The sequence below is a fragment of the Planosporangium spinosum genome (assembly GCF_049999945.1).
Lineage (GTDB): Bacteria > Actinomycetota > Actinomycetes > Mycobacteriales > Micromonosporaceae > Planosporangium > Planosporangium spinosum.
Genome location: NZ_JBLYUB010000021.1, coordinates 1 through 111,078 on the forward strand (window position 1 = coordinate 1; position 111,078 = coordinate 111,078).

The following is a 111,078-nucleotide window of genomic DNA, read 5'->3' on the forward strand; positions in this document are numbered from 1 at the left end:
GCCCTCCAGCGCCGATGGTACTGCACCCGGGAGGGTGTGGGAGAGTAGGACGCCGCCGGACATCTTCGGAGTCGAGGCCCACCCGTCCGGGTGGGCCTCGACCCGTATCCGGCCCCGGTTACCCCGGACCCGGGGCGCATTGTCGCGGCGCGGCCGGGCAGCCGCGGGCCCGTCGCGCGGGGCGCCCCGACCGGGGTGCTTTTCTGTTCTCTGAGTACCGGTTACCAAATCGGGTATCCAAAGACTTGTGGCGCCGCCGGCTGTGCCTATCTCGGGGTCGGTGGTATTTGCGCTCAGCGAGTGTGGGAGAGTAGATGACCGCCGGGAGTCGTCGACAAGTGAGGGTCGCCCCCACGAGGGGCCGGCCCTCGACGCGTTTCTAGACCCCGCGCATACCCCTCCCGGTCCACCACGTAAGGATGTACCTGTGAACTCTTCGCCATATGAGCGCCGTGGCCGCGACGAAGGTGACCACGCGCGCCAGCCGCGGCGCGGCGATGACAGAACGCAGAGCGGTGGTCCCCGCGGTAGCGGTGATCAGGACAGCCGACACGGACGCCCAGCCGAAGGCCGCGGTGGATCCTCGGGGTATGGACGTGATCGGGACGGTGGTGGCTACCGCGGCGGCCGTGACGGCGACGCCGGGCGACCTGGTCGTGGATTCGAACGCCGCGACCACGGTGACCGTGGTGCGCCGGGCGGTCGCGGGTTCGACCGGGACCGTGGTGGTGCGCCGGGCGGTCGCGGGTTCGACCGGGACCGTGGTGGTGCGCCGGGCGGTCGCGGGTTCGACCGGGACCGTGGTGGTGCGCCGGGCGGTCGCGGGTTCGACCGGGACCGTGGTGGTGCGCCGGGCGGCCGTGGCTTCGACCGGGACCGTGGTGGTGCGCCGGGTGGCCGTGGCTTCGACCGGGACCGTGGTGGTGCGCCGGGCGGCCGTGGCTTCGACCGGGACCGTGGTGGTGCGCCGGGCGGCCGTGGCTTCGACCGGGACCGTGGTGGTGCGCCGGGCGGCCGTGGCTTCGACCGGGACCGCGGTGGTGCGCCGGGCGGTCGCGGGTTCGACCGGGACCGTGGTGGTGCGCCGGGCGGTCGCGGCTTCGACCGGGACCGCGGTGGTGCGCCGGGCGGCCGTGGCTTCGACCGGGACCGTGGTGGTGCGCCGGGCGGTGGCGGGTTTGACCGGGACCGTGGTGGTGCGCCGGGCGGTCGCGGCTTCGACCGGGACCGTGGTGGTGCGCCGGGTGGCCGTGGCTTCGACCGGGACCGTGGACCGGCTCAGGGTGGCCGTGGCTTCGACCGGGACCGGGGTGGTCGTCAGTTCGACCGTGACCGCGGTGATCGCGGCTTCGACCGGGACCGCGGTGCTGATCGTGGCGGTTGGCGTCGGGACGAGGCCGGCGCGCGCCCGGACCGCCCGCAGGGCGGGTCCCGGGATCGGGATGATCGTCCGCGTTACGGCGATCGGGACCGGGGATACCGCCCGGACCGGGAACGGGGTGGCTTCGGCGGCGACCGTGACCGCGGGGGATACCGTGGTGACCGGTCCGGGTTCCAGGACCGCGGATACCGGTCGGACCGTGGGGGCGACCGCGGCGGCTACCGGGGTGACCGGGACCGTGACCAGGGTGGTTACCGCGGGGACCGCGACCAGCGGCGAGGCTTCCGCGAGGACCGGGGCTTCCGTGACGACCGTGGGTTCCGTGGTGACCGGGACCGGGGGCCGGGCGGGTACCGCCAGGAGGCGGGCCCGCGCCGGCACGGCGACGACCGCGGCGAGCGCGGTGCCGGGTTCGAGGAGACGCGCCGGTCGGTTGCCGAGCCGACGCCCATCGGATCCGACGACCGGCCGGTCGACCTGGAAGACGCGGCGACGGCGGGTGCCGTCGGCGAGGCCGAGTTGGGTGCCTTCGTCGGCGACGAATCGGTAGGGCTGGTCGAGCCGGCCGCCGGAGGTCCGACACCGGAGGTCACGGCGGAGCCAGCTGGTGAGGTTACGGAGGAGCGCCCCGAGCCCGGCTACCCGGACGACCGGAACCAGCGTGACTTCCGTGGTGACCGGGACCAGCGCGGATTCCGCGGTGACCGCGACCAGCGGGGATTCCGTGGTGACCGGGAGCGCGGCTTCGGTGGCGACCGTGGGCGCGGTTTCCGGGATGAGCGTGGCCCGCGCGAGGGCCGAGGTTTCCGGGAGGACCGTGGCTTCCGGGAGGACCGTGACCGTGACCGTGGCCGTTGGGCGCGCGGGCCGGCCAGGGACAACGGGCACGGTGACGCCCAGCCCGAGGGTGCCGGAGTGGACCTGCTGCCGGCGCCGCCGGCCGACGTCAACCCGCGTGACCTGGCCCGCGAGGTACGCGACGAGCTGCGCAGCCTGTCGCAGTCCACGGCCGACGCGGTGGCCCGTCACCTGCTCGCCACCGGTGAGCTGCTCGATGACGATCCGGTGACGGCGCTCGGGCACGCCCGGGCGGCCCGGCAACTCGCTCCCCGGATCGCCCCGGTACGGGAGGCGCTCGGCCTGGCCGCGTACCGCAACGGCGAGTGGCAGTCCGCGATCGCGGAGCTGCGCACATACCACCGGCTGACCGGCCGGCAGACCCACCTGGCGGTCATCGCCGACGCCGAGCGGGCGCAGGGCCGGCCGGAGCGCGCCATCGACATCTACCGTACGGCCGACCGGTCGAAGCTGGCGCCGGACGAGGCGGCCGAGCTGCTCATCGTGGCCGCCGGTGCGCGCGGTGACATGGGCCAGCGCGACGCGGCCGTGGCGATGCTGCAGGTACGGGAGCTGACGGCGGCGTCACGGGAACCGTGGGTCGCGCGGCTGCGGTACGCGTACGCGGAGGCGCTGCTGGCCGCCGGCCGGCGCGACGAGGCCCGGGAGTGGTTCGGCCGGGCGGCCGACATCGACGACGAGTTGAACACCGCCGCCGCCGAACGGATGCTGGAGCTCGACGGTGTCGTGCTCGACGACGTCGACGTGGCGTTCGAGGAGGACGAGGACGAGGACGAGCTCCGCGACACCGCCGCCGACGAGGACGACATCGACGACGAGGCCGTCCTCGACGACGAGGACGACATCGAGGCGGACGACGACATCGAGGCGGAGGTCCGCGAGCTCCTCGGCGAGGAGGACGTCGACGAGGAGACGATCGAGGACGAGGATCTCGACGAGGACGAGGACCGTGACGACAGGTCCCGGGACCGCGGCGAGAAGGACAACGACCTCGACGTCACGGCGCGGGAGCGTGACCGTGGTGGGAACGCCGACGATCCCGGAACGCCCAAGCATGGCGGACGGGAGGACGACAGCCGGTGAGGGATGCGCTCGTTGACGGGTACGACCTCGTCATCTTCGACCTTGACGGGGTCGTGTACCTGGGAGACCAGCCCGTCGCGGGCGCACCGGAGGCGTTGGCGGAGCTGCGCGGGCGGGGCGTGCCCCGGGCGTACGCGACGAACAACGCCTCCCGCCGGGCGGCCGAGGTGGCCGCGCTGCTGACGTCGCTGGGCGTACCGGCTCAAAGCCACGAGGTGACGACGGCGGCGCAGGCGTCCGCCCGGGTCCTGGCCGACCGCCTGCCGGCCGGCAGCCAGGTGCTCGTCGTCGGGGCGCCGGCGCTGTACGACGAGGTCGCCGACGTCGGCCTGCGGCCGGTACGCCTGGCCGAGGAGTCCCCGGTGGCGGTCGTGCAGGGCTTCGGCCCGAAGGTCGGCTGGGAGCAGTTGGCCGAGGCGTCGGTGGCCATCCGGGCCGGGGCGAGCTGGATCGCGACGAACGCGGACCGTACGCTGCCGACCCCGCGCGGGCCGCTGCCGGGCAACGGGTCACTGGTGGCGGCCCTGGCCACGGCCCTGGGCCGGCAGCCCGACGTGGTCGTGGGCAAGCCCGAGCCGACCCTGTTCGAGCAGGTTGCCCGGGCCCGGGGGGCGCGTCGCGCGCTGGTCGTCGGGGACCGGGTGGACACCGACGTGGAGGGTGCGCACCGGGCCGGTATGGACAGCCTGCTGGTCCTCACCGGGGCCGGCCAGCCGGCGGACGTGCTGGCCGCGCCGGCGCAGCGGCGACCCACCTACCTGGCCGCCGATCTCGGCGGTCTCTTCGCGCCCGCGGACGAGGTGCGGGTACCGCCGAAGGACAGCACCTGGCGGGTCAGCGACGGCCGGCTGTCCGGCAGCGGTGACCCGGTCGCGGCCCTGCGGGTACTCGCGGGGGCGACGGCTCTCGACGGTGCGCCCGCCGCCGACGGACCGGACGCCGAACGGGCCCTACGCGTCCTGGGCCTCATCGGCTGAGCGCGGTCGCGGTCCTTACCGGCTGAGCGCGGCCGTGAGCGTCACGGGATGAGCACGGCGGCGCCGTTGACCCGGTCGGCCGCGAGGTCGGCCAGGGCCCGGTCGGCGGCGTCGAGTGGGTAGCCGGTCGTCCGCACCCGCAGCCGGTGTTCGGCCGCGAAGGCGAGGAAGTCCCGCCCGTCGTCGCGGGTGTTGGCGGTGACGCTGCGCAGGTTGCGCTCGTAGAACAGGTGCCGCTCGTAGTGCAGCGGCGGCACGTCGGTGAGATGGATTCCGGCGATCGCGAGGGTCCCGCCGCGGTCCAGTGCCGCGAGCGCCGTCGGTACCAGGTCGCCGGCCGGCGCGAACAGGATGGCCGAGTCGAGTCGCTCGGGCGGTTCGTCGGTGGCGTCCCCGACCGACGTGGCGCCCAGTTCCAGGGCGAGTTCCTGATGGGCCCCCGACCGGGTCAGCACGTGCACGGTGGCGCCCTGCGCGAGCGCGACCTGCATGGCCAGGTGTGCCGACCCGCCGAAGCCGTAGATGCCCAGCCGGCCGCCGGGTGGCAGGTCGGCGCGGCGCAGCGCCCGGAACCCGATGATCCCGGCGCACAGCAGTGGGGCGAGTTCGGCGTCGTCGTACCCCTCGGGAAGCCGGTAGGCGAAGTCGGCCGGCACGCATGCGTACTCGGCGTAGCCGCCGTCGGCGTCCCAGCCGGTGTAGCGCGACTGCGGGCATAGGTTCTCGCGGCCGCGCTGGCAGTACGCGCACACCCCGTCGGTGTGGCGCAGCCAGGCGATGCCGACCCGTTCACCGATGAGGAAGCCCTCCACGTCGTTGCCGGTGGCGGCGACCGTGCCGACGACCTCGTGGCCGGGTACCACGTCCGGCTTGTGGACGGGGAGGTCGCCCTCGGCGACGTGCAGGTCGGTGCGGCAGACGGCGCAGGCACGGACCTGTACCAGCAACTCGGTGGGACCGGGTGGGGGAACCGGGATGTCGACCAGTCGCAGCGGTCCGGTCTCGACCGGGCCGGGACGGTGGACCTGCCAGGCGCGCATGAACCAAGTCTGCGTCCGTTGATGAAGATCGGCTATTGGATCGAGGGCTGGGCGTACCCGCCGGGTACCGCCGGGCGCAGCCGGGGGATGGCCACGGTGTCGGCGGGGGCGGCCGGCTGGCTGGCGATGCCGGCGGCGGTGACGGTGGCGGCAGGGTCGGCCGGTTGGCTGGCGATGCCGGCGGCGGTGACGGGGCGCGTGCACTGCTGGCGTGGCCCGGTCCGGCCGTTGGCCTGTCCGGTGACGGGGCAGGTGGCTGCGTGGCCGGCGGGGTGGACGGTGGCGCGGCCACGGCCGTAATGGGCGAGGTGGGCGGCCTCGGCGTCGAGGTAGAAGTTCGGGCGAAGGTCTGCTTCGTGGTAGTAGCGGTGGAAGACGGGGGTGGCGGCGCCGGAGATGGGGGGCACGATCCAGGTCCAATCGGCGGGGGTGGGTCGGCCGGCGCGGTGCTCCTTGGCGATGTGGTCGAGGAAGCGGCGGGATTCGGTGTGGTGGTCGCTGATGCGGATGCCGGCGCGTTCGAACGACCAGAGCACCGCGCGGTTGAGTTCGACGAGGGCGCGGTCTCGCCAGAGCGTGGTTTCGGTGGTGGTGTCGAGCCCGAGCCGCGCGGCGATGACGGGCAGCTGGTGGTAGCGGTCCGGGTCGGCGAGGTTGCGGGCGCCGATCTCGGTGCCCATGTACCAGCCGTTGAAGGGTGCGAGGGGGTAGTTGACGCCGCCGATGCTCAGCCGCATGTTCGAGATGGCGGGTACCGCGTGCCAGCGCAGGCCGAGCCGGGCGAACCACGGGTACGACGGGTGGGCCAGCGGGACCTCGACGACGGCGTGTGCCGGCAGGTCGAACAGCCGCGGGCCGCACCGCGGTGACTCGATGACCAGGGGGAGGACGTCGAAGCGACCGCCCCTGCCGCGCCAGCCGAGGGCGGTGACGGACTCGGTGAACTCCACGTAGCGGGGGTCGCCGACGACGGTGCCGTCGGTGTTGCGGTAGCCGGCGTAGCGGATGAGCTGGTCGTTCCAGACCCGTACCGGGGTGCCGGTGCCGGGCGCGGCCGGGTCGAAGACCGAGATGACCGGCCGGATGCGCCGGGCGGTGCGGGGGCCGTGCCGGTCGTCCGGGGGCGCGGCGGCGTTCTCCAGGTGGCGGACCAGTTCGGCGAAGACCGCCTCCGGCTCGCGGATCCCGCGCAGGTCGCGGACGAGCAGACTGCGCCAGTACAGCCGGCCGATGCACCGGCTGGCGTTGCGCCAGGCCACCCGTGCGCCGAAGGCCAGTTCCTCGGGCGTGTGCGTGTACGTGCCGGTCTCGGCGATCTCCCGGCGTACCCGGTCCAGGCGTGGCCGGACCGGGCCCAACCCGGGGTGCTCCTGGTGCAGCAGGCACAGGAACTCCTCCGCCTCGGCCGGGTCGACCGGCGCCGCCGGATCCCAGGACAGCGAGGAATGGCCGCGATATCCCGGTATGCCCATAGCGCGCTCCCCATCTTCCTACCGAGAGTGAGTAGGCAACTACATAGAGGAGTGTGAACGTTTCTTGTCAGTTACGCGACACCCGCGCGCGATCTCGTGCACAATGCGCTATCCCACAGATGCGGACCGATGGATACGCTGTCGGTCCGGATGGCGTGGAGGGGTGCGGGTTGACGGCTGTCGAGACGGACTTCGCCCTGGTCGGTCGCGACACCACGGCCGCGCTGCTGGAGGTGCTGATCCACAGCGGCCAGCGGCCGTTGCCGGTGGTGATGGCGTTCGGGCCGGGCGGCGCCGGCAAGACCAAGCTGCTGGAGCACGTCGAGGAGCGGTGGCGCAACCTGGCCCCGGTCGCGTACGTCAACTTCGACGACGCCGGCTCCAAGACCTGCCGCGACGTGCTCACCAAGGCGGCCAACGACCTCCACCGGTACTCCAACCGGCAGTTCGGGCGCCTCGCGCTGCCCCGGTTCGAGCTGGCCATGCGGATCCTCGCCGCGCCGCGGCCCCGCGGCACCCGGGAGCGGGAGAAGCGGGCGGCGCGGGTGGTGGCCGGCCAGCCGACCGTGGTCAGCGAGGCGGCGGCCACCGTCGCGGTCGGCATCTCCTGGCTGGCCGCGATCGGCGCCGCCTTCGTCGCGCTGCTGACCTGGGTCCGGCTCGCGGCCGTGGCGGCGCCGGCCGGCCTGCGCTGGTTACGGGCACCGGTGCTGCCCGACCTGGCCCGGACCCTGTCGTGGTACGAGCGGCAGGCACCGCGCCTGGACCCCGAACTGCCCCAGGGCTGCCCGGCGGCGGTGGTGCTGGCCCGCCTGTGGGACAGCGTCTGGGACGCCGACGAGCGGCCCGACCCGCGCCGGCGGCTGGTCGCCGACCGGCTGCTCGTCGCGGCCTTCCTCGCCGACATCGGCGACGCGTACCGGCACCGCCGGCGCTACCGCAAACTCAACTGTGTGCTCCTGCTCGACGGAGCCGACCTGCTCCACCCCGACGAGGAGAACCGGCTGACCGGGACGGTGCCGCGACGCGCCGACCGGGGCGGTCCCACCGTCCTCGAACTGCTGGCCGAGGGCAAGCTGCGGCAGCCGCGGGTACCGCTGCTGGTGGTCGCCACCGAGCAGGCCCGCCCCGACCTGCCGGGCTGCCTCGACGACGCCGAGGTCGCCGAGGCGGCCGGATACACCGATACCGACGGCGACCCCGGCGAGGTGCCGCGCGCGCTGACCCTGGCGCTGGAGGTGTACCAGCGCTGGCGGGCGGACGTCGACCCGGACCGGCCCCGGCCGACGGCGTACCTGCCGGTGCTGCTGTCGTCGTTCACCGCCACCCATACCCGGCAGTTCCTGGTGGAGTGGAGCCGACAGCAGGAGCGCACCGGCCGCCGCGAAACCCTCGCCGAGGAGCTGCACGCCGTCACCCGGGGGCATCCGCTCGCCGTGGCGCTCGTCGGCGACGCGCTGGCCAACCGGGCCCGGCTGGACCGGGCCACCCCGGTGGTACGCACGATGCTCGCCGAACCGGTCGACGGCCTGCCCGGCTCCCCACGTACCGTCGAAGATCTCCTCGTCCAGCGGTTCCTGCAGCGCTTCCCCGAGGACGAGAGCGACGAACGCCGCTACCACCGGCGGGTCCTCGCCCGGCTGGCCGTGCCGCGCCGGCTCGACCGGGAGATGCTCGCCGAGCTGATGCCGCGGCTGGACAGCCACCTCGACGCCCGTACCACCTGGTCGCGGCTGGCCACGTACAGCTTCATGCGCGCCGACGGCGACGACCACCTCGTCATGCACCCGCTGCTGCGCGACCTGCTCTGCGTCCAGCTACGCGAGGGGCGCGCCGGTGCCGGGCCCGGGTACGAGGAGACCCAGCGGCTGTTCCACGAGTTCCACCGGCGGCGGGCCGGGCACGGTGAGGCCGCCCTGCACGAGATGATCTACCACGCGCTGGCCCTCGGCGACGTGCGGCCGGCGACCGAGGCGGTCCTCGCGTGGTCGCGGCTGCGCCGGCCGGACTGGCCGCTGCTGCTGGAGAGCCTCGCCGAGGCGCCGCAACCGCCGGTACCGCTGGCCACCGCGCGCCTCGAGCGGGCCCGGCCGCTGGAGGCGGGCCGGCGCGAGCCGCTGGGCCTCGGTCGGTTGACGCGGGCGCTGCCGGCGCGCTGGACCACCGGCGTGCCCGACGGTGCCACCGTGGCCGGTGCGGCCGACGCCGCCGACCCTCCGCCGCCCGTACCGGCGGCCGCCCGCGCCGACGTACCGGCGCCCGCCCGCCGGGCCGCCGAGGACCTGGTACGGGCGGTCTGGGCGCTGCGCTCCTGCACGGGTACCGACCGGTGGACCGCCGACCGGCTCGACGCCGTCGCCGCGGCCTACCTCGCCGTCGACGCCGCCGGGGCGGCTTCGGCCGCCGGGGCACCGTCCGCCGCCGGGGCGGCTTCGGCCGCCGGGGCACCGTCCGCCGCCGGGGCACCGTCCGCCGCCGGGGTGCGGGCGGCGCACTACCGTCGGCTGGCGCGGGCCGACGAGGCCGGTGCCCCGGTCGACCCGCCGGCACCGCCGCCGTGGGCGACCGCGGTGCCGCGGCCCGAGTACCCGCGCATCTGGCTGCCGAGGCGGACCGGTGCGGCGGTCGTCGCCGTCTGCGTCGCGGTGGCCGTGACGGGGTACGCCGCGCGGTACCTGACGTACTGGCAGGCGCACTGCGCCCGCCCGGGGTACACGGCCGCCGACCGGCTGCGGCTGCCCGCCCTGGGCCGCGACCGGGCCGTCCTGCTGCGGATGGACGACGGCCAGTGCATCGGCGTCACCGACGCCGCCGGGCCCTTCATCGACGGCGCGGACACACCCAGCGACACCGAGGTCGCGGTGCTGACCCGACTCGTCGCCGCCGAGAACGCCGAGGCCGTGCGGCAGGCCCGGCGGCGGCACGTGCCGTACGCCACCGTGGTGGTCGCCACGATGCTCAGCTCCGTCGTCGAGCCCAACAAGCGCGACCTGTCCGCCGGGGTCAACGAGGTGCGCGGGGCCTACCTGGCGCAGTTGAGGTGGAACCACATCGACGACGGCTTCCTCGGCAAGCGGGTACCGGTACGGCTGCTGTTCGCCAACTTCGGCGGCAACTCCCGGTACGCCGGGCGCACCGCCGAACTGATCCGCGAGCGGGCCGGCGCCGACCCGTCGATCGTGGGCGTCACCGGGATGGGGCAGACCCGGCAGGAGACCGTACGGGCCGCCGCGACGATCGGTACGCCCGCCGGCGACTGGGCCGGGCTGCCCATCGTCGGCTCGGCGCCCAGCGGTGACGACTTCACCGGCAAGCCGAACTTCTTCCGTACCGCCCCGCCCAACATGCGCCAGGCCGAGGTGGGCGTGCGGTTCCTCGCCGAGCGGTTCGCGGGCCGGCATGTCTGGATCGTCTCCGACGCCGACGACCTGTACAGCTCGGGCCTCGCCGGTGACTACGCCTCCCTGCTCGCGCGCGGTACGCCGTTCCCGGCGGTCGACACCGAGCTGTACCGGCGCGACGACTCCGGTGCGGTCGACGTGTTCCGGTCCGTCGTCGGCAAGGTGTGCGCCGCCGGCACCGCGCCGCTGATCGTCTACACCGGACGGGCGAACGAGGCGACCACGCTCCTGCGGGACCTGCAGGATCCCCAGCAGGGCTGCCCGGGACGCGCGGTGGTGATGGGCGGCGACGACCTGTCGCAGTTGGAGACGGGCGGGTACCACGACCTCGACCCCGAACACTACGGCAGCGACTTCCTGTTCTTCACCACGTTCGGCCCGACCGCCGACGGGTGGCGGGCCATCCGGGAGTCCGCCCACGCCGACACCCGGCTGCCGGCGTTCTTCGCGGACTACGCGGCCGTACAGGCCGAGCACAGCCACGAGGGCGCCTACCAGACCCCGCCCAACGGGCACATCATGCTGGCGTACGACGCCGTGACCGTCCTGCTGACCGCCGTGGAGGCACAGCGCCCGGCCGGCGGGCCGGCCCGGCTGCCGACGCGGCCGCAGATCGCTGCCGGCCTGCGCGCGCTGCCGCGGTACGCCGGGCTGACCGGTGTCATCAGGTTCACCGCCGCCGGCGAGGCGGCCCCGGCGGGCCGGGACCCGGCCGCCAAACTGGTGGTGGTCCAGCAGGTGGCGCGCAACGGCAACGGGGTGGTGTCGCGTTTCGTGAGCGCCGACGGCGAGCTGTGAGGTCGGTACCCGTCGGCGTCGAGACCCCACCGCCGTGCCGCGTCGATCGTCACGGGGGCAGTACGCGGCGGTCGCTCCGCCGTCAGCCCGCGGGGTTCACGCCGGTCGTACCGTCGATCAGTTCGCGCAGGATGTCGGCGTGCCCCGCGTGCCGGGCGATTTCTTCGATCATGTGGGTGTAGACCATCCGTACCGAGATCTCGCCGGCGTGCGGGGTCGTCGCGGTGTCGGTGAGCTCGTGGCGCACGGCGATCCGCCGCGACTCCGCGCACGCGTCGGCATAGGCCGCGAGGACCGTCTCGACCGTGTCGTCAGGCGTCAGTTCCCAGCTTTCCGCGCCGCCCCGGTGGTTCGGACCGACCTCAGCCGCGGAACGCCCCTCCACGACGATCTGGAACCAGTACCGTTCGACGCCGGTCAGGTGCTTGGCCAGCCCGAGCAGCGTCGTCCGCGAGCCGACGAGGGATCGGCGGGCATCGTCGGCGGACAGGCCGGACAGCTTGCCCGGTATCACCGACCGGTAGAAGTCCAACCAGTCGTCGTACGTCTGGCGTTCGTCAGCCTCGGCGTCGAGGCGGCCGGGAGGCGGCGCGAGTCGCCGGAACGCCGCCTGCCACCGGGCTGTGGTCTCGTCGTCGAGACCGTCGAACACGGCGGTCAGTTCGGCGGTCGAACCGGTTCCGCGAACGGTGAGTCGGACCCGCCCACCCGTGGACAGGACCAGGTCAACGGCGTCCGGGCGAACATCGGCGTACGAGCCGGACACCACCGACGTGGTGAAGGTGCCGCCGGGACGAAAGTCGACGTGCACCGACGAACGCCGCGCGCCCAGCGCGACGAACAGTTCCCCGGATCCGATGGCGGCGTGTACCGCCCGGGGGCGGATGCCGTATCGACAGCTGGCCGTCCGTACCGTCATCCGTCGTACGGTAGTGGTTCACGTGCGGTACGGATGCCCCGACGATCACGGTCAGCTGGCCGCCGATCGCCTTCCTCAGAGCAGCTTGCGCAGCTTCATCATGTCCATCAGGCTGGCGTCGATCTTGATCCGGCCGCTGGCCCACGCGGTCGCGGCGTTGAGCTGGCCGCGCACGAGCGCCACCAGGTCGTCGCTGTCGGCGGTCAGTTTGAGCTTCGCCGCCGGGTCATCGCCCTCGCTGACATCGACGATCTGACCACCGGTGAGGCGGCCGTGAAAAGCGACACCGAGGTCGGGGATGCGGCAGCTCAACGTGCGGTCGAAGTCGAGCTTCGCCTTGGTCCGCTCGGCGTGGGCCGCCATGCGGTCAGTCAGATGCTCCAGTGCCGCACGGCACTCTTCCACGCTTGCCATCCCGAACTCCCGCATGTCTGTGCAGTCGCTGGGCACGCTACCGCACGCCACATGCACCTCGCCCGGTAGCGTTGCACCGGCCCCGGTAGCGTTGCACAGCATAGTCGCCCAGACGGTGGTGGAGGGGGAACGCACGATGCGACAGGAAGCATGGCGGGCGTACCTGGAGTTGGCGCTCGGCCTGACCGAGGCGTCGCGCAAGAAGGCCACCAAGGCCGTCAAGCGGGCGCTGGGCAAGGGCGGCGTGACCGCCGAACAGCTTCAGGAACTGGCCGAGGACCTGCTCAAGACGAGCGTGGCCAACCGGGACGCGCTGACCAAGCTGGTACGTGCCGAGCTGGACCGGGCGCTGGCCCGGGTCGGCCTGGCCACCGCCGACGAGGTCGCCGAGCTGACCGCTCGGGTGCGGCAGTTGGAGGCCGAGCTGGCATCCGCGCAGGTCGAGGCTGCCGAGATGATCGCCGGCTCGCCAGCGGTGGCCGTCGCGGTCCCGGTGACGGCGGCCGAGCCGTTCGGCAGTGACGCGGAGGCACGGATCACCGAGCCGGTGGCGGTGCCCGCCGACGAGCTGGGTGCGGCCGAGACATTGGCGACGGTGGTTCCGGTCGAGGAGCAGGTGGCCGTCGTCGTCGAGCCCACTCCGGTCGGTCCCGAGGTGGCGGAGGTCGTCGAGGCGATGACGGCCGTGCCCGGTATGGCGCGGGGTGCCGGGGTGGGGCCCGGAGCGGTCGCGGGGTCCGCCGCTGTCACCGGTACCGGTGTCGCGGAGCCCGCCGCGCCGGTCCGGAAGGCCGCGAAGAAGGCGGCCAAGAAGGCGGGCGCCGCCAAGGCCACCGGCGCCGAGACGGCCCGGCCGGCCAAGAAGGCCGCGGCGGAGAAGGCCACCGGGCGTAAGGCCGCGGCCCGGAAGGCCACGGCGGAGAAGACCACCGTTCAGAAAGCCACGGCGGAGAAGGCGACCGGGCGCAAGGCCGTGGCCCGGAAGGCCACCGCCGAGAAGGCGACCGGGCAGAAGGCCACCGCGAAGAAGGCCGGCGGCAAGGCCACCGGTGCCGGCGCTGGCGCCGGTGCCGGCTCGACCGACGTGGCGCCGGCCCGGAAGGCTCCCGGCCGGAAGGCGACCACGAACCGCGCCCCTGCCAAGAAGGCTCCGCCGAGGAAAACGGCGGCCCGTAAGGCCACCGGCGAGGCGGGTACCGGCGGAGCCGGCGCGTGAGCGGATCGACCACACCCTCGGCGTTCGACCCGCGACGACTGGCAGACCTGGCCGCACGGCTGGGCTCCGCTCCCGCACGGCCCGCGCCGGCGCAGCCACCCACGCAGTCGCGGCCGCCGGAATCCACGGAGGCGCCGGAAGCCACGGAGGCGCCGGCGTCCACGGAGGCGCCGGAATCCGCGGCCGTGGCGGCCGCCACGCGGGCCCCGGACCCGGCGCCGCGGCAGCCGCCGACGGCCGGGCCGGCAGGAGCCTCCGGGCCGGCAGGAGCCTCCGGAGCGACCGGGCACCCGCCGCTCGACGCGGTCCTCGGTGAGCTCGAACGAGCCGAGCGGCTGCCACCGGACCAGCAGATCCCGGTGTACGAGTCGGTCCACCGTACGCTGCAGGAGACCCTGCGCTCGATCGAGCAGAACTAGGGAGCTTACGCAGCATCATGGCGCGTCGTATCCGCCTCGACGCCGAACTGGTCCGCCGGGGGTTGGCCCGTTCGCGGGAACAGGCAGCCGCCCTCATCGAGGCCGGTCGGGTGGAGGTCCGTGGCGCACCGGCCCGCAAGGCCGCCGCGCAGGTCGATCCCGCTGATCCGGTACGGGTCGTCGGCGGCGACCCGACCGAGGAGTACGTCTCCCGCGGTGGACACAAGCTGGCCGGCGCGCTGGAGGTGTTCACCCCCGAGGGGTTGACCGTCGCCGGCCGGCGCTGCCTGGACGCCGGCGCGTCCACCGGCGGCTTCACGGACGTGCTGCTGCGCGCCGGGGCGGCCGAGGTCGTCGCCGTCGACGTGGGGTACGGGCAGCTGGCCTGGCCGCTGCGCACCGACGAGCGGGTACGGGTCCTGGAGCGCACCAACGTCCGCGCGTTGACCCCGGACGTGATCGGGGGCACGGTCGACCTGACCGTGGCCGACCTGTCGTTCATCTCACTGCGGCTGGTGCTGCCCGCGCTCGCGGCCTGCACCGCGCCGGACGGCGACCTGGTCCCGATGGTGAAGCCGCAGTTCGAGGCCGGCCGGGAGCGGGTCGGCGCCGGTGGCGTGGTCCGCGACCCCGAGGTACGCGCCGACGCGGTGCTGGACGTTGCCGCCGCCGCGGCCGAGCTGGGGCTCGGGGTGGCCGGCGTCGTCCGCAGCCCGTTACCCGGGCCGTCGGGCAACATCGAGTTCTTTCTCTGGCTCCGCCGCGATGCTCCGCCGGTGAACCAGGAGGCGGTGCGGCGCGTAGCGGAGTGCGGAGGTACGGAATGAGCCGCGAGGCATTGCTGGTCACCCACACCGGGCGTCGACAGAACTTCGAACCGGCCCGGACAGTGACCCGGGATCTGCTGGAGGCCGGGTTCAACGTGCGGGTCCTGGCCGAGGAGGCGGTCCAGCTCGACCTGCCCGGCGTCGAGGCGGTGACCGGCCCGTACGCCGCAGACGGGGTCGAGATCGTGTTCGCGTTGGGCGGGGACGGCACGGTACTGCGCGCCGCGGAGCTGGCCCGCCCGTTCGGCGCCCCGCTGCTCGGCATCAACCTGGGCCACGTGGGCTTCCTCGCCGAGGCCGAGATCAGTGATCTCGACCAGGCGGTGCGGGACGTGGTCAACCGCGAGTACACGGTGGACGAACGTCTCACGCTCGAGGTGATCGCCGAGTGCGACGGCGAGGTCGTCGCCCGGTCCTGGGCGCTCAACGAGATCAGCGTCGAGAAGGGCGCCCGGGAGAAGATGCTGGAGGTACGCATCGACGTCGACGGCCGGCCGCTGTCGCGGTACGGCTGCGACGGGGTGGTGGTGGCCACCCCGACCGGCTCGACCGCGTACGCGATGTCGGCCGGCGGTCCGGTGGTCTGGCCCGAACTGGAGGCGATCCTGCTGGTGCCGGTGAGCGCGCACGCGCTGTTCAGCCGGCCGCTGGTGACCGCGCCGACCTCGACGGTCCGGGTCACGGTCGACCCGTACACCACGTTCGCGTTCCTGTCCTGTGACGGGCGCCGGTCGTTCGACCTGGCGCCGGGGTCGAGCATCACGGTGACCCGCGGGCAGCTGCCGGTACGGGTGACGCGGCTGCGCCCGAAACCGTTCACCGACCGGCTGGTGGCCAAGTTCGGGCTGCCGGTGGAGGGGTGGCGGGCCAACGGCGCGGAGCGCTGGCCGGACGCGCCGACGTAGCGGGGCCGGACACGGCGGTGCGGCGAGCCCGGGCGCGGTAGCCGGGCGGTACCGGACGCGGTGACGGAGCGGTACCGGACGCGACGGCGGAGTGAGATCGGCGCGGGACGTTGGAGAGTGTCAGGCCCCCCCGCTACTGTCTTGTCCTGTGCTGGAGGAACTCCGCATCACCGGACTCGGCGTCATCGAAGACGCGACCCTTCCCCTCGGTGACGGCCTGACCGTCATCACCGGTGAGACGGGTGCGGGTAAGACGATGGTCGTCACGAGCCTTGGGCTGCTCTTCGGCGGCCGGGCCGACGCCGGGCGGGTGCGTGCTGATCTCGGCCGGGCCGTGGTCGAGGGCCGGCTGCGGCTGACCGGTGCGTCGGGTAAGGCGGTGCAGGCACGGGTCGCCGAGGCCGGCGCCGAGCCCGACGAGGACGACAGTCTGTTGCTGAGCCGCACGGTGACCAGCGAGGGCCGTTCGCGGGCCAACGTGGGCGGGCGCTCCGTGCCGGTCTCCGTGCTCGGCGAGATCGGCGAGCAGGTCGTGGCGGTGCACGGCCAGTCCGACCAGTTGCGGCTGCTGCGCCCGGCCGAGCAGCGGGCGGCGCTCGACCGGTTCGCCGGTCCCGCGCACGAGTCGCTGTTGGAGCGGTTCCAGCAGTTGTACGCGCGGTGGCGGCAGGTCGAGGACGACCTGGCCGACCGGCGGCGCAACGCCCGCGAGCGCAACCAGGAAGCCGACCTGCTGCGGTTGGGGCTCGACGAGATCACCCGGGTCGACCCGCAGCCGGGGGAGGACGAGGCGCTGCGCGAGGAGGCGCAGCGACTCGAGCACGCCGAGGGGCTGCGGACCGCGGCGCAGGTGGCCCACCAGGCGATCGCGGGTGGCCCGGACGCCACTGACGACGTCCCCGACGCGGTCAGCCTGCTCGGCGTGGCGCGTAACACCCTGGAGGCGCAGGCCGGGGTCGACCGGCGGCTCGAGGAGCTGGCCGGCCGGCTGATCGAGGCGGCCACACTGGTCACCGACGTGGCGGGGGAGCTGTCGAGCTACCTGGACGCGCTCGACGCCGACCCGGCCCGGTTGCAGGCGGTGTACGAGCGGCGGGCCGCGCTCAAGAGTTTGACCCGCAAGTACGCCGAGGACGTCGAGGGCGTGATCGCCTGGGCCGATCGGGCCCGGGCCCGGCTGGCCGAGCTGGACACCTCCGACGAGCTGCTCGACGAGCTGGACCGGGAGCGCCAGCGGCTGGCCGGCGAGGTCGCCGAGCTGGCGGCGGTGCTGTCGGCGGCGCGCCGGGAGGCGGCCACCAGGTTCTCCGAACAGGTGACCACCGAGCTGGCCGGCCTGGCGATGCCGCACGCCCGGGTCGAGGTCGTGGTCGCGGCGAAGCCGGCGGGGCGGTCGGAGCCGACGCTGACGGTGGCGGGGGCGGAGACCGGCGTCGGTAGTGACGGCGCCGACGAGGTGGAGCTGCGCCTGCTCGCCCATCCGGGCGCTCCGGCGCTGCCGTTGCAGCGGGGTGCCTCTGGCGGTGAGCTGTCGCGGGTGATGCTCGCCATCGAGGTGGTCTTCGCCGGCGTCGGCGGGCCGCCGACCCTGGTGTTCGACGAGGTGGACGCCGGAGTGGGTGGCCGCGCCGCGGTCGAGATCGGCCGGCGCCTGGCCCGGCTGGCCCGTGGACACCAGGTGCTCGTCGTCACCCACCTGCCGCAGGTCGCCGCGTTCGCCGACCGTCACCTCGTGGTGGCCAAGGACACCGGGGGTGCGGTCACCACCAGCGGGGTCCGGGTGGTGGAGGACACCGAACGGGCCCGTGAGCTGGCGCGTATGCTGGCCGGGCTGCCCGACTCCGACCTGGGCATCGCGCACGCGGAGGAGTTGCTGGCGGTCGCGGCCCGCGAGAAGCGGGCCTGACCCGCGCGGAGCCGAGCCGGCCCGCGCGCAGCGGAGTTCGGCCCGCGTGACGCGGAACCGGCCAGTGCCCCGACCTCAAACGTGCGCCGGATCGGACGGCGTTGTGGAAGGGGCCGTGGCATGTTCATCGACACGTCACCGGCCATTCGACTGTCCCGGCCTCCGGTGCCGGGACAGTGACCGTTCGACGGCCGGCCTTCAGACACCGGCGTCGCCACATCGTCCCGTCGCACGTCAAAGGCAGACCGCCGTGTCCGAACCCCGCACCGAGGCCGTTGCCGGTCCGCTTGCCGAGGCCGTCGCCGAGGCCGTCGCCGATGTCCTGCCCGCCGACGTGCCCGAGGCCGTCATCGGTGAGGTCATCGCCGAACTGCTGCCCGCCGAGGGCACGCAGGTACTCACCGACGACCCGGTGGAGGCCGTAGCCGCCGTCACCGAACTGGTGGAGGCCGCGACCCGGCAGGTGTTCGCTCCTGACCCCCTCGCAGACCCGGCCGGGGCCCTCACCGAACCGACACCTCCATCGGAACCGGCCGACCTGCCCGCGGCAGCGGCCGCCGCCCGCGCGGGCGTCGACATCCGCCCGGTCGACACGCACGTCGACGTCGCCGCCGCCGTCGGCGTCCTCGACGCGGTCTTCGCCCCGGGCGTGGGACACCACTTCTATCCGCCGAGCCTGCTGCGCAACCTGCTCGCCGCCGGCGCGCCGGTGCTGCTGGCCTGGAGCGGCGAGGCTCCCGTCGGCGTGGTACTCGCGCTGCCGGGGTGGACCGCGGACGGCCGGCCGCTGGTGCAGTCCGGCCCGATGGCGGTGCTGGCAGGCGCCCGGGGCCGCGGCGTGTCGGTCGCGCTGAAGCTCGCCCAGCGGGCCTGGGCGCTCGAGCGGGGCGTCACCGAGATCCGCTGGACGTTCGACGCCATGGCCGCGGTCAACGCCAACCTCAACCTGCGCCGGCTCGGCGCGACCGTAGAGGCGTTCCTGCCCGGCTACGAGGGCATCCGTGACGCCGACAGTCCCACCCCACTGCCCTATGACCGGTTGCTCGTCGCCTGGCACCTCACCGGCGGGCCCGCCGTACCCGCGGGCGGCGGGGCCGAGCCGGTGTGGGCGGTCGCCGCCGGCGCCGACGGCCTGCCGGTGCTCGACCCGGCCTGGACCACCGCTCCCACCGTGCTGGTCGCGGTGCCGGCCGACATCGCCGCGCTGCGCCGGGACGACCCGGCCGCGGCCAGCGCCTGGCAGCACGCCGTCGGCGGGGTGCTGCAGGAGGCGCTCGCGGCCGGCTGGCGGGCCGGCTGGGATCCCCGCGGGGGCTACCGGCTCGCCGCGCCCACCCGCTGACGGGGACAGTCGGACACCGCAACGCCGCGAAACGGGCTTAATGGGCGGTCTGTGCACGAATGTGCCAGGCGTTCGCGCATGTCGTGACCACGCTTGCGGTACCGGCATGCCAGGATGGATGACGATGCGACTGCCAACGTTGCGTCGGACCCGGCCTGCCGAGCCGGGTGTTACCTCCGGCGCGGTACGACTCGATCGGCGTACCAAGCGACTCGTCGGTCGGCTCCGGCCGGGCGAGATCGCGGTGATCGACCATGTCGACCTCGACCGGGTCGCGGCCGACTCCCTCGTCGCCGCCGGTGTGGCGGCGGTACTCAACGCCAAGCCGTCGGTGTCCGGCCGGTACCCGAACCTCGGTCCCGAGGTGCTCGTCGCGGCGGGCATCCCGCTCGTCGACGACCTCGGCGAGGAGCTGTTCGACAACCTCCGCGAAGGTGACGAGGTCCGGGTCGAGGGCGACGCGGTCTTCTGTGGCGGTGAGCAGGTGGCGCAGGGGCGCCGCCAGGACGCCGAAACCGTCGCACGGTCCATGGCCGATGCCCGTGAGGGGCTGTCGGTGCAGCTCGAGGCGTTCGCGGCCAACACCATGGAGTACCTCAAGCAGGAGCGCGACCTGCTGCTCGACGGTGTGGGCGTGCCCGACATCCAGACCAGGATCGCCGGCCGGCACTGCCTGATCGTGGTGCGCGGCTACGACTACAAGGCCGACCTGGATGTGCTGCGCCCGTACATCCGGGAGTTCAAGCCGGTCCTCATCGGTGTCGACGGTGGCGCCGACGCGCTGGTGGAGGCGGGCTACACCCCCGACATGATCGTCGGGGACATGGACTCGGTCTCCGACGACGTGCTGCGCTGCGGCGCCGAGATCGTGGTGCACGCCTACCCGGACGGCCGGGCTCCCGGCCTGGCCCGGGTGCACCAGCTCGGCCTGCCGGCCACGCCGTTCCCGGCCGCGGCCACCAGTGAGGACATCGCGATGCTGCTGGCCGACGAGAAGGGCGCGTCGCTGATCGTGGCCGTCGGCACGCACGCGACGCTGGTCGAGTTCCTGGACAAGGGCCGCGGCGGCATGGCGTCGACGTTCCTGACCCGACTCAAGGTCGGCGGCAAGCTGGTCGACGCCAAGGGCGTCAGCCGGCTGTACCGGCAGAGCATGTCAGGCTCGTCGCTGCTGCTCCTGGTACTGTCCGCGATCGCGGCAATGGCGTCCGCCGTGGCGGTGTCCACCGTCGGCAAGGCCTACCTCGGCGTGGTGGCGGAGTGGTGGGACAATTTGATGTTCTCGATTTTCTCGTGACCGAAGGCTTGCGACCCTGTGATCAACTTCCGGTACCACGTGGTTTCGCTGACCGCGGTCTTCCTCGCGTTGGCGATCGGTCTCGTCGTCGGCACGGCGGCGCTGAACGGGCCGGTCGTGGACTCGCTCAACGACCAGGTCACCGGCATCGGCCGGCAGAACCAGCAGCTGCGCGACCAGGTCGACCACCTCAAGGCCGAGGCGAACACCCAGGAGCAGTTCGCCGCCCAGGCGGCGCCGATCATCCTGGCTGAGAAGCTGCGTAACCGCCGGGTGCTGGTGGTCTCGATGCCGGCGGCGTCCAAGTACGTCAAGGACGTGGTGGACACGCTGCAGGTCGGCGGTGCCAAGGTCACGGCGCAGGTCGAGGTCCAGGACAAGTTCACCAACCCGACCAACAACTCGCAGCTGCTCGACCTGGCCACGATCACCCGGCCGGTCGGCGTGAGCGAGCCCACGTCGCCCAACACCGACGGCGTGCAGACCTCGACGGCGCTGCTCGCGGCGGTGCTGCTGGACCGCCCGGCGGGGCAGTCCGCCATCCCGGAGGACGAGCGGCGCAAGGTGCTCAGCGCGTACACGGCGGGCGGCTGGATCATCACGACCGGTAACCCGACCGGCCCGGCCGAGGCGATCGTCATGATCGCCGGCGCGCCGTACGTCGACCACGACGCCGCGAAGCGCAACACGGCCGTGGTGAACCTGATCGACCAGCTCGGCAAGTCCGGCCACCTGGTCGTCGCCAGCGACGGCGTCGGCGCCGAGGGCAACGCGATCACCGCGGTGCGCCGCGACCCGGTCCTGACCAAGTCGATCTCGACGGTGGACAACGTGGCCACCCCGCAGGGGCGGGTGATCACCGCGCTCGCCCTGGCCGAGCAGATCGGCGGGGGCAACGGCCACTACGGTATCGGCGACGGTGCCGCGTCGCTGCTGCCCAAGCCGGCGGCGAGTAAGACCAGTGGCTCGTAGCGCCGTCGCGCGCCTGCTGGTCGCCGGCCTCGGCGCGGTCGCTGCCCGGCAGGCGCTCACCCTCGTGGCCACCAGCGTGCACCCCGCCCACCTGACCCGTACCAACTTCCGTGGCCGTACGGTCACGCTCGCCGGCGGCCCGGCGCTGGCGCTGGGAGCCACCGCGGCAGCGGCGGCGGGTGCCGGCAGCGGCCGGGTACGCGCCGCCACCGCCGTCGCCGGCCTCGGCGCGGGCGCGGTGGGCGCCTACGACGACCTCGTCGGGGTACGGCCCGGACACCACGCGAAGGGCTTCCGCGGGCACCTGCGGGCGCTCGCCGAGGGGCGGGTCACCACCGGGCTGGTGAAGATTGCAGGGGTGGGTGCCAGCGCGCTGGTCGCCGCGGTGCTGCTCGACGCCGACCGTGGTGCGACCCGCGCGTCCGGGGCGACCGGGCGGTCGTCGCGGGGCCGGCGGGTGCTGGGCACCCTGCTCGGCGCCGGGGTGATCGCCGGCAGCGCCAACCTGGTCAACCTGCTCGACCTGCGCCCCGGCCGGGCGCTCAAGGCCGGCCTGCTCGTCGGTACCCCGATGGCGCTGGGCGGCGGTCCGGCCGGCGGGGTGGCCGCCGGAGCGGTCGGCGCCGCCGCCGGGCTGCTGCCCGCCGACCTCGGCGAGGAGATCATGCTCGGCGACGCCGGCGCCAACGCGTTCGGCGCGCTGCTGGGTACGGCGCTGGCCGCCCGTACCGGCACCGCCGGCCGGGCCGCGTTGCTGGCCGGGATCGCCGCAGTCACCGCCGCCAGCGAGAAGGTCAGCTTCACCACGGTCATCGACCGCACACCGGTACTGCGCGAACTGGACGCGCTGGGCCGGCGCACGGACTAAAGGGCGGTAGCGTCGGCGCGAGCGACCCCACCGACATGAGGCGACCTGCGTGACCGATACGACCGACGTAACCGATATGACCGGGGCGGCCCCGGCCCCCGGGCGTGGCCCGCGCGTGGCCCGGCTGGCCAGCGCCGCCCTGCTCATCGCGGTGCTCACCGTGGCGGCCCGGCTCGCCGGCTTCGCCCGTACCGTCGTGTTCTTCCACACGGTCGGCGCCGGTGGGCTCGGTGACATCTACCAGAGCGCCAACACCGTTCCCAACATCATTTTCGAGATCGTCGCCGGTGGCGCGCTGGCCAGCCTGGTCGTGCCGATGCTCGCCGGCGCGGTCGCCCGCGGTGACCGGCAGGCCGTCGCCGCGACCGCGTCGGCGCTGCTGACCTGGGTACTGGCGCTGCTGCTGCCGATCGCGGCGGTCGTGGCCCTCGCGGCCGGGCCGATCGTGCGCCTGCTCGCCCCGCACGCCGGTGCCCCGGCGCTCGCCGCCGGTGCCGACATGTTGCGGGTGTTCGCGCCGCAGCTGCCGCTGTACGGCGTGGGCATCGTGCTCACCGGCGTCCTGCAGGCGCACCGGCGCTTCGCCTGGCCGGTACTCGCCCCGCTGCTGTCAAGCGTCACCGTGATGGCCGCGTACGCGACCTTCGCCGCCGTCGCCGGCCGCGGACCCGACGTGGCGCGGGTCAGCGGTACCGACATAGCGGTGCTGTCGGTGGGCACCACTCTCGGTGTGGTGGTGCTGTCGCTGTCGCTGCTGATCCCGCTGCGGCGACTGCGGCTGCGACTGCGGCCGACGTTCGGGTTCCCGGCCGCCGTGGCCGGCACGGTCCGGCGGCTGGCCGCGGCCGGCGTGGTCACGGTCGCCGCCCAGCAGCTCACCGTGGCGCTCACCATCGTCCTGGCCAACGGCGGCGTGACGGGCACGCTGGTGCGGTTCACCCTGGCCCAGACGGTCTACCTGCTGCCCTGGGCGGTGCTGGCGCTGCCGATCGCCACGTCGGCGTACCCGGCCCTGGCCGAGGCCGCCGCGGTCGACGACCGGGACGCGTACGCGGCGACCCTCGCCGGGGCGACCCGCGGCCTGGTGCTGCTGTGCGGCCTGGGCGCCGCCGGCCTGGCCACGCTCGCCCCGCCGCTGGCCTGGACGCTCGCCGGTGGCAGCGGCTCCGACCAGGTCGCGGCCGGCATCGCCGGGCTGGCGCCGGGCCTGCTCGGGTACGGGCTGTTCGCGCTGCTGTCGCGGGCGCTGTACGCGCGCGGTGACACCCGGCAGGCCGCCGCCGCGACCGTGGTCGGCTGGGCCGGCGTCGTGCTCGCGTCGGTGCTGCTGTCGGCGGCGCTGCCCGGTACCCACCGGGTGCTCGCCCTGGCCGTGGCGAACTCTGCCGGCATGCTGCTGCTCGGTGCGGTCCTGGTCGCGTGCGTGGCCCGGCGCGCCGGCCGGGCCGCGGTCGACGGGCTGGCGCGCGGGTTGGCCGCGTCGGTCGTCGCGGCGGCGGTGGCGGCGGGCGCCGGCGTGGTGGTACGCCGGCTGCTGTGGGCGGACGCGACCCCGGGTGTCGCCGGGGCGCTCGGACAGGGCATGCTGTCCGGTGCCGTGGTGGTCGCGGTGTTCCTCGGCGTCGCGTACGCCCTGGATCCCCGCGATGTCCGGCCGCTGCTTGCGGGGCCGGTGCGGAAGGTGGCGCGGATCACCGGCCGCCGCCGGTGACGGCGCCGCCGGCCCGCAGCACGGGTACGAAGAAGTCGGGCAGTCAGTGAGCGCAGCCAGCGGGAGACACGGTGACTGAGCGGAGCGAGCGGGAGACACGGTGAGTGAGCGCAGCGGGGCCGCGGCGTCGAGCCGGCGCGTCGCGCTCGTCCTCGCGTCCAGTACCGGCGGTATCGGCCGGCACGTGGCGTCGCTGGCCGGCGGACTGGCCGGGCGGGGTGCGGAGGTGACCGTGTGCGGCCCGGCCGACACCGACCGCCAGTTCGAGTTCGGCACGCGTGGCGCCCGGTTCGTCCCCGTGGAGATCCCCGCCAGTCCCCAGCCGCGCGACGCCGCCGCCGTGCACGCGTTGCGCCGGGCGCTGCGCGGACACGCGCCCGACGTGGTCCACGCCCACGGCCTGCGGGCCGGGCTGGTCGCGGCGCTGGCCCGGCCGACCGGCTGCCCGCTGGTGGTCACCTGGCACAACCAGATCCTCGCGCACGGCATGCGCGGGCGGGTGTACCGGCAGTTGGAGGGGTACGTGGCCCGGGCCGCCGACATCACGCTCGGGGCATCCGGCGACCTGGTCGGCCGTGCCGCCGCGCTGGGTGCCCGGGACGCCCGGCTGGGCGCCGTCGCGGCCCCGGAACTCGCCCCGCCCACCCGGTCGCCCGAGGAGGTACGCGCCGACCTGGGCATCGAGCCGGGCCGGCCGCTGGTGCTGTCGGTGGGCCGGCTGCACCCCCAGAAAGGCTACGACGTCCTCGTCGCCGCCGCGTCCCGGTGGCGCAGCCGGCAGCCCGCGCCGGCCGTGGTGATCGCCGGCAGTGGGCCGTCCTACATGCGGCTGGCCGCCCAGATCTCGCACCAGCACGCGCCGGTGATCCTCGCCGGGCACCGCACCGACGTGCCGGACCTGCTCGCGGCCGCCGACCTGGCCGTGGTGACCAGCGTCTGGGAGGCGCGCCAACTGTTCGCCCAGGAGGCCATGCGCGCCGGTACGCCGCTGGTCGCCACCTCCGTCGGTGGGCTGCCCGACCTGGTCGGCGACGACGCCCTGCTGATCGCGCCGGGCGACGTCGACGCGCTGGACGCGGCAGTGACGTCGCTGCTGGACGACCCGGCGCTGCGGGCCGCGTACGGCCGGCGGGCCGGCGAACGGGCGGCGACCTGGCCGACCGAGGCCGACACGCTGGCCCAGGTCCAGTCGGTGTACGACGAACTCACCGACCGGGTGCGGGCCGCCGGACAGGAGGCGCGGTGAGCGGCCGGCTGTGGACGCGCTGGGCGCCCTACCTGGTGGTGGTGCTCGCGGCCGCCGCGAGCGTCATCGGTGTGGTGCCCCGGCCGGCCAACGGCGCGCCCGCGCACTCGGTCGACTACGTGGTCGTCGCCGGCGCCGCGGGGCTGCGCTGGGACGACGTCAACCCGACCGACACCCCGACGATGTGGGGGCTGGCCGGAAGCGGCGCGATCGGGGCGCTGTCGGTGCGGTCGGCGCACCGGCCGACCTGTCCCGGTGACGGCTGGCTCACGCTCGGCGCCGGCAACTATGCCGCGTACACCCGGGGCCACACCGAGGGTGCCTGCCCGCCGTTCGCGGTCGGGGTCGATCAGCCCGGCCCGGGTGGGGCGTTCCTGTCCACCCGGGAGAAGGAGAAGATCACCACTCTCAACCAGGACATGCCGTGGAACGCCCAGCCCGGGGCGCTGGCCGAGTCGATGCGCTGCACCACCAGCGTCGGCCCGGGCGCCGCGCTGGCCGGCGCCCGGACCTTCGGCCGCATCGACCGGTACCGCGACGGACTGCCCGACGACCCGAAGGAACTGCTCGCCGGCTGCGTGCTGTCCGTGGTCGACCTGGGGACGGTCGCCGGTGACCCGGCCGCGCGCCGCGCCGCCGCGCGGGCGGCCGACGAGCGGCTGGCGCGGGTCGTGGCGGCCCGCCCGCCGCGGTCGCTGCTGATGCTCGCCGGGGTCGGCGACACCGGTAGCGAACCACGGTTGCACGTCGCGGTCGTCGACGGTCCCGGGTACGCGGGCCGGACGTTGACCTCCGACAGCACCGGACGGTCCGGGTACGTGCAGCTCACCGACGTGGCGCCGACCGTGCTGTCGGCGCTCGGCAGGTCGGTGCCGACCTCGCTGTTCCCCGGTGCTCCGATGGTCTCCGGCGGCGGGCGCGGGTCGCTGGAGGGGGCCGTGCAGCGGCTGGTCGACGCCGACCGGAAGGTCCGCCTCCAGCAGCCGGTCGCCGGGCGGTTCTTCACCGTCCTCACGGTCTGCCAGCTGCTGCTGTTCGTCGCGGTGCTGCCGCTGCTGCGCCGGGCCCGCCGTCCGGCCGGGCCGGTCACGCCGGTACCGAACCCGCCCTGGTTCGAGCGCGGCGTGGAGATCCTGCTGGTCGCCGCGTCCCTGGCGGTACCGGCGGCGCTGCTGGCCGGCGTCGTGCCATGGTGGCGGGCTCCGGTGCCCGGGCTGGTCTTCGCCGCCGTGACCGCCGCCGTGATCGTGGCCGCCACCGCGGTGATCACCCTGACCGGCGGTGGCCGGCGGGTGCTCGGGCCGTTGGGCGGGGTCGCCGCGCTGGGCGCCGTGGTGGTCGCGGTGGACGCGCTGACCGGGTCCCGGTTGCAGCTCAACAGCGTCGTCGGGTACTCGTCCGTGAGCGGGACGCAGTACGCCGGCCTGGCGCCGGTCGGAATCGGCGTGTTCGCCGCCGGGGCACTGGTGGCCGCCGGGTGCCTGGCCCAGCACGTACACCGGCAGTGGCGGCCGGTCATGGTCGCGGTGCTGGGCGGGGTCGCGGTGCTCGTGGCGGGCAGCCCGTACCTGGGGGCCGACGCGGCGGGCGCGGTGGCGCTGACCGCCGGGGTGTGTGTCGCCGGGGCGATGTCCACCGGCGGCTGGTTGACCTTCCCGCGGGTCGCCTGGGCGGTACTTGCCGGCATCGCGGTGACCACCGGCTTCGCGCTGCTGGACGTGCACCGGCCGGTGGGCCAGCGGGGCAGCGTCGGCCGGTTCCTCGGCCACCTCGGCGACGGCACCGGCCGGGTGGTGATGCGCCCGATCGGGTCCGACAACGCGGTGGTGGCGATCACCAGCCCGCTCACGCTGCTGGTGATCGGCGCCGGCGCGCTGCTGTTCTTCGCGTTGCTGCGCCCGTGGGGCGGGCTCAAGCGACTGTTCGGCCTGTACCCGGCGGTGCGCGCCGGTCTGGCCGGTACGGTGGTCGCCACCCTGGTCGCGGGGCCGATGCAGGGCGTGGGGTTCAACACGGCCGGCGCGGCGGCGGCGACCGTGCTGCCGTTGACGGTGCTCGCCGCGCTGCGGGTCCTGCGCCACGCCGACGACCGCACGCCCGCGGTCACGGTCGACCCGACCGGGTCGGCGGTGCCGGTACCGTCGCCCGCACCGGACCCGACGGCGGGCACCCAACCGGCGCTGTCGAGCTGACCGGTATCGACGGCTCGCTCTCAGGTCCGGGTCCGCGGCGACCCGGCCGCCTCCCGGTCGCGGGCGTGCAGCCGCAGTTCGTACCGCCGCGGGCGGTGCAGGCGGGCGCGGGCGCGGTGGCGGGCGACCGGCAGCCGGTGGAACTCGATCGGCCGGTCGGACGACCACGGTGCCCGGGGTGCCATGCACAGCGAGGCGAACCGCAGCAGGGCGCCCTCGTAGCTGGCCCGGCGCCGGACGAACTCCCGCCAGCTCTGGTCGCGGTCGGCGCGCAGGGGCGCGCCCGCGGTGGCGAGCAGCCGGCACGCCTCGTCGTACTCGCCGCGGGTGACGGCTATGGGCTGGCCGGGCGGCGGGGCGGGGTCGTACGGCATGACGAAGTAGTCGCCGATGCGGTGCAGTGCGACGTAGCCGGCCCGGACGCACAGTTCGGCGCCGGCCTGGCGACTCTTGTCCACCTCGATGGTGGAGGCGACCAGGGCGGCGGAGTCGAGAACGGCCCCGGCCGCGGTGACCCAGTTGCGTTCCGGCGCCGGGGACCGGAAGAACACCAGGATGGGGGTGGCGGTGTGGGTCTCCTCGATGTCGTTGAACCAGCGGCTCCAGTCCCGCCAGAACTGGTCGAGCAGGCTCAGCCCGTCGAGGTGGATCAGGCGTACCAGCAGTGCCACGGCCGACGGCGGCGACCCGGCCTCGATCTCCAGAGCGGTGACCAGCAGTTCGCGGCGGGAGTAGGAGGCGTAGATGGACGGCAGGTAGGCGATCAGCAGCGCGATCAGGCCGAGCCCGAAGCCGGCCTCCACCATCTCCGTCATGCTGCTGGGGAGGTTGAAGGGGTTGCGGAAGCCGAGCATGAACAGTGACGACCCGCTCTCCAGGAACGCGTCCGTCCAGGACCGCACACCTTCGGCGCGGTAGACGGCGGTGAAGCCGATGAGCACGAGCACGATCCAGACGATCGGGATCATCAGCAGGCAGGCCGGCGCGAACATGGCCAGGACGTGGTCGCGGCTGCGGTAGTCGGGCAGGTGGCGCAGGATCGCGCGGAACACGGCCCGGATGGTCACGAGGACCATGCGCGTGATCAGCAACGGGGTGCCGCGCGGTACGACGAACGTCTGGGCCGCCGACACCGCCGTGAGCAGGATGACCACCGCGCCGACCAGGCCGACGAGCACCGTGATGGCGTGGTACATATGGTGTTCCTTGCCGCAGACCGGCCGCACCGAACCTCAATCGGGGCGAATCGGAGCCGCGGCCGGGAGCGGACCGGCGGGGTGATCCGGCCGGACCGGCCCGCGGCCCGGCCTGGTGCCGGACATCACTCCACGATCCGCTCGTACGGGTGCATCACGAGCGGCACGCCGGGTCCGTCGGACCGGACCCCACCTGGGTGTTACTGTGGAGTCCCGTGGATCGGCCGTCGCACGCTGGCCACACCGTCAGACGAGACGCCCTCGCAACGACCACGGGAGCAGGCCTTGGCCCCATCGCAACGGACGACCAAGCACATCTTCGTCACCGGGGGCGTCGCCTCCTCACTCGGCAAGGGGCTCACCGCCTCCAGCCTGGGTAGCCTGCTCACCGCCCGGGGGCTGCGGGTGGTGATGCAGAAGCTCGACCCGTACCTCAACGTCGACCCGGGCACGATGAACCCGTTCCAGCACGGTGAGGTGTTCGTCACCGAGGACGGGGCCGAGACCGACCTGGACGTCGGCCACTACGAGCGCTTCCTCGACCGCAACCTGTCGGCGAAGGCCAACGTCACCACCGGCCAGATCTACTCCGACGTGATCGCCAAGGAGCGGCGCGGCGAGTACCTCGGCGACACCGTCCAGGTCATCCCGCACATCACCAACGAGATCAAGGACCGGCTCCGGGCAATGGCCGAGCCGGACGAGGACGGCCTCATCCCGGACGTCGTCATCACCGAGGTGGGCGGCACCGTCGGCGACATCGAGTCGCTGCCGTTCCTGGAGGCGATCCGCCAGGTCCGCCACGACGTCGGCCGGGACAACGTCTTCTACCTGCACGTGTCGCTGGTGCCCTACCTCGCGCCGAGCGGCGAGCTCAAGACCAAGCCGACGCAGCACTCGGTCGCCGCGCTGCGCAACATCGGTATCCAGCCCGACGCGATCGTGTGCCGCTCCGACCGGGAGATCCCCTCGAAGCTCAAGGAGAAGCTCGCGCTGTACTGCGACGTCGACCGCGAGGCCGTGGTCAGCGCCCCGGACGCGCCGAGCATCTACGAGATCCCGAAGGTGCTGCACCGCGAGGGCCTCGACGCGTACGTGGTGCGCCGGCTCAACCTGTCGTTCCGCGACGTGGACTGGAAGCGCTGGGACGACCTGCTCGACCGGGTGCGCCACCCGCGCCAGACGATCACCGTCGCGATCGTCGGCAAGTACATCGACCTGCCGGACGCGTACCTGTCGGTCACCGAGGCGGTGCGCGCGGGCGGCTTCGCCCACCGGGCCCGGGTCGACATCACCTGGGTCCCCAGTGACGACTGCGAAAGCCCGGCCGGCGCGGCGCAGGAGCTGGCCGGCGTCGACGGCGTGCTGATCCCCGGCGGCTTCGGGGTGCGCGGCATCGAGGGCAAGCTCGGCGCGATCCGGTACGCCCGGGAGAACGGCATCCCCACCCTGGGACTGTGCCTGGGCCTGCAGTGCATGGCGATCGAGACGCTGCGCCACACCGCGGGCATCGCGCAGGCGAACTCGCTGGAGTTCGACCCGAACACGCCCGACCCGGTGATCTCGACCATGGCCGACCAGGAGGACATCGTGGCCGGCAGGGGCGACCTGGGCGGCACGATGCGCCTGGGCGCGTACGACGCGCACCTGCTGCCCGGCTCGATCGTGGCCGAGGCGTACGGCTCGACCCGGATCTCCGAGCGCCACCGTCACCGGTACGAGGTCAACAACGCCTACCGGGACGCGCTGGCCGAGGCCGGCATGGTGGTGTCGGGTACCTCCCCGGACGGGCGGCTGGTCGAGTTCGTCGAGCTGGACCGCGACCGGCACCCGTTCTTCGTCGGTACCCAGGCGCACCCGGAGCTCAAGAGCCGGCCCACCAACGCGCACCCGCTGTTCGCGGCGTTCATCGGCGCGGCCATCGACTACGCCAACGCCGACCAGCTGCCGGTCGAGCTGACCGAGCCCGGTGACCGGGTCGCGGCCGTCGACGAGGTCGCCGCCGGTGAGGTGGCCGACGACGAGGTCGCCGCCGAGCGCGAGGGCGGCGGCAAGAAGGCCGGCGGCCGCAAGGGTGCGAAGGTGGCCGCGTCCCGCAACGGCACCTCCCGCGCGTCGGCGCGTTCATGAGCGAAAACGGCGCGCCGACCCACCGGTACCGGGTACGCGCGCGCACCGAGCACTTCGCCGGACCGATGTTCCGCGTGGTCACCGACGACGTGGAGATGCCGGGCGGCAACGTGGCCAAGCGCGACTACATGGTCCACATCGGTGCGGTGGGCGTGGTGGCGCTCGACGACGACGGCCGGGTGGTGCTGGTCCACCAGTACCGCCACCCGGTCGGCCGGCAGCTGTGGGAGCTGCCGGCCGGGTTGATCGACGTCGACGGCGAGAGCCTGCCGGCGGCCGCGCGGCGCGAGCTGGAGGAGGAGGCCGACCTCACCGCTGGCCGGCTCGACCTGCTGGTCGACCTGCACCCGTCGCCGGGCTGCTCCACCGAGATCATCCGGCTGTTTCTGGCCCGTGACCTGAGCCCGGTACCGCCTGAGCGCCGCCACGTGCGGCGCGACGAGGAGGCCGGCATGACGGCGCGCCGGTTCGACCTGGACGAGGCGGTGGCGATGGCCCTGCGGGGCGAGATCGTCAACGGCGCGTGCCTGGTCGGCCTGCTCGCCGCGGCGCGGGCCCGGGACGGCGGCTGGGCGGCGCTGCGGCCGGCGGACACGCCGCTGGACCGGGGGGAACTGGCCGCGACCGGGTGACAGAGTGTCAGCCATGCGGGGAAGTACGTTCCACGATGACCGGGGCCGGCCGGTCGTGCCGGCCCTAGACTCCCTCCGCGAGGCTCCGCGTCCTCGCAGGTGGCAACGGGGCCACCAGGAAGCGATTGAGGGGTCGGCACAGTGAGGGTCGGAATTCCACGCGAGGTCAAGAACCACGAGTACCGCGTCGCGATCACGCCGGCGGGCGTGCACGAGTTCGTCCGCCACGGCCACGAGGTCGTCATCGAGGCCGGCGCCGGTCGCGGCTCGTCGATCACCGACGAGGAGTACCGCGCCGCCGGCGCGACCATCCTCGCCAACGCCGACGACGTGTGGGGCAGCGCCGAGCTGGTGTGCAAGGTCAAGGAGCCGGTCGCCGAGGAGTACCACCGCCTGCGCGACGGGCAGGTGCTGTTCACGTACCTGCACCTGGCCGCGTCGGCCGACTGCACCCGGGCGCTGACCGAGCGCGGCGTCACCGGCATCGCGTACGAGACGGTGGAGCTGCCCGACCGGTCGCTGCCGCTGCTCGCGCCGATGTCGGAGGTGGCCGGGCGGCTCGCGCCGCAGGTCGGCGCGTACCACCTGATGCGCTCCGGCGGCGGCCGCGGCGTGCTGATGGGCGGCGTGTCCGGGGTGTACGCGGCGAAGGTCGTCGTGATCGGCGCCGGCGTGTCCGGCATGAACGCCGCCGCGATCGCGCTGGGCATGCAGGCCGAGGTGCTGCTGCTGGACAAGAACATCGAGAAGCTGCGCCAGGCCGACCGGATCTACCAGGGCCACCTGCAGACCGTCGCGTCGAACCTGTACGAGATCGAGAAGGCCGTGCTCGACGCCGACCTGGTGATCGGCGCGGTGCTGGTGCCGGGCGCGAAGGCACCCATGCTGGTCTCCAACGACATGGTCAAGCGGATGAAGCCGGGCAGCGTGCTCGTCGACATCTCCATCGACCAGGGCGGCTGCTTCGAGGACTCGCGCCCCACCACGCACGCCGAGCCGACGTACCAGGTGCACAACTCGCTGTTCTACTGCGTGGCGAACATGCCCGGTGCGGTGCCGCACACCTCCACGTACGCGCTGACCAACGTCACCCTGCCGTACGCGGTGGAGCTGGCCAACCGGGGCTGGCGGGACGCGCTGCGCGCCGACCCGGCACTGGCCCTGGGCCTGAACACGCACGCCGGTCACGTCACGTACGGGCCGGTCGCCGAGGCGCACGGCCTGACCCACCTACCGGTGGCCGAGGTGCTCGCCTGACCGGGAACACCGAACCAGTGCAGCCTCACGCTGCGGAGCGGCGGACCGCGCCCGTGCAGCCCGCCGCTTCGCTCCGGCGGGCTGTCCGCTCCTATCTGGACCACCTCACCGTCGAGCGCGGGCTCGCGGCCAACACGCTCAGCTCGTACCGTCGTGATCTTGATCGCTATCTCGCGGTGCTGGCGGCGGCCGGGGTGGACGACCTCGCCGCGGTCGGGCCGAGTGAGGTCGCCGCGCACCTGGCCGCGCTGCGCGCCGGCGACGACGACCATCCGCCGCTGTCGGCGGCCTCCGCCGCCCGCGCCGCCAGCGCCGTGCGCGGGCTGCACCGCTTCGCCGTCCGGGAAGGGCTGACCGCCCACGACCCGGCGCGCGAGATCAAGCCGCCGACGCTGCCCAAGCGGCTGCCCAAGGCGCTGGACGTCGACCAGGTGGAGCGGCTGCTCGTCGCGGCAACCGCCCCGGGCGAACGGGACGAGCCGCGCGGACTGCGCGACCGGGCGCTGCTGGAGTTCCTGTACGCCACCGGCGCGCGCATCTCCGAGGCGGTCGGCTGCGACGTCGACGACCTCGACCTCGGCGGGGGGACCGTACTGCTGCACGGCAAGGGCGGCAGGACCCGCCTCGTGCCGGTCGGCGGGTACGCCCGCGACGCGCTCGACGCGTACCTGGTGCGGGCCCGGCCGGGGCTGCTGGCCGGCGGCCGGGGGAGTTCGGCGGTGTTCGTCAACGCCCGCGGCGGACGGCTGTCGCGCCAGAGTGCCTGGGCGATCCTGCGCGCGGCCGCCGAGCGGGCCGGGCTGCCGGTCGACGGCGCGCACGGGGTGTCACCGCACACCCTGCGCCACTCGTACGCCACCCACCTGCTGGACGGCGGCGCCGACATCCGGGTGGTACAGGAGCTGCTCGGGCACGCCTCGGTGACCACGACGCAGGTGTACACCCTGGTGACGGTGGAGCGGCTGCGTGAGGTGTACGCGACCGCCCACCCGCGCGCCCGCGCCTGACGGTTCACACCCGGATCGGCGTGCTTGTCGCCCTTCCGGGGTAAATCGTCCGTTGTGTACAACGTGTCGATGTGCCGATCACCAAAGGTATTCGGGTGGTCGCGGGAACGACACGCCGTACGACTGTCGGGAGATTCGGGTCGGTCGTGGCGTACAGTCGGGCGACGGCCATTTCCGCGTCAGCCCGGTGTCGGCGAGCCGGTGCGGGACCCGAGGCGGCGGGCATGTGCCGCCGGGAGGGGCGGGAACCAGATGGGCATTGGCGAGCAGCAGGCAGAGGCGTGGACCTCGGCACTTCGGGCCGAGCAGAACGCCATGGATCTCGGTGCGCAGCTCGGTCCCGCTGATCCGACGGCGTACACCACCCGCCGGCCGATTCCGGACCCGGTCCCGATCGACCGTCACGGCCCGGCGCGCATCATCGCCATGGCCAACCAGAAGGGTGGCGTCGGAAAGACGACGACCACCATCAACCTCGGCGCGGCCCTCGCGGAGTACGGCCGGCGGGTCCTGCTGGTCGACTTCGACCCGCAGGGCGCCCTGTCGGTCGGGCTCGGCGTCAACCCGCACGAGCTGGAACTGTCGATCTACAACCTGCTGCTGGACTCCGACGTCACCATCGACGACATCCGGATCAAGACCGACGTCGACGGCCTGCACCTGCTGCCGGCAAACATCGACCTGTCGGCCGCCGAGATCCAGCTCGTCAACGAGGTCGCCCGGGAGATGGCCCTCGCGCGGGTGCTGCGCCCGGTGCTGCGCGACTACGACTACATCCTCATCGACTGCCAGCCGTCACTGGGCCTGCTCACCATCAACGCGCTGACCGTCGCCCACGGCGTACTGATCCCGCTCGAATGCGAGTTCTTCAGCCTGCGCGGCGTGGCGCTGCTGCTCGACACCATCGACAAGGTCCGCGAGCGGCTCAACTTCGACCTCGACCTCGAAGGCATCCTCGCGACCATGTACGACAGCCGCACCACCCACTGCCGGCAGGTACTCCAGCGGGTGGTCGAAGCGTTCGGCGACAAGGTGTACCAGACGGTCGTCACCAAGACCGTCAAGTTCCCCGAGTCCACCGTCGCCGGCTCGCCGATCACCACGCTCGACCCGGCATCGTCCGGTGCGCGCAACTACCGGCAGCTCGCCCGGGAGGTCATCGCGGCGCAGGAGGAGCGCAACGCGGGGTAGCCACGGGGATAGCCTCGGGTTCGTCCGACGGTGATTTCCGAGGTACTTCGCAGGTGGCGACGTGGGCGTGAGCTAGGGTCTGGCGGTGACCGTGCCTGTCGACGAGCCAACCGTGCCTGTCGACGAGTCTCTGACGACCGTCGACGATCCCCTCGCGAGCGTTTCTCCCGAGGGCGTCGACGAGGCCCTCGCGGGTGGTTCCGCCGACGGTGGCTCCGGTGAGGCGGGTTCCGCCGAGGGCGGTGCCGCTGAAGGTGCCGACGAGGCCACGGCCGGCTTCACCGTACGACTGGCCAACTTCACCGGCCCGTTCGACCTGCTGCTCCAGCTGATCGGCAAGCACAAGCTGGACGTCACGGAAGTGGCGCTGCACCAGGTCACCGACGAGTTCATCGCCTACATCCGGGCCATGGGCGACGACTGGGACCTCGACGAGGCCAGCGAGTTCCTCCTGGTCGCGGCGACCCTGCTCGACCTCAAGGCGGCCCGGCTGCTACCGGCCGCCGCCGTCGAGGACGAGGAGGACCTGGCCCTGCTGGAGGCCCGGGACCTGCTGTTCGCCCGGCTGCTGCAGTACAAGGCGTTCAAGGAGGCCGCCGCCGCGATCGCCGCGATGGAGGCGATCGCCGCCCGCCGGTGGCCCCGGTCGGTCCAGCTCGAACCGCAGTACGCCGAGGCGCTGCCCGACCTCGTGCTCGGCATCGGGCCCGAACGGCTCCACGCCCTGGCGATCAAGGCGTTCACGCCCAAGGCGCCGCCGGTCGTGTCGATCGACCACATCCATATGGTCCGCGTCAGCGTCCGCGAGCATGCCGAGATGCTGCGTCAGCAGCTGATTCGGCTCCAGACGGCGTCGTTCCGTACGCTGTGTGCCGACTGCGAGAGCACCCTCGAGGTGGTGGCGCGGTTCCTGGCGCTGCTGGAGCTGTACCGCGAAGGTCTGGTCGGCTTCGATCAGGTGCAGGCGCTCGGCGAGCTGATCGTGCAGTGGACCGGCGCTGACGATGCGGCCGGCCAAGGACTCGACATCGACGAGTATGGCGAGGACGACACTGAGGACGGGGCAGGTGTGAGAGCGGAAGCGGCTGCTGAACCGGCGGAAGCGGAGGCGCAGTGAGTACCGATGACGCGGCGGCCCGGTCGCTGGCGGAGCAGGCGGCGACGTGGGTACCCCCATGGGAGCGCAAGCCCGCCCCCGAGCCGGTCGCGGAGGCTGAGCCGGTCGCGGAAGCTGAGCCGGAGTCGGAGCCGGTCGCGGAGGCCGAGCCGGTCGCGGAGGCTGAGCCGGAGTCGGAGCCGGTCGCGGAGGCTGAGCCGGTCGGTTCCTCCGAGATCTTGGTAACTCCAGCACCCGCATCGGTGTCAGACTTACCAAGATCCGAAGGCGCGGCTGGACTGCCGGAGCCAGAGTCGGAGCCGGTTGCGGAGGCCGAGGCCGAAGCGGTGTCGGTTGCGGAGGCCGAGGCCGAAGCGGTGTCGGAGCCAGCACCCGCGCCCGAGCCCGAGCCGGCCTCGCCGGCCCTGGACGACCCGGCCGAGCTGCGGGGCGCCGTCGAGGCGATCCTCCTCGTCGTCGACGAGCCGATCTCCGAGATCCTTCTCGCGCAGGTCCTCGACCAGCCCACCGACCGCATCCTCGGGGTGCTCGTCGACCTGGTCGGGGAGTACACGCAACAGCGGCGGGGCTTCGAGTTGCGGCGGGCGGCCGGCGGGTGGCGGTTCTACACGCGGGGCGACTTCGCTCCGTACGTGGAGCGGTTCGTCCTCGACGGGCAGCAGGCCCGGCTGACCCAGGCGGCCCTCGAAACTCTCGCGGTCATCGCGTACAAGCAGCCGGTCACCCGCTCGCGTATCTCGGCGATCCGGGGCGTCAACTGCGACGGCGTCGTGCGTACCCTGCTGTCGCGCGGCCTGATCGAAGACTGCGGCAGTGAGCCGGAAAGCGGCGCCTTCCTGTACCGGACGACACCGCTGTTCCTGGAGAAGCTGGGTATCAACAGCGTCGAGGACCTGCCGCCGCTGGCCCCGTTCCTACCCGACGATGTGGATGAGATCGCCAATGCCCAGAGTTGAGTCTGACAACGCCGAACGGTTGCAGAAGGTTCTCGCCTCGGCGGGGGTCGGTTCCCGGCGCGCCTGCGAGGAACTGATCGCCGTGGGACGGGTCACGGTCGACGGCCGGCGTGCGAAGCTGGGCGACAAGGTCGACCCGGAGACCGCCGTGATCCACGTCGACGGCGAGCGGGTGGTCACCAACACCAAGCTGGTGTACCTCGCGATGAACAAGCCGCGCGGGGTGGTGTCGACCATGGCCGACGAGCGCGGCCGGGAGGCCCTCGCCGACTACGTGGGCAACGTCAACCAGCGGGTCTACCACGTGGGGCGGCTTGACGCCGACAGTGAGGGGCTGCTGCTGCTGACCAACGACGGCACCCTCGCCCACCGGCTGATGCACCCCTCGTACGAGGTGGCGAAAACGTACATGGCCGAGGTGGCGGGCCCGATCCCGCGCGGGGTCGGCCGGCAGTTGCTCAAGGGTGTCGAACTCGAGGACGGGCCGGCCAAGGTCGACGCGTTCAAGCTGGTGGACGCCTACCAGCGGACCGCGCTGGTCGAGGTGGTCATCCACGAGGGCCGCAAACACATCGTCCGGCGCATGTTCGAGGAGGTCGGCCATCCGATCAGCCGGCTGATCCGGACCGCGATCGGGCCGATCCGGCTCGGCGACCTCAAGCCCGGGCGTACCCGCCGGCTGACCAACGCCGAGGTGGCCGCGCTGTTCAAGGCGGTGGGTGGGTAGCCGGCCGAAGCCGCGCGGGGGCGGCCCGGCATTATTGAGGGGTTGTCGACAACCGTTGCGGAGGCGGGGCAAGTGAGCGAACAGCGTTGCGTGGTGGCCGTGGACGGGCCCTCGGGGTCCGGTAAGTCCACCGTCTCGCGTCGGCTCGCCGTCGCTCTCGACGGGCGTTACCTCGACACCGGAGCGATGTACCGGGCGGTGACCTGGGCGGTGCTGCGGGACGGCATCGACCCGGCGGACGCCGAGGCGGTTGCGAAGGTCGCCGACAACGTTGAGGTCGCCGTGGGTGCCGATCCGAACGAGCCGCACATCAGCGTCGACGGCACCCCGGTGGACGGGCCGATCCGCGGGCCCGAGGTCACCGCGGCGGTGTCGGCGGTCGCGGCGGTGCCCGCTGTGCGGGCGCGGATGGTGGCTCAGCAGCGCGAGATCATCGCCGCCGTGCCGCGCATTGTCGTCGAGGGGCGCGACATCGGTACCGTCGTCGCGCCGGACGCCGACCTGAAGGTCTACCTGACGGCGTCGGCGGCCGAGCGGGGCCGGCGGCGCAGCGCCGAGACCGCGGCGGACCTGGCCGCGACAGTGGCCGACCTGGCGCGCCGCGACGAGTTCGACTCCAGCCGGGCCGTGGACCCGCTGCGTCAGGCGGACGACGCCGTGGTGCTCGACAGCACCGAACTGGGCATCGACGAGGTCGTCGCCCGGCTGAAGACACTGGTGGACGGGGCGACACGACGGTGACAGCGAACAAGCCGGGCCGGACCGAGCTGAACCAGACCGACGTCCAGGACGACGTCGACGAGGCCGGCTTCCATGACGACGACTTCGACGAGGACGAGTTCGCCGAGGGCGACTTCGAGGCCGCCGAGCTGATCGAGGACGAGGAGACCGGAGCAGCCGAGGACGAGGGGCCGGTCCCCGTCGTCGCGGTCGTCGGCCGTCCCAACGTCGGCAAGTCCACCCTGGTCAACCGGATCATCGGCCGCCGGCAGGCGGTCGTGGAGGACGTACCGGGCGTGACCCGCGACCGGGTCGCCTACGACGCGCTGTGGTCGGGGCGGAAGTTCACGATCGTCGACACCGGCGGGTGGGAGCCCGACGCCCGTGACCGGGCGAAGGCGATCGCCGCGCAGGCGGAAGCCGCGGTGCAGACCGCCGACGCGGTGCTGTTCGTGGTCGACTCGACCGTCGGCGCGACCGACGACGACGAGGCGGCGGTACGCATGCTGCGCCGCGGCGGCAAGCCCGTCGTCCTGGTCGCCAACAAGGTCGACAACGCCCGGCAGGAGGCCGACGCGGCCATGCTGTGGTCGCTGGGCCTGGGCGAGCCGCACCCGGTGTCGGCCCTGCACGGGCGCGGCTCCGGCGACCTGCTCGACGCCGTCCTCGACGCGCTGCCCGAGACGCCCACCGGCGCGGCGCGCCCGCGCGGCCCCCGCCGCGTCGCGCTCGTCGGCCGCCCCAACGTCGGCAAGTCCAGCCTGCTCAACCGGCTCGCCCGGGAGGAGCGGGCGGTCGTCGACTCGGTCGCCGGTACCACCGTCGACCCGGTCGACAGCCTGGTCACCATCGGTGGCGAGCTGTGGCACCTGGTCGACACCGCGGGCCTGCGCAAGCGGGTCGGGTTCGCCAGCGGCACCGAGTACTACGCCAGCCTGCGCACCGCTGCCGCGATCGAGGCGGCCGAGGTGGCCGTCGTCCTGCTGGACGCCCACGAGCCGATCAGCGAGCAGGACCAGCGGATCATCACGATGGTCGCCGAGGCCGGCCGCGCGTTGATCATCGCCTTCAACAAGTGGGACCTCGTCGACGACGACCGCCGCTACCAGCTCGGTCGCGAGATCGAGCGGGAGCTGCGCCGGGTGCCGTGGGCGCTGCGGCTGAACGTGTCGGCCAGGACCGGTCGGGCGGTCGACAAGCTCGCCCCGGCCCTGCGCAGCGCCCTGGAGAACTGGTCGCGCCGGATACCCACCGGCCGGCTCAACCAGTTCCTCACCACCCTCGTGCAGGCCAACCCGCACCCGGTACGCGGGGGGCGGGCGCCGCGCATCCTGTTCGCCACCCAGGCCGGCACCAGCCCGCCGCGGTTCGTGCTGTTCACCACCGGGCCGCTGGACCCCGGGTACGTCCGGTTCGTGGAGCGCCGGCTGCGCGAGGAGTTCGACTTTTCCGGTACGCCCATCCATGTGTCGGTACGTCCCCGCAAGAAGCAGAACCGGGGCCGGTCCTGATATGCTGCTCGGCATGTCCGCGCACATGAGTTCCTGGTGGCCCGCCTGACCGGCGGCCATCCAGACCCGCGCGTGATCTAAACCATCCGCGGCCGCCTTCCACGAGGCGGCCGTCGGTGTTTCCGCGGGTTGTTCCGCCTCGGCACAGGTGGCCTGAGGCGAGAGGAACACCCATGGACATCCCCGCAGGCCCGTTCGCGCTGCTGCGCCGCGAAGGCCGCGACCACGTCGAGATCCTCACCGGTACGGTCGGCACGGCCGAGCGGCTGGCCGACCTTCCGTTGTCGGAGCGGATCGGCCCCGACCTGCTGGCGCTGGTCCCGTACCGGCAGGTCCGCGAACGGGGCTTCGACGCCGTCGACGACGGCGCGCCACTGTCGTATCTCCGGGTAGCCACGTACGCCGAGGAGCCCGTCGACGACGTACTGGCCGCCCTGCCGTCCTCCCCTCCCCGGGTGCGCGGCGGGGCCTTCGACGTGGACGACGCCTCGTACGCCGACATCGTCGGCGCGGTGCTCCGCGACGAGATCGGCCGGGGCGAGGGATCCAACTTCGTCATCCACCGGGCCTTCCAGGCGTCCGTCGACGGTGACCCGCTTGACGCCGCACTGGCCGCGTTCGCCCGGCTGCTGCGCGACGAGCGCGGCGCGTACTGGACGTTCCTGGTCCACACCGGCGACCGTACGTTCGTCGGCGCCACCCCGGAACGGCACGTCAGCGTCGACGACGGCCTGATCATGATGAACCCGATCAGCGGCACGTACCGGCACCCCGCCGGCGGACCCGACCGCGACGGGCTGCTGGCGTTCCTCGCCGACCCCAAGGAGCGCGACGAGCTGTACATGGTGCTCGACGAGGAGCTGAAAATGATGGCCACCGTCGCGGACCGGGGAGGGCAGGTCGTCGGGCCGTACCTCAAGCGGATGGCGCACCTGACCCACACCGAGTACCTGCTGGTCGGACGCGGCTCGAAGGACGTCCGCGAGGTGCTTCGGGAGACCATGTTCGCCCCGACCGTCGTCGGCAGCCCCATCGAGAACGCCTGCCGGGTCGTCGCCCGGCATGAGCGGCGCGGGCGGGACTACTACGGGGGAGTGCTGGCGCTGATCGGCCGGGATTCCGCAGGTCGGCAGACGCTCGACGCGCCGATCCTGATCCGCACCGCGGTCCTGTCCGCCTCCGGGGAACTGCGGGTGCCCGTCGGGGCCACCCTGGTACGCCACTCCACCCCGGCCGGGGAGGTCGCGGAGACCCATGCCAAGGCCGCCGGTGTGATGGCCGCCCTGGGGCTGCGGGGTGACCGTGGCGCGGCTTCGGCGACCGGGTTCGTGGCCGACGAAGCGGTACAGGCCGCGCTGACGCGGCGTAACGCCACGCTCGCCCGGTTCTGGCTCGAGGAGCGCGGGCCGGCGTCGGCGTCGGCGTCGTTGCCGGAGTCGCCGGGACTGTCGGGGCGGCGGGTGCTCGTGGTGGACGCCGAGGACACGTTCACCGGCATGCTCGCCCACCAACTGCGGGCACTGGGGTTGGCGGTGACGCTCCGGTCGTACCGTGACGGGGTTTCGGTTTCCGGTTTCGACCTGGTCGTGGTCGGTCCGGGGCCGGGGGACCCGGGGGATGCCACCGACCCGAAGATCGCCACCCTGCGCGGACTCGTGACGGAACTGCTGGCCACCCGGCGACCGATGCTGGCGATCTGCCTCGGCCACCAGGTGCTCGCGAGCGCGCTCGGGCTGCCCTTGGCTCGCAAGGACGTCCCGTACCAGGGTGTGCAGCGCGAGATCGACTTCTTCGGGCGAGCGGAGCGGGTGGGCTTCTACTCGACGTACACGGCGGTGTGCACGTCGCCTGTGGTCGGGGTCGAGGTGAGCCGTGATCCACGCTCGGGGGAGGTCCACGCGCTGCGCGGCGAGACGTTCGCCGGGGTGCAGTTCCACCCCGAATCGGTGCTGAGCGAGCACGGCATCGACCTGTTGCGGGAGCTGATCGCCCCGTTGCTGGGGGACGCCTCGGACGGCTCGGTGGTTCAGACCGGGAGGTCGGCGCTGACGCTGTAGCCGGCGTGCACCGGCGCCATGATCGTCGCGACGAGGGTACGCGTGAGCCGCGCTTGCTGGCCCGCGTCGTTGACCATGCCGCCTCCGGTACAGGAACTGAACCGGAGCCGGACGGTACCGTCGGTCGTCGCACCGTCCCGCAACAGCAGGATGGCATCGTCGCCGGGCAGGTCGGCGCGGGCGTCACAGTCCCGCGCCGGCCGGTCCGGGTTCAGCCCGGCGGGCGCCGCATTCAGGGCCTCCGCCAGTCGGCGGGCGGAGGCATTCGGCGCGGCGCCGTTGGTATCCGTGCCGAACGCTGCCGACGCCTGGAGCCTGTCCCCGCCGCCGTAGTAGCAGACGCTGACGCTGGTGGGGGCGGCCGGGACGAAGGTGCTCCGGCGTGGGGAACTGGTGGTCCGGGGTGCGGCGCCGGTTTCTCGAGGTGGCTGTCGGGTCGGGCAACCGAGATGGTCGATGTCGACGAGGTGGACGCTGTGGAGAATACCGGCGGTCACCCAGGGGTCGCGGGTACGCACGTCGACCGCGACCCGCCGGGACGGGATCCGCACCCAGGCGGCGTACCGGCCGTCGCGCAGCCGTGTCCCACCCCGCCAGGCCGTGACCTCGTCGATCATCGTCTTCTGGTCGGTCTCCTGCGCCGGATCCAGTGACTCCTCGATGATCGCCAGCTCCTTGGTCGGCGGCTCGGGGGAGTAGCAGAGGGGCTCCAACCCCTTCCCGCGTACCACGCTCGGCCTGGCGGTCATCCCGCAGCCACTGTCGTTGACCGCCCAGCTCGCGGGTACCGCGATCTGCGCACCCAGGGAACTCTCGAACCGCGTACCGGCCGGCGGGTTCGTCTGCTGGGGCGGTTCGGGGTTCCCCTGGTGGGCCGCCGTGGCGGTGGCAGTCGCCAGTACGGCCAGCACGGCCGCGACCACGGCGGTCACGGTCAGGGTCGTCCTGCCGGTCCTGAAGGGCTTGGGGGTTCTGCCCGGCTGGGGTGGCTGGTCCGCGGGGCGTGGTTGATGCGGCCCGTACGGCTCGTGCGCGTGCATGATCGCCCCCGTGGGGATCGGCTGTGCCCGGCGCGACGGCTCCTGTGACCATGGTAGGTGCGAGGACAGGGGAGCGACCCGGGGCCGCCGGGAAGCAACAGGGGAATGCCCCGCGCGCGGTTCCGGGGTCGTGCGCTACGCTGTAGCGGCTGCCACGGCATTGCTGTGGCGGCAACGGGACGTGGCGCAGTTTGGTAGCGCACTTGACTGGGGGTCAAGGGGTCGTCGGTTCAAATCCGGCCGTCCCGACGGTTGTGACTAGCGGATACGCCTTGGCGGGTGTGTCCGCTGGTTGTGTTTCGGGCCGGGGTGGTCGCAGGGTGGTCGCGCCGTGCCTGGTCCGTGCGCGGGTTCCGGGGCGGTGGTGCGGGCGGCTGGTGGGGCGGCGGTGGCCGGGGCCGTGGCGGTTGTCGGGGCGTGGTCGCGGGGTGGTCGCCCGGCGCGGGGCCGGGGGAGCGGGCATCGGCGGCTGACCGGCGTGCAGGGTGGCGGTGTCGAGCGCGGTGGCGGTGGCCTCGACGGCGTCGTGGGCGGCCTGGCGGGTCAGGTGGCCGTAGATGTTCACTGTGACCGACAGGGTGCTGTGGCGCAGGGTCTTGGATACCACGGCGAGCGGCACCCCGGATGTGATCATGATGGTGGCGGCGGCGTGGCGCAGGTCGTGGACGCGGATGCGGGGCAGGCGGGCGTCGGTGGTCAGCCGGCGGAAGTGGCGCAGCACGTACTCCGGGCGTAGGGGCCGGCCGTCGGGGCGGCTGAACACCAGCCGCTCGGGTTCGGGGACGGTCAGGGTGGGCCACTGGCGGTGCTGGCGGGCGGTCTGGCGGTGCAGGGCGGCGATGGCGCGGGCGGACAGGGCGACCCAGGCGCGGCTGCCGCGGGTCTTGGGGTCGGTGAAGATCAGGTGGGCGTTGTCGACGGCGGCGAGGGTGTGGCGGATGAACAGCATGCCTTGGTCGAGGTCGACGTCGGCCCAGCGCAGGGCGAGGGCTTCGCCTTTGCGCAGGCCGGTGGCGATGAGCAGTTCGAACAGGTCGGCCAGCGGGTCGTCAACGGTGCGGCAGTGGCGCAGGAACTGGGCGGCCTCGGCGGTGGTCCAGCAGGGACGTTCGACCTTCGGCGGCTTGGGCAGGGCGGTGTAGCGGGCCGGGTTGTGCGGCAGGCGGCGTTGCCGGACGGCGTCGTTGAGGGCGCTGGACAGGGTGGCGATGCAGCGGCGCAGGGTGACCGGGCCGCGGCCGACGGCGAGCTGGTCGCGCACGAACTGGCCGATGTGCTGGTGGCTGAGCCGCTCCAACTTGATTGCGCCGAGGGCAGGCGCGAGATCCTTGGTGACGTAGTCGGTGTAGCGGGCCATGGTGGTCGGCTTCAGGGTGCGGGCCTTCTCTTGTAGCCAGCGGCCCAGGTAGCTCGCGACGGTCTCACGATCGTCGAGGTAGACGCCGGTGCGTTCGCAGTCGAGCACCCGGGCGAGGGCGGCGCGGGCGTCGCTGCGGGTGGGGAAGCCGCCGCGGCGCATGGTGGCGCGCCGGCCGGACAGGGATGGCAGGTCGACGGCGAAGCCCCAGCTGCCGTGCCGTGGATTGGCGATCAGGCGGGGGCAGCGGGCGCCGAGCTGCTTGCCGGTGGTGTGGTCGCGGCAGGCGCAGCGGCGGTAGACCCGGCCGCGGTGCGGGTTCGGCCTCATGACGATCTCCCTGGTGGTTCGGTGTGCTTTCCACCAGCCTGTCCGGGCGCGACCACCCCGCGACCACCGGCCCCGTTTGTACTGGGTCAGCCGCCCGCCCGGTGCGGCCCCATCAAGGGGCGGGCAGTCACCGGTCGACTGAGAATCCAGGGCGACTCCACGGTCGGCGAGTAGCGGTTTCCTAATGACCAGCTCCGACGTTGACCGCAGGCCCGTGGCCTGCGGTTTCTTGTTTCTGGGCCTCGATCTCGTGGTCGCGAACGGCGGCCCGTGTGCTCGGCAGTTGAAGATCAGTCGGACCGTCGGTCCGGCGCCTTGAGCCAAGCTGGAAACCTCTGGAACAAGCGGCGAGCGATAACCTCGTGAGCCTCGGGGGGAGCGTGCACGGGTCGGCGCGCGCTCACGACGAGTGTGTGGTTTATGTCGCGTTCGTCGATCCGCGCCTTTCGGGCGCCGACCCTCGCCCGTGCCCATCAGGACACCGCCGGGCATGATAGGTGCTGGCGTAGCGAAGGGGTTCGGTGCAATGGTGCAACAGCCATCGCTGGCACCGCTGACGTTTCAGAGACGCCAGCCGAAACCGTCGACCCGGCTGCCCGGCTCGGACCGCGGCCGAATCCGGACAGCCTGATCGATCGGCACGCGCGCTGGTCGTGCCGGCACGTCCGCGGGTCTACCTCGCGGCGGTGGAGACGGCGTCGCCGCTGCCGTTCGGCCTGGCGACCGCAGCACGCGTGGGGACGTCGGGCGGTGTCGTCGAGGGCACGGCGGCGGCCGCCTCGCGGGTCAGGAAGGAGCTGAGTTCGCCGATGGTGCTCATCAGGGGAGCGGGGAACACCACGGTGCTGTTCTTGTCCACTGCGATCTCGACGAGGCTCTGGAGATTGCGCAGTTGCAGCGCCAGTGGGTGGGCCATCATGGTGTCCGAGGCGTCGCCGAGTGCGGCGGCGGCGAGGGATTCCCCCTCGGCGTTGATGATTTTCGCGCGCTTCTCCCGCTCGGCTTCGGCCTGGCGGGCCATCGCCCGCTTCATGCTCTCGGGCAGCTGGATGTCCTTGAGCTCCACGAGGGTCACCTCGACGCCCCACTCGCTGGTCGTACGGTCAAGGATCTCGCGGATGTCGACGTTGATGCGGTCGGTTTCGGACAGCGTCTCGTCCAGCGTGTGCTGACCGACGACCTTACGCAGTGTCGTCTGGGCGATCTGGTTGATCGCTGCCTGCACGTTCTCGATCGCGACGACCGACTTGACCGCGTCGACCACCCGGAAGTAGGCGACCGCGGACACGTCGACGCTGACGTTGTCGCGGGTGATGATGCCCTGGGACTGGATCGGCATGGTCACGATGCGCAGCGACACCCGGTGCAGGACGTCGACGACGGGGATGAGCAGCCGCAGTCCGGGTTCCCGGGATCCGATGACCCGGCCCAGACGAAACACCACGCCCCGTTCGTACTGCCTGACGATCCGCACCGCGAGCCCGAGGAGGGCCAGGAGTAGGACGATGACGAGAACGGTGATCAGGGTCTTCATCTGCTTGCTCCGCTCAATGTGACTCACGGATTCGCCCGCGCTGGCGGGTGCGGGTTCGATACAGTGACCCGGCGATCAGTCCACCGGGCTGCCGTCACCCGCCGGAATGCTGATCACAGCGCCGCCGTGGCGTCCGGCGGTGACATCTCGTGGCCCGAGGGACCTGTCGAAACGGCACTGCATACGGGTCCGGTCGAATATCCAATTGATAGTTCCGTCCCGACACGGTCGGCCAGCTTTGTGGCCCGCGTCAGCTCATTACGGTGCCGGCGTTCGTCGGGGCAATGCTCGATCACAGGTCTCGGTGGGGCGGGGCGACCAGCGGATGGCGTAGCGCGTCCCGCGCGGCGAGGACAGCCATCTCCTGCCGGTACTCTTCCCCCGATAGTGCACCGGCGAGCAGCCACGTGGTGAGTACGGCCTCGACTCGTTCGCCGTGCGAGTCGGCTCGGAAGATCACCTCGAGAATGGTCTGCGCGTCGACCTGTCCCGGCGACCTCGGCCGCAGGCCGGTCGTATCCCGGCGCCGCTGCCTGGCAATCCACCGGACAACTGATGGTGCGACGTCGGTGGTCGCCAGCAGCAGTGCCAGCACGATGAGGAACAAGACAGCGAACGCCATGTCGATCACCTCGTCGGCGTCCCAGGGTCCTTACCCATCCTGGCCCGGACAGTCCAGCTAGGAAGGGCTGAAGGTCCCTTGGTGTTTGTGCCCCGCGGCCGCCCGCAGGCCAGGGATGTGCCATGCCTGGGCAGGCGAAGCGACCGCGGCGTGAGGTCCGTGCGCCTTTCGGCCTCACGTGGCGCCGGCGAAGGTCACCGTTTCGCGCGGCCGGCAGTCAGGTGGGAATTCAGTGCCAGGAGTTGGTCGTAGCGACGTTGGACGTCTTCGCGGTCGGCCGGCTCGGGGTTGGAGTCGAGGTTGGCGCGTTGGATCATCGCCGCCTGCTCGAGCAGGACCTGGCGCTGCGCCGGGGTTGTGGTGTTCTGCATGATCTGGGTGAGGACCTGGAGTTGGCGGATCATCACGGCGGGCATGCCGCGGCTGGCCTGGCGGATCTTTTCGAAGGCCCGCTGGACGAGCCGGTCGTAGGTGACCGGGGCGGTGATGAGACGGACCTCGCCGTGGGCGTCGCGGTGGACCAGGTTCGGCTGCCACCGGCCGGCGATCTTGGTCAGGCTGTCGCCGAGCCAGTCGATGCAGGTCAACGCGGTGAAGGTGTCGTTGACCGCCGGGGACAGGGCCCGGATGGCGATCTCGACGAGTTGGTCGACGGCGAACGCGACATCCTGGGCCAGGGTCCGGTACGGGCCGGTGATGTGCGCGTGGGCCAGCGTGCGGGCCACCTGCCCGGCGGCCGTAGCCGGCCATACGGTTGCCAGCCGCTGGCCCTGGGTCAGGAAGTGCCCGGGGCGGTAGTGCACTTGGATGACGGCGTCGAAGCGGGCGGCGATGCGCACCAGTTCCCGGTGGCGGACGAGTTGCAGGTAGCCGCTGGCCGGTGCCGCGACGTAGCCGCCGCGCTCACGCATCCGGTCGGGCAGCCAGGCGGTGATCGCGCTGGCGTCGTCGATCCTGCCGGCGGTCGGGTCGCAGGCGGCGATGGGATCGCAGCCAGCGGTTTGGGCGTCGATGGCCTGGGACAGGTCCGCGGCGATGCCGGCGATCACTTGAGGTAGTTGGATCATCTGGGTGATGTGCTCGATGAAGTAGATCAGCACGGCGAGGTCGACGACCACGAGCCCGATGGTGGTGGTGATCGAAATGTGGGGCACGAAGTCACCGTGGGCGCCGGGGCCGATCGTCACCAGCGTCAGGATCGCGTACACGAAGGTGGCCACGAAGGTGCCCAGGGTTAGCTGAGCGCCGCGGTCGCGGATGAAGGTGCGCAGCATCCGGGGACCGAACTGGGTCGAGGTCAGCGTCAGCGCCACGATGATGATCGAGAAGACGACGCCGACCACGGTGATGACCGCGGCGGCCAGGGTGGCCAGGATCTGCCGGGCGGCGTCCGCGGTGCCGTTGATCACCCACGGCGGCAGCGCGACCCGGCTGCGGTAGGCGGCTTCATCCAGCGTCCGGGTCACCGCGAACAGCACGACCGCGCCGATGACCTCGATGGTCGGCACCAGCCACAGGTTCGTGCGCAGCGCCTCCCGGCGCCACGACGAGTCCACAAAGACTGCGCGCATCACTGCCCGTACCCGACGCTGAGATGCCGACAACGCTACCCCGCAGGCCCGGTGTTACGGGGTGTCTTCGGTCCGCTCGTGCTCAGCGGCGGAGCCCCTCGGCGAGCGGGCCGAGGGCGAGGATGAGGACGAAGTCGAGCGCGGTGAAGATCAGCACGAACGTGGTCACGAGGGTGACGAACAGCGGCCCGTGGGTGGGCAGGGTGCCGACGGTGACCGGGCGGGCTTGCTGGCGGGCGAGGCTTCCGGCCAGGGCGACGACGAACACGATTGGCAGGTAGCGGCCGACGAGCATGGTGACCGCGAGGGCGGTGTTGTAGAAGGTGGTGTCGGCGGTCAGTCCGGCGAAGGTGCTGCCGTTGCTGGTGGCGGAGCTGGTGAACGCGTAGGCGATCTCGGACAGGCCGTGCGGGCCGGGGTTGCCGATGGCTGCCCGCCCAGCCGGCAACGCGACCGCCACTGCTGTACCGATCAGGATGACCGCGGGCGTGCCGAGCAGGTACAGGGTGATCAGCTTCATCTCGCGGGCCTCCAGCCGCTTGCCCAGGTACTCGGGGGTTCGGCCGACCATGAGCCCGGCGATGAACACCGCGAGCAGGGAGACGATCACCAGGCCGTACAGGCCGCTGCCGGCGCCGCCGGGGGCGACCTCGCCCAGCATGATCGTGGCCAGCAGTGTGCCGCCGCCGAGGCTGGCGAAGCTGTCGTAGCTGGCGTTGGCCGCGCCGTCGGCGCTGGCGGTGGCGGCCGTGCCGAACAGGGCGCTGGCAGGCGGCCCGAACCGGGTCTCGGTGCCCTCTGCGGCGGCGCCGGCCGCGGTGAGCGCGGTGTCGTGGTGGGCGTGCTCGGCGACGCTGGTGGCGGCCAGCGACGCGGCGAACAGCAGCCCGACCACCGTGAGCAGCGCCCAGCCCTGCCGGCGGTCGCCGACGAGGCGGCCGTAGGTACGGATGAACGCGGTCGGCACCAGCAGCATCAGGATGATCTCGATGGCGTTGGTGAACGCCGTTGGGTTTTCGTACGGGTGGGCGCTGCCCGCGTTGAACAGTCCGCCGCCGTCGCCGGACAGCAGCTTGATCGGCTCCCAGGATCCGACCAGCCCGTCGGGGATGGTCTGCCGGTGGCCGGCCAGGGTGGTGACGGTGCGCGAGGTTCCCGGGCTCTGCAGGACGCCGCAGGCGATGAGCAGCACGCCGGACACCACCGACAGGGGTAGCAGGATCCGGACGATGCTGCGCGTGAGGTCGACCCAGAAGTTGCCCACCCCGTCGTGCAGGCTGCGGGTCAGCCCGCGGATGAGCGCGAGCCCGGCGGCCAGGCCGACGGCGGCGCTGACGAACGCCTGGGTGCCCAGTCCGGCTTCCTGCGCGAGGTGCCCGAGCGTGGCCTCGCCGGCGTAGTTCTGCCAGCTGGTGTTGGTGGTGAAGCTGACCGCGGTGTTGAACGCCAACGGTGCCGGCACGCTACCGTGCCCTTGCGACATGGGAAGGTACGACTGCAGGCGCAGCAGCGCGTACAGCAGCAGCACGCCGACGCCCGAGACGGCCAGCAGTGAACCCAGGTAGTACTGCCAGCGCTGGTCGGCGGCGGGGTCGATTCCGCACAGCCGGTAGATGGCCGCCTCGACGCGCCAGTGCCGGCCGGCGGTGTAGACGCGTGCCATGTGGTCGCCCAACGGCACGTGCAACGCGCCGACGACGGCGACGACCACGACGGCCTGGAGCCAGCCGGCCATCGCACCCCCTCCCCAGCCGGGCCTACGGTGGCCGGCGGCCCGGCTCCCACCGGTGTTCGGGCTTCGCCGGACGCCCGGCGCGCCCGGCCCCTACCCCTCGCCCTGCCCCTTGACGCGGCTGCAGGCGGTGCCATCACCTGGGCAGGTACCTCGGGCGGCGGTGGTTGGCCTAGCCGATGGGGCCGGGCGCGCGCGTCGGCGATCACTCGGTTGCCAGGCGCTGTGTGTCCCCAACGTCGTAGAGGAGGGCGCGTTCCCGGGCGACGCGAAGCTGGTCGAGGAAGGTCCGCAGCAGGGTCGCGTCGGCGTCGGTGAGCCGGGTTCCGGCCAGCGCGAGGACACGTCCGCAGGCGATTTCGACGCTGTACCCAGCCTCGTCGGGGTGTTCCAGGCGGGTCCTGCCGGCGGCCGCTTCCACCTGCCAACCCGCGTCCTGCCGGTCGAGCAGGGTGACGGCGTCGAGATCGAAGGTGCGCCGGATCGAGCCGACCACCGCGGTGAGGCCGTCGGGGGCGGCCACGCTGTCGGCGGCCAACCGGGCCAGATTGTCGGCCTCGGCGTTCGCGCGAGCCACCTGTACTCCTTGCCGGGTGAGCAGGTCGATCAGCCCGCCGACGGCGACGGAGACAATCGCGAAGGTGGCCAGCCCGACGAGGTCCACCAGGCGCGCGATGCGCAAGCTGTGCAGCGGCTGGGTGTAGAAGAAGTCGGCGGACACGAAGGCGACCGCCGTGGCCAGCAGGGCGGGGCGGACCCCGCCCAGCAGGGCCACCGCCACCACGGCGGCCAGCGCGCAGAGCAAGGCTCCGGCGAGCCCCAGCGACGACCGCAGCGGCACCAACCCGAGGGTGATCACCGCCGGGGAGACCACGGCAAGCACCCAGGCGGTCAATCGCCGCTGCGCCGGTAGCGCGACACGCCGCGGTGGTGGCGGGGCCGCCAGCCCGGCCGGCACGACGTGCTTGGCGGGCCGGCGGGCCGGGATCACGTGCACCTCGATCGGCCCGGCGTCGCGGATCGCTTTGTTGATCACCGAGCCGTGCAGCAGCTCCTGGCGGCGGGAGCGGCGGGTGGCGCCCAGGACCACCTGACGGGCGCTCTCGCCGCGTGCGAAGTCCAGCACGGTGGTGGCCACGTCGATGCCGGCCAGCTCGGCGTACCGGCCACCCAGTTCGGCAAGCAGTCGGCGCTGGCCGGCCAGCCACGCCGGCTCGGCCTCGGTCAGCCCGCTGGGTTCGCGCACGTGCACGCCGACCAGTTCACCGCCGACGGTGGCGGCGATCTGCGATGCCCGCCGCAGCACATGCTCGCCTTCGGGCGCCCCGGTCAGTGCGGCCACGACCCGCTCGGTCGACGCCCGTCGCGCCCCCGTGTCACCTGCCGCGGCACGGTGGGCGGCGTCGAGCAGATCGCGCTCGTCCAGCCAGCCGAGCGCCATTTCCCGCAGCGCGGCGAGCCGGTCCGCATCGAAGAAGGCGCTCAGCGCCGTCGTCGCGGTGCCGGCGGTCAACACGTCGCGGTCGGCGATGCGGGCGCGTAGCTGCCCGGGCGTGATGTCGATGAACTCCACCCGGTCGGCGGCCGCCACCACCGCATCGGGCACCGTCTCGCGCTGGGCGACGCCGGTGAGCGTTTCCACGGCGTCGTGGAGACTGTCGAGGTGCTGCACGTTCAACGACGTGATCACGTCGATACCCCCGTCGAGTAGCTCCTCGACGTCCTCCCAGCGCTTGTCGTGCCGGCTGCCGGGCGCGCAGCTGTGCGCCAGCTCGTCCACCAGCGCCACCGCCGGATGCCGGGCGAGCAGCCCGTCTACGTCCAGTTCGTCGAAGGTCATCACCCGGTGGCGGAGCTGTCGCGGCGGGACACGCTCCAACGTCTGCAGCATCGCCTCGGTGTCGGCACGGCCGTGGGTCTCCACCAGCCCGGCGACCACGTCCACGCCGGCGCCGGTCAGCCGCCTGGCCTCGGCCAGCATGGCGTAGGTCTTACCGGCCCCCGGGCCGATGCCCAGAAATACGTGCAGCCGGCCCCGCGGCGACGTCGGCCGGGTGTCGCCCGGCGAGGTGTGCGTACGCATCACGTCGAACCTCCACCTCCGGCGACGCGCCACGGTCGGCTCCACTCACGCACCGCACGGGGGCGCCCCACACCATCGTGACGCCCAGCCGGGCACACGACGAGGCTGCCGCCTGTGCAGGCGTGTAGAAGTCCCGTCAATATTCGGCCCGTCGCCGTAGACAACCCGTCAAAGGACCCTGCGCGGCCGACCCGGGTCTGACTTCACTTGAACTGTGGACGCGAAAGACGCCGTGGCCGGACTGACCGGGAGGCTGCCGGTAACAGCGCGCGGATGGCGTGCCCGGTGGGTGCCGACCGGCGACGGGCGCTGCCCGAGGGGCATCGCGGTGGCGTCCGGAGCGGTCTGCGTGACAGCGGCAGCGGAACTGGCGGCGGTGTTGGCCCGCACGCCGTGCCCCCGTCTGGGGTTGCTCACGGCGGCGGTTGCGGTGGTCGCGGTACTGGCCGGCGACGGCCGGGCCGCGCTCGCGGTGGCCGGCGTGGCGTGGCCGGTGGGCAACGGGTTTCTGGTCAACCGGTACGGGGAGCTCAGCTGGCACGGATGGCTCGACGGGTGGTTCGTGATCGGCCTGCTGGCGGCCGCTGCGACGGGCACGGTCACCGGCGCGGCGCGGCGCGCCCTGCGCCAGCGGCGGCGTTGGCACCCGTTCGCGGTGTTGCTCGGGGCGCAGGCTGGGCGGCTACAGCCGATGCCGCGGCTCCGGTCGCACCGCACGACCACGGGGTAGGGGCCACCCGTAGCGACGAGGAGATGGGGAGACAGGCGTGTTGGACGTGATGTTCGTGCTGCTGACGGTGGCGCTGTTCGCCGTGCTGGCACTCGCGGTGCGGGCGGTGGAGCGGCTGTGAACGCCGAGAACACGGTGGGCCTTCTCTTGGCGGTCGGTCTGGTCGTCTACCTGGTGGTCGCGTTGTTGTTTCCGGAGCGGTTCTGATGAGCGACACGGCGGCCGGCGTGCTCTTCGTCGCCGTGCTGGTGGTCGCGTTGGCGGCGGCCTACCGGCCGCTGGGTGACTACATGTACCGGGTGGTGACGTCGGCCCGGCACCTGCGCGCCGAGCGGGTGGTGTACCGGGTGGTCGGGGTCAACACGGACGGCGAGCAGCCCTGGACGGTGTACGCCCGCAGCGTGCTGGCGTTCTCCGCGGTGTCGGTGCTGGTGCTGTATGCGTTCCTTCGGCTGCAGAACCGGCTGTGGCTGTCGCTGGGCTTCCCGGCGGTGCCGCCGGCCGGGGCGTGGAACACCGCGGTCAGCTTCGTCACCAACACCAACTGGCAGTGGTACTCCGGCGAGGCCACCCTGGGGCACCTGGTGCAGATGGCCGGGCTGACGGTGCAGAACTTCGCCTCCGCCGCGGTCGGCATCGCGGTGGCGGTGGCGCTGGTGCGCGGGTTCGCCCGCCGCCAAACGACGCAGGTGGGCAACTTCTGGGTCGACCTGGTGCGCATCGTGGTGCGCGTGCTGCTGCCGATCTCGGCGGTCGCGGCGATCGTGCTGATCGCCGGCGGCGCGGTGCAGAACCTGGCGAGCGGCCACGAGGCGCACACCCTCGCCGGCGCCACCCAGCACGTCACCGGTGGTCCGGTGGCCAGCCAGGAAGCCATCAAGGAACTGGGCACCAACGGCGGCGGTTTCTACAACGCCAACAGCGCCCACCCGTTCGAAAACCCCACCGCCTGGACCAATTGGCTGCAAGTCTTCCTGCTGCTGGTGATCCCGTTCAGCCTGCCCCGCACATTCGGGCGCATGGTCGCCAGCAACCGGCAGGGCTACGCCATCGTCGCCGCGATGGCGACCCTCGCCCTCGGCAGCGTGGTCACGATCAACGTGCTGCAGGGGCTGCACCCCGGCACCGTGCCGAGCGCGGTGGGCGCGGCCAGCGAGGGCGTCGAGACCCGGTTCGGGGTGCTCAACTCGGCCACCTTCGCCAGCGCGACCACCCTCACCTCCACCGGCGCGGTCGACTCCGCCCACGACTCCTACACCGCGCTGGGCGGCGGCGTGACGATGCTGAACATGATGCTCGGCGAGGTCGCGCCCGGCGGGACCGGGTCGGGCCTGTACGGCATGCTCATCCTCGCCGTGCTCACGGTGTTCGTCGCCGGGCTGATGGTCGGGCGCACCCCCGAGTACCTGGGCAAGAAGATCGGCGCCCGCGAGGTCAAGTTCGCCTCGCTGTACTTCCTGACCACCCCGGCGGTGGTACTGGTCGGTGCCGCCACGGCGATGGCGGTGCCCAGTGCCCGAGCGGCGATGCTCAACTCCGGCGCGCACGGCCTGTCGGAGGTGCTGTACGCGTTCACCTCGGCGGCCAACAACAACGGCTCGGCGTTCGCCGGCCTGTCGGTCAACACCACCTGGTACAACATCGCACTAGGACTGGCGATGCTGCTCGGCCGGTTCCTGCCGATGGTCTTCGTGCTCGGCCTGGCCGGCTCGCTGGCGCGGCAGACGCCGGTACCTGCCTCTGCTGGCACGCTCAAGACCTACCAGCCGCTGTTCGTGGGCATGCTGGTGGGCGTGACCGCCATTCTGGTGGCCCTGACGTTCCTGCCCGCCCTGGCCCTCGGCCCCCTCGCGGAGGGCCTGCGGTGACATCGCGACAAGGAAACCTCATGACCGTCACCAACGTCGACAGGCCGCGGTCGCGGCGGCAGGCCGAACCCGGCCCGGGCCGGGTCTCCGGCGGCCTGCTCGATCCCCGACAGCTGCTGACGTCCACCCCGGACGCGCTGCGCAAGCTCAACCCCGCCACACTGTGGCGCAACCCGGTCATGTTCATCGTCGAGGTCGGGTCGGTGTTCACCACCCTGCTGGCGATCGCCCACCCCAGCGTGTTCGCGTGGCTGACCACCAGCTGGCTGTGGCTGACCGTGGTGTTCGCCAACCTCGCCGAGGCGGTCGCCGAAGGCCGGGGCAAGGCGCAGGCCGACACGCTACGCCGGGCCAAGAAGGACACCATCGCCCGCCGCCTGCGCAACTGGACGCCCGGCGCCGACCGGCTCGACGAGGAGGCCGTGCCGGCGCAGCAGTTGCGTCTCGGGGACATCGTCGTGGTCGAGGCCGGACAGGTCATCCCCGGTGACGGCGACGTGATCGAGGGCATCGCCAGCGTCGACGAGTCCGCGATCACCGGCGAGTCCGCGCCGGTGATCCGGGAGTCCGGCGGGGACCGGTCGGCCGTCACCGGCGGCACGAAGGTGCTCAGCGACCGCATCGTCGTGCGCATCAGCCAGAAACCGGGGGAGAGCTTCATCGACCGGATGATCGCTCTGGTCGAGGGCGCCAACCGGCAGAAGACCCCCAACGAGATCGCGCTGAACATCCTGCTCGCCGCCCTGACCATCATCTTCCTGCTCGCGGTCGCCACGCTCCAGCCGCTGGCGATCTACTCGAAGGGCGTGCAGGCGTTCGCCCCGGACAGCCCCGCGTTGACCGCGCACGGCGTGACCGGCATCGTCCTCGTGTCGCTGCTGGTGTGCCTGATCCCGACCACCATCGGGGCGCTGCTGTCGGCCATCGGCATCGCTGGCATGGACCGCCTGGTGCAGCGCAATGTCCTGGCCATGTCCGGCCGGGCCGTCGAGGCCGCGGGCGACATCAACACCCTGCTGCTGGACAAGACCGGCACCATCACGCTGGGCAACCGGGAGGCTGAAGGCTTCACGCCGGTCGACGGCGTCGACGAGAAGGTGCTCGCCGACGCCGCGCAACTGTCCAGCCTGGCCGACGAGACGCCGGAGGGACGCTCGGTCGTCGTCTACGCCAAGCAGCACTATGGTCTGCGCGAACGCCAGCTCGGCGAACTGACCTCCGCCACGTGGGTGCCGTTCACCGCGCAGACCCGGATGTCCGGCGTCGACCTCGACGACGAGGCCGGTTCCCGCCGGATCCGTAAGGGCGCCGCCGGCGCGGTCCTCAAATGGGTCCGTGACAACGGCGGGCACACCAGCGACCAGGTCGCCACGGTGGTGGACGGGATCAGCGCCAGCGGCGGCACGCCGCTGGTGGTAGCCGAGGCCCACGGTGGCCAGCCGGCCCGCGCCCTGGGCGTGATCGGCCTCAAGGACGTGGTCAAGGCCGGGATGCGGGATCGTTTCGACGCGATGCGCCGCATGGGCATCCGCACCGTCATGATCACGGGCGACAACCCGCTGACCGCCCGGGCGATCGCCGCCGAGGCCGGCGTGGACGACTTCCTGGCCGAAGCCAAGCCCGAAGACAAGATGGCGCTGATCAAGAAGGAGCAGGAGGGCGGCAAGCTGGTCGCGATGACCGGCGACGGCACCAACGACGCCCCGGCTCTGGCCCAGGCCGACGTCGGGGTAGCCATGAACACCGGCACGTCGGCGGCCAAGGAGGCCGGCAACATGGTCGACCTCGACTCCGACCCGACCAAGCTGATCGAGATCGTCCAGATCGGCAAACAATCGTCCAGATCGGCAAACAGCTGCTCATCACCCGCGGTGCGCTGACCACGTTCTCGATCGCCAACGACATCGCCAAGTACTTCGCGATCATCCCGGCGATGTTCGCCGCCGTCTACCCGGGGCTCGACCGGCTCAACATCATGCGTCTGCACAGCCCGACCTCGGCGATCCTGTCCGCGGTCATCTTCAACGCCCTCGTCATCGTGGCGCTGATCCCCCTGGCGCTGCGCGGCGTGCGCTACACCCCGTCGAGCGCGGCCGCGATGCTGCGCCGCAACCTGCTCGTCTACGGCCTCGGCGGGATCATCGCGCCGTTCATCGGCATCAAGCTCATCGACCTGCTCGTCCAGTTCGTCCCCGGGATGTGAGCCATGCTCCGGCTGCCCTGGCTGTCCCAGCACCTCGCCGCACTACGCGTGCTGCTCGTGTTCACCGTGCTCACCGGTGTCGCCTACCCACTGGTAGTCACCGCCGTCGCCCAGCTCCCCGGACTGTCGCACCAGGCAAACGGCTCGCTACTCACCGACGGGCACCGCACCGTGGGCAGCGCCCTCATCGGCCAGTCCTTCACCGACGCCCGCGGCAAACCCCTCGCGCAGTACTTCCAGTCCCGCCCCTCGGCGGCCGGAACTGGCAACGGGTACGACCCGACCGCCAGCGGCGCCTCCAACCTCGGCCCCGACAACGTCGTCGACCGCGGCCCGGACAAGCCCAGCCTGCTCACCCAGATCTGCGACCGCAGCCGGGCAGTCGGCGCCCTGGAAGGGATCGACGGGCGCCGCCCGTACTGCACGGCCGGTGGGGTCGGGGCGGTGCTCGCGGTGTTCCGGCGCGGTGGCGTCACCGGGCCGGTGACCCGGGTGGTCAGCCTCAACGAGACCTGCCCGGCCGTATCGTTCGTCACCCGCTACCTCGGCGTCGCCGTGGAGTGCGCGCACCCCGGCGTGGACTACTCCCGCGGTATCGTCACCCCGGTACGCGGCGACGCCCCAGCCGTGCCGGCCGTGCCCCCAGACGCGGTCACCGCCAGCGGCAGCGGCCTCGACCCGCACATCAGCCCGGCGTACGCGCGACTGCAGGCGGCACGGGTGGCCCGGGTCCGCGGCGTCGACGTCGCGGCTGTGCTGAAGTTGGTCGACGCGCACACCACGGGCCGGGCCCTCGGGTTCCTGGGCCAGCCGGCGGTCAACGTCGCCGCGCTCAACCTCGACCTGGACCAGCGGTACCCGTACCGCAGGTGACGCGCGGCGTCGGGCGGCCGGCGCGGAAGGGAGCGGCGAAACATGGCTCGCGGTCAGCTGCGCGTCTACCTCGGCGCCGCCCCCGGCGTCGGCAAGACCTACAAGATGCTCGAGGAAGGCCAGCGTCGCCGCGAGCGTGGCACCGACGTGGTCGTCGGCTTCGTCGAGTGCCACGGCCGCAAGCACACCGAGGCCCTCGTGGACGGCCTGGAGGTGGTACCCCGCAAGACGATCACCTACCGGGGCGCGGCGTTCACCGAGATGGACCTCGACGCCGTGCTCGCCCGCCGCCCACAAGTCGCGCTGGTCGACGAGCTGGCCCACACCAACGTGCCTGGCTCGGGCAACGCCAAACGGTGGCAGGACATCCAGCAACTCCTCGACGCCGGTATCGCCGTCATCACCACCGTCAACATCCAGCACCTGGAATCGCTCAACGACGTCGTCGCGCAGATCGCCGGGGTACCGCAACGCGAAACCGTCCCCGACGAGGTCGTGCGCCGGGCCGAGCAGATCGAACTGGTCGACATGACCCCCGAGGCGCTGCGCCGGCGGATGGCCCACGGCAACGTCTACACCCCGGACAAGATCGACGCGGCACTCAGCAACTACTTCCGCTTCGGCAACCTCACCGCGCTGCGCGAACTGGCCCTGCTGTGGCTGGCCGACAAGGTCGACGAACAGCTCGACCGCTACCGCGCCGAACACCACATCGACACGACCTGGGAGACCCGCGAACGGGTGGTCGTCGCGCTCACCGGCGGCCCCGAGGGCGACACGCTCATCCGCCGGGCCACCCGCATCGCCGACCGCAGCACGGGCGCGGACCTGCTCGCCGTGCACGTCGCCCGCGGCAGCGGGCTGGCCGGCGCCGACCCGGCGCACCTGGCCCGCCAACGCGCGCTCGTCGAAAGTCTGGGCGGCACCTACCACCAGGTCGTCGGCGACGACATCCCGGCCGCGCTGCTCGACTTCGCCCGCGGCGTCAACGCCACCCAGCTCGTGCTCGGCGCCAGCCGCCGCGGCCGCCTCGCGCAGCTCTTCTCCCCCGGGGTGGGGGTGACCACCACCGCCGAGTCCGGCCCGATCGACGTGCACCTGGTCACCCACGAGGAGGTCAAACGCGGTCGGGTGCCGATCGCCCTCACCCGGGGACTGACGCTGCGTCGGAGGCTGGCCGGGTTCGCCCTCGCCGCGGTCGCGCTCCCGCTGCTGACCGCCGCGCTCACCCAGCTGCGTGGCCAATTGACGCTGTCCAACGACATCCTGCTCTACCTGGCCGCCGTCGTCGCGGTTACGCTCGTCGGCGGCCTGTACCCCGCACTGCTGGCCGCGGTCGCCGGGTTCGCGCTGCTCAACTGGTACTTCACCCCGCCCATCCACGAGTGGACCATCGCCGAGCGAGAGAACATCCTCGCCCTCGCGGTCTTCCTGCTGATCGCGGTATCGGTCAGCACCGTCGTCGACCTGGCCGCCCGACGCACCAGCGAGGCCGCCCGCGCCCGCGCCGAGGCCGGAACACTGTTCACCCTCGCCGGCAGCGTGCTGCGCGGCAGCCGCCCCCTGCCCGCGCTGCTCGACCAACTGCGCGAGACCTTCCAGCTGACCGGCGTCACCCTGCTGGAGCGCCGCCCCGACGCCCGACCCGGCCCGGACGTGCAGCGCGACCCCGCCGCCTGGCGGGTAGCGGCCGCCGTCGGCGACCAGCCGTGCCTGACCCCGGCGCAGGGCGACGCCGACGTCGCCGTCGACGACCAGATCGCCCTGGTGCTGCGCGGACACCCCCTCGCCGCCGCCGACCGGCGGCTCGTCGAGGCGTTCGCCGCCCAGGCCGCCATCGCGCTGCGCCAGGAACGCCTCGCCGAGCAGGCCGCCGCCGTCGGACCGCTGGCCGAGGTCGACCGGCTGCGCACCGCCCTGCTGTCCGCCGTCAGCCACGACCTGCGCACCCCGCTGGCCTCGGCGAAGGCCGCGGTCAGCAGCCTGCGCAGCCCCGACGTGGAATTCAGCGACGCCGACCGCGACGAACTGCTCGCCACCGCCGAAGAATCCCACGACCGGCTCGGCCGGCTGGTCGACAACCTGCTCGACATGAGCCGCCTGCAGGCCGGCGCCCTGGCTGTGTTCCCGCAGCTGATCAGCCTGGCCGAAGCCATTCCCGCCGCCGTCGACGAGCTCGGCGACGCCGGCCGCGCCATCACCCTCCGCATCCCCGACGGCCTGCCCGAGGTGCGCGTCGACCCGGCCCTGTTCGAACGGGCCCTGGTCAACGTGCTGTCCAACGCGGTCCGCTACAGCCCGCCCGACCATCCCCCGATGATCACCGCCAGCGCGCACGGCGGCCAGGTCGAGGTACGCGTGATCGACCACGGGCCGGGCGTTCCCGCCACCGACTGGGACCGCATCTTCGCGCCCTTCCAGCGCCTCGGTGACCGCGACAACGCCACCGGCGTCGGCCTGGGGCTGGCGCTGTCCCGCGGCCTGGTGGAAGCCATGGGCGGTACCCTGAATCCGGACGTCACCCCGGGCGGCGGGCTCACCATGATCCTGACGCTGCCGGCCGCCCCACCGCCAGCTGACCGCAGCTTCGACCGGGCCATCCTCGAGCCCCTCGACTCCTCGCCGGCTAGCAGTGACGGAGCCACCCCATGACCCGCGTGCTCATCGTCGATGACGAACCGCAGATCCTGCGCGCCCTGCGCATCAACCTGCACGCCCGCCACTACGACGTCGTCACCGCCGCCGACGGCGCCGAAGCCCTACACGCCGCCGCCACCCACCGCCCCGACCTGGTCATCCTCGACCTCGGACTGCCAGACATGGACGGCGCCGAGGTCATCCGCAAGCTGCGCACCTGGACCCCGGTCCCCATCCTCATCCTCTCCGGACGCCTAGACAGCCGCCAGAAAGTCGACGCCCTCGACGCCGGCGCCGACGACTACGTCACCAAACCCTTCAACGTCGACGAGCTGCTCGCCCGCGTCCGCGCCGTCACCCGACGCCTCACCAGCCCGGAGGTACCACCAGGCGCGCGTATCGGCCGCTACACCATCGACCTCGCCAGCCACCGGGTGCAAGCCGACAACGGCACTACCGTCCACCTCACGGCCACCGAATGGCAGCTGCTGACCGTGCTGATCCGCAACCCCGGCAAGCTGGTCAGCCAACGACAACTGCTCCAGGAGGTCTGGGGACCCACCTACAAAACCGAAACCCAGTACCTGCGCCAGTACATGGTTCACCTGCGCCGCAAACTCGAATCCGACCCCAGCCGGCCCTGTCACCTGCTCACCGAACCCGGCATGGGCTACCGGTTCCAGCCCTGATCGCACGACGGGTTCGTCCATCGCCGGCGGCGCTGTGATCCGGGCGTTGTGCGGATATCAACGCAGGAGGGCGGTAGCGTCGATGACCTCGGCCAGGTACTCGGGGCACTCCTCGGTGGTGAGGTGACCGGCGTCCGTCACCACGCCGAGGCCGACGCCCAACTTCTCCCGGAACGCCGCCCGAAGCCGCGCGGTGGGCAGGAAACAGTCCTGCTCACCGACAATTACCGCACACGGCACATCCCGCCACCGCTCCACCATGGCCAGCGGCAACGGCGAGGGCGCACCGCTGCTGCGGCTGTGCCGGGCCACCAGCGTCATCCATTCCACGTGCGCGTCGCTCGGCTCGTGCACCGTACCTCGCGATCGGTCCTGGCCGGGCTGGAGCGGCGCGGGAAAGATGTCTGTAGGCAGTTCACCCGGAGAGCGGTCCGGACTGGCTGACAGACGCCGCACTTGATCGAGCGTGGTAACAGACGTGGTAACAATGAAGATCACGAAGTGGCGGACGAGATGGCATGGGGAGACAGTGAAGAGCCGAAGACTGCCGTTCTGTCCGTTTCTATGTAGCTATCAGCACTGTCCAACATGGCATAGCAGAATCGTTATATAGCTGGGGGTCAAGGGGTCGTCGGTTCAAATCCGGCCGTCCCGACGCAGGTCACAGGCTTGATCCAGATCTTTGGATTGACCCTGGGGACCACGTTGATCTTTGCTGGGCGTTCCTGGCGTACCTTGACCGGCGGTCAAGAAAGCAGACTGGTCACGATGGCCGCGCCGGCGGCGAGTACCGACCGTCCGCGATGCATCGCGCTGAGCGGGACAGTTGTTAGGCAGTTACGCCGGTCGAGCTTCAGACCGTGACCTGCGGCGGCACCTACTGTGACCACACCTTCCCGATCTCGGCGGCGACCGCGGTGCCTTGGGCGCGTCCAGCTCGTGCGGCGTCGGCCCTCCGCGTGATGTCCATGGGGTTTCGGCCCATAGCCCTGCGCGACGCCCGGTCGGGAACCACCAGGGCCACCCGCGTCGTCTTCTCCAACTCCGCCACCTGGGCCTTGACGCTGGGGATCGGGCCGGAACCGCTCGCTACAGGCGAAATCACGAGGACCCGGTCATAGCCGGTAGCGAGGTCAGCGTTGGCACACGAGGCGACGCCACCATCGATGTACACCCGCCCGCCAATCCGAACTGGAGGCCGAAATCCAGGTGCGGCCGCGCTCGCGGCCACCGCGTCGATCAGAGAAACCTCGCCGTTGTTGGAGAAGGGGACTCGCTCGCCCGACGCCGCGTCCACCGCGATGATCATCAAGAGCTGGTCGGGCCAGGTGTGCACCGGCAGTCGGGCGGCGATCTCTTCGCGCTACTCGACTGCCGGCTGGGTAGCGGCTGCCAACGCGAACTCACCGACACGCACGCGGTACCGGTGCTGCTCGCGGTTGCGCAACAAGAGCCACGCCAATCGGAGCATGGCCGACACGGGCGCCTTGGTCGCAGCCGGTCCACCCCCGTCGAGTTGGGTGAGGTACAGCCGCTCCAGGCCAGCGCCGGTGGAGACCTGGGCTCCGACCAGTGCGCCTGCCGACGTACCGATTACCGCGTCAGCCGCAGTGATATCGAGGTGGGAGTCAGCCAGCCCAGCAAGGATGCCTGCCTCCCAGGCAAGTCCGGTCGCCCCACCGCCGCCCAGCACAAGTGCCCTGCCGCCCATGCGCGCCTCCCCATAGATTCGCGACGGTCAGTATCGCGCACCGCCGGTGCATGTGCAGTCCCGAGGCTTTTCCGCCACCACCGGTACAGATCCCTCGCTGAGAACGCGAAGCATGCCGGGGCATGCGTGGGCCACAAGCAGAGGATCAGCCGGGGTAGCTCAGGTCACAGGAGACCGCGATGATCAGTGTCAGTGCCGGCCGGGACGCAATCCTCATGCAATTCCCAAGCTGACGCTACGTGCTGAGGCTTCCGGGCGGTCCGGGCGCACGCGGAGAGTCGGCGGCCCGGGAAGCCGCCCGGCCTCCCGGTGGTCGGCCGGCCGGGAAGCCGGATTTCTGCTGCCGGCAAGCCGCGTACCCGCGCTTGGTCGGCCGGGACTGCTGGGGACCATCCGGGGACCACACGTTGTGCGCGATGCCGAACGTGCAGCACCTCGCGACACGTCAGTCGGGGAGGTATAGCGCGTTTGACGTGCGGGAACGTGTAGCGCAACGTCCTGGGGGTCAAGGGGTCGTCGGTTCAAATCCGGCCGTCCCGACGCAGGTCACGGGCTTGATCCAGGTTTCTGGTTGCGCAGCTGGATGCGGGCGGTGGGTACCTCGATGACGTCGCTCATCGGCGACACCGCCAGATTCTCGTTGACCGCGGTCAGCAGGACAGCCGACAGCGCCTCGCCGGCACGCAGCCAGGCCACGGGATCGTCGGCGTCACCGGCGAGCACCGCGTAGGTCGCCGCCTCGTCGTGGCCGTGCCCGGGGCGAGCGCGCCGGTGCCCTCGATACCGAACTCTCGTACCGGCACGACGCGGGGCATTGGCGGAGTCGCGGTGTCGGCTGGTACGCCGGATCCGCCGGCTTCCGCTTCTCGGGTCCAATGGGCGAGTTCGGAGCGGTAGGCCAGTTCGGCGCTCTGCACCGTCTGGGCGCGGGATACCGCGGCCGCTAACGCTGGGATGTCCTCCGCGCGCATCAGGTACAGGTGAGCCCCTTGGCCTTCGGCGGCGTCGCGGAGTCGGCCGAGCGCGTCGGCCGATACGGGTTGGTCGGTGAACAGTCGCCGGTCGGTGTGTCGGATCAGCGTGGCCTGGTAGCGCCGGATGTCGGCCGGTGTGGGTGCGCGATGGCCGGTGATCCGGATACGCGAGAGTAGGTCGGGGCGGGCCGGGTCGGGTAGCCGGTCAACCGCGTCGGTGCGGCCCTCGGCGGCTAGGGCTGTGCGGGCGTGGTGCAGGGCGATTCCGCAGCTGAGTGTGGTCAGCCGGTGGTCGGGGTCGGTGACCGGCAGCTGGCGGTCCGGGTCGGCTGACAGCTCGAGGATGTCGGGTCCAACACGCCAGCGCCAGGGCTGAGTGTTGAAGATCGACGGTGCGCGCAGCGCGGCTTCCGCCGCCGTTGTGAGCGCGTCGGTGGCGGTGGTGGGCATGGCGTGGCCTCCTCGTCGGGGTCGTATCCGCAGCGTCGGCTGCGCGACGGTGATGCCCCTAGAGTCACTTGTGACCACAGCCTGAGGACCTTCGACCCTAACCGCTGGCGGGCATGCTCGGGTCGGATGGAGGTGACCGTCCGGAGGGACGCGCTATGCCCATGCTGCTGAACTCGCTCCAGCCGCTGGTCGCGACCCTGCGCGAAGACGGGTACCGGGTGGTCGGGCCGACGGTCCGGGACGGCGCGATCGTGCTGGCCGAGATCGACAGCGCCGACGCGCTGCCCTACGGCTGGGGCGTCACCCTTTCCCCGGGCGGATACCGGCTGCGTGAGCGCGATGATCGGGCGGCATTCGCCAACTCGGCCGGGCCGCAGTCGTGGAAGCAGTTCCTGCACCCGCCGCGTCAGCAGCTCTGGTCGGCGGAGCGCGAGAGTGACGGCAGCTTCACTGTCACCGAGCCGGCGTACGAGCCGCCCCGGTACGCGTTCCTCGGGGTGCGCCCGTGTGATCTGCGGGCGATCGCCGTGCTGGATCACGTCCTCGGTGCCGGGGCGGACAGCCGGTACGCCCGGCGGCGGGAGGGGATCTTCATCGTCGCGGCCAACTGCACCGAGCCGGGGGAGACCTGCTTCTGCGTGTCGGCCGGGGGAGGCCCGGGCGCCGAAGACGGCTACGACCTGGCCCTGACCGAGCTGGCCGACGGCGACGGTCTCCGGTACGTGGTCGACGCCGGCAGCGACGCGGGCCGGTACCTGCTCGACCGGCTGCCCCATGAGGTTGCGGAGCCGGACGACACGGCCCGCGCCCGGAAAGCGGTCGAGGTCGCGGCCGAGCGGATGGGCCGCACGCTCCCGGCGGCCGACCTGCGGGCGCTGCTGGCCGGTACCCTCGAGGCGGCCCGGTGGGACGACGTGGCGGCCCGCTGCCTGTCCTGCGGGAACTGCACGATGGTGTGCCCGACCTGCTTCTGCACGAGCGCCGAGGACACGACCGACCTCACCGGGGATCACGCCGAGCGGTGGCTGCGCTGGGAATCCTGCTTCGACCTGGACTTCTCCTACCTGCACGGCGGCCCGGTGCGCTCGTCGCGGCGCAGCCGGTACCGGCAGTGGCTGACTCACAAGCTGGGCACCTGGCATGACCAGTTCGGCGAGTCCGGCTGTGTCGGCTGCGGCCGGTGCATCGTGTGGTGTCCGGTGGGAATCGACATCACCGAGGAGACGCACGCGCTCGCCGCCGAGTACGACGCCGCGACGGGCGGGTGCCGCGGAGGCGACTGCTCGTGCGGGGAGCGGTGATGGAGAGCGCGTACGACCTGCTGGCCGCGAGTGCGTTCCTGGCCGGGTTGCCCGATGATCATCTCCGGCTGCTGTCGCGGCTGGCGAGCCGGTGTGTGCTGCGCACCGGCAGTCGGGTGTTCTCCGAAGGCGGCCACGCCGACCGGTTCTGGTTGATCAACTCCGGGCGGGTCGACCTCGACACGCACGTGCCCGGACGGGGTGACGTCGTCGTGGAGACGCTCGGCCCCGGCGCGGTGCTCGGCTGGTCGTGGCTGTTCCCGCCGTACCGCTGGCACTTCGGCGCGTTCGCGGTGGAGACCACGTCCGCGGTCAGCCTGGACGGTCCCGGGGTGTGCCGGCTCTGCGCCGAGAACCCGGAGCTTGGTTACCAGCTGACCAGCCGGTTCACGCAGGTGGTCGTGGAACGGCTGCAGGCGACCCGGATGCGGCTGCTGGACCTGTACAAGGTGCCGTCGTGACCATGATCCCGCTGCCGTACCGGGTCGTCGGGCGCCGACAGGAGACCTCCGACAGCGTGACCCTGACCCTGGAACCGGTCAAGCAGGCGATGGCGACCGCGCGGCCGGGGCAGTTCAGCATGGTGTACGCGTTCGGCGTCGGCGAGGTGCCGATCTCGGTCAGCGGGCGGCCCGACACCGGCCGGGTCGTGCACACGATCCGGGCCGTCGGCGCGGTGACCCGGGCCCTGCACGACTCCCAGCCGGGGCAGGTACTGGGGCTGCGCGGCCCGTACGGCACCGACTGGGGATTGCCCGTGCCGGAGGGAGCCGATCTCGTCATCGTCGGCGGTGGCGTCGGTCTGGCGCCGCTGCGGCCGGTGGTCTACCACGCGATCGACCAGCGAGCGCGCTACCGGCGCGTTGCGGTGCTGATCGGCGCCCGCACCCCGGCGGATCTGCTCCACCCGGCCGAGTACGACGAGTGGCGGGCGGCGGGCGCCGAGGTGGGCGTGACCGTCGACCGGGCGGACACGAGCTGGACCGGGCACGTCGGCGTGGTCCCCGCCCTGCTGGCCGACCTGGAGTTCACGCCGGAGGAAGCCGTCGCGTTCGTGTGCGGCCCGGAGGTGATGATGCGGTTCACGGCACGGGCGCTGCTCGGGCGAGGCGTGCGACCGGCGGCGATCCGGGTGTCGCTGGAGCGCAACATGCACTGCGGCACCGCGCTGTGCGGGCACTGCCAGCTCGGCCCGCTGCTGCTGTGCCGCGACGGTCCGGTCGTGGGCTACGACCGGGCCGAGCCGCTGATCATAGTCAAGGAGCGGTGATGAGCACTCCTCCCACGCTCGCCGTGTGGAAGTTCGCTTCCTGTGACGGCTGCCAGCTCACCCTGCTCGACTGCGAGGACGAGCTCCTGCAGATCGCCGGCGCCGTGCGGATCGCACACTTCCTGGAAGCCTCGCGTGCCGCCGTCGAGGGGCCCTACGACATCTCGCTCGTCGAGGGCTCGGTCACCACGCAGGCCGACGCCGACCGCATCAGGCGGGTCCGTGACCAGTCCAAGATTCTGGTGACGATCGGCGCCTGCGCCACCGCCGGCGGGGTCCAGGCCCTGCGCAACTTCGCCGACGTCGAGGAGTTCCGGGCGGTCGTCTATGCCCGGCCGGAGTACGTGGCAACTCTGGAGCGCTCCACGCCGATCGCCGCCCACGTCCCAGTCGACTACGAACTGCGCGGCTGCCCGATCGACCGCACCCAGCTGGTGAACACCCTCGCGGCCCTGCTGGCCGGTCGGAAACCCGATTTGCCGATGCACAGCGTCTGCTTCGAGTGCAAGCGCCGCGGCACGCCCTGCGTGATGGTGGCGAAGGGAACGCCCTGCCTCGGCCCGGTCACCGCGGCCGGCTGCGGCGCGCTCTGCCCGGCGTACGGCCGGGGCTGCTACGGCTGCTTCGGCCCGGCCGCAACGGTGAACGCGGAGGCGCTGACCGCGCAGTTCCGGGTGCTCGGCATGCCGGAGGCGGAGATCGAACGGATCTTCGCGACGTTCAACGTGGCCGCGTTCGACGCCGCCACCGCGCCCGGAGCACCAGAGGAGCATGCGGCGCCGGCGTTCCTCGGCATGCCACAGGTGAGGAGATCTCATGACGCACCGGGGTGACCGGTCGCTGCGTGTGGGGGCGCTGGCCCGGGTCGAGGGCGAGGGCGCCATGCGGGTACGCGTCGACGAGGGACGCGTCACCGACGTTGCGCTGGAGATCTACGAGCCGCCGCGCTTCTTCGAGGCGATGCTGCGCGGCCGCGGCTACACCGAGCCGCCGGACATCACCGCCCGCATCTGCGGGATCTGCCCGGTGGCCTACCAGATGTCGGCCTGCCAGGCCGTCGAGGACGCCTGCGGCGTCACGGTGGACGCCCGCGTAGCCGACCTACGCCGCCTGATGTACTGCGGCGAGTGGATCGAAAGCCACACGCTGCACATCTACCTGCTGCACGCGCCCGACTTCCTCGGCTACCCCGGCGTGGTGGAGATGGCCCGCGACCATCGCGCGGTCGTCGAACGCGGCCTGGCGCTCAAGAAGACCGGAAACGCGATCATGTCGCTGCTGGGCGGGCGGGCCATCCACCCGGTCAACGTCCGGGTCGGCGGCTTCTACCGGGTACCGACCCGCGCCGAGCTGATCGCACTGGTCGAGCCGCTGCGCCGGGCCCGCGACGACGCCTTGGCCACCGTGGAGTGGGTGGCCGGTTTCGAGTACCCGGACTTCCACCATGACCACGAGCTGCTCGCTCTGGTCGAGCCCGGCCGGTACGCGATCGAGCACGGCACCCCGACCACCGACCGGGGGTGCGAGTTCCCGGTGGCCGCGTTCGACGAGTTCGTCGTCGAGGAGCAGGTGTCGCACTCCACCGCCCTGCACGCCCGCCTGAACGGCCGCGGCGGCTACCTCACCGGCCCGACCGCCCGGTACACGCTCAACCGGCGGTGGCTGTCACCGCTGGCACGGCAGGCCGCCGACGCCGCCGGACTCGGTGCCGACTGCCGCAACCCGTTCCGCAGCATCGCCGTCCGGGCAGTCGAGGTCGTGTACGCCGCAGACGAAGCGCTGCGGCTCATCAACTCCTACGAGCCACCGGCCGCGCCGGCGGTGGACGTGCCGCCACGCGCCGGGGTCGGCTGCGGCGCCACCGAGGCGCCGCGGGGGACGCTGTTCCACCGGTACGTCCTCGACACCGACGGCACGATCACCAGCGCGCGCATCGTCCCGCCCACCTCCCAGAACCAGGCCAGCATCGAAGACGACCTGCGCCGCTTTGTCGCCGCCCGGCTGCACCTCGACGACCATGCCCTGACCCACCAGTGTGAACAGGCGATCCGCAACTACGACCCGTGCATCTCCTGCGCCACCCACTTCCTCGACCTCACCGTGGAGCGCGCATGATCGTGATCGGCGTCGGCAACCCGTACCGGCGCGACGACGGCATCGGTCCGTACGTGATCGAGCGGCTGCGGGAACGGGGTGCGACCGACGAGGTTCTCGCGGCCAGCGCCGGCGAGACCACCGAGCTGATCGACCTGTGGGACGGCCAGGACCTCGCCGTCGTGGTCGACGCCGTCCGCGCCGCGCCGGCCCACCCCGGCCGGATCCACCGCCTGACCGTGGCCGACCCGCCGCCGGCCGAGCGCTGCCGCGCCGCCCACGGCCTCGACCTCGGCGACGCGGTCGAGCTGGCCCGCGTACTCGGGCGGCTGCCCCGGCGGCTCGCCCTGTACACAGTGGAAGCGGCCGACATCGACTACGGCGTCGGGCTGACACCCGCGGTTGTCGAAGCGGCCGGGTACCTCACCGACGAGATAGAGCAGCTCCTCACGACGAGCGGGCTGCTGCCCGGGTATCAGGGACGATCGCGACCGGGCAGTTGGCGTGGTGCAGCACCGCCTGGCTGACCGAGCCCAGCAGCAGGCCGGTGAACCCGCCCCGGCCACGGGAGCCGACGACGACGAGTTGGGCGTCTCTGGTGGCGCCGATGAGCGCCCGGCGGGTCGGGCCGCGAACGAGCCGGCGGCGTACCGGCACGTCCGGGTACTTGTCGCGCCAGCCGGCGAGCGCTTCGGCCAGTACCCGATCCTCCTCGGCCTCGACGATGGCGGCGTCGTAGACCATGGGCAGCACGTCGCCGGGTTCGGCGCGTACCGGCGCGGTCCAGGCGTGCAGGGCTGTCAGAGCCACCCCGCGCAGCGCCGCCTCCTCGAAAGCGAACCCGACGGCCGGCTCGCTCGCCGATGAGCCGTCGACTCCGAGCAGCACGTCTCCGGCGGCATCGGCATGTCCACGCGCAATGAGGACCGGGCAGGCGGCGTGCGCGGCCAACTGCACGGCCACCGAGCCCAGGACCAGGCCGGTGAACCCACCGAGCCCGCGGTCGCCGACGACCACGAGTGACGCGGTACGCGACTGCTCCAGCAGGGTGGCGGTCGGCGCTCCGTTCACGGCCTCGCTGGTGACCGTCAGGGTCGGTGCGGCGGCCCGGGCGCGGTGGGCGGCCTCTCGCGCGATCCGCTCGGCGTCGCTACGCAGATCGGCGCCCAGTCGGCTCACCGCCGACGTGCCGACGGGAACGTCCACGTACGGCCAGATGTAGGCGTAGACCAGATGCAGGGGAGCGTTGCGGAGCCTGGCCTCCCGCGCGGCGAGATCGACAGCGGCCAGGCTGGGGGGTGAACCGTCCACCCCGACGACGACCCGGTGGTTCATTGTTTCTCTCCCTTCGGCGAGCGTGTGAACGTTCGGACCTGCGGCGGGCGGAGAAGCGGCTGAAGATGACGGCCAGGGCGACCGCGAGGATGGCGACCAGAACGACGGGCAACACGTAGAGCAAGGGGGCGCCGTAGAACCAGGACATCATCGGCGTCATCCGGCCAGCGCCTTCTTCGCGGAGTCCGGTTCCGTCGAAACCAGCCTCGGCCTGAACTCCGTGGCGATAGCAGGGCCGGCCGTCCCGGCCGGTGATGACCTGCGACCCCGCTGGAACGCAAAGGGGCATCTCCGCCCGCCAAACCTCTGCCCTGATGTCCGCGTGCGGCCGCGTTCAGCAGATGCGGGGCAGTTGTTCGCCGACGAGCATGTCGACGATACGCCGTGCGCCGACGAGCGTACGGGCGGTCACCCGGCCTGCCGGGCCGGAGACTACTTCGCCGATCGTACGTGCCCCGCTGCCTTCCGGGCGCTCGAGCATCGCGGCGAGTACCCGGTCGACGCGGCCCGGGGCCACCAGTGCGACCAGGCAGCCTTCGTTGGCTACGTGCAGCACGTCGAGCCCGAGGAGTTCGCACGCGGCGGTGACGGCCGCCGGCACCGGTACCGCGGCCTCCTCGATGTCGATGCCGACGCGGCTGGCGGCCGCGAGTTCGTTGAGCGCGCTGGCGAGACCACCGCGGGTCGGGTCGCGCAGCGCGTGCACGTCCGGGCCGCCCGCGGCGATCATCGCCGCCACCAGACCGTGCAGCGGCCGGCTGTCCGAGACGATGTCGGATTCGATCCCGAAGCCGGTGCCCCCCATCTCGAGGTCCAGGCCTTCCCGCGCAGACAGGATCGCGGTGCCGTGGCAGCCGATCGGCCCGGACAGCACGACCACGTCGCCGGGCCGGCCACGAACAGCAGATACGTCCGCGCCCGGCAGCCGCCGACCCAGACCGGTGGTGGTGATGTAGATGCCGTCGCCGGCGCCGCGGCCGACCACCTTGGTGTCACCGGTGACCACCGGCACCCCGACCGTACGCGCGGCCGCGGCCACCGAGGCGGTCACCTTCCGGAGTTCTGCCGTGTCCAGGCCCTCTTCCAATAGGTACGCCAGACACAGCGCGACCGGTTCGGCGCCGCGCATGGCGAGGTCGTTGACGGTGCCGTAGACGGCGAGCGAACCGATGTCGCCGCCGGGGAAGAACCGGGGCGTGACGACGAACCCGTCGGTGGACAGCACCGCCTCGATTCCGGCAAACGGCACCACGGCCGCATCTTCGATCGGGGCGCACAGGTGCGGGGCAATGACGTCGCGCAGCAGTTCGGCCATGAGCTGCCCGCCCGATCCGTGCCCCAACAGCACCCGATCGGACTGAGTCGCCGGGGCTGGGCAGCTCGCCAGGAGCGGATTCGTCATCGCGCAGTCGCCTCCATAGTGGATGGTTGTCGGCCGGCCGAGTAGAACGCGGCGCAGGTGCCTTCGCTGGACACCATGGGCGCGCCGAGCGGGTGGCGCGGGGTGCACTCAACGCCGTACGCGGCGCAGTCGGTGGGCAGGCGGGTGCCGCGCAGGATGTCGCCGGCGATGCAGGCCGGATGCTCGCGGGTACGCACCGCGCCGACGCCGAAGCGGCGCTCGGCGTCGAAGTCGGCGTAAGTCTCGGTGAGGGTTAGCCCGCTGGCGGGTATGGGGCCGATGCCGCGCCAGGTCCGCGGCGCGATCCGGAAGACCTCGCGCATCGCGGCCTGCGCGGCAGTGTTGCCGGTGCGGCGTACGGCCCGGGCGTACTGGTTCTCCACCTCGGCCCGGCCGTCCTCCAGTTGGCGTGCCGCCATGAGGATGCCTTCGAGCAGGTCGAGGGGCTCGAAGCCGGTGACCACGATCGGCACGCGGTAGTGGGCGGCGATCGGCTCGTACTCGGTCCAGCCCATGATCGCGCACACGTGCCCGGCGGCCAGGAACGCCTGCACCTCGTTGTCGGGGGCGTCCAGGATCGCGGTGATCGCCGGGGGCACGAGCACGTGGCTGACCAGGACGCTGAAGTTGCGCAGGCCGGCGCGGGCGGCGTGCAGGACGGCCATCGCGTTGGCCGGTGCGGTCGTCTCGAAGCCGACGGCGAAGAACACCACCTCGCGGTCGGGGTGGGCGGCGGCCAGTTGTACCGCGTCGAGCGGTGAGTACACGACGCGTACGTCTCCGCCGCGTGCCTTGACGCCGAGGAGGTCGCCGTGCGAGCCGGGTACCCGTAGCATGTCGCCGTAGCTGGCGAAGATGACCCCGGGCCGGGCGGCGATCGCGAGTGCCTTGTCGACGGTCTCCAGCGGGGTGACGCAGACCGGGCAGCCGGGACCGTGGATCATCCGGATGCCGGCAGGCAGCAGCTCGTCGATGCCCTGCCGGACGATCGTGTGGGTCTGCCCGCCGCAGACCTCCATGATGGTCCACGGGTGGCCGGCTACCGAGGCCAGGTCGGCCAGCAGGCGGCGGGCCAGCACCGGGTCGCGGTACTCGTCGAGATACTTCATGCCGGCCCCAGTTCCGTGGCGAGGGCGTCCGGGATGGTCCGGATCACCGCCAGGGTCCGTTCGGCCTCAGCGGGGTCGACGACGCTGATGGCGAACCCGACGTGCACGATGACGTAGTCGCCCACGCCGGCCTCGGGCGCGTACGCCAGGCACACCTGCCGACGTACCCCGTCGAAGTCCACCGTGCCGGTGCGCAGGTCGCACCCGTCGCTGACGTCGATGATCCGTCCCGGTATCCCGAGGCACATGGTCACTCCTCCGACAGTCGTGCTGCGGCGATCGCCGCCTGGCCGTAGCTGATCCCGCCGTCATTGACCGGTACCTGCTCGCCGGTGTACGCCTCGAAACCCATCCGACCGAGCTGGTCGAGCAGGCCCGTGGTGAGGCGGCGGTTGGCGAATACACCGCCGCCGAGGCAGACCGCGCGGACGCCGGTGCGCTTGGCGGCGTCGTCGACCAGCGCACAGGTGACCTCGACGAGAGTCGTCTGGAACGCGGCGGCCACCCACCCGGCGGGCCGGTCGGACTCCAGGATCGCGCGCAGGGTCGGTGTCGGGTCGTACACGGTCAGGCCCTCCCGGTGGACCAGTCGCCACGGCAGCGCGGGGATGCCCGGACCAGGTGCGGCGGCGGCTTCCAACCGCACGGCCGCCTCGCCCTCGTACGTCGCCTGATCACACAGTCCGAGCAGGCTGGCGACCGCGTCGAACAGCCGGCCGCAGCTGGAGGCGGGGGGCGAGTTGACCTCACGGTCGATCATGCGGCGCACGACAGCCGCCTCCCGCGCGTCCAGCCGGCCCAGCAGGTCGGCGGCGAGCGCCGGATCAGGTCGCGGGCCGCCGAGATCTTCGGCGGCGTACAGGTAGGCCAGCGCCATGCGGGCCGGCTGGCGCACGGCGGCGGCGCCGCCGGGCAGCGGGGCGCGGGCGAAGCGGCCCAGCCGCCGGTACCCGGTGTAGCTGGCGTGCAGAATCTCGCCGCCCCACAGGGTGCCGTCGTCGCCCATGCCGAGCCCGTCGTAGGCGACGCCTAGGAACTCAGCCGTCAGCCCGTGCTCGGCGGCGACCGCGGCGACGTGCGCGTGGTGATGTTGCACCGGGATGCGACGCGCCGGCTGGCGTCGGGCGTACGCCGTGGAAAGGTATCCAGGGTGCAGGTCGTGCGCGATGACACGCGGGGTGACCGCGCGCCACCGGCACAGCCTGGCCACCGTGTCGGTGAACGCGTCGTGGGTGGCGGCGTCCTGCAGGTCGCCGGTGTGCGGGCCGATCACCGCCTGCCTGCCGACCGCCACCGTGACCGTGTGCTTGAGCTGGGCGCCGACGGCGAGGATCGGCTCCGGTGCGGCAACCGGCAGGGGCAGCGGCGCCGGGGCGAATCCGCGGGCTCGGCGGATCACGGTGACCCGGCCGGCGGTTACCCGTGCCACCGAGTCGTCGTGGCGGGACCGGATCGGCCGGTCGTGACCGAGGATTCCGTCCACGAGCGGCCCGAGCGTGTTGAGGGCGACCTCGTCGTCGATGGCGATCGGCTCGCCGGACCGGTTGCCGCTGGTGACGACCAGCGGTCGGCGCAGCGCGTGGAGCAGCAGATGGTGCAGCGGGCTGTATGGCAGGAACAGCCCGATCTCGGGCAGGCCGGCGCACACGCCATCGGCGATCCCGGCTGACCCGGTTTTCCAAATCAGCACGATCGGGCGGGCGGTCGAGGTGAGGGCGGCCGCTTCGGCGGGGGATACGTGGGCGATGGCCGCCGCCGTGGTGAGGTCGGCGACCATCACCGCTAGGGGCTTTGTCGGGCGGTGCTTGGCTGCCCGCACCCGCGCCACGGCTGCGTCGGCGGCGGCATCGCAGACCAGCTGGTACCCGCCGACGCCTTTGACCGCGACCAGGCCGCCGTGCGCGATGACGTCGACCGCGCACGCCAACGCATCCGCGTCCGCTGCTGGCGACGACGGGCGCCACCACAGTCGCGGACCGCAGCACGGGCACGCCACCGGCTCCGCGTGGAAGCGCCGGTCGCTCGGGTCGCAGTACTCGGCCGCGCAGTCTCCGCACAGCGGGAACCGCGCCATCGTGGTGCGCTCACGGTCGTACGGCAGGTCGTCGACGATTGTGGCGCGCGGTCCGCAGTCGGTGCAGTTGATGAACGGGTACCGGTAGCGGCGGTCACCCGGGTCGAACAGCTCCGCGAGGCACGCCGGGCAGGTGGCGAGATCCGGAGGTACCTCCCGGCCGGCCGCCACGTTGAAGCCGTCGGCCGCCGACTCGCGGATGTGGAAACCGCCGTCGGGTACGGCCTCGGGCGGCACGTCGACGGCCGCCAGCCCGGTGACGCGCGCGGCCGGCGGCGCATCGATCGCCAGCCGGTCCAGAAACGACGAGATCCGATCCGGCGGGCCAGCGGCGCGGATCAGCACCCGGCCGCCGGCGTTGCGGACCTCGCCGTGCAAGCCGTGCGCGGTGGCCAGCCGATACACGTACGGGCGGAAGCCCACGCCCTGCACCGTGCCGCGCACCTCGATCCGAACGCCGCGAAGGTTCACGCCGGCTCCCGCAGCGCCCGCAGGTCCGGGTCGGGCTCGGCGCCGATGGCCGCCAGGCGGAGCTTGGCGTCGACGGTCGCCACCTCGTCGGGGAACGCCAGCACCGGGTTGAGGTCGAGCTCGGCGATCTCGGGTACGTCCTCGGCGAGCCGGCCGACCCGCAGCAGCAGGTCCTCCAGCGCGGCCGTGTCGACCGCCGGCGCGCCGCGGTACCCGGTGAGCAGCGGCGCGCCGCGCAACGACCGCCACATCCGGTGGGCGTCGAGGTCCGTGACGGGCAGCAGCCGGAAGGTGCGGTCGCCGAGCAGGTCGGTGTGGGTACCGCCGAGGCCGAGCATGACGAGCGAGCCGAACAGCGGGTCGTGGACGACGCCGACGGCGAGTTCGACGCCGCCGTGGCGCATCGGCTGCACCACGACCGGTGCCTGCGGGTCGCCGAGCGTGGCCGTGATCGCCGCGTACGCGTCCCGGACGGCACCGGAGTCGGCGAGATCGAGCTGGACCAGGTGGCGGTCGGTCTTGTGGGTGATTGTCGGGTCGGCGGCCTTGACGACGACCGGGTAGCCGAGGCGGGCGGCGGCTGCCGCGACGTCGTCGAGCCCACAGGCGACGACGGTGTCGACGGCCCGGATGCCGTAGTAGGCCAGTAGGCCGGTGACCATGCCGGGCGGCTGCCAGCCCCCGCCGGTGGCGAGCGCGCGGTCGACCAGGATGCGGGCCCGCGCGGGGTCGACGTCGTACAGGTCGGGCCGGCAGCCCAGCGGCTCACGGCGCCAGGCGGCGTAGCGGGCGGCGTGGCCGAGCGCCCGGACCGCCTGTTCGGGCAGTGCGTACACCGGGGTGGCACGCTGCCCGAGGTGGCTGGGGGTGTCGGGCACGCCGAGCAGCACTACCGCCACTGGCACGCTGGGCGCGGCGTCCGCTGCGTCGGCGAGCGCGGTCAGCATCCCGGGCACGTCGTTCGCACGGGTCGCAGCGAAGATCGCCAGGACGGCGTCCACCCCGCCGCCGGTGGTCATACGCGCCACGGCGTCGGTCAACGCCGCCGGCGTGGCGGACGCGCCGAGGTCGACCGGGTTGCCGGCGGTGGTCTCGGGCACGACGAGTCCGGCCGCGTCGGCGGCGTCGGCGGCCAGGACGTTCACCCCGCCGGCGTTGCCGACGATGCCGAGGCGGTTGCCGGCCGGCAGCGGCTGGCTCACCAGGAGGCGGGCGGCGTCGAGCAGTTCGCCGAGGGTGTCGGTGCGGACGACGCCGGCCTGCGCGAACAGGGTGTCGACGGCGACATCGGGGGCGGCCGCCGCGGCGGTGTGCGAGGCGCCGGCACGCTGCCCGCCGACGCTTCGCCCGCCCTTGACGGCGAGGACCGGCTTGCGGCGGGCCAGCGCCCGGGTGATCCGGGCGAACTTGCGCGGGTTGCCGAACGACTCCAGGTACAGGGCCACCGCGCGGGTGGTCGGGTCGTCGTACCAGTACGCGAGCAGGTCGTTTCCGGAGACGTCGGCCTTGTTGCCCAGCGAGACGAACTGGGAGACGCCGATGCCGGCGCGGGCGGCGTGGTCGAGCACGGCGATGCCGACCGCACCCGACTGGGAGGCGATCGCCAGGCCCCCGACGGGCGGTACGGCCGTGGCGAAGGTGGCGGCCATCCGCACGGTCGGGTCGGTGTTGAGCACGCCGAGGCAGTTCGGGCCGACCAGCCGGATGCCGTGCGCGCGGGCGGCGCGTACGAGTGCGGATTGCGCGGCCGTGCCCGCCGGTCCGGTCTCGGCGAAGCCGGAGCTGAGGACAACCGCCGCGCCGACGCGGGCGATGCCCGCGTCGGTGAGGACCGCCTCCACGGCCGGTGCGGGGACCGCGATGACGGCGAGGTCGACCGGCTGCGGCACGGCGCTCACGGTCGGGTAGGACTTGAGACCCGCGACCTCGTCGGCGTTCGGGTTCACCGGGTACAGCGGCCCGATGAACCCGTGCTCGCGCAGGTTGCACAGCACCTCGTGGCCGACCCCGCCCGGTTTGCGGCCGGCGCCGATGACGGCGATCGATACCGGGGCGAGCAGCGGGTGCAGGGCCTTGCGTTCCGCGCTGCGCTCGCGCAGGTCGATCAGCGCCTGCGCGCGGTCATCGGCCGCGGTGGATATCGACACCCGCATCACGCCGGCGTCCGCACGCACCAGCATCCCCGGGGTCAGATCGCGCGCCACCCGGAGCATCGCCGGGTTGTCCACGAGGATGTCGCCGCACAGTTCGCGGATGCCGTCTCCGCGCGCCTGGCGTACCAGGTGCTCCAGTAGCAGGGTGCCGATGCCGCGACCGTGCTCGGCGTCGGCGACGAGCAGGGCGAACTCGGCGAAGGGCTCGCTGTCGCCGCGTTCGTAGGAGGCGACGCCGATCAGCCGGTCCGCGTCGAGCACGACCATCACCCGATGGTCGGGCGCGGTCGGCCGGGTCAGCCGCCGCACCTCGGCGTCGATCTGTCTCCGGCCGCTGGCGAAGAACCGCAGGTACAGGCTGCGGTCGTTCGCGTTGTCGTACAGCGCGCGCAGCGCGGTGGCGTCCTGCGGGTCAACGGGGCGGATCCGGACGACCCGCCCGTCGGCGGCCAGCGCGTCATGGGCCTGCGCCGGCGGCGTGGTGGTGACGACAGCGGGCTGGCTGGTATTCATCGGCGGTCAGCCTCCGCTCCGCGCCCGGGCGATCAGGACCGGGCAGCCGGCGTGGTGGATCAGCTGCAGCCCGACCGAACCGAGCAGCATGCCCCTGGCCGCGCCGTGCCCGCGGCTACCGACGACCACCAGCGACGCGCGCAGTGACTGATCCACCAGCGCGGCGGCCGCGCTGCTCCTGCTGACGACGTACTCGACCGGGACGTCGGGGTACTTGTCGCGCCATTTGGCGAGGTGGCCGACGAGGCTGGCGCGCAGCTCCGCGGCGACCTGGGCCGGGTCGCACACGACCGGGGGCGGGCCGAGGGTCCACGGCGGCAGCGGCACGGTGAACGCCCACACAGCCACCAGCGCGCTTCCGCGTCGGGAGGCTTCCTCGAACGCGGTACCGGCGGCGACGTCGGCGGGTGCTGATCCGTCGACGCCGACGACCACGGGGTCGGTGTCGTCGTCGTCGCTGCGGCCGCGGACGACCACGACCGGGCAGGGTGCCTGGGTGGCGACCCGGATGCTGACCGAGCCGGCGAGCAGGTTGGTGAAGCCGCCCGCGCCTCGGCTGCCGACGACGACCATGCCGGCGTCGGCTGCTGCCGCGAGTAGGGCCGGTGCCGGCTCATCCAGCACCGCTCGGCCGTGCACGTGTGCCTGCGGTGCGGTGGTACGCGCCTCGGCAACCGCCGTGTCCACGACGGCCGTAGCGACGTCCTGTACCTGGTCGGAAAGCTCCGGGCTGGCCGCCAGCCGTGCGCCCGGTACCCGCCAGTGGTAGGCGAGCACCACCTCGAGCGAGACGTGGTGGAGCTGCGCCTCCCGCGCCGCCCAGTGCAGGGCCTCCAAGCTGCACGCGGAACCGTCGACACCGACAACGATCTTGGTGTGATCCACGGTGTGCCTCCTCGCCGGAGCGTGGTTCAGTCGGCCGGCCGGACGATCGCAACCGGGCACGGGGCGTGTTCGATCAGCGCCCGGCCGACCGACCCGAGCAGCAGGCCACGCAGGCCGCCGCGGCCCCGTGAGCCGACCACGACCAGGCTGGCGCCCTCGGCAGCGGTGGCCAGCGCACCGGCTGGCGACCTACCCCGGACGACCTGGATAAGTACCTGGACCTGGGGGTACCGGGCGGCGCAGTCGGCGATGTCGGCGGTGATCTGGTCGGTCGCCGAGGGGGTGGGGTAGCCGTGTTCGGTCAAGGCGTCCGGCCAGCCGCGGTCGGACGGCCAGACGCCGACCGCGGTCAGCGGGGCGCCGCGCCGGGCGGCCTCGTCGAAGGCGAACTCGATGGCGCGGTGGGCACCGGCCGACCCGTCGACGCCGGCCACGACAGACGCGTCGGTCTTGGTCGAGGTGCCGCGGACGACCACGACGGGGCAGTGGGCGTGGGTGGCGGTGTTGACCGCGACGGAGCCGGCGAGCAGCCCGGCGAAGCCGCCCTCCCCGCGGTGCCCGACAACGACCAGGCAGGCATGCCGGGAAAGGTCGACGAGGACGCCCGCGGCGTGTCCGTCGAGCACCTCCACGGCGACGGTCAGGTCGGGGTGGGTCAGCCGGATGCGTTCGGCGACGTTGGTGAGCATCATGCCGGCCCGGGTGCGGGGGAGCGGGTCGGTCGGGTGGTAGTCGCCGGTCAGCGGCGGGTAGAACAGCGGCCAGGTGAAGCCGTGTACCAGCGTCAGGGGCACATCGCGCCGCTGCGCCTCGCCCGCGGCGTACTCGGCCGCGGCGAAGGCGGTGGGCGAGCCGTCCACACCCGCGACCACGGGCATCGGCTCCCGCGGGGATGTCTCGGGTCCGGCGCTACCAGCCTGCATGGTCATCGTGCGGCTCCCTCCCGCCGACGCTTCGGGGCACTTCCAGCGTCCTCGGGTAGCCCGGGGGAATACCGCCCCCGTACGGCCCGAAGGGACCGGTCTTTGGTCCCGCGGACCAGCCGATGGCCGCATCGAGGCGAAGGTCGGCGACCGAGTGGGCGGTGCGACCGTGTGCCGCCCGCCAGTTGGGGGAAGAGAGTCGGCGCGGAAGGAGACGCCGATGCCGCGCGTACGTGATTTCCTGGACCGGTTCCGCCCGGCCGGTGCGCCGGGTGCGGCCAGCGGTGCCGGCGTGCCGGTTGACCGCCGCGCCGCGGTCGAGGCTGAACTGGTACCGGTCCTCGCGGCGCTGGACGAGGCGCAGCGCGAGTGTGCCCGACTGCGGCAGGCAGCCGAGACCCGCGCGGCCGAGATCCGGGCGGAAGCCGCCGCACGCGCCGAACAGATCACCGCCCGGGCGGCCGCGGACGCGGCGGCGACGCGGGCCCGTGCGGCTGCTGCGGTCCGCCGGAGCGCCGACGACGAGATCGCCGAACTGAACGAGCGCGCCGACCGTGACGCCGACGAGGTACGCCGGGCGGCCCGGCAACGGGCACCGGAGCTGATCGCGCGTACCGTGGCGGCGGCGCGCGCCGAACTGGCCGGTGTCGCGGAGGCCGAGTTGGTTGCCGCGGAGCACGCCCGGTGAGCGCCCGGTGGGTGGCCGGCAGCGTGCGCGCTCGGGCACTGCCGCGGCGCCAACTGGGCAGCGCCGGTGCGCGGCAGCTCGCCGGCAGCCGGACGCTCGACGACGCGGTGACGGCGCTGGCCCGCTCCCCGTACGGCCGGTTCGTCCGTGCCGGCGACACCCTCGGCGCCGCGCAGCGCGGCGTCGCGGACACCCTGCTGTGGAACGTACGGGTCCTGGCCGGCTGGGTGCCGGGCGACGGCGTACGGGCCTTGCGGCTGCTCGCCGGCTGGTTCGAACTGGCCAACGTCGACGAGCACCTGCGGGCGCTCACGGCGGCCGGCCAGCCGGTGGAGCCGCCGTTTCGACTGGGAACCCTGGCCACCGCGTGGCCGCGCCTGGCCGCAACAACGTCGCCGGCCGAACTGCGGGACGTTCTGGCCCGCTCGCCTTGGGGAGATCCGGGAACGGACAGGCCTCGCGAGCTGTCGTTGGCATTGCGCCTGAGCTGGGCCGACCGGGTGGCGGCCGGGGTCGCGCCGGCGGGCGCGTGGGCTGCCGGGGCAGTCGCGCTGCTGGTCGCGCGTACCGATCCCGCCCAGCGCCGCCACCTGCCCCAGCCGGCGCTCCGGGCCGTGGATCGTCTGCTCGGCCGGGCCTGGCCGGAGGCGTCCACGGTGGAGGAGCTGGCCGGGACGGTGTCGCCATCGGCCGCCTGGGCGCTGCGCGACGTACCGGAGCCCGCCGACCTGTGGCGGGCCGAGATCAGGTGGTGGGCCCGGGTACGGGCGGACGGCGCGCGCCTGCTGGCCGATCCCGGATTCGGACCGCACGCGGCGGTCGGGGCGGCCGCGCTGCTCGCGGTGGACGCGTGGCAGACGCGCGCGGCGCTCGAGGCCACGGCCCGGGTGGACGGCGGCGGCTGGTCGGACGTGTCGGAGGTGTTCGGTGCGCTGGCGTGAGGCGCTCGCCCCGGTACCGATGAGCCGGGTCGCCGTGGTGACGCCGCGGATGTCCGTGCGAGCCACCCTGGTACGGCTCGCCGACGCCGGCATGATGGAGATCGAGCGCGCGGAGGCGTCCCCGGCCGGTCGGGCCGGCGGGGTGCCGCCGCAGCTGTCGGTTACCGAGCCGGATCTGGACCTCATTACCCGCACCGGTCGCGCCGACCTGGTCGCGGGTGAGACGGAGCTGGCCGGGTACCGCGCGGAGATGGTCGAGCGGGGTGAGGTCGCCGCTCTGGTGGGCTGGGTGCCGAAAGCCGACCTGGCCGGCCTTGCCGGTCGGTTGGCCGAGGTCGGTGCGGCGGCCGTACCGCTGCCGATGCCACGGGGCGTACAGCCGCCCAGTGCCGCGCCGCCCGGGCCGGCCCGGCGGGCGTTCGCGCCGCTGGTCGAGGCGTACACGACCGTCCCGTATCGCGACGTGGACCCGACCCTGTTGGCGGGCCTCGCCTACGTCGTCATGTTCGGGGCGATGTTCGGCGACGTCGGGCACGGCGCGCTCCTGATCGGAATCGCGGTGGCGATCAGGCTCGGGCGGCTCGGGTGGCTCGCCCGAGCGCGCCCGTACTGGCTGTTCATCGCCGCCGCAGGGCTGGCGAGCGCGCTGTTCGGCATGGCGTACGGGGAGTGCTTCGGCCCCACCGGCCTGGTGCCGACGCTGTGGCTCGCCCCGATGGATCAGCCGGTGCGACTGCTGGTTGCCGCCGTGGGGTTCGGGGCGGTGCTGCTGGCCGGCGCCTACCTGCTCGGCACGGTCAACCGGGTGCGGGAGGGCGGCTGGGCAGTGGCGCTGTACGCCCCGTCCGGGCTCGCCGGCGGGCTGCTGTTCCTCGCCGCCGGGCTGGCCACCCTGGCCTGGTACGCCCACCTGGCGTGGGCCGGGTTCACCGCCGGTGGTCTCGCGCTGGTCGCGCTGGCGCTGTCGTACGCCGGTCTGCTCGCCGCTGCCGGCGGCGGGGCATCCGGTGTGGTGCAGGCGAGCATCGAGCTGTTCGATGTGGTCATCCGGATCGGTGCCAACGTGGTGTCGTTCGCCCGGCTGGCCGCGTTCGGCCTCACCCACGCGGTCCTCGGCGCGATCGTGTGGCGCGCCACGGTCGCGTTGTGGCACCGGGGCGCGGCGGGTGTGGCCGGCGCGGTTGTCGCGTTCGCCGTCGGCAACGCGGTCGCGTTCGGGCTGGAGGCCCTCGTCGCGGCGGTCCAGGCGCTGCGCCTGGAGTACTACGAGCTGTTCTCGCGGGTGTTCGAACTCCAGGGTCGCCCGTTCCGGCCGTGGCACGTGCCGACGGCCGAACCGCTACCCGCCGCACCGGTACGGAGCGAGGAGGAACCATGCTCGCCTGGCTGATCGCGCTTCCCGCCCTGATCGGCGGCGCTGTCGCGGCTTTGATCCTGTTACGCCGCCGGGGACGGCTGGCACTCCGGCTGCTCGCCGCCGTGAACGGGCTCCTGATTCTCGCGGCCGTGGCCGTCGCGACCGTGGTGGTGACCGGCGGGCCGGCCCACGCCGCGGCGAGCGACCCCGTCGCCCAGGGCGCGTCCGCGCACGCGGGTGCGATGGCGCTGATCGCCGCCGCCATCGCGGTCGCCGGGTCCTCGATCGGCGCCGGGATCGCTGTCGCGTACGCCGGAGCCGCGGCCCTCGCCGCGATGAGTGAGCGCCCGGAACTGTTCGGCCGGGCGATGGTCATCGTCGGGCTGGCCGAGGGCATCGCCATCTACGGGCTGATCGTGTCGATCATCATCATCGGACGGGCGTGACGGGGATGGCTCGGATAGCGGTCATCGGCGAACCGGTACGCGTGCAGGGCTTCGGGCTGGTTGGCGCGCTGGTGGTCTCGGCCGAGGAGCCGGCGGCGGTACGCGAGGCGTGGCGGTCGCTGCCCGACGACGTCGAGGTCGTCATCCTGACCCCGGCGGCCGCTCACATGCTCGCTGCCGAAACGGGTGCACCGGGTGGGCGGCTGACGGTGGTGATGCCGTGACCACGCTGAAGTCGGCCCCCGTCGACGTGCTCGCCCCGGTACGCGAGGCGCTGCTCGCGGCCGCCCGTGCCGACGCCGACCAGATCGTGGCCGCTGCGGAGGCGGACGCGGACGCGGTCCTGGCGGCGGCCCGCGACCAGGCGGCGCGGATCCTCGGCCAGGCGCGGCAGGAGGGCCTCGCGGACGCGGCCGCGCTGGTGGCCGCCGACCGGTCGCGCGCCCGCCGGCGAGCCCGTGTCACCGTCCTGCGCGCGCGACGGGAGGCGTACGAGGTGCTGCGGTCGGCCACCCGCGCCGCCGCGGCGCGTCTGCGTGACGAACCGGAGTACCCCGAGCTGCGGGCGCGGCTGGTTGCGGCTGCCCGTCGCGCGCTCGGCCCGGACGCGCGCGTACAGGAGGCGGAAGGCGGCGGCATCGTCGCGGAGTCGCCCGGGCACCGGCTCGATCTGTCGCTGTCCGGTTTCGCCGACCGGGCCTTCGACGTCACGGTCACCGGGGAGCCGACATGAGCACGGTGCTGCGGGTCAACGGGCCGCTGGTCGAGGTCGACCCGCTGCCCGGCGTGGTCATGGCGGAGCTGGTCGAGGTCGGTGCTGGCTGGTTGCCGGCGGAGGTGGTCGCACTTCGCGAAGACCGGATGACGCTGCAGGCCTACGAGTACACCGGGTCGCTGGCCCCCGGCGACCCCGCGAGGGCGCTGGGCCGGCCGCTGGCCGCGCGGCTCGGGCCCGGCCTGCTGGCCGGCGTCTTCGACGGCCTGCTGCGCCCACTGCGCGACGCCGCCACCTGGCTCGCCGCCGGCGCGTCAGGTGGTGGCGAGGACCGGCGCGTCTGGGCGTTTCAGCCGATCGCTGCGGTAGGAGACCAGGTGCGTGAAGGAAACCTTGTCGGCACGGTCAGCGGCGCGGGGGCGATTACCCACCGGGTACAGGTGCCACCCGGCGTCTCCGGACGCCTCGAGCGGCTGCGTCCGGCGGGGGAGTACCGGGCCGATGAACCGGTGGCGACCGTCGGCGACACCGACGTCACCCTCGCCTCCTGGTGGCCGGTACGCCGGCCCCGCCCGTACCGTGAACGCCGGCGTACGGACGAGCCGCTGGTGACCGGGCAGCGGGTGCTCGACGCGGTGTTCCCGTTGACCAAGGGTGGCACCGCTGCCGTGCCGGGAGGCTTCGGCACCGGCAAGACCGTACTGTTGCAGCAGATCGCCAAGTGGGGCGACGCCGACGTGATCGTCTACGTCGGCTGCGGCGAGCGCGGCAACGAGATGGCCGACGTCGTCGCCGAGCTGGCCGAGCTGTCCGATCCTCGTACCGGTGGGCGGCTCGCCGACCGCACGGTGATCATTGCGAACACCTCAAACATGCCGATCATGGCGCGGGAGGCCAGCATCTACACCGGCGTCACGGTCGCCGAGTACTACCGGGACATGGGCTACGACGCGGTCGTCATCGCCGACTCCACCTCCCGGTGGGCCGAGGCGCTACGCGAGTTCGCGTCGCGGACGGGCGCGCTGCCGGCCGAGGAGGGCTACCCGGCCGGACTGGCTTCTGCCCTGGCAGCGTTCTACGAGCGGGCGGCCAGGGTGACGACTCTCGGTGGGGACACCGGTTCGGTCACCATCGTCGGCGCCGTTTCGCCTCCGGGCGGCGACATGACGGAACCGGTCACCGCACACACCCAACGCTTCGTCCGTACCCTGTGGGTTCTTGATCGGGATCTGGCCTACGCCCGGCACTATCCAGCGGTGGCCTGGGCCGGCTCCTACTGTCGGGACACCGCGACCGTCGGCAGTTGGTACACCCGCAACGGCGACGCGGAGTGGGTCGACCGGCGGGCCCGGATGATGTCCACACTGGCCGACGCCGACCGGCTCGCCGCGCTCGCCGAGTTGGTCGGCGTGGGATCGCTGCCCGGCCGCGAGCGCATGGTGCTGCTTGCCGGTCGGCTGATTCGCGAGGCGGTCCTGCAGCAGAGCGCGCTGTCGGCCAACGACGCCTACTGCGCTCCGGCGAAGTCGGCCGCGCTGGTCGAGACGGTCCTCGACGTGGCCCGCCGCTGCGGGGAACTCGTGGACGCCGGCGTGCCGGCGGCCACGATCGAGGAGTGCGACTTCTCGCCGGTCCTGCGTGCCCGCGAGGACGCCCCGCCGGCGGACGCCGAACCCGTGCGCCGCGCGCGGGAGGCAATGCTGCGTCGGCTGAAAGAGCTGGCATGATCGCCGTCGAGTACACCGGTGTCGGCGAGGTGCGCGGCCCGCTGCTCGTCGTCCGCGGCGTCGCAGGTGTGGGTTGGGACGAGTTCGCGCGCATCCGGCTAGGCGTGGGCGAGGTACGCCACGGGCTGGTCCTCGAGGTCGACCACGACCTGGCCGTGGTGCAGGTGCTGGAGGGCACTGAGGGCGTCGACCGCGACGCGGTGTCGGTCGCCTTCGACGGCAGTCCGCTGCGCATTCCGGTCGGGGCAGGCTGGCTCGGTCGGGTCTGTAACGGCCGCGGCGAGCCGCTCGACGACGGGCCCCCGATCTACTCCACCCAGTCGGCGCCGGTCAACGGGTATCCGCTGAACCCGACCTGGCGGCAGCCACCGACCGATCCGGTGCTCACCGGACTGTCCGCGATCGACGGGCTCACCACGCTGGTCCGCGGGCAGAAGCTGCCGGTGTTCTCAGTCGCCGGGCTGCCGCAGTTGGAGCTGGCCACCCAGATCGCCAGCCAGGCCACCGCCGGGGGCGGGGAGCTGTTCTGCGTGGTGTTCGCCGCGATGGGGCTCACCCATGCCGACGCCGACGCCGCCCGCGACGCGCTCGAGGAACGGTCGGCGGCCGGTGAGCTGGCCCTGCTGCTCAACACCGCCGACGCCCCGGTCATCGAGCGCATCCTCACCCCACGTATCGCGCTGACCGTCGCCGAGCACCTGGCGTACACGCTCGGCCGGCACGTGCTCGTGGTGGCCGCCGACATGACCAGTTACTGCGAGGCGGTACGGGAGGTGTCAGCCGCCCGCGGCGAGATCCCGGGCCGGCACGCCTACCCCGGTTACCTGTACAGCGACCTCGCGTCGATTTACGAGCGGTGCGGACGGGTGCGCGACCATCCCGGCTCGGTCACCCTGCTGCCGCTGTTGACCATGCCGGCCGGTGACATCACCCACCCGGTGCCGGACCTGACCGGCTACATCACCGAGGGCCAGGTCGTGCTGTCGCCCGAGGTGTTCGCCCGCGGCACGTACCCGCCGGTCGACCCGCTGTCGTCGCTGTCCCGGCTGATGCGCAAGGGCGCCGGCCCTGGGCGTACCCGCCCCGACCATCTCGACGTCGCCGCCCAGCTGATCGCGGCCCTCGCCCGCGCCCGCCAGGCGAGTGAGCTCGCCGAACTTGTCGGCGCGGGCGCGCTCGGCGACACCGACCGGCGGTACCTGTCCTTCGCCGAGGCGTTCGAACGGGATTTTCTGGCGCAGCGACCCGACGAGAACCGGACGATCGACGACAGCCTGGACCGGGCCTGGCGGGCGCTGTCGGTGCTGCCGCGCCGGGAGTTGACCATGCTGTCGGCCGCGCTGCTCGACGCGCATCTGGGCGGTGGAGACCATGCCTGACCTGCGGCGGGTACCGCCCGGTCGGGCCGGGCGGCTGTGGCTGCGCCGTCGCCTGGACACCGCCGAACGCGGCGTGAGGCTGCTGGACCGCAAGCTGCGCATCCTGCGTACCGAGCAGGAGCGCCTGCGGCAGGTGGCCGAACAGACCGGTGTGGCGTGGCAGGCCCGCTGCCGCGAGGCCGAACGGTGGCTGGCCCGTGCGGCGATGCTCGGCGGACAGCGTGAGATCCGGCTCGCGACCGGTGCGCCGACCGCCGAGGTTACCGTGGAGTGGGGCAGCGTGATGGGAGCCCGGTACCCGCTGGAGGCGACGTGCAGGCCAACCGGCGGGCAGCGAGTACCCGGTACCGTCGCGCTGGATCAGGCGATCGCCGCCCACCGTGCCGCACTGCAGGCCGCGGTGGCCCATGCTGCCGCGACGGAATCCTGCCGGGTCATCGACGCGGAGGTGGCCGAAACCCGCCGCAGGGTGCGGGCGCTGGGCGACCGCTGGATACCGCGGCTGACCGAGGCTCTCGCTGCGCTGGACCAGCGGCTGGAGGAGACCGAGCGCGCCGAGCAGATCCGCATGCGGTGGGCCGCCGAACGGTAACGACGATGAACCGGGGTATCTGCTGGGCGGAACGGGTCGGATGGCTTCGCGTCAACCGGTGGTACCGGCGACGTGGTTGACAGTGAGGGGACAGAGCGCCATGAGTGAGTTCATCGAGCCGCGCGGCGCGAGTCAGGCAGAGGCGGCTACCCGGGCGCTCAGCGAGGCCGCTGCGGAGGCCGGCCGGGCGCCGTCGATCTTCAACAGTCAGCCGTGGCATTGGCAGATCGCCGGCGACGTCGCCGAACTGCGCGCCGACCGCCAACGCCAGCTCCGCACGGTTGACCCCGACGGCCGGATGCTCACCGTCAGCTGCGGCGCGGCGCTGCACCACGCGCGGACCGCGCTGGCCGCCGCAGGATTCACCGCCGAGGTCGCCCGCCTACCCGAGGAAGGCGATCCGGACCTGCTCGCCCGGATCCGCCTGGTCGGTGCGCGGGCGCCGGAACGAGCAGTGCTGCGGCTGCGGCAGGCGATGGCGCTGCGCCACACCGACCGCCGCCCGTTCGACGACGGGGACGTGCCGCCGGCAGCGTCGGGCCGGCTGTGCGAGGCGGCCGGGGCACAGGGGGCCCGCCTGCGGCTGCTGGAACCGGACGAGGTGGCCACGTTGGCGCACGCCGCGGCCCGGGCCGGGTATGTCGAGTTCACCGATCCGCGGTACCGGGCCGAGCTGTCGGCCTGGACCGGGCGGACTCGCGGCACCCGGGACGGGATCGAACCGGCCACGGCTGCCCACCAGCTACCGCGGCCGGTGCCGATGCGAAACCTCGACCCTGTTGCCCTGCCGGACAAAACGGCGCACCACCTCGTCGACCGGCACGCGTGCTACGCCGTCCTGTACACCGATACGGACACACCCGCGGATTGGCTGGCGGCGGGGGAGGCGCTGTCGGCGGTCCTGCTTACTGCCACCGACGAATCGCTCGCGGCGTCGCCGATCAGCGACGTCATCGAGGTAGCGGCCACCCGGCGATTGCTGTACGACCTGTTCGGCGGAGCCGGCTACCCGATGATCGCGCTGCGACTTGGAGTTCCGTACGGAGACCCGCCTGCGACTTCCGCGCGGCGCATGGCTGATGAAGTGATCGACATAGCGGACGCTGCGAGGTGAGGGGCGATCCGCGCCAGATGCAGCATCCTGCTCCCGAACGTGCGAGGCGATTGGGACCGGGCGCTGCCGGAGCGCTGGGGACACGCTGGTGGAGGGCTTACTACCGGCTGCGGTGCCCGGGATCGCCGCCACCCGACTTGCCCAACCTGCGTGAGATTCGCGCGTGACCGGTGGTCGCTGCGGCGTGCAGATCGAGCAGGCCCCGTCGGCTGTGCTCAGCGCTCGGGGTGCTCCCGAGTGGAGCGTCGCCGTGGAGGGGTTCGATCCGCACCGGGAGCGGGTGCACGAATCGTTGCTGACGCTCGCCGACGGCCGACTGGGCACGCGGGGCAGCCCGCTGGTGGGTGATCGGGCCACGACGCCGGGCGTCTTCCTCGCCGGGTGCTACGTCGGTGAGGGGGCTGCCACCGAGCTCGCCCGGCTGCCGTCGTGGTCGCGGCTGGCGGGAGGGGAGGAGATTCGCCCACATCGCAGGACGCTCGACCTGCGCGCCGGCGTCCTGTACGAGGACGGGCCGCTCGCCTCGGTGCGATTTTCGTCGCTCGCCCGGCCCGGCACGGTCGCGATGCGCGTGTACGGAGATCCGGCGCTGCTGCCGCCAGGCGGTGAGACGACGGTACGCGGGCCGGTCAGCGTCGCGTTTCGCGACCGCCGTCACGGCACCGTCTTCGAGCGCATCGGCGCCTATGACCCGAACCCGGGTGTCGCCGAGGCGGCAGCGGCGGCCGCAGACGCGGTCGGGTTCGACCGTCTGCTGGGGGAGCACCGGGAGGCGTGGGCGCGGCGCTGGCAGGAGGCGGAGGTCGTCGTCGACGGGGACCCGGACCTGCAGTACGCGATCCGGTTCGCGCTGTTCCACCTGATGGCCTCCGTCGGCGGGCAGGGCGAGGCGGCGGTTGGCGCGCGCGGGTTGACCGGACCGGCGTACCGGGGGCATGTCTTCTGGGACAGCGACGTCTTCGTGCTGCCGTTCCTCGCCGCCACCCACCCCGGCTCCGCCCGGGCGATGCTGGAGTACCGGGCCCGTCGCCTGCCTGCGGCCGGTGCCCTGGCGCGCCGGCGGGGGCGGGCGGGCGCACGCTTTCCGTGGGAGTCCGCCGCCGACGGCGACGACGTCACCCCCACGTCGGCCCGCCTGCCGACCGGCGAGCTCATCAGCGTGCGGACGGGGGAGTGGGAGGAGCACATCGTCGCGGACGTCGCCTGGGCGACGGCCAGCTACCTCGACTGGACCGGCGATGCGGCCTTCGCCGCAGGCGCGGGGCGTGACCTGCTGGTCGAGACCGCCCGCTACTGGGCTTCCCGGGTGCGACTTGACCGGTACGGGCGTGCGCACATCGACACGGTGACCGGCCCTGACGAGTACCACGAACCGGTCGACGACAACGCGTACACCAACGTGATGGCGCGGTGGAACCTGCGACGGGCAGCGGCGCTGGACGGCATCGGCTCGACCGAACGGGCGGCCTGGCTCGCGCTCGCGGACGCGCTCGTCGACGGGTACGACGCACGGACCGGGGTGTACGAGCAGTCCACCGGCTTCTCCGGCCTGGAGCCGATCGTGATCGCCGAACTCACCGCCCGGCCGGTCGCCGCAGACCTGCTGCTCGGGACCGAACGGATCAAGCAGACGCAGATCCTCAAGCAGCCGGATGTTCTCATGCTGCACCACCTCGTCCCCGACCAGGTCGCGCCCGGCTCACTGCCTCCCAACCTGGACTTCTACGAACCGCGCACCGCGCACGGCAGTTCGCTGTCCCCGGCGGTCCACGCCGCGCTGCTGGCCCGCGTCGGTCGGTTCGACTCCGCGTTGGAATGGTTGCGGGTCGCCGCCCGCATCGACCTCGACGACCGCACCGGCACCACCGCCGGCGGCCTGCACCTGGCCACGATGGGCGGGCTCTGGCAGGCACTGGCCTTCGGATTCGCCGGCGTACGCCCGACGCAACGGCACCTCGTCGTCGATCCCCGCCTGCCGCCGCAGTGGAACGCCCTCGAGCTGGGTTTGCGCTATCAAGGACAGCCGTTCCGCCTGCGTGTCGAGCCAGGGGGCGTGGAGATCGACTCCGACGCGCTTCAGCTTCGGCAGGCAGGCGGCCGGTGGGAGGTATCACCGACATGAGACAGGTACTGGCGGCGCTCGACCGCAGCCCCGCGGCGAAGCCGGTGCTGGCCGCCGCCCGCGCTCTCGCCGCGCTCCTCGGCGCCGAGGTGACGGCGCTGCACGTCAAGGTCGACGGCACGGACGTGCCGCGCAGCTTGGTGACAGAAGCCGGCGTGCCACTGCGCGTCGTTGACGGGGACGTCGTCACAAGGATCGTCGAAGCGGCCAGCGTCGACGAGGTCGCCGCGCTCGTCATCGGGGCGCGCGCCATGCCGGCCGACCCGCAGCCACTGAGCCCCGTTGCCGTGGTCGTCGCGACGACTGTTGCGAAGCCGGTGCTCGTCGTCCCGCCGCAGGCGGATCCCCACGCCTCGTACAGCCGTGTGCTTGTTCCGCTCGAGGGCACCGCTGCGACATCGCTGGCACCACGGCCGTTGATCGAGCTCGCGATGGACGTAGGGCTCGACGTCGTCGTCCTGCACGTTCTCGGACCTGACACGATGCCGGCTTTCACCGACCAGCCCCAACACGAGTACGCCGTCTGGGGGAGCGAGTTCCTGGCCCGCCACTGTCCGTGGGGATCCGGTGCGGTCCGCCTGGAGACGCGCCTGGGCCGGAGTGAGGACCTGGTTCCGCTCGTCGCGCGCGAATCCGGCTGCGAGTTGATCGTGCTCGGCTGGTCACAGGAGTTCACCGCCGGCCGCGCTCGCGTTGTCCGCGCGACCCTTCAGCGGACCAACGTGCCGGTCATGCTCGTTTCGGTGCGCGCCTTGTCCACGCTTGCCGGAGCCGCCGGTTGATCACTGGGCCGCTACCCGTCGAACTCGATGGCGTCGATCACGCGAGGATTCTCCTGCCGGCCCTCTCTGTCCACCGCTGGGTTACGGCTGCGCGTGACGCGTTTTCGCCCCGCCCGACACCAGTCCTCAACATCCGCGCATGCCGTCTGAGCCCGTCGGCTGTGCGCTTTTGATGTGGTGAGTTGCGGGCCGTTGGTGGGCGGGAACCTCCCGGCAGGGATTCGGCTGGGGGTCAGCCATGCACGAGTACGCGCTGTGCGGCCTTGGCCGCCTGATAGGTCTTGAGCAGGTTCATCTTGTCGGTGTTGATGCTGGTCCAGTCGTCGGCGAGGACGCCGCCGGTGTCGCCGGAGTCGGGGTTCCAGCACCAGTAGGTGTAGCTGATGTGGTTGTCCTTGAGATATTTCACGAGGGTGCGCTGCCAGACGCCTTCCTTGTCGGTGCCGACGGATCGGCCGCCGAACTCGCCGAGCAGTACCGGTGCGCGGTTTTCCTTGGCGAGGTAGCCCCAGAGGGTGTCCCACAGGCCCGGCAGGTTGGCGGGGAAGGGGGGGGTCGTTGAACCAGCGCTGGTTGTAGACGTTCGGGCTGTAGTCGTGGGCGGAGTACACGAGTTTGGACGGATCGGACAGCCGGACCGGGTTGTCGCGGGCACCCATCAGGTTTCCGCCCCACCAGTAGTAGACGTTCTGGTACTTCTCGATGCCCTCGACGACGATGAGCCAGCCGGGGTTGACCGCGAGAATGGCGTTGCCGGCGCGTTCGGCGGCGAGCCGCCAGTCGGTGGCCTGGTTGCCGTCGCCCCAGGTGGCCTCGCCGTGCGGTTCGTTGTGCAGGTCGGCGCCGATGACCAGCGGGTTGTCGCGGTAACGCTGGGCCAGGTCGGTCCAGTCCTTGATCCAGGCGGCTTCGCTGACGTGGTCGGTGTACCAGAGGTTGCTCTGTCCGGCGGAGGTGGGCCGGTGTCGGTCGAGGATGACCATCATGCCGCGGTCGGTGGCACCGGCCACGACCTTGTCCATGATCTGCGGGCCGGTCAGCCCGGCCAGGTCGGGGTTCTTGTGCGGGATCAGTTGCCGTCAGGGCTGGGATCGGTTTGTTCGGGCGCGAGGACTTGTACTGGCGTGGATCGGTTGGCGTTGGCGCCGTCGCCGAGTTGGCCCTCGCTATTGAAGCCCAGGTGCGCTCGGTGCCGTCGAACAGCACTGCGAGGCTGTGCGGGTTGCCCGCGGCGATGGACTTGACGCCGGTGAGGAATTGGGTGCATGGCGCGGAGGCACCGGCGGCGCAGACCTGTACCGGGATGGGGCTGTTGGTGGTCGTGCCATTGCCCAACTGGCCGGCGTCGTTGAGCCCCCAGGTACGCACGGTGCCGTCGAACAGCAGCGCCAAGCTGTGCGTACCACCGGCGGTGATGGCCTTGACCCCGGTGAGGAACTGTGAGCAGGCCGCAACCTTGCCCCCGGCGGGTGCGCAGACCTGTACCGGGGTGGTGCTGTTGGTCGTGGTGTTGTTGCCGAGCTGACCAGCGATGTTGCCGCCCCAGGTGCGGACGGTGCCGTCGTCGAGCAACGCCAGACTGCGCACCCCGCCGCCGGCGGTGGTGACGACGTTGTCGAGACCAGCCATCCGGCCGGTGCCCGGGGTGGCCGGCCGCCGACCGGCGCGGGCTTCTCAGGCGGAGTCGACGAGCAGTCGCTGGATCGTCGGTGCGCAGAGGGCTATGAGGACATCGCGATCGAGGGCGGCGATCGGGCCGACCCGCACCACGTATCGGGCGATCGCGACGCCGAGCAAGTGGGCGCCGGCGAGGGCGGCGCGGGCCTCGCCGTCCGGCCGGTGCAGGTGCGGCGCGATCTCGGCGAGGAATCGCGCGTTGAGCATGGCCTGTAGGCGGTCGGCGGCCCGGTCGGAGGAGATGGCCGAGCGCACGACGGCCAGCAGGGGCTCGGCGGTCGCGGGGTCTTCCCAGAGGCGCAGGTAGGCATCCACCAGCCGCTCGCCGATGCCGTCCGGATCGCCGGCGAGGGCCTTGGCCATTTGCTGGGTGAATGCCGGCGGGATCTGCAGGGCCGCCTCGAACAGGTTGTCCTTGCTGCCGTAGAAGTGACGGATCAGGCCGGTGTCGACTCCCGCGGCCGCCGCGATCACCCGTAGCGACGCTCCGTCGTAGCCCTTGCTGGCGAACTGCTCCCGTGCGGCGGCAAGGATCGCGGCCCGCGTACCGCTCTCGCCCGTACGCCGGCCGACGGCGCGCCGGCTCCCGGATTCCACGGCCGAGGATTTTACCAGCACGGCGGCCTGATTCAACGACAGTTGACTTCTACAGTCGTAGAATTTACTCTCGAAGATGAACTCCTCAGGTGTGGAATTCTTCGTGGTTACTCGGGAGGGGCATAGTCATGACATCACCGGACAACGACGGTGACGCGGTCATCGAGGTGCGAGGGCTGGTCAAGTCGTTCGGTCAGTTCCGGGCTCTGGACGGCCTGGACCTGACGGTCGCCCGGGGCGAGGTGCACGGCTTCCTCGGTCCGAACGGCGCCGGCAAGTCCACCACCATCCGGGTGCTGCTCGGCCTGCTCAAGGCCGACGCCGGCCGGGTGCGACTGCTCGGCGGCGACCCGTGGCGCGACGTCGTCAGCTTGCACCGCCGTCTCGCGTACGTGCCCGGCGACGTGACGCTGTGGCCGGGCATGACCGGCGGTGAGGCGATCGACCTGCTCGGCAAGCTGCGCGGCGGCCTGGACGAGGCCCGCCGTAAGGAGCTGCTGGAGCGTTTCGAACTCGACCCGACCAAGCGCGGCCGACAGTACTCCAAGGGCAACCGGCAGAAGGTCGCGCTGGTCGCGGCGCTCGCCTCCGATGTCGACCTGCTCATCCTCGACGAGCCCACCTCGGGCCTGGACCCGCTGATGGAGGCGATCTTCCAGGAGGAGATTGCCAAGGAGAAGGCGAAGGGCCGCAGCGTCCTGCTGTCCAGCCACATCCTGTCCGAGGCCGAAGCCCTCGCGGACCGGATCAGCATCATCCGCGCCGGCAAGGTCGTCGAGACCGGCACCCTGAATCAGCTGCGGCAGCGTACCCGCACCACCGTCCATGCGGTCTTCGCCGACCCGCCGGACAACCTGGACGACCTGTCCTCCGTCCATGACGCTGAGTTCAAGGACGGCCGGTTCACCGGCACCGTCGACAACGCGGAGCTCAGCACGGCGATGGCCGAGCTGAGCCGGTACCCGCTGACCTCGCTGACCGTGGCGCCGCCGTCGCTGGAGGAGTTGTTCCTGCGCCAATACGGCACCGACGCCGGCGTCGAGTCGGCCCGCTGGGGCACCGGCGGCGCGGCATGAACCAGACCCTGACCGGCGCCCGTCCGCTGCTGCGCGCCGCCCTCAAACAAGACGCCCGCAATATCGGCCCCTGGATCGCGCTGATCACCGCGCTGTCCGCCTCGTCCGTGCTGGCCTACGACTGGGTGTTTCCCGACCTGGCCAGCCGTCGGGAGCTGTCGGCCACGCTCGGTTCGAACCCCGCTTTGAGCCTGATCTTCGGCCCGGCCCGGGACCTGCTCACCGCCGACGGGTTCAACGCCTGGCGGGCCGGCGCGCTGGGCACGTTCTTCGCCGCCCTGATGGCGATATTCATCGTGGTCCGCAACAGCCGCGCCGACGAGGACTCCGGTCAGGCCGAACTGCTGGCCTCCGGTGTCATGGGCCGCCAGACCCGGCTGGCCGTCGCCATGCTCATGGCGGCGATGGCCTCGGTGGCGCTCGGCGTCTTCTCCTGGCTGATCACCGTCGCGTTCGGCGGGGGTTGGCTGAACTCGCTGGCGCTGTCGGCGACCTTCACGGCCTCCGGACTGATGTTCGCAGGCCTCGCCGGCATCGCGGCGCAGATCGGCTCGGACGCCCGCGCCGCCAACAGCATCGCCGTCGCCACCCTCGGCACCGTGTACGTGGTGCGCGGTTACCTCGACGCCAGCGAGGCGTCCGCGTCAACCGCGTGGCTCACCCCGTTCGGCTGGCTCGAACAGGTGCGCCCCGCCACCGGCAACAACGGCTGGCCGCTGCTGCTGGCGCTCGGTCTAGCCGTCGCGCTCGTCGCAACGGCGATGACGTTGTCCGCCCACCGGGACTTCGGCCAGGGCATGATCGCTGCCCGGCGCGGCCCGGCCCGCGGTGGCATGGTCGCCTCCGTCTGGGGTCTGGCGCTGCGCATCAACCGCAGCTCGCTGATCTCCTGGCTCGTCGCGTTCGCCGGCCTCGGCGCGGTCTTCGGATTCTTGGCCACCTCCGTCAGCGACGTCTTCGCCAACAACCCCACCATGGGCGGCCTGATCGCCGCCGGCGCCACCACCGAGGCCGGACTCGTCTTCTCGTTCCTGGTCACGATCCTGCAACTGGTCGGGATCATCGCCGCGGTCTTCGGCGTCCAGATCGTCCTGCGCGTCTACGCCGAAGAGATCGACTACCGGGTCGAACCGCTGCTGGGCGCCGCGCTGAGCCGCCCGAAGTATCTGGCCAGCAACGCGATCATCGCATTCGCCGGCCCCGCGGTCGCGCTGCTGGTCAGCGGCACCGTCATCGGCGTCGTCGCCGCGAGCGCCGAACCGGGCATCGCGGTCGGTGACGTCGTCCTGCAGGCGCTGGCGACCATTCCCGCGGTGTGGACGCTGGTCGCGCTCGCCCTTGCCACGGTCGGCGCCAACCCTCGCGTACGGCTGGCCGGCTGGCTCGGCGTGGTCGCGACGTTCGTGCTGACCCTGCTCGGGCCGCTGTTCAAGCTGTGGGACTGGATCCTGGGCATCAGCCCGCTGTGGCACGTCCCCAACGTCACCGCCACCAACCCGGACTGGTCCGGCCTGGGCTGGGTGAGCCTCGTGGCCGTCTTCCTGACCATCGTCGCCTTCGCCGGTTTCCGCCGCCGCGACGTCATCTGACGAAGGGACAATGACCTTGGCACGACGCAGCGGACGCCGTCCGGGCGCAACCGACACCCGCGAGGCGATCCTCGCCGCCGCCCGCGACGCCTTCGCCGACAAGGGCTACGACGGCGCCTCGATCCGTACGATCGCCACCGGTGCCGGGGTCGACCCGGCACTGGTGCACCACTACTTCGGCACCAAGGACAAACTGTTCCTGGCCAGCATGCACGTCCCGTTCGACCCCGACGATCTGGTGCCGGAGCTGCTGGCCGCGCCTCGCGACCAGACCGGCGACCGTGTGGTCCACCTCGTGCTCAGACTCTGGGACTCCGCCTCCGGAGCCTCAGCGTTGGCTCTGTTGCGTTCCAGCATGACCAACGAGTGGACCGCCCGGCTCATGCGCGAGTTCGTCTTCACCCGGATTCTGCAACGCGTGATCACCGGGCTGGACCTCGACGAGGAAGAGGCGCCGCTGCGCACCGCGTTCGTGGTCTCGCAGATCGTCGGTCTTGTAATGGCCCGCTACGTGCTCAAGCTCGAGCCGATCGCCTCCGCGAGCGCCGAGCAGGTCGTCGCCGTCGCAGGTCCGACCGTGCAGCGCTACCTCACCGGGGAGCTGCCCGCCGAGCTAGCGCCGGACCCGGCGCCGGCACATGGTCAGCGCCGCCGCGCTCGCACCGGCCGGAGCACTGAGTGACGACCGCCCGGGAAGCTGAGGTCATACCGGTGTCCCGCAGCCCCCGTGCGCGTCCGTGGATCCGCCGCAGCCTGGTGGCGGCGGTGCTCGGACTGTTCACGGTCGAGCTCATCATCGGCTGGCCGTCGCTGTCCTCGGCGCTGTCGCAGCTGAGCGCCCCGGATCCGTACTGGCTCACCACGGCCGTGGCAGCGGAACTGATCGCCATGGGAGCCTACGCGCGGATGCAGCGCAGCCTGCTGCTCTCGGCCGGACTGCGGGTGCCGATCTACCGGCACGTCGCCCTCGCCTACGCCGCTCATTCGCTCAGCGTCACGCTGCCCGGCGGCCCGGCGTTCTCCACCCGCTTCAACTACCAGCAGATGCGCCGCTTCGGCGCCAGCCCGGCCGTCGCCTCGTGGTGCATCGCCCTGTCCGGCATCCTGTCCGCCACGGCACTCGCCGTCGTCACCGCCGTCAGCGCACTGGCCTCGCACGGCACCGCGCAGTGGTACAGCCTCGGCGGCCTGGCCGTCCTCATCGCACTGATCACCCTGGGGATCCGGCAGATCACCCGCCGACCCCAGCTGCTGGAACCGGCGATCCGCGGCGTCCTGGCCACCGTCAACCGGATACGGCACCGGCCGGCCGGCGACGGAGTCGAGCAGGTACGCGGCTTCATCACGCAGCTGAACGCGGCCCGCCTGACCCCGCGACACGGCGCGGCGGCGGCCGCCTTCGCCGTCCTGAACTGGGTGGTCGACGCCGGCTGCCTGTGGATGTGTTTCCACGCGGTCAGCGACGGCTCGATCAACGGCATCCAGCTGCTGCTGGCGTTCTGCGCGGGCATGGCCGCCGGAACCCTGACCATCATCCCGGGCGGACTCGGGATCATCGACAGCGCGCTGATCCTCGGCCTGGTCACCGGCGGGGTCGACACTGCCACCGCCATCGCCACGGTGGTCCTCTACCGCCTGATCAGCTTCTGCTTCATCATCGGCCTCGGCTGGCTGACCTGGCTCGTCATCCGCAGTCGCCACCGCGAGGCCATGACCGCCGTACCGCGACAGCGGCCACGCACTTCATGCTCCGGCCGGTCATGAGCGATCTGCCCACCCTCGAGGTTCCCGACACCGTCGACGTCTGCCGATCGTCCGCGGAGACGTTCCTGCGCACCGTCGCCATCTGACGAAAGGGCACCACCCCATGTCCGACGAGAAGGCCATCTTCGTCAAGAACAACCCCTACGACGAGAGCAAGGAGAAAGGCCGGTTCAGCCGATTCGATCCCGGCACGCGAACCCTTCCGAAGGGCTGGCGGTACGGCAAGCCCTACGCGCCGCTGACCACCGACATCGTCTTCGAGAAGGACATCGCGGTCGAGCTCCGCGACGGCGTCACCATCTACGTCGACGTCTTTCGCCCGGCCGGCGCCACCGACATCCCGGTCATCATCGCCTGGAGCCCGTACGGCAAAAGCCGCGGCGCGATCCCGTCCGTCACGGCCGTGCGTAAGCGGCTCGGCATCGACCAGAGCAAGCTGTCCGGCCTGATGAAATTCGAGGCACCCGATCCCGGCTACTGGTGCGCGCAGGGCTACGCCGTCTGCAACCCCGACGCCCGCGGAGCGTTCAACTCCGAAGGCGACACCTACGTATTCGGCCGGAAAGAAGGCCAGGACGCTTACGACCTGGTCGAGTGGCTCGCCGAACAGGACTGGTGCAGCGGCAAGGTCGCCATGAGCGGCAACTCCTACCTCGCCGTCTCACAGTGGTTCACCGCCGCAGAACAGCCCCCGCACCTCGCCGCGATCGCACCGTGGGAAGGCTTCTCCGACCTCTACCGCGACATCGTCCTGCGCGGCGGAATCCCCGACTTCGGCGTCGTCGAGCAGCTACGTGCCCTGAACAACATCGGCAACAACAACGTCGAAGACGTCGTCGCGGCGGCCGCCAAATACCCGCTGATGAACGACTACTGGGAGACGAAGATCCCCCGCCTCGACACCATCACCATCCCCGCGTACGTGGTCGCCAGCTACACCAACACCTTCCACACCCAGGGCACGTTCCGCGCATGGCGGCTGCTCGCGTCCGAGCATAAATGGCTGCGCATCCACAACGGCATGGAATGGCCCGACTACTACAGCGAAGACAGCATGCGCGACCTCACCACGTTCTTCGACCACTACCTCAAAGGCGCCGACAACGACTGGCCACACACCCCGCGCGTGCGTTACTCCCTGCTCGACCTGCACGGGCACGACGTCGTCAACCGCCCCAGCGAACAGTTCCCGCCGAAAGGCACGAACAACGTCCGCTACTACCTGGACAGCACCTCGGCAAGCATGTCGACCAGCAGCGTTCCCGATGAGTCCCAATCCAGCTACCCCGGGGACGACAAGTCCGGGCGCGCCGAGTTCACCGTTGCCTTCGACCGCGAGACCGAGCTCGCCGGATACCCGAAGGTCAAACTCTGGGTCGAGGCCGACGGCGCCGACGACATGGACCTCTTCCTGGTCCTGCAAAAGCTGGACGCCCACGGCAAGCCGATCGAGGTCCTCAACGTCGACACGAAGAGCCTGGTGATCCGCCTGATGACCCGGCACAGCGCCTCGATCCTGAAATACCGGGGAGCCAACGGCCGGCTGCGGGTATCCCTGCGGCACCTCGACGAACAGGCCTCCACCGAGGAACTGCCCGTCCACACCTTCGACCGCTCCGAGCCGCTGCAACCAGGCCAGATCGTGCCGATCGAGATCCCGCTCTACCCGATCGGCCTGATCATGCACCCCGGTGAGCAACTCCGCCTCGTGATCGCCGGCCACAACCTGATCGGCACCGGCATGCCCCGCATGAGCGACGCACACGCGAACAACCACGGCCGACACATCATCCACACCGGCGGCCGGCACGACTCCCACCTGCTGCTGCCGATCCTGACCTAGCAGCCGCAGCCCCTTCTCCCACCCCCGATCAGCTAGTGCCGTGACCGGATAGGTCCACCGTGTTGGGGGCCCGGCACGGCATTAGATTGGACCTTCCAGACCACGACGCGGCTCGTGTCGAGCCGCGCGCCGCCCCGTGTCAGTGCCATCCGTTACGGTCCCCGAATGATCGAACTGGACTCCCTTCTCGCCACCCGCGACGCCTACGACGCCGTCGCCACGCTGTACGCGCAGCATTTCGCCGACACCCTGCGCGAACGGTCACTGGAGCGGGCACTGCTCGCCGCGTTCGCCGAGTCGGTGCGTGCTGGGGGCGGGGGCGAGGTTGCAGACCTGGGGTGCGGGCCGGGGCATATCACCGCTCATCTGCGGGGGTTGGGGCTACGTGCCTTCGGCGTCGATGCCTCGCCGGCGATGATTGAGCTGGCCCGGAAGGCCAACCCGGATCTACGGTTCGAGGTGGGCTCGATGGCGGCGCTCGACATCGCGGACGGCGCGCTGCGCGGCGTGCTCTCGCGGTCCTCGATCATCCACACCCCGCCGAAGGACCTCCCGGCCGTGATCGCGGAGTTCGCCCGGGTCCTGGCCCCCGGCGGCCAGCTGCTGACCAGCTGCTTCGCCACCGACGACCCCACGATCCCGACACAGTCCTTCGACCACTCGGTGGTGACCGCCTATCGCTGGTCACCCGACCACTTGGCGGGGCTGCTGCGCGACGTCAACGTCAGCGAGGTCGCCCGGGTGCTGTGCCAACCGAGGCCCACCGACAAGCGGCAATTTCAGGAGTTGCAGTTGCTTGCCGCCAAGAACTAGTGCTCTGAGCAGTAGGGTCGCCGAGTTGGTGTTCCCGGCGGTTGGATGTGCGGTGTCGTCCGATCCGACTGCTGGGGGTGTGGTGGCTGAGCCAGTCCGTGTGCGCAGGTTGACCGACCAGGAGGGGCAAGAACTGCTGCGGATCGTGCGCCGGGGCACCACCAGCTCGGTGCGGTTCCGGCGCGCGATGATGCTACTGGCCTGGGCCGGCGGAAACCGCGTTCCGGTGATCGCGAAGCTGGTCCAGGCCGACGAGGACACCGTCCGGGATGTGATCCACCGGTTCAACGAGACCGGCTTGGCCGCCTTGGACCCTCGGTGGGCGGGATGGCCGTCCCCGCCTGCTCAGGCCTGACGACGAGGAATTCGTCGTCCAGACGGCCACCACCCGCCCGACCAAGCTCGGCGAGCCCTTCACCCGCTGGTCGATCCGGAAGCTCTCTGTCTACCTGCGCAAGGTGCACGGCCATGTGATCCGGATCGGCCGTGAGGCGTTACGGTGCCTGCCCGCCGCGGCATCATCTTCCAGCGCACCAAGACGTGGAAGGAGTCTCCAGACCCGGATCGCGACGCCAAGCTCGACCGCATCGAGCACGTGCTGGAGCGATTCCCGGAGCGCGTATTCGCGTTCGACGAGTTCGGCCCGCTCGGCATCCACCCCACCGGCGGGTCGTGCTGGGCCGAGCAGGGCCGGCCCGAGCGGCATCCCGCGATCTATCACCGCACCCACGGCGTCAGGTACTTCCACGGCTGCTACTCCGTCGGCGACGACACCCTGTGGGGCGTCAACCGGCGCAACAAGGGCGCCGCGAACACTCTGGCCGCGCTCAGGTCGATCCGCCCGGACGGCGCCCCGATCTACGTCATCGTGGACAACCTGTCCACTCACAAGGGCGAGCAGATCCGGCGCTGGGCGAGGAAGAACCGGGTCGAGCTGTGCTTCACCCCGACCTATGCGTCCTGGGCCAACCCGATCGAGGCCCATTTCGGCCCGCTGCGGCAGTTCACCATTGCCAACTCCCACCACCGCAACCACACCGTCCAGACCCGGGCCCTGCACGCCTACCTGCGCTGGCGCAACACCAACGTCCGGCACCCCGACGTCCTCGCCGCCCAGCGGAAGGAACGTGCTCGTATCCACAGCGAGAAGGGCGTCCGCTGGGGCGGACGACCGCTCGCCGCGTGATCAGTCGCTGACGTTCAACCTCGCATCCCGCTGCCCGCGCCCGTGATCTCGCCGTCGGGGCCGAACGCGGCATCCAGCGCTTCCTCGACCTCATCCCGGTCGATGGGCAGACCGGCAAAGACGATCTCAACGAACACCGCGTTCCTCCTCTGTGACCCGGCGAACCATACCGGTCACGGCACTAGAGAAGCAGGAGCTGTCAGCCGCTTGCGGTGATCCCGTGGTGCTCCGGTGGCGCTCGGATGTTCCGGACCGGACGAGCACGAACGGAACTACATCAGCACAGCGGCCCCCGGCGCTCGTCGATTCGTCGCCACGCGCGGAGTGCACGGGGCGGACCAGGGCAAACCAAAAACGCCCTCCGAATGGGCGGAGGGCAACTATTACGCACCGTGCCGGAAATAGTCGAGTGCCTACTTCATCCCGGGCATCCGCTCCGAGGCCGAGATGTGGGAGGTCGGGCTGTGACAGCCCGACTTCTACACCGAGATCGTCCCCATCGATTCAGGCGTCGCGATCGACGCGACCATCGAGCTGGTCACCCGGCGCGGCGTGCTCGCCGGACCGACCAGCGGCGGTCGAACGCACCGTCCCGTTCGGCTTCTACACCCAAAGCATCGTCATCGTCTGGTACCCCCTCGCCGGCCACCACCCCGACGTCATCCGCGACCAGCGGAATCATGCGCCCTGGTACACCACCAAGCAATGCCCGTCCTACCTCGACATGATCGTCAAACTCCGCCGGGTCCTCATCGCCGCCCAATATCAACCCGAAGTACCCGGCCAGCCCAGCCATCAGGAAATCCGAGCCGTACATCTGGCCTGGGCCAACGCATCCGCATAGCCGCGAAACCCGAAAGGCGCGGTAAAGATGTTTGCAGGCAGTTTACCCGGAGAGCGGTCCGGACTGGCCGGCAGGCGCCGCACTTGATCGGGCGTGGTAACAGACGTGGTAACAGCGAAGATCAAGAAGTGGCGAACGCGATGGCACAGGGTAGGCGTTGAAGAGTTGAACGCTGTCGTTCTGTCTGCTGCTGTGTACCTATTAACACTGTCCAACATGGCGTAGCAGAATCGTTACTGTATGCCAAGGGGCTCACGACCGGGGAGATCGCGGCGCACTTCGCCGAGATCTACGGCGCGTCGGTGTCGAAGGAGACGATCTCTCGGATCACCGACAAGGTCATCGACGAGATGCAGGAGTGGACCCACCGGCCCCTCGACGAGATCTACGCAGCCGTGTTCATCGACGCCATCGTGGTCAAGGTCCGTGACGGGCAGGTGGCCAACCGGCCGTTCTACGCCGCGATCGGGGTCAGCCTCGACGGCGACAGGGACATCCTGGGGCTGTGGGCCGGCACCGGCGGGGAGGGCGCCAAGTTCTGGATGAGCGTGCTGACCGACCTGCGCAACCGCGGTGTCAAGGACGTGTTCTTCTGCGTCTGCGACGGTCTCAAGGGCCTGCCTGAGGTGGTCACCAACGTGTGGCCGCAGACCGTGGTGCAGACGTGCATCATCCACTTGATCCGCAACACGTTCCGGCTGACCTCGCGCCGGTACTGGGACGAGCTGAAACGCGACGTCAAGCCGATCTACACCGCGGTCAACGCCGACGCCGCCAGGGCCGCGTTCGACGACCTCGCCGACAAGTTGGGCAGCCGTTATCCGGCGGTGGTCCGGTTGTGGGACAACGCCTGGTCGGAGTTCATCCCGTTCCTGGCCTACGACGTGGAGATCCGCAAGGTCATCTGTTCGACCAACGCGATCGAGTCGTTGAACGCCCGCTACCGGCGGGCGGTCAAGGCTCGCGGCCACTTCCCCAACGAGCAGGCCGCGTTAAAGTGCCTCTATCTCGTGACCCGGTCCCTGGACCCGACCGGGACCGGCCGGACCCGATGGACGATGCGTTGGAAACCCGCGTTGAACGCGTTCGCCATCACCTTCAGCGACCGCTTCCCGGCCGCCGAAACGTACTAACAGGACCGCCGGAAACACCGTTCGCGAGATAGTCTCTGCTGATATGCCGAGCGTCCACGGATCCGGTTGTTGGGTTTGCGCTTCCCGGATGGCAAACGGAATTGTCCGTAGTTGAAGCCAGAAGCGGTGGAAGCGGTATTGCTGAACGCTGTTCGTCGATATGTGGGCATCAGCTGATACTGAAGATTACGGATCTCCGATCGCCTTGTCGTGCAATGTGGATACTTCTATGTTTGGCCCATTCACGATCCACCGGTCACGGGGAGGGGTTCATGGTGGGTTTCGCCCACGTTCACACTCGGGTAACGCGCAGACGCCTGGCGGTGCTGTCGCTGCTGGCCGTCGTTGCCACCGGCGTGTCCGTACCGACGGCTACACGGTCCGCTGCGGCCAGCGCGCCGCTGCTGACCAGGGAGCAGATCTCGGAGCTTCCCGTCGACGCCCAGAACGCGATTCTCAATCCGCTCCGCGTCGCTGCCTCGTCGCTCGACGCCGTGGGCCGCAACGCCATGGCGGACATCTACGCGGGCGTCGGGCTGGACCCCGTCCACCGCACCGTCGACCTCTACCTGACCAAGCCGGACCGCAGCGCCGAGTTCGTTCGAACCGCGGCCGGCCAGCGGCCGTTCGACACCGCGGTGGTGCGCGTGCACCCCGCGACGTATACCCGCGCTGCTCTGCACGCCGCCCGGGATCGGGTGATCGCCCAGGCCCCGCAGTCGAACATCTCCGTGAGCTCCGCAGCGGTGCCGCCGGACGGCTCCGGGCTGGACGTGGGCGTCGCCCCGAAGCCTGCGGCAGGCGTCATGACGGCAGCCGCGGATCCGGCTTCTCAACTGAGCAGCATCGCCAGAGTGGCCGTCACGGTGAAGACCGAGCCGGTCGCCACCAGCCAGAGCCGCTACGCCGACTTCGCGCCGTACTACTCCGGCGGCTACATCACCACGTCCGTGGGCGCCGCCTGCACCACCGGCTTGACGACCCACAACTCCAACACGACCTACTTGTTCACCGCGGCGCACTGCGCCCGCACCGGCGTCAACATCTACAACGGCAACGGCAACTTCGAGGGCCAGGTCATCAACTGGAGTGAGCAGTGGGACGCCGCGCTCATCGACGCCCGCAGTGATCAGTACGAGTTCGACAGCGGCCCGAGCGCCTACGACCCACGCCGAGTGGCCGGGAACGCGTACTCCTACTACAACGACAGCGTCTGCCAGGACGGATACACCTCCGGCATCATCTGCGGCATCACCGTGATCATCCCGGACATCGTGGTCAACCACTGCGGCGGACCGTACCCGTGCATGAGCTCGCGGGGCGTCGTTGGCCAGACGGGCAACAACACCGGCACCGCCGTCCGGTCGGGCGACAGCGGCGGACTGGTGTTCTGCGTCTGCAGCGGCAGCAGCGGTCCGCGCCAGGCGCGCGGCATGGTGTCCTCGAACTACCAGGTCAACTCCCGGGTGTTCTGGACCGAGGCGCCGGACATCCTCAGCGCGTTCGGGCAATCCATGTACTAGACCGAGCTCACCCGGCCACCATGGGCGGGGAGGGGCGACGGGGCCATCAACGTCGCCCCTCCCCGCTGACGGACAAGGAGGAGCACAATGCGGACACCCACGCTGACCGCCCTTGTTCTCGTCCTCTCCGCCCTATCGACCGTCGCCTGCCAGAACTGCAACCCAGTCGGCGCGGCTTCCGGAGTCGAGGTCCGCCTCGCGCAGATCGTGGCAAACCACGGCGCGGTCAAGGTCCACGCGTGCTACGGCCGCGTCTGCGTCGACGCGGACGAGGCAGGAAACGCCACGAGTGGAGGCAGCCCCGCGGTACTCATCCCGCTGCCCCAGTCGCCCGGGCCGGCCCAGACCCTCAGTGTGAAAGCCATCGACTCCACGACAGGACAGGTGCTCGTCGACGCCAACGCACCGCTTGACATACCGGTCCGAAAGACCGGCCCCGGTGGCTGCTCCGTCGACTCGCGGTTCATCGCCGTCACAGTGACCGGGGACGGCAAGCTTCAGCAGGTGCGGTAGCGGCGGACAATCGAGCCGCGCAGACTGGGAACGAAGCGGTGCGGCAACCCGTCTGAGAACCACGATAATCGCTTGTAGGGGGTAGTGACCATGAGCGGCACCTGGGCGGGCCGGCTGGCGGTCCTCGCGGCGATCAGCGGGCTGGCACTCGCCGCCTGCGGCGGCCGTAACGACCACACCACAGCCACGGATCAGACGCCTCACGGCGGTACGGCCAGTGTCGATTGCCACGCCCTAGCGGCGCCGGCGGCCAGCGCCCCGACGGACCCGCAGGCTACCGCCAGTACCCAGTCCGGGCGGCTCGGACCGGCCGCTCAGGCCGTCGGCGCGCTCGGCCGCGGCCAATTCAAGAGCTCCTACACCGGGCTTGCCGTTGACCCCGCCCGTGACGCGCTCGTCGTCTACCGCATGCCGGAACCGGCGTTCGACGCGGCCGCGCGACAGTCCGCCGGCGACGTCCAAGTGGTCTTCTGCGACACCACCCGGACCAAGATGGAACTCGATCCGCTGGCCGGGCAGATAGCGTCCGACAACAGCCAGGGGCAGCATGGCTTCACGGTGTACGCGGTAGTGGTCACTCCGGACGGCTACCTCACGGTCGGCGCAGACAAGCCGGACATCGCCCGTCCGTACCTTCAGAGCACCTACGGTCCGGCCGTCGGTGAGGTCGTCCAAGGGCAGCCGTCGACGAACCAGTGACGGCGTGTAGCCGATTTCTCGGCTACACCGGCTCTCCTTGACCGTGCCCCGGTATGGGCTGGGTGCTTGTTCGCCGTCCGGCCGCCAGCCGACCGTGCGGCTGGTCTTCTGCCGGTTCCGACCCAGGCCCGGGTCCCGTCCCCGTACCGGGGTCGGGGGTGTGGGTGGCCGTCGGCTCTTTCCCGCTGCCTGCGGGTGCAGACGTTCGTACGCTCGTCAGGCGGTCGCACGTAGCGGCGGTGAGGTGTGCTGGTCGGGCCAGCGGGCGAGGTTGACCGCGGCGTTGGCGTTGCGCTTGCCGAAAATCTCGTCCGCGCAGGTCAGGCAGCGCGCTCGTACTCGTGGACGATGCCGCCGAGGCGATCACATCTTCGGATGTCCAGGCGGGCCAGCTTGTCCGGGTCGGCAATCGGTGCGGCAGCGGGTACAGCGGGCGTGGGTTCGCGATGCCCTGGTGTAGGCGGTGCCAGTTGTAGAACTGTTCGAACTTGTTGGGTGTCAAAACGGTGTCGCTGGGGTTGACCTGGGTAGATGCAGACGCGCCGTGCTGGCCTCAGACACGATCGTGGTTGTGCTACTACGCCTGCTCTACCTCGTGTTCTGCCGCATCGCCGAATGGCTGACCCTGCTCGGTCAGACCAGTGCGGCCAAGGACGTAGAGATCCTCGTCCTACGCCATGAGAACGCGATCCTGCGCCGGCAGAACCCGAAACCGCGGCTGGACTGGGCCGACCGCGCTGCCCTCGCCGCCCTGATCAGGCTCCTGCCCCGGGCGTTGAAGGCGCATCGGCTCGTCACCCCAGCCACAGTCATGCGCTGGCATCGACGACTGGTCGCCCAGCAGTGGGCCTTCTCGAACCGGCCGGGACGCCCACCGGTCGTCCCGGCCGTCGCCGCCCTGATTGAGCAGATGGCCCGGTCACCGGGTCAGTGCATCCACCATCCGCCGGATCCTCACACGCTGTGGCATCCCGCCAACGTCGGTGCGCCGCGACCACACCACCTGGCGAAAATTCCTGTCCACCCAGGCATCGACCATGCTGGCCTGCGACTTGTTCCATGTCGACTGCGCGCTTACCCTCAAGCGCCTGTACGTCTTCTTCGTCATCGAAGTCGGCAGCCGCTACGTCCACATCCTCGGCATCACCAGCAACCCCGACGGGCCGTGGACCACTAAGCAAGCCAGGAATCTGCTCATGGACCTCGGTGAACGGGCCGAGCAGTTCAAGGTCCTGATCCGTGACCGGGCCGGACAGTTCACCACCGCCTTCGACACCGTGCTGCCCGACGCCGGCATCACCATCTGCAAGATCCCACCGCGCAGCCCGCGAGCCAACGCCTACGCCGAAAGGTTCGTCCTCGCCGCCCGCACCGAGGTCACTGACCGCATGCTCATCTTCGGAGAACGGCACCTACGCCGCACACTCGCCGAATACGCCCGTCACTACAACGGGCGGCGGCCCCACCGAGCGCTGCAGCTGCGGCCCCCACGCTCCGACCGGTCCGTCGTTGACCTCACCCACGAGCGGATCAGACGCAGGCCCGTCCTCGGTGGGCTGATCACCGAGTACGAACGGGCTGCATAGAAACCCAGCTCAGACACCGACGACAGGGTATTGAAACCCCACAACCTATACCGAGGTCAAGCCGGGGATCGACCTGGTGGTGGGGGCGACCCGCACAGGGTTCGAGCAGCACTTCGTGGTCAAGAACAAGGCCGCTGTGGCGCAGGTGTCGAGCCTGAACCTGCCGGTGCGCTCGCTCGGGTTGACCGTATCGAATACACCTGAGGGCGGCCTGACGGCCATCGACCGTGCCGGCAAGACGGTAGCCAAGTCGGCGGCGCCGGTGATGTGGGACGCCACGGTGGCACCCAATTCCGCAGAGCATCTGCGCCAGAAGGTCGTGGGACTCAAAGCGGTATGGGCCATCCTCGACCGTGCCGGGATTGATCCCGCCCCGAAGCCGGCGGACCAACAACACAGATTCAACACGTCCGTCAACCCGGCAACGCAACAGCACCGCTCGAACAGCGCAGCGGCCCGCCTGCTCAGGCACCGGTAGAACTCCCGCCGAAACGCCGACAGGCCCCGAGCACGCCAACCGGCCCCGCATCATGCACACCGATCACCGCAGCCCTTGTTTGATCTGGATTCCTTCGCAAGAACCATGATCACGCAAGGGCTGCGCTGATGATCGGCCAGGGTCACATCGACGGACCCGACAGGTTAAACGAAAAGCTAAGTGGCGCGGGTGGGTCCGCGGTCAGGCTGCGTACTTCTCCATCAGCGCGCCGACGGCCGGCAGCGCCGCCTCGACATGCTTGCCCGCGCCGCCGCGTACCGCGTTGTACGCCTTCACGATCGAGCCGCGCTGGGACCACTGCGCCATATCGTCGGTCACTGCGAGCACGGACTCCGACACCTCCTCGCTCCGCTTGACGAGGTAGTCGCCAAACTGCCCACCCCCGGCCGCGCGGAAGTCCGCCCAGAAGGGCTGGAGCCGGTGCAGCAGGTTCGGCACCATGCTCTCGACCGTGGACTGGTAATAGCCGGGCGCGAAGGTGGTCACCGCCTTGTAGGCGACCTTGAGAGCGCTGGCAGACACGCCGGACTTGGCGGAAAGCTCCTGCTCGACCAGCACCCGACAGTCGGCGGCAATCTGCTGCTGGGCGCCGTCCGAGAGCAGAATGTCGGGAAGGGCAGAATACATAGTTATTACGCTCCTAATCCTGCGTCAACGCGTCGACTAGTTATACCGGATTACGGTCTGTGACCACGATCTTGTGGAGTGTGCGTACACACGCTACAGTCCTACGCAGACAGTGATGGCGTTGCGCCCGCCGAAAATCTCGTCCGTGCAGGTCATCCCTGAAGGATCTTCCTGTTTCGACTTCCTGTTTCGACGAGCGGACAACGCAAGCACCGCCGGGTAAGTGGGGACACGCGCTGCGCTTGCCGCAGGTGTGGCGGCGGACGACCCGGGTGTGCACCGGCCCGAAGGACGGGGCGGTGAGGGTGACGAACACCGTCGGGTGGGTGGCCACGGTCTCCGGCACGCCGTTGCCGCTCACCAGCAGACTGCGCACGATCTGGTAGGCGTCGCGCTGATAGCGGGCCGAGCACGACGGGCAGACCGAGGCCGCCGGTTGTCGCACGCCTTGTAGATCACCCCGTCGGGCATGCTCGCGGTGTCGACGTTCGACAGCAGCCGCCCGGTGCCTGTGGGGTGTCAAAACCCTGGCATCGTGGGTGACCTGCAGGTCTATGCAGCTCGTTCGTACTCGGTGATCAGCCCGCCGAGGACTGATCGACGCCTGATTCGCTCGTGGGTGAGGTCGACGGCGGGACGGTCGGACCGCGGGGGCCGCAGGCCCAGGGCCCGGTGAGGGCGGTGCCTGTTGCAGTGGTGGGCGTACCCGTCGAGGGTTCGGCGGAGATGTTGCTCGCCGAGGATGAGCATGCGGTCGGTGACCTCGGTGCGGGCGGTGAGTACGAACCGTTCGGCGTACGCGTTGGCGCGCGGGCTGCGCGGCGGGATCTTGCAGACGGTGATGCCGGCGTCGGCGAGGACGGCGTCGAAGGCGGCGGTGAACTGCCCGGCCCGATCTCGGATGAGGAATCTGAACTGGTTGGCGCGGTCGCCGAGGTCCGTGACCAGGTTGCGGGCGGCCTGGGTGGTCCAGACCCCGTCCGGGTTGGCGGTGACGCCGAGGATGTGGACGTAGCGGCTGCCGACCTCCATGACGAAGAAGACGTACAAGCGTGTGAGGGTGAGCGCGCAGTCGACGTGGAAGAGGTCGCAGGCGAGCACGGTCGATGCCTGGGCGGAGAGGAACTTCCGCCAGGTGGTGTGGTCGCGGCGCACCGACGCTGGCGGTATGCCGCGCTGCTTGAGGATCCGGCGGATCGTGGACACACTCACGCGGTGACCGAGGCCGATCAGCTCGCCTTGAATTCTCTGGTAGCCCCAGCCGGGGTTGTCCCGGGCCATCTGTTCAATGAGGGCGGTGATGGCCGGGTCGATCGGTGGCCGGCCAGACCGGTGCGGGTATGCCCAGTGGCGGGCGACCAGTCGCCGATGCCAGCGCATGACTGTGGCTGGGGTGACGAGCCGATGCGCTCGCAAGGTGCGAGGTAGGAGCCTGATCAAGGCCGCGTCCACGGTGATGGTGTAAGAGACGATCACCGAGAAGATCCGGGTTGATGTTATGCGGCGATCTCCGCTGTTGGGGAGTTGTCGTCGGGTTCGGCTTCGCCGTCGATGACGGTCAGCCGGG

General features: G+C 71.8%; 92 protein-coding genes, 1 tRNA gene and 5 pseudogenes. 65 read left to right on the forward strand and 33 right to left on the reverse strand.

Annotated elements, in window-relative coordinates:
• Positions 1–379 precede the first annotated feature (379 nt).
• The gene (locus ACNTMW_RS24615; RefSeq protein WP_426636146.1) at positions 380–2,269 is read right to left on the reverse strand and encodes a hypothetical protein; all 1,890 of its coding nucleotides are present in this window, start codon (positions 2,267–2,269) and stop codon (positions 380–382) included.
• A gap of 129 nt (positions 2,270–2,398) precedes the next feature.
• Between ACNTMW_RS24615 and ACNTMW_RS24620 the strand changes: the two genes are divergently transcribed.
• Entirely contained in the window at positions 2,399–3,322 is a 924-nt protein-coding gene (locus ACNTMW_RS24620; protein ID WP_426636240.1) for a Replicase polyprotein 1ab, read from the forward strand.
• A complete protein-coding gene (locus ACNTMW_RS24625) occupies positions 3,319–4,299 on the forward strand; it encodes an HAD-IIA family hydrolase (protein WP_426636147.1) in 981 nt (326 codons plus the stop codon). Before ACNTMW_RS24620 ends, ACNTMW_RS24625 begins: the two co-directional genes overlap by 4 nt.
• A gap of 41 nt (positions 4,300–4,340) precedes the next feature.
• On the opposite strand, the gene ACNTMW_RS24630 is transcribed toward ACNTMW_RS24625, so the two are convergent.
• Both ACNTMW_RS24630 and ACNTMW_RS24635 read right to left on the reverse strand, forming a co-directional pair.
• Positions 4,341–5,339 (reverse strand): zinc-binding alcohol dehydrogenase family protein, encoded by a 999-nt coding sequence (locus tag ACNTMW_RS24630; RefSeq protein ID WP_426636148.1) that lies wholly within the window; start codon positions 5,337–5,339, stop codon positions 4,341–4,343.
• A gap of 32 nt (positions 5,340–5,371) precedes the next feature.
• Positions 5,372–6,811 carry a nitric oxide synthase oxygenase gene (locus ACNTMW_RS24635; protein WP_426636149.1) on the reverse strand — a complete coding sequence of 480 codons (1,440 nt, stop codon included), beginning with the start codon at positions 6,809–6,811 and terminating at the stop codon, positions 5,372–5,374.
• A 170-nt stretch (positions 6,812–6,981) separates the two neighbouring features.
• On the opposite strand from ACNTMW_RS24635, the gene ACNTMW_RS24640 reads away from it, so the two are divergent.
• On the forward strand, positions 6,982–11,010 hold the full coding sequence (locus ACNTMW_RS24640; protein ID WP_426636150.1) for a hypothetical protein: 4,029 nt from the start codon (positions 6,982–6,984) through the stop codon (positions 11,008–11,010).
• 82 nt (positions 11,011–11,092) lie between these two features.
• On the opposite strand, the gene ACNTMW_RS24645 is transcribed toward ACNTMW_RS24640, so the two are convergent.
• Both ACNTMW_RS24645 and ACNTMW_RS24650 read right to left on the reverse strand, forming a co-directional pair.
• On the reverse strand, positions 11,093–11,929 hold the full coding sequence (locus tag ACNTMW_RS24645) for a DinB family protein (protein ID WP_426636151.1): 837 nt from the start codon (positions 11,927–11,929) through the stop codon (positions 11,093–11,095).
• A 75-nt stretch (positions 11,930–12,004) separates the two neighbouring features.
• Positions 12,005–12,343, reverse strand: a complete 339-nt coding sequence (locus ACNTMW_RS24650) for an SCP2 sterol-binding domain-containing protein (RefSeq protein WP_426636152.1) — start codon at positions 12,341–12,343, stop codon at positions 12,005–12,007.
• 136 nt (positions 12,344–12,479) lie between these two features.
• Here ACNTMW_RS24650 and ACNTMW_RS24655 point away from each other — a divergent pair, with 136 nt between their 5' ends.
• The 12 genes from ACNTMW_RS24655 (at position 12,480) to ACNTMW_RS24710 (ending at position 27,244) form a co-directional block, all read left to right on the forward strand.
• A complete protein-coding gene (locus tag ACNTMW_RS24655) occupies positions 12,480–13,559 on the forward strand; it encodes a hypothetical protein (protein ID WP_426636153.1) in 1,080 nt (359 codons plus the stop codon).
• Positions 13,556–13,978, forward strand: coding sequence for a hypothetical protein (locus tag ACNTMW_RS24660; protein WP_426636154.1), 423 nt, complete (start codon positions 13,556–13,558; stop codon positions 13,976–13,978). The genes ACNTMW_RS24655 and ACNTMW_RS24660 overlap by 4 nt, the downstream gene beginning before the upstream one ends.
• A 17-nt stretch (positions 13,979–13,995) precedes the next feature.
• On the forward strand, positions 13,996–14,805 hold the full coding sequence (locus tag ACNTMW_RS24665; RefSeq protein ID WP_426636156.1) for a TlyA family RNA methyltransferase: 810 nt from the start codon (positions 13,996–13,998) through the stop codon (positions 14,803–14,805).
• Entirely contained in the window at positions 14,802–15,710 is a 909-nt protein-coding gene (locus tag ACNTMW_RS24670; RefSeq protein ID WP_426636157.1) for an NAD kinase, read from the forward strand. Before ACNTMW_RS24665 ends, ACNTMW_RS24670 begins: the two co-directional genes overlap by 4 nt.
• A gap of 148 nt (positions 15,711–15,858) precedes the next feature.
• A complete protein-coding gene (gene recN, locus ACNTMW_RS24675) occupies positions 15,859–17,616 on the forward strand; it encodes a DNA repair protein RecN (RefSeq protein ID WP_426636158.1) in 1,758 nt (585 codons plus the stop codon).
• A gap of 250 nt (positions 17,617–17,866) precedes the next feature.
• On the forward strand, positions 17,867–18,958 hold the full coding sequence (locus tag ACNTMW_RS24680; RefSeq protein ID WP_426636159.1) for a hypothetical protein: 1,092 nt from the start codon (positions 17,867–17,869) through the stop codon (positions 18,956–18,958).
• Between the two features lie 124 nt (positions 18,959–19,082).
• Entirely contained in the window at positions 19,083–20,255 is a 1,173-nt protein-coding gene (gene steA / locus ACNTMW_RS24685; RefSeq protein ID WP_426636160.1) for a putative cytokinetic ring protein SteA, read from the forward strand.
• A gap of 18 nt (positions 20,256–20,273) precedes the next feature.
• A complete protein-coding gene (locus ACNTMW_RS24690) occupies positions 20,274–21,227 on the forward strand; it encodes a copper transporter (RefSeq protein WP_426636161.1) in 954 nt (317 codons plus the stop codon).
• Positions 21,217–22,095 carry a hypothetical protein gene (locus ACNTMW_RS24695; protein ID WP_426636162.1) on the forward strand — a complete coding sequence of 293 codons (879 nt, stop codon included), beginning with the start codon at positions 21,217–21,219 and terminating at the stop codon, positions 22,093–22,095. The genes ACNTMW_RS24690 and ACNTMW_RS24695 overlap by 11 nt, the downstream gene beginning before the upstream one ends.
• Positions 22,096–22,144: 49 nt before the next feature.
• Entirely contained in the window at positions 22,145–23,806 is a 1,662-nt protein-coding gene (murJ, locus tag ACNTMW_RS24700) for a murein biosynthesis integral membrane protein MurJ (RefSeq protein ID WP_426636163.1), read from the forward strand.
• A 100-nt stretch (positions 23,807–23,906) separates the two neighbouring features.
• Positions 23,907–25,052 carry a glycosyltransferase family 4 protein gene (locus tag ACNTMW_RS24705; RefSeq protein WP_426636164.1) on the forward strand — a complete coding sequence of 382 codons (1,146 nt, stop codon included), beginning with the start codon at positions 23,907–23,909 and terminating at the stop codon, positions 25,050–25,052.
• Positions 25,049–27,244, forward strand: a complete 2,196-nt coding sequence (locus ACNTMW_RS24710; RefSeq protein WP_426636165.1) for a hypothetical protein — start codon at positions 25,049–25,051, stop codon at positions 27,242–27,244. The genes ACNTMW_RS24705 and ACNTMW_RS24710 overlap by 4 nt, the downstream gene beginning before the upstream one ends.
• A gap of 20 nt (positions 27,245–27,264) precedes the next feature.
• Here the strand turns inward: ACNTMW_RS24710 and ACNTMW_RS24715 are convergent, their stop codons facing one another.
• Complete coding sequence (locus ACNTMW_RS24715; RefSeq protein WP_426636166.1) at positions 27,265–28,440, reverse strand: hypothetical protein; 1,176 nt, start codon at positions 28,438–28,440, stop codon at positions 27,265–27,267.
• Positions 28,441–28,725: 285 nt separating this feature from the next.
• On the opposite strand from ACNTMW_RS24715, the gene ACNTMW_RS24720 reads away from it, so the two are divergent.
• The 11 genes from ACNTMW_RS24720 to ACNTMW_RS24770 all read left to right on the forward strand — a co-directional run bounded on the left by ACNTMW_RS24720 (position 28,726) and on the right by ACNTMW_RS24770 (position 41,745).
• Entirely contained in the window at positions 28,726–30,570 is a 1,845-nt protein-coding gene (locus ACNTMW_RS24720; protein ID WP_426636167.1) for a CTP synthase, read from the forward strand.
• The gene (locus ACNTMW_RS24725; protein WP_426636168.1) at positions 30,567–31,202 is read left to right on the forward strand and encodes an NUDIX domain-containing protein; all 636 of its coding nucleotides are present in this window, start codon (positions 30,567–30,569) and stop codon (positions 31,200–31,202) included. Before ACNTMW_RS24720 ends, ACNTMW_RS24725 begins: the two co-directional genes overlap by 4 nt.
• 141 nt (positions 31,203–31,343) lie before the next feature.
• Positions 31,344–32,459, forward strand: coding sequence for an alanine dehydrogenase (gene ald / locus ACNTMW_RS24730; RefSeq protein ID WP_426636169.1), 1,116 nt, complete (start codon positions 31,344–31,346; stop codon positions 32,457–32,459).
• Between the two features lie 53 nt (positions 32,460–32,512).
• Positions 32,513–33,466 carry a site-specific tyrosine recombinase XerD gene (locus ACNTMW_RS24735; RefSeq protein WP_426636171.1) on the forward strand — a complete coding sequence of 318 codons (954 nt, stop codon included), beginning with the start codon at positions 32,513–32,515 and terminating at the stop codon, positions 33,464–33,466.
• Positions 33,467–33,718: 252 nt separating this feature from the next.
• Positions 33,719–34,657, forward strand: coding sequence for a ParA family protein (locus ACNTMW_RS24740; protein ID WP_426636172.1), 939 nt, complete (start codon positions 33,719–33,721; stop codon positions 34,655–34,657).
• A gap of 85 nt (positions 34,658–34,742) precedes the next feature.
• Positions 34,743–35,774: a segregation and condensation protein A gene (locus ACNTMW_RS24745; RefSeq protein ID WP_426636173.1), complete on the forward strand. Its 1,032-nt coding sequence runs from the start codon at positions 34,743–34,745 to the stop codon at positions 35,772–35,774.
• A gap of 326 nt (positions 35,775–36,100) precedes the next feature.
• Positions 36,101–36,730, forward strand: a complete 630-nt coding sequence (gene scpB / locus ACNTMW_RS24750; protein ID WP_426636174.1) for an SMC-Scp complex subunit ScpB — start codon at positions 36,101–36,103, stop codon at positions 36,728–36,730.
• Entirely contained in the window at positions 36,699–37,457 is a 759-nt protein-coding gene (locus ACNTMW_RS24755) for a pseudouridine synthase (protein WP_426636175.1), read from the forward strand. The genes scpB and ACNTMW_RS24755 overlap by 32 nt, the downstream gene beginning before the upstream one ends.
• Positions 37,458–37,529: 72 nt before the next feature.
• Positions 37,530–38,198 carry a (d)CMP kinase gene (gene cmk, locus ACNTMW_RS24760; protein WP_426636176.1) on the forward strand — a complete coding sequence of 223 codons (669 nt, stop codon included), beginning with the start codon at positions 37,530–37,532 and terminating at the stop codon, positions 38,196–38,198.
• Between the two features lie 128 nt (positions 38,199–38,326).
• Entirely contained in the window at positions 38,327–39,688 is a 1,362-nt protein-coding gene (der, locus tag ACNTMW_RS24765; protein WP_426636241.1) for a ribosome biogenesis GTPase Der, read from the forward strand.
• 173 nt (positions 39,689–39,861) lie between these two features.
• Positions 39,862–41,745: an anthranilate synthase family protein gene (locus ACNTMW_RS24770; protein ID WP_426636177.1), complete on the forward strand. Its 1,884-nt coding sequence runs from the start codon at positions 39,862–39,864 to the stop codon at positions 41,743–41,745.
• On the opposite strand, the gene ACNTMW_RS24775 is transcribed toward ACNTMW_RS24770, so the two are convergent.
• Positions 41,715–42,677, reverse strand: coding sequence for a hypothetical protein (locus ACNTMW_RS24775; protein ID WP_426636178.1), 963 nt, complete (start codon positions 42,675–42,677; stop codon positions 41,715–41,717). The two genes, ACNTMW_RS24770 and ACNTMW_RS24775, sit on opposite strands and share 31 nt — an antisense overlap.
• Positions 42,678–42,960: 283 nt before the next feature.
• Here ACNTMW_RS24775 and ACNTMW_RS24780 point away from each other — a divergent pair.
• A tRNA-Pro gene (locus ACNTMW_RS24780) sits at positions 42,961–43,034 on the forward strand.
• Here the strand turns inward: ACNTMW_RS24780 and ACNTMW_RS24785 are convergent.
• The 6 genes from ACNTMW_RS24785 to ACNTMW_RS24810 all read right to left on the reverse strand — a co-directional run bounded on the left by ACNTMW_RS24785 (position 43,000) and on the right by ACNTMW_RS24810 (position 52,014).
• Positions 43,000–44,472 (reverse strand): site-specific integrase, encoded by a 1,473-nt coding sequence (locus ACNTMW_RS24785; protein ID WP_426636179.1) that lies wholly within the window; start codon positions 44,470–44,472, stop codon positions 43,000–43,002. The two genes, ACNTMW_RS24780 and ACNTMW_RS24785, sit on opposite strands and share 35 nt — an antisense overlap.
• Before the next feature lie 673 nt (positions 44,473–45,145).
• Positions 45,146–46,006: a slipin family protein gene (locus ACNTMW_RS24790; protein ID WP_426636180.1), complete on the reverse strand. Its 861-nt coding sequence runs from the start codon at positions 46,004–46,006 to the stop codon at positions 45,146–45,148.
• 292 nt (positions 46,007–46,298) lie between these two features.
• Positions 46,299–46,628 (reverse strand): hypothetical protein, encoded by a 330-nt coding sequence (locus ACNTMW_RS24795; RefSeq protein ID WP_426636181.1) that lies wholly within the window; start codon positions 46,626–46,628, stop codon positions 46,299–46,301.
• A gap of 194 nt (positions 46,629–46,822) precedes the next feature.
• A complete protein-coding gene (locus ACNTMW_RS24800) occupies positions 46,823–48,199 on the reverse strand; it encodes a DUF2254 domain-containing protein (protein ID WP_426636182.1) in 1,377 nt (458 codons plus the stop codon).
• An 82-nt stretch (positions 48,200–48,281) separates the two neighbouring features.
• Positions 48,282–49,934, reverse strand: coding sequence for a potassium-transporting ATPase subunit KdpA (gene kdpA, locus ACNTMW_RS24805; RefSeq protein ID WP_426636183.1), 1,653 nt, complete (start codon positions 49,932–49,934; stop codon positions 48,282–48,284).
• Positions 49,935–50,136: 202 nt separating this feature from the next.
• Entirely contained in the window at positions 50,137–52,014 is a 1,878-nt protein-coding gene (locus ACNTMW_RS24810) for a sensor histidine kinase (protein WP_426636184.1), read from the reverse strand.
• 349 nt (positions 52,015–52,363) lie between these two features.
• On the opposite strand from ACNTMW_RS24810, the gene ACNTMW_RS24815 reads away from it, so the two are divergent.
• From ACNTMW_RS24815 to ACNTMW_RS24845, 7 genes and pseudogenes are all read left to right on the forward strand, one after another.
• Complete coding sequence (locus tag ACNTMW_RS24815) at positions 52,364–52,744, forward strand: hypothetical protein (RefSeq protein WP_426636185.1); 381 nt, start codon at positions 52,364–52,366, stop codon at positions 52,742–52,744.
• Positions 52,745–52,861: 117 nt separating this feature from the next.
• A complete protein-coding gene (gene kdpF, locus ACNTMW_RS24820) occupies positions 52,862–52,951 on the forward strand; it encodes a K(+)-transporting ATPase subunit F (RefSeq protein ID WP_426636186.1) in 90 nt (29 codons plus the stop codon).
• Positions 52,951–54,612: a potassium-transporting ATPase subunit KdpA gene (gene kdpA, locus ACNTMW_RS24825; RefSeq protein WP_426636187.1), complete on the forward strand. Its 1,662-nt coding sequence runs from the start codon at positions 52,951–52,953 to the stop codon at positions 54,610–54,612. Before kdpF ends, kdpA (ACNTMW_RS24825) begins: the two co-directional genes overlap by 1 nt.
• 20 nt (positions 54,613–54,632) lie before the next feature.
• Positions 54,633–56,815 (forward strand): annotated as a pseudogene (kdpB, locus tag ACNTMW_RS24830) (potassium-transporting ATPase subunit KdpB).
• Between the two features lie 3 nt (positions 56,816–56,818).
• Positions 56,819–57,688: a potassium-transporting ATPase subunit C gene (locus ACNTMW_RS24835; RefSeq protein WP_426636188.1), complete on the forward strand. Its 870-nt coding sequence runs from the start codon at positions 56,819–56,821 to the stop codon at positions 57,686–57,688.
• Between the two features lie 42 nt (positions 57,689–57,730).
• On the forward strand, positions 57,731–60,340 hold the full coding sequence (locus ACNTMW_RS24840; protein WP_426636189.1) for a DUF4118 domain-containing protein: 2,610 nt from the start codon (positions 57,731–57,733) through the stop codon (positions 60,338–60,340).
• Entirely contained in the window at positions 60,337–61,014 is a 678-nt protein-coding gene (locus tag ACNTMW_RS24845; protein WP_426636190.1) for a response regulator, read from the forward strand. Before ACNTMW_RS24840 ends, ACNTMW_RS24845 begins: the two co-directional genes overlap by 4 nt.
• Positions 61,015–61,071: 57 nt before the next feature.
• Here the strand turns inward: ACNTMW_RS24845 and ACNTMW_RS24850 are convergent, their stop codons facing one another.
• From ACNTMW_RS24850 to ACNTMW_RS24865, 4 genes are all read right to left on the reverse strand, one after another.
• Positions 61,072–61,512: an alpha/beta fold hydrolase gene (locus ACNTMW_RS24850; RefSeq protein WP_426636191.1), complete on the reverse strand. Its 441-nt coding sequence runs from the start codon at positions 61,510–61,512 to the stop codon at positions 61,072–61,074.
• A 379-nt stretch (positions 61,513–61,891) separates the two neighbouring features.
• Positions 61,892–62,323, reverse strand: a complete 432-nt coding sequence (locus tag ACNTMW_RS24855) for a patatin-like phospholipase family protein (RefSeq protein WP_426636192.1) — start codon at positions 62,321–62,323, stop codon at positions 61,892–61,894.
• 948 nt (positions 62,324–63,271) lie between these two features.
• Complete coding sequence (locus ACNTMW_RS24860) at positions 63,272–63,421, reverse strand: hypothetical protein (protein WP_426636193.1); 150 nt, start codon at positions 63,419–63,421, stop codon at positions 63,272–63,274.
• A complete protein-coding gene (locus tag ACNTMW_RS24865; protein ID WP_426636195.1) occupies positions 63,376–64,227 on the reverse strand; it encodes an Acg family FMN-binding oxidoreductase in 852 nt (283 codons plus the stop codon). The genes ACNTMW_RS24860 and ACNTMW_RS24865 overlap by 46 nt, the downstream gene beginning before the upstream one ends.
• A 77-nt stretch (positions 64,228–64,304) precedes the next feature.
• On the opposite strand from ACNTMW_RS24865, the gene ACNTMW_RS24870 reads away from it, so the two are divergent.
• Genes ACNTMW_RS24870 through ACNTMW_RS24895 form a run of 6 tightly spaced genes read left to right on the forward strand, consistent with a single transcriptional unit; the run spans position 64,305 to position 69,341 of the window.
• A complete protein-coding gene (locus ACNTMW_RS24870; protein WP_426636196.1) occupies positions 64,305–65,450 on the forward strand; it encodes a 4Fe-4S dicluster domain-containing protein in 1,146 nt (381 codons plus the stop codon).
• Complete coding sequence (locus tag ACNTMW_RS24875; RefSeq protein WP_426636197.1) at positions 65,450–65,911, forward strand: cyclic nucleotide-binding domain-containing protein; 462 nt, start codon at positions 65,450–65,452, stop codon at positions 65,909–65,911. The genes ACNTMW_RS24870 and ACNTMW_RS24875 overlap by 1 nt, the downstream gene beginning before the upstream one ends.
• A 2-nt stretch (positions 65,912–65,913) precedes the next feature.
• The gene (locus ACNTMW_RS24880) at positions 65,914–66,720 is read left to right on the forward strand and encodes an FAD/NAD(P)-binding protein (RefSeq protein ID WP_426636242.1); all 807 of its coding nucleotides are present in this window, start codon (positions 65,914–65,916) and stop codon (positions 66,718–66,720) included.
• Positions 66,720–67,553, forward strand: a complete 834-nt coding sequence (locus tag ACNTMW_RS24885; RefSeq protein ID WP_426636198.1) for an NADH-quinone oxidoreductase subunit B family protein — start codon at positions 66,720–66,722, stop codon at positions 67,551–67,553. Before ACNTMW_RS24880 ends, ACNTMW_RS24885 begins: the two co-directional genes overlap by 1 nt.
• Positions 67,537–68,835 carry a Ni/Fe hydrogenase subunit alpha gene (locus tag ACNTMW_RS24890; protein WP_426636199.1) on the forward strand — a complete coding sequence of 433 codons (1,299 nt, stop codon included), beginning with the start codon at positions 67,537–67,539 and terminating at the stop codon, positions 68,833–68,835. Before ACNTMW_RS24885 ends, ACNTMW_RS24890 begins: the two co-directional genes overlap by 17 nt.
• On the forward strand, positions 68,832–69,341 hold the full coding sequence (locus ACNTMW_RS24895; protein WP_426636200.1) for a hydrogenase maturation protease: 510 nt from the start codon (positions 68,832–68,834) through the stop codon (positions 69,339–69,341). Before ACNTMW_RS24890 ends, ACNTMW_RS24895 begins: the two co-directional genes overlap by 4 nt.
• On the opposite strand, the gene ACNTMW_RS24900 is transcribed toward ACNTMW_RS24895, so the two are convergent.
• From ACNTMW_RS24900 to ACNTMW_RS24935, 8 genes are all read right to left on the reverse strand, one after another.
• Positions 69,262–70,149: a universal stress protein gene (locus tag ACNTMW_RS24900; RefSeq protein ID WP_426636201.1), complete on the reverse strand. Its 888-nt coding sequence runs from the start codon at positions 70,147–70,149 to the stop codon at positions 69,262–69,264. The genes ACNTMW_RS24895 and ACNTMW_RS24900 overlap by 80 nt on opposite strands.
• 334 nt (positions 70,150–70,483) lie before the next feature.
• On the reverse strand, positions 70,484–71,551 hold the full coding sequence (gene hypE / locus ACNTMW_RS24905) for a hydrogenase expression/formation protein HypE (protein WP_426636202.1): 1,068 nt from the start codon (positions 71,549–71,551) through the stop codon (positions 70,484–70,486).
• Positions 71,548–72,660: a hydrogenase formation protein HypD gene (gene hypD, locus ACNTMW_RS24910; protein WP_426636203.1), complete on the reverse strand. Its 1,113-nt coding sequence runs from the start codon at positions 72,658–72,660 to the stop codon at positions 71,548–71,550. Before hypD ends, hypE begins: the two co-directional genes overlap by 4 nt.
• A complete protein-coding gene (locus tag ACNTMW_RS24915; RefSeq protein ID WP_426636204.1) occupies positions 72,657–72,908 on the reverse strand; it encodes a HypC/HybG/HupF family hydrogenase formation chaperone in 252 nt (83 codons plus the stop codon). Before ACNTMW_RS24915 ends, hypD begins: the two co-directional genes overlap by 4 nt.
• Positions 72,909–72,910: 2 nt before the next feature.
• A complete protein-coding gene (gene hypF / locus ACNTMW_RS24920) occupies positions 72,911–75,205 on the reverse strand; it encodes a carbamoyltransferase HypF (protein WP_426636205.1) in 2,295 nt (764 codons plus the stop codon).
• Positions 75,202–77,871, reverse strand: coding sequence for a bifunctional acetate--CoA ligase family protein/GNAT family N-acetyltransferase (locus tag ACNTMW_RS24925; RefSeq protein ID WP_426636206.1), 2,670 nt, complete (start codon positions 77,869–77,871; stop codon positions 75,202–75,204). Before ACNTMW_RS24925 ends, hypF begins: the two co-directional genes overlap by 4 nt.
• Before the next feature lie 6 nt (positions 77,872–77,877).
• On the reverse strand, positions 77,878–78,756 hold the full coding sequence (locus ACNTMW_RS24930; RefSeq protein WP_426636207.1) for a universal stress protein: 879 nt from the start codon (positions 78,754–78,756) through the stop codon (positions 77,878–77,880).
• Between the two features lie 26 nt (positions 78,757–78,782).
• Positions 78,783–79,685 carry a universal stress protein gene (locus ACNTMW_RS24935; RefSeq protein WP_426636208.1) on the reverse strand — a complete coding sequence of 301 codons (903 nt, stop codon included), beginning with the start codon at positions 79,683–79,685 and terminating at the stop codon, positions 78,783–78,785.
• Positions 79,686–79,899: 214 nt separating this feature from the next.
• On the opposite strand from ACNTMW_RS24935, the gene ACNTMW_RS24940 reads away from it, so the two are divergent.
• The 12 genes from ACNTMW_RS24940 to ACNTMW_RS24995 all read left to right on the forward strand — a co-directional run bounded on the left by ACNTMW_RS24940 (position 79,900) and on the right by ACNTMW_RS24995 (position 91,542).
• Positions 79,900–80,367, forward strand: a complete 468-nt coding sequence (locus ACNTMW_RS24940; RefSeq protein ID WP_426636209.1) for a hypothetical protein — start codon at positions 79,900–79,902, stop codon at positions 80,365–80,367.
• Positions 80,364–81,308 carry a hypothetical protein gene (locus tag ACNTMW_RS24945; RefSeq protein ID WP_426636210.1) on the forward strand — a complete coding sequence of 315 codons (945 nt, stop codon included), beginning with the start codon at positions 80,364–80,366 and terminating at the stop codon, positions 81,306–81,308. The genes ACNTMW_RS24940 and ACNTMW_RS24945 overlap by 4 nt, the downstream gene beginning before the upstream one ends.
• Positions 81,295–82,698 carry a V-type ATPase 116kDa subunit family protein gene (locus ACNTMW_RS24950; protein ID WP_426636211.1) on the forward strand — a complete coding sequence of 468 codons (1,404 nt, stop codon included), beginning with the start codon at positions 81,295–81,297 and terminating at the stop codon, positions 82,696–82,698. Before ACNTMW_RS24945 ends, ACNTMW_RS24950 begins: the two co-directional genes overlap by 14 nt.
• Complete coding sequence (locus ACNTMW_RS24955; protein WP_426636212.1) at positions 82,683–83,111, forward strand: ATP synthase subunit C; 429 nt, start codon at positions 82,683–82,685, stop codon at positions 83,109–83,111. The genes ACNTMW_RS24950 and ACNTMW_RS24955 overlap by 16 nt, the downstream gene beginning before the upstream one ends.
• A gap of 5 nt (positions 83,112–83,116) precedes the next feature.
• Positions 83,117–83,335: a V-type ATP synthase subunit F gene (locus ACNTMW_RS24960; RefSeq protein WP_426636243.1), complete on the forward strand. Its 219-nt coding sequence runs from the start codon at positions 83,117–83,119 to the stop codon at positions 83,333–83,335.
• A complete protein-coding gene (locus tag ACNTMW_RS24965) occupies positions 83,332–83,844 on the forward strand; it encodes a V-type ATP synthase subunit E family protein (protein WP_426636213.1) in 513 nt (170 codons plus the stop codon). The genes ACNTMW_RS24960 and ACNTMW_RS24965 overlap by 4 nt, the downstream gene beginning before the upstream one ends.
• Complete coding sequence (locus tag ACNTMW_RS24970; protein ID WP_426636214.1) at positions 83,841–85,553, forward strand: V-type ATP synthase subunit A; 1,713 nt, start codon at positions 83,841–83,843, stop codon at positions 85,551–85,553. Before ACNTMW_RS24965 ends, ACNTMW_RS24970 begins: the two co-directional genes overlap by 4 nt.
• Positions 85,550–86,932, forward strand: coding sequence for a V-type ATP synthase subunit B (locus tag ACNTMW_RS24975; protein ID WP_426636215.1), 1,383 nt, complete (start codon positions 85,550–85,552; stop codon positions 86,930–86,932). The genes ACNTMW_RS24970 and ACNTMW_RS24975 overlap by 4 nt, the downstream gene beginning before the upstream one ends.
• Entirely contained in the window at positions 86,925–87,524 is a 600-nt protein-coding gene (locus ACNTMW_RS24980; protein ID WP_426636216.1) for a V-type ATP synthase subunit D, read from the forward strand. Before ACNTMW_RS24975 ends, ACNTMW_RS24980 begins: the two co-directional genes overlap by 8 nt.
• Positions 87,525–87,624: 100 nt before the next feature.
• Positions 87,625–88,638: an Acg family FMN-binding oxidoreductase gene (locus ACNTMW_RS24985; protein ID WP_426636217.1), complete on the forward strand. Its 1,014-nt coding sequence runs from the start codon at positions 87,625–87,627 to the stop codon at positions 88,636–88,638.
• Positions 88,639–88,801: 163 nt separating this feature from the next.
• Positions 88,802–90,760: a glycosyl hydrolase family 65 domain-containing protein gene (locus ACNTMW_RS24990; protein ID WP_426636218.1), complete on the forward strand. Its 1,959-nt coding sequence runs from the start codon at positions 88,802–88,804 to the stop codon at positions 90,758–90,760.
• Positions 90,739–91,542, forward strand: a complete 804-nt coding sequence (locus ACNTMW_RS24995; protein ID WP_426636219.1) for a universal stress protein — start codon at positions 90,739–90,741, stop codon at positions 91,540–91,542. Before ACNTMW_RS24990 ends, ACNTMW_RS24995 begins: the two co-directional genes overlap by 22 nt.
• An 11-nt stretch (positions 91,543–91,553) precedes the next feature.
• Here ACNTMW_RS24995 and ACNTMW_RS25000 read toward each other — a convergent pair whose 3' ends face one another.
• The 3 genes and pseudogenes from ACNTMW_RS25000 to ACNTMW_RS25010 all read right to left on the reverse strand — a co-directional run bounded on the left by ACNTMW_RS25000 (position 91,554) and on the right by ACNTMW_RS25010 (position 93,816).
• Positions 91,554–92,615 carry a glycoside hydrolase family 5 protein gene (locus ACNTMW_RS25000; protein WP_426636244.1) on the reverse strand — a complete coding sequence of 354 codons (1,062 nt, stop codon included), beginning with the start codon at positions 92,613–92,615 and terminating at the stop codon, positions 91,554–91,556.
• Between the two features lie 190 nt (positions 92,616–92,805).
• Positions 92,806–93,171: pseudogene (locus ACNTMW_RS25005) on the reverse strand (hypothetical protein); the annotation flags it as partial.
• A 45-nt stretch (positions 93,172–93,216) separates the two neighbouring features.
• The gene (locus tag ACNTMW_RS25010; RefSeq protein ID WP_426636220.1) at positions 93,217–93,816 is read right to left on the reverse strand and encodes a TetR/AcrR family transcriptional regulator; all 600 of its coding nucleotides are present in this window, start codon (positions 93,814–93,816) and stop codon (positions 93,217–93,219) included.
• Between the two features lie 128 nt (positions 93,817–93,944).
• Between ACNTMW_RS25010 and ACNTMW_RS25015 the strand changes: the two genes are divergently transcribed.
• The 7 genes and pseudogenes from ACNTMW_RS25015 to ACNTMW_RS25045 all read left to right on the forward strand — a co-directional run bounded on the left by ACNTMW_RS25015 (position 93,945) and on the right by ACNTMW_RS25045 (position 102,087).
• Positions 93,945–94,892, forward strand: a complete 948-nt coding sequence (locus ACNTMW_RS25015) for an ABC transporter ATP-binding protein (RefSeq protein WP_426636221.1) — start codon at positions 93,945–93,947, stop codon at positions 94,890–94,892.
• A complete protein-coding gene (locus ACNTMW_RS25020) occupies positions 94,889–96,481 on the forward strand; it encodes an ABC transporter permease (RefSeq protein WP_426636223.1) in 1,593 nt (530 codons plus the stop codon). Before ACNTMW_RS25015 ends, ACNTMW_RS25020 begins: the two co-directional genes overlap by 4 nt.
• A 16-nt stretch (positions 96,482–96,497) precedes the next feature.
• Positions 96,498–97,163, forward strand: a complete 666-nt coding sequence (locus ACNTMW_RS25025; protein WP_426636245.1) for a TetR/AcrR family transcriptional regulator — start codon at positions 96,498–96,500, stop codon at positions 97,161–97,163.
• 29 nt (positions 97,164–97,192) lie between these two features.
• Positions 97,193–98,245 (forward strand): lysylphosphatidylglycerol synthase transmembrane domain-containing protein, encoded by a 1,053-nt coding sequence (locus ACNTMW_RS25030; protein WP_426636225.1) that lies wholly within the window; start codon positions 97,193–97,195, stop codon positions 98,243–98,245.
• A gap of 103 nt (positions 98,246–98,348) precedes the next feature.
• The gene (locus tag ACNTMW_RS25035) at positions 98,349–100,088 is read left to right on the forward strand and encodes a CocE/NonD family hydrolase (RefSeq protein WP_426636226.1); all 1,740 of its coding nucleotides are present in this window, start codon (positions 98,349–98,351) and stop codon (positions 100,086–100,088) included.
• Positions 100,089–100,253: 165 nt separating this feature from the next.
• Positions 100,254–100,901, forward strand: coding sequence for a class I SAM-dependent methyltransferase (locus ACNTMW_RS25040; protein WP_426636227.1), 648 nt, complete (start codon positions 100,254–100,256; stop codon positions 100,899–100,901).
• An 82-nt stretch (positions 100,902–100,983) separates the two neighbouring features.
• Positions 100,984–102,087, forward strand: a pseudogene (locus ACNTMW_RS25045) (IS630 family transposase).
• A gap of 14 nt (positions 102,088–102,101) precedes the next feature.
• Here the strand turns inward: ACNTMW_RS25045 and ACNTMW_RS25050 are convergent.
• A complete protein-coding gene (locus ACNTMW_RS25050; protein ID WP_426636229.1) occupies positions 102,102–102,224 on the reverse strand; it encodes a hypothetical protein in 123 nt (40 codons plus the stop codon).
• Positions 102,225–102,625: 401 nt separating this feature from the next.
• Entirely contained in the window at positions 102,626–102,904 is a 279-nt protein-coding gene (locus ACNTMW_RS25055; RefSeq protein ID WP_426636231.1) for a hypothetical protein, read from the reverse strand.
• Between the two features lie 263 nt (positions 102,905–103,167).
• On the opposite strand from ACNTMW_RS25055, the pseudogene ACNTMW_RS25060 reads away from it, so the two are divergent.
• The 6 genes and pseudogenes from ACNTMW_RS25060 to ACNTMW_RS25085 form a co-directional block, all read left to right on the forward strand.
• Positions 103,168–104,064, forward strand: a pseudogene (locus ACNTMW_RS25060) (IS256 family transposase); the annotation flags it as partial.
• Positions 104,065–104,336: 272 nt separating this feature from the next.
• The gene (locus tag ACNTMW_RS25065) at positions 104,337–105,587 is read left to right on the forward strand and encodes a chymotrypsin family serine protease (RefSeq protein WP_426636232.1); all 1,251 of its coding nucleotides are present in this window, start codon (positions 104,337–104,339) and stop codon (positions 105,585–105,587) included.
• 87 nt (positions 105,588–105,674) lie between these two features.
• The gene (locus ACNTMW_RS25070; RefSeq protein WP_426636233.1) at positions 105,675–106,100 is read left to right on the forward strand and encodes a hypothetical protein; all 426 of its coding nucleotides are present in this window, start codon (positions 105,675–105,677) and stop codon (positions 106,098–106,100) included.
• Between the two features lie 90 nt (positions 106,101–106,190).
• The gene (locus ACNTMW_RS25075; protein WP_426636234.1) at positions 106,191–106,799 is read left to right on the forward strand and encodes a hypothetical protein; all 609 of its coding nucleotides are present in this window, start codon (positions 106,191–106,193) and stop codon (positions 106,797–106,799) included.
• Positions 106,800–107,782: 983 nt separating this feature from the next.
• Positions 107,783–108,385 carry an integrase core domain-containing protein gene (locus tag ACNTMW_RS25080; protein ID WP_426636235.1) on the forward strand — a complete coding sequence of 201 codons (603 nt, stop codon included), beginning with the start codon at positions 107,783–107,785 and terminating at the stop codon, positions 108,383–108,385.
• Positions 108,386–108,461: 76 nt separating this feature from the next.
• On the forward strand, positions 108,462–108,863 hold the full coding sequence (locus ACNTMW_RS25085) for a hypothetical protein (protein WP_426636236.1): 402 nt from the start codon (positions 108,462–108,464) through the stop codon (positions 108,861–108,863).
• 201 nt (positions 108,864–109,064) lie between these two features.
• On the opposite strand, the gene ACNTMW_RS25090 is transcribed toward ACNTMW_RS25085, so the two are convergent.
• From ACNTMW_RS25090 to ACNTMW_RS25100, 3 genes and pseudogenes are all read right to left on the reverse strand, one after another.
• Positions 109,065–109,511 carry a DUF6918 family protein gene (locus ACNTMW_RS25090; protein WP_426636237.1) on the reverse strand — a complete coding sequence of 149 codons (447 nt, stop codon included), beginning with the start codon at positions 109,509–109,511 and terminating at the stop codon, positions 109,065–109,067.
• A gap of 217 nt (positions 109,512–109,728) precedes the next feature.
• Positions 109,729–109,991, reverse strand: a pseudogene (locus ACNTMW_RS25095) (replication initiator); the annotation flags it as partial.
• A 72-nt stretch (positions 109,992–110,063) separates the two neighbouring features.
• A complete protein-coding gene (locus tag ACNTMW_RS25100) occupies positions 110,064–110,891 on the reverse strand; it encodes an integrase core domain-containing protein (protein WP_426636239.1) in 828 nt (275 codons plus the stop codon).
• Between the last annotated feature and the right edge of the window lie 187 nt (positions 110,892–111,078).

Excerpts from the sequence above, each read along its gene's own strand:
- ACNTMW_RS24630 (WP_426636148.1), bottom strand. The coding sequence starts at position 5,339 with ATGCGCGCCTGGCAGGTCCACCGTCCCGGCCCGGTCGAGACCGGACCG.
- ACNTMW_RS24635 (WP_426636149.1), bottom strand. The coding sequence starts at position 6,811 with ATGGGCATACCGGGATATCGCGGCCATTCCTCGCTGTCCTGGGATCCG.
- ACNTMW_RS24645 (WP_426636151.1), bottom strand. The coding sequence starts at position 11,929 with ATGACGGTACGGACGGCCAGCTGTCGATACGGCATCCGCCCCCGGGCG.
- ACNTMW_RS24650 (WP_426636152.1), bottom strand. The coding sequence starts at position 12,343 with ATGGCAAGCGTGGAAGAGTGCCGTGCGGCACTGGAGCATCTGACTGAC.
- ACNTMW_RS24655 (WP_426636153.1), top strand. The coding sequence starts at position 12,480 with ATGCGACAGGAAGCATGGCGGGCGTACCTGGAGTTGGCGCTCGGCCTG.
- ACNTMW_RS24665 (WP_426636156.1), top strand. The coding sequence starts at position 13,996 with ATGGCGCGTCGTATCCGCCTCGACGCCGAACTGGTCCGCCGGGGGTTG.
- ACNTMW_RS24670 (WP_426636157.1), top strand. The coding sequence starts at position 14,802 with ATGAGCCGCGAGGCATTGCTGGTCACCCACACCGGGCGTCGACAGAAC.
- steA (WP_426636160.1), top strand. The coding sequence starts at position 19,083 with ATGCGACTGCCAACGTTGCGTCGGACCCGGCCTGCCGAGCCGGGTGTT.
- ACNTMW_RS24715 (WP_426636166.1), bottom strand. The coding sequence starts at position 28,440 with ATGTACCACGCCATCACGGTGCTCGTCGGCCTGGTCGGCGCGGTGGTC.
- ACNTMW_RS24725 (WP_426636168.1), top strand. The coding sequence starts at position 30,567 with ATGAGCGAAAACGGCGCGCCGACCCACCGGTACCGGGTACGCGCGCGC.
- ACNTMW_RS24740 (WP_426636172.1), top strand. The coding sequence starts at position 33,719 with ATGGGCATTGGCGAGCAGCAGGCAGAGGCGTGGACCTCGGCACTTCGG.
- ACNTMW_RS24755 (WP_426636175.1), top strand. The coding sequence starts at position 36,699 with ATGTGGATGAGATCGCCAATGCCCAGAGTTGAGTCTGACAACGCCGAA.
- ACNTMW_RS24770 (WP_426636177.1), top strand. The coding sequence starts at position 39,862 with ATGGACATCCCCGCAGGCCCGTTCGCGCTGCTGCGCCGCGAAGGCCGC.
- ACNTMW_RS24785 (WP_426636179.1), bottom strand. The coding sequence starts at position 44,472 with ATGAGGCCGAACCCGCACCGCGGCCGGGTCTACCGCCGCTGCGCCTGC.
- ACNTMW_RS24790 (WP_426636180.1), bottom strand. The coding sequence starts at position 46,006 with ATGAAGACCCTGATCACCGTTCTCGTCATCGTCCTACTCCTGGCCCTC.
- ACNTMW_RS24795 (WP_426636181.1), bottom strand. The coding sequence starts at position 46,628 with ATGGCGTTCGCTGTCTTGTTCCTCATCGTGCTGGCACTGCTGCTGGCG.
- ACNTMW_RS24800 (WP_426636182.1), bottom strand. The coding sequence starts at position 48,199 with ATGCGCGCAGTCTTTGTGGACTCGTCGTGGCGCCGGGAGGCGCTGCGC.
- kdpA (WP_426636183.1), bottom strand. The coding sequence starts at position 49,934 with ATGGCCGGCTGGCTCCAGGCCGTCGTGGTCGTCGCCGTCGTCGGCGCG.
- ACNTMW_RS24810 (WP_426636184.1), bottom strand. The coding sequence starts at position 52,014 with ATGCGTACGCACACCTCGCCGGGCGACACCCGGCCGACGTCGCCGCGG.
- kdpA (WP_426636187.1), top strand. The coding sequence starts at position 52,951 with ATGAGCGACACGGCGGCCGGCGTGCTCTTCGTCGCCGTGCTGGTGGTC.
- ACNTMW_RS24835 (WP_426636188.1), top strand. The coding sequence starts at position 56,819 with ATGCTCCGGCTGCCCTGGCTGTCCCAGCACCTCGCCGCACTACGCGTG.
- ACNTMW_RS24840 (WP_426636189.1), top strand. The coding sequence starts at position 57,731 with ATGGCTCGCGGTCAGCTGCGCGTCTACCTCGGCGCCGCCCCCGGCGTC.
- ACNTMW_RS24845 (WP_426636190.1), top strand. The coding sequence starts at position 60,337 with ATGACCCGCGTGCTCATCGTCGATGACGAACCGCAGATCCTGCGCGCC.
- ACNTMW_RS24855 (WP_426636192.1), bottom strand. The coding sequence starts at position 62,323 with ATGATCATCGCGGTGGACGCGGCGTCGGGCGAGCGAGTCCCCTTCTCC.
- ACNTMW_RS24870 (WP_426636196.1), top strand. The coding sequence starts at position 64,305 with ATGCCCATGCTGCTGAACTCGCTCCAGCCGCTGGTCGCGACCCTGCGC.
- ACNTMW_RS24875 (WP_426636197.1), top strand. The coding sequence starts at position 65,450 with ATGGAGAGCGCGTACGACCTGCTGGCCGCGAGTGCGTTCCTGGCCGGG.
- ACNTMW_RS24880 (WP_426636242.1), top strand. The coding sequence starts at position 65,914 with ATGATCCCGCTGCCGTACCGGGTCGTCGGGCGCCGACAGGAGACCTCC.
- ACNTMW_RS24885 (WP_426636198.1), top strand. The coding sequence starts at position 66,720 with ATGAGCACTCCTCCCACGCTCGCCGTGTGGAAGTTCGCTTCCTGTGAC.
- ACNTMW_RS24890 (WP_426636199.1), top strand. The coding sequence starts at position 67,537 with ATGACGCACCGGGGTGACCGGTCGCTGCGTGTGGGGGCGCTGGCCCGG.
- ACNTMW_RS24895 (WP_426636200.1), top strand. The coding sequence starts at position 68,832 with ATGATCGTGATCGGCGTCGGCAACCCGTACCGGCGCGACGACGGCATC.
- ACNTMW_RS24900 (WP_426636201.1), bottom strand. The coding sequence starts at position 70,149 with ATGAACCACCGGGTCGTCGTCGGGGTGGACGGTTCACCCCCCAGCCTG.
- hypE (WP_426636202.1), bottom strand. The coding sequence starts at position 71,551 with ATGACGAATCCGCTCCTGGCGAGCTGCCCAGCCCCGGCGACTCAGTCC.
- hypD (WP_426636203.1), bottom strand. The coding sequence starts at position 72,660 with ATGAAGTATCTCGACGAGTACCGCGACCCGGTGCTGGCCCGCCGCCTG.
- ACNTMW_RS24915 (WP_426636204.1), bottom strand. The coding sequence starts at position 72,908 with ATGTGCCTCGGGATACCGGGACGGATCATCGACGTCAGCGACGGGTGC.
- ACNTMW_RS24925 (WP_426636206.1), bottom strand. The coding sequence starts at position 77,871 with ATGAATACCAGCCAGCCCGCTGTCGTCACCACCACGCCGCCGGCGCAG.
- ACNTMW_RS24935 (WP_426636208.1), bottom strand. The coding sequence starts at position 79,685 with ATGACCATGCAGGCTGGTAGCGCCGGACCCGAGACATCCCCGCGGGAG.
- ACNTMW_RS24940 (WP_426636209.1), top strand. The coding sequence starts at position 79,900 with ATGCCGCGCGTACGTGATTTCCTGGACCGGTTCCGCCCGGCCGGTGCG.
- ACNTMW_RS24955 (WP_426636212.1), top strand. The coding sequence starts at position 82,683 with ATGCTCGCCTGGCTGATCGCGCTTCCCGCCCTGATCGGCGGCGCTGTC.
- ACNTMW_RS24960 (WP_426636243.1), top strand. The coding sequence starts at position 83,117 with ATGGCTCGGATAGCGGTCATCGGCGAACCGGTACGCGTGCAGGGCTTC.
- ACNTMW_RS24970 (WP_426636214.1), top strand. The coding sequence starts at position 83,841 with ATGAGCACGGTGCTGCGGGTCAACGGGCCGCTGGTCGAGGTCGACCCG.
- ACNTMW_RS24975 (WP_426636215.1), top strand. The coding sequence starts at position 85,550 with ATGATCGCCGTCGAGTACACCGGTGTCGGCGAGGTGCGCGGCCCGCTG.
- ACNTMW_RS24980 (WP_426636216.1), top strand. The coding sequence starts at position 86,925 with ATGCCTGACCTGCGGCGGGTACCGCCCGGTCGGGCCGGGCGGCTGTGG.
- ACNTMW_RS24985 (WP_426636217.1), top strand. The coding sequence starts at position 87,625 with ATGAGTGAGTTCATCGAGCCGCGCGGCGCGAGTCAGGCAGAGGCGGCT.
- ACNTMW_RS25015 (WP_426636221.1), top strand. The coding sequence starts at position 93,945 with ATGACATCACCGGACAACGACGGTGACGCGGTCATCGAGGTGCGAGGG.
- ACNTMW_RS25020 (WP_426636223.1), top strand. The coding sequence starts at position 94,889 with ATGAACCAGACCCTGACCGGCGCCCGTCCGCTGCTGCGCGCCGCCCTC.
- ACNTMW_RS25035 (WP_426636226.1), top strand. The coding sequence starts at position 98,349 with ATGTCCGACGAGAAGGCCATCTTCGTCAAGAACAACCCCTACGACGAG.
- ACNTMW_RS25040 (WP_426636227.1), top strand. The coding sequence starts at position 100,254 with ATGATCGAACTGGACTCCCTTCTCGCCACCCGCGACGCCTACGACGCC.
- ACNTMW_RS25055 (WP_426636231.1), bottom strand. The coding sequence starts at position 102,904 with ATGTACGGCTCGGATTTCCTGATGGCTGGGCTGGCCGGGTACTTCGGG.
- ACNTMW_RS25065 (WP_426636232.1), top strand. The coding sequence starts at position 104,337 with ATGGTGGGTTTCGCCCACGTTCACACTCGGGTAACGCGCAGACGCCTG.
- ACNTMW_RS25070 (WP_426636233.1), top strand. The coding sequence starts at position 105,675 with ATGCGGACACCCACGCTGACCGCCCTTGTTCTCGTCCTCTCCGCCCTA.
- ACNTMW_RS25075 (WP_426636234.1), top strand. The coding sequence starts at position 106,191 with ATGAGCGGCACCTGGGCGGGCCGGCTGGCGGTCCTCGCGGCGATCAGC.
- ACNTMW_RS25090 (WP_426636237.1), bottom strand. The coding sequence starts at position 109,511 with ATGTATTCTGCCCTTCCCGACATTCTGCTCTCGGACGGCGCCCAGCAG.
- ACNTMW_RS25100 (WP_426636239.1), bottom strand. The coding sequence starts at position 110,891 with ATGCGCTGGCATCGGCGACTGGTCGCCCGCCACTGGGCATACCCGCAC.